This window comes from Enterobacter sp. SENG-6, from assembly GCF_001605945.1.
Lineage (GTDB): Bacteria > Pseudomonadota > Gammaproteobacteria > Enterobacterales > Enterobacteriaceae > Enterobacter > Enterobacter cloacae.
Genome location: NZ_LOMM01000022.1, coordinates 1 through 115,343, shown reverse-complemented (window position 1 = coordinate 115,343; position 115,343 = coordinate 1). Strand labels below are relative to the sequence as shown.

Sequence of the window (115,343 nt, the reverse complement as noted above, 5' to 3'; positions counted from 1 at the left end):
CTTCTCACGAACTACCCTTCCCAAACCGGTCAGGATCTGGCGAACCGTTTTGCCACTGCGGGCATTAACGTACCGGACAGCGTGTTTTATACCTCCGCAATGGCGACGGCAGATTTTTTGAAGCGTCAGGAAGGGAAAAAAGCCTACGTGGTCGGTGAAGGTGCGCTGATCCACGAGCTGTATAAAGCAGGCTTTACCATTACCGATGTGAACCCGGACTTTGTGATCGTCGGCGAAACGCGCTCGTTTAACTGGGAGATGATGCATAAGGCCGCCTACTTTGTCGCCAGCGGCGCGCGCTTTATCGCCACCAACCCCGATACGCACGGCCGTGGTTTCTATCCGGCCTGCGGCGCACTGTGCGCCGGTATCGAAAAAATCTCCGGTCGTAAACCGTTTGTGGTCGGTAAACCGAGCCCGTGGATCATTCGTGCCGCGCTGAACACGATGCAGGCCCACTCTGAAGAGACGGTGATTGTCGGTGATAACCTGCGCACCGATATTCTGGCCGGTTTCCAGGCGGGTCTGGAGACCATTCTGGTTCTCTCCGGTGTCTCTCAACTTGATGACATTGATTCGATGCCGTTTCGGCCGAGCTGGATCTACCCCTCCGTCGACGAAATTGACATTATCTAATTCAGAACCACGCCTCAGGGCGTGGTTTTTCATTTATAGCCCCGTCCAATAAAATCACATCTAACAAAAACGCCAGTTCATTGCATAATCATCAATAAAACTGTTCATGGCATACTCTTTTTTCAACATTCCGCAATCACCATTGCACTATTTCCGTTTAACCCGGTAAAACCCTTGCGCGCTCTTCTCCTTTGCGGCATTTTCATAAGCAAGCAACATTACAAAGCAACAGGGTTAACGGAGAAGGTTATGTGTTCAATTTTTGGCGTACTGGATATTAAAACTGACGCGGGCGAACTGCGTAAAAAAGCACTCGAGCTGTCCCGCCTGATGCGCCATCGCGGCCCGGACTGGTCCGGTATTTACGCCAGTGACAAAGCAATTCTGGCTCACGAACGTCTGTCGATTGTGGACGTCAACGCCGGTGCACAGCCGCTGTATAACGAGAAAAAAACACACGCGCTGGCTGTAAACGGTGAAATCTATAACCATCAGGCGCTGCGTGCCGAGTATGGCGATCGCTACGCCTTCCAGACCGGCTCTGACTGTGAAGTCATTCTGGCGCTGTATCAGGATAAAGGCCCTGAGTTCCTGGACGACCTGCAGGGTATGTTTGCATTCGCCCTGTACGACAGCGAAAAAGACGCTTATCTGATTGGCCGCGACCACATTGGTATCATTCCGCTGTATATGGGCCATGATGAACACGGCAACTTCTATGTTGCGTCTGAAATGAAAGCGCTGGTGCCGGTATGCCGCACCATTAAAGAGTTCCCGGCAGGTAGCTATCTGTGGAGCAAAGATGGCGAAATCCGTCAGTACTACCAGCGCGACTGGTTTGACTATGACGCGGTAAAAGACAACGTGACTGACAAAGCCGAGCTGCGTCAGGCGCTGGAAGATTCCGTTAAAAGCCACCTGATGTCAGACGTGCCTTACGGTGTGCTGCTCTCCGGCGGACTGGACTCCTCCGTTATTTCAGCCATCACCAAGAAATTTGCGGCGCGTCGTGTTGAAGATCAGGAGCGTTCAGAAGCCTGGTGGCCGCAGCTGCACTCCTTTGCCGTCGGGCTGGAAGGTGCACCGGATCTGAAAGCCGCGCAGGACGTGGCGAACCACCTCGGCACCGTGCACCATGAAATTCATTTCACCGTGCAGGAAGGACTGGATGCGATCCGCGACGTGATCTATCACATTGAAACCTATGATGTGACGACCATTCGTGCATCCACCCCTATGTATCTGATGTCCCGTAAGATTAAAGCAATGGGCATCAAGATGGTGTTGTCAGGTGAAGGTTCTGATGAAGTGTTTGGCGGTTACCTGTACTTCCATAAAGCGCCGAACGCGAAAGAGCTGCATGAAGAGACCGTACGTAAACTGCAGGCGCTGCACATGTTTGACTGCGCACGTGCTAACAAAGCGATGTCCGCATGGGGTGTTGAAGCGCGCGTTCCGTTCCTGGATAAAAAATTCCTCGACGTGGCCATGCGCATTAACCCGCAGGACAAAATGTGCGGCAACGGTAAAATGGAAAAACATATCCTGCGTGAATGTTTTGAATCCTACCTGCCGGCGAGCGTGGCATGGCGTCAGAAAGAGCAGTTCTCGGATGGCGTTGGCTACAGCTGGATCGACACCCTGAAAGAGGTGGCGGCGAAACAGGTTTCAGACCAACAACTGGAAACAGCAAGCTTCCGCTTCCCGTACAACACGCCAGGCTCTAAAGAAGCGTATCTGTACCGTGAGATCTTCGAAGAGCTGTTCCCGGTACCGAGTGCTGCTGAGTGTGTGCCAGGCGGTCCATCAGTGGCCTGCTCTTCAGCGAAAGCCATTGAATGGGATGAATCTTTCAAAGCGATGAACGATCCATCAGGACGTGCAGTAGGCGTTCACCAGTCTGCCTATAAATAAACACGTATTTGAACATCAGGCCCTGCGGGGCCTGTTTTTATTTGCCTTACATTTCACCGTCTAAAATCGATTAATAACCAATAATTGCCGAATATTCGGTCACGCTGTTCGCAACCTAACCAAACAGTCACATTCCGGCCATTTTCGTTGAAAAAGGTGTTGACGCTGCAAGGGTCTATACGCATAATGCGCCCCGCAACGCCGATAAGGTAACGCGAAAAAAAGATGGCTACGTAGCTCAGTTGGTTAGAGCACATCACTCATAATGATGGGGTCACAGGTTCGAATCCCGTCGTAGCCACCATCTTTTTTGCGGGAGTGGCGAAATTGGTAGACGCACCAGATTTAGGTTCTGGCGCCGCAAGGTGTGCGAGTTCAAGTCTCGCCTCCCGCACCATTCCCAGGTAAGCGTTGCACGGATGGGGTATCGCCAAGCGGTAAGGCACCGGTTTTTGATACCGGCATTCCCTGGTTCGAATCCAGGTACCCCAGCCATATTTCTTCGATCATGCGGTTCTCCGCGGTATTGGGGTATCGCCAAGCGGTAAGGCACCGGTTTTTGATACCGGCATTCCCTGGTTCGAATCCAGGTACCCCAGCCATCGAAGAACGCAGTACTGGCTACGTAGCTCAGTTGGTTAGAGCACATCACTCATAATGATGGGGTCACAGGTTCGAATCCCGTCGTAGCCACCATATTAAGATTATCGATCTATTTCGGTAATAAAAAATTGTTGGGGTATCGCCAAGCGGTAAGGCACCGGATTCTGATTCCGGCATTCCGAGGTTCGAATCCTCGTACCCCAGCCAATTTAAAAGTCGTTAAGCAGTACGTTTAACGCAATTGGGGTGTCGCCAAGCGGTAAGGCTCTGGTTTCTGATACCAGCATTCCGGGGTTCGAATCCCTGCACCCCAGCCACTTAAAACAAACAAGCCCGCTCTGCGGGCTTTTTTGTTTTTGTACAGAATTGTGCGGCCTGATGCCCTCACCCTGGCCCTCTCCCACGGGGAGAGGGTAAAAGGAAAGGATTAGAGTCCGAGAGCGTATTTCAGCGCCTGGCGCTTCAACCCGCCAGCGCGTTCCGCCGCCATCAATCCAATGTTACGCAGAATACGCACCGGGGCCAGATCATTGCTGAAACCGGCATAGAACAGATCCATCCCCGACTGCATGATGAAGTTATCCGCCATACGTCGCGTCTGGTAGCGCTTGAGTACATGATGGCTTGACCAGGCTTCCGCATGCGCGCGTGCATTGCCCAGCACATCCAGTAAAGCGTCAACGTCACGATACCCGAGGTTCACGCCCTGCCCCGCCAGGGGATGAATGGTGTGCGCCGCATCGCCCACCAGCGCCAGCCCTTCACGGGCATACTGCAGCGCATGGCGACGTGTAAGAGGAAACGCCCCAGCGGCAACCGGCGTGATATGTCCAAGACGGGCCGGGAAGTGTTGCAGAATTTCACGCTGCAACTGCTCCATTGACAGCCCCTGTAGCTGGCGAATGCGCGCCGGTTTGTCGTACCACACCAGCGATGCCCAGTTATCGAACAGCGGTAAAAAGGCATGCGGACCATTCGGGGTAAAGTGCTGCCAGGTACTCTCTCCCGGCGCATTTTCACACTGAACGGTGATCAGCATACAGGACTGCTCATACTGCCAGGCATGAACACCGATGCCCGCCATTTGTCTGACCTGCGAGTGAGCACCGTCAGCCCCAATGACCAGCTTCACGGCCAGTTCATCTCCGCTGTCGAGCGTCAGCGTGTAGCCGCTATTGTGAGGATGCAGCGCCTTCAGCGACGCAGGAACACGCAGCGTCACCTTCGGATGCGCCTCCAGCGCCTGCCAGAGCGCTCGCTGGAGGACGTTGTTTTCCACCATATAGCCCAGACGCGGCAGCTTCAGCTCGGCGGCATCAAACGCGACGTGGGCATTTTCCCATTCCCAGGTTTCAAGGCGACTGTAAGGGTGAGCCCGCATATCGAGCACCGCCTCCCAGACGCCCAGCCCGCGAAGCAAATCAACAGAGGCCGCGCTGATGGCGGAAATGCGGACATCCGGCTTTGCCGTCGGGTCAAACTCAGCAGGTGCCGCCTGCTCAATAACCGTTACCTCAAATCCCTGCTGCGCCAGCCCCAGCGCCAGCGCGCCGCCGACCATACCGCCGCCGACAACGGCAATTTCGGTGTGTTGGAGTGTCATGGTCACTTTTCCTTATTGGAGAATCCCTTAAGTTTACCGGATTTTTGCAGTCCTGAGACGCATAACCTTCATACTGGTCACAACCCCACCAAAGCATTACAATACACGGCTTGCAATCCTGAGCTGAGCAAGTCGATGACTAAAAAACTCCATATAAAAACCTGGGGCTGTCAGATGAACGAATACGATTCATCCAAGATGGCCGATCTGCTGGATACCACCCACGGATACCAGCTGACTGAAAATGCGAAAGAAGCCGATGTGCTGCTGCTGAATACCTGCTCAATTCGTGAAAAAGCGCAGGAAAAAGTCTTTCACGTTTTAGGTCGCTGGAAACTTCTCAAACGAAAAAATCCGGACCTGATCATCGGTGTGGGTGGCTGCGTCGCGTCGCAGGAAGGTAAGCTGATTCGTCAGAGAGCCCCCTATGTGGATATTGTCTTTGGCCCCCAGACCCTGCACCGCCTGCCGGAAATGATCAACAAGGTGCGCGGCGATCGTAGTCCGGTCGTTGATGTCAGCTTCCCGGAGATCGAAAAATTTGACCGTCTGCCCGAGCCGCGTGCGGATGGCCCGACCGCGTTCGTCTCAATCATGGAAGGCTGCAACAAATACTGCACTTATTGCGTGGTGCCTTATACCCGTGGTGAGGAAGTGAGCCGCCCGGCAGACGATATTCTGTTTGAAATCGCACAGCTTGCCGCACAGGGCGTACGCGAGGTGAACCTGCTGGGTCAGAACGTGAACGCCTGGCGTGGTGAGAACTACGACGGCACCACCGGCAGCTTTGCTGAACTGCTGCGCCTGGTAGCTGCGATTGATGGTATCGACCGTATTCGCTTTACCACCAGCCATCCAATGGAATTCACCGACGATATTATCGACGTTTACCGCGATACGCCGGAGCTGGTGAGCTTCCTGCATTTGCCGATTCAGTGCGGCTCTGATCGCGTGCTGAACCTGATGGGGCGTCCGCATACGGTGCTGGAGTACAAATCCACCATTCGTAAGCTGCGTGAAGCGCGTCCGGATATCCAGATAAGTTCCGACTTTATCGTTGGCTTCCCTGGTGAAACCGCTGACGACTTCGAGCGCACCATGAAGCTCATCGGCGAAGTGAATTTTGATGTCAGCTACAGCTTTATTTTCTCTGCACGCCCTGGCACACCGGCGGCCGATATGGTTGACGATGTCCCGGAAGAAGAGAAAAAACAGCGTCTGTATATTCTGCAGGAGCGTATCAACCAGCAGGCCAACGCCTGGAGCCGGCGCATGCTCGGCACCGTCCAGCGTATTCTGGTGGAAGGCACCTCCCGTAAGAGCATCATGGAACTCTCAGGCCGTACCGAAAACAACCGCGTGGTGAATTTCGAAGGCACCCCGGACATGATCGGTAAATTTGTGGACGTCGAGATTGTGGAAGTGCTGACCAACTCGCTGCGCGGAAAACTGGTGCGCACCGAAGATGAGATGGGGCTGCGCATTGCGCAATCGCCTGAATCCGTCATTTCCCGCACGCGTAAAGAAAACGATTCTGGCGTTCGGGTTTACCAGCCATAATCCTTCAGGCCTGCCTTCCCGGCAGGCCTTGTATTTCCTCTCAACGTCCCCAATATCTTCCGCAACGCTTGCGCCTTTTTTCCATGGCGTGAATAATTTCGGTAATAACCGTTTTATTACGCCTGAGGGCGCCGGGCCAGTTAACCAATCAAAGAGGAACAGTTTGAACATAGACACGCTTGAAATTAGCCTAACGCCCGCAGACAACGCTCGCCTGCTGAGCCTGTGCGGGCCGTTTGATGACAACATCAAACAACTGGAGCGACGTCTGGGTATCGAAATCAATCGTCGCGATAATCATTTCAAACTCACCGGACGCCCTATCTGCGTCAATGCGGCTGCGGACATCCTGCGTAACCTGTATGTTGATACCGCCCCGATGCGTGGCGAAATTCAGGATATCGAACCGGAACAAATTCACCTCGCCATTAAAGAGGCGCGCGTGCTTGAGCAGAGCGCAGAAAGCGTGCCGGACTATGGCAAAGCCATAAATATCAAGACCAAACGTGGCGTCATTAAGCCGCGTACACCGAACCAGGCGCAGTACATTGCCAACATTCTCGACCATGACATCACCTTCGGCGTAGGTCCGGCGGGTACAGGTAAAACCTATCTGGCCGTCGCCGCTGCGGTTGATGCGCTGGAGCGCCAGGAGATCCGCCGTATTCTGCTGACCCGCCCGGCGGTTGAAGCAGGTGAAAAACTCGGCTTCCTGCCGGGGGACCTGAGTCAGAAGGTGGATCCTTATCTGCGCCCACTGTACGACGCGCTGTTCGAAATGCTGGGCTTTGAGAAAGTTGAGAAGCTTATTGAGCGTAACGTGATTGAAGTCGCCCCGCTGGCCTACATGCGTGGCCGTACCCTTAACGATGCGTTCATTATTCTGGATGAGAGCCAGAACACCACCATCGAACAGATGAAGATGTTCCTGACGCGTATCGGCTTCAACTCGAAAGCGGTTATCACCGGTGACGTCACCCAGATTGACCTGCCGCGCAGCACCAAATCGGGCCTGCGCCACGCCATCGAAGTGCTGGCTGAGGTGGACGAAATCAGCTTTAACTTCTTCCACAGTGAAGATGTGGTACGCCACCCGGTGGTCGCGCGTATCGTTAACGCCTATGAAGCCTGGGAAGAGGCCGATCAGAAGCGTAAGGCCGAACTGGCCGCAGAACGTAAGCGCGAAGCGCAGGAGCAAGAACAGAAATGAGTCAGGTGATCCTCGATTTACAGCTGGCATGTGAAGATAATTCCGGCATGCCAGAAGAGGCGCAGTTTCAGAAATGGCTGGATGCTGTTATCCCCCAGTTTCAGGAAGAGTCAGAAGTCACGATTCGCCTGGTGGATGAAGCAGAAAGCCATGAGCTTAACCTGACCTACCGCGGGAAAGATAAGCCAACCAACGTGCTCTCTTTCCCGTTCGAAGCCCCACCGGGTATTGAAATGCCGCTGCTCGGCGATCTGATCATCTGCCGTCAGGTGGTGGAACAGGAAGCCAAAGAGCAGCAAAAGCCGCTCGAGGCCCACTGGGCGCATATGGTCGTCCATGGAAGCCTGCACCTGCTGGGCTACGATCATATTGAAGATGACGAAGCGGAAGAGATGGAGTCCCTTGAGACAGAGATAATGCTTGCTCTGGGCTATGAGGATCCGTACATTGCCGAGAAAGAATAGTCAGACAACCGACTGACTAACATGCCGCCGCGTAAGGAAATAGCGCGGCGGTAAACATTGAACTGACGAGAGAACCCTTAACAAACGCCATGAGCGACGACAATTCACACAGTAGCGACACGACAAACAGTAAAAAGGGATTTTTCTCCCTCATTCTGAGCCAGCTTTTCCATGGTGAGCCCAAAAACCGTGATGAACTGCTGGAGCTGATTCGTGATTCCGGGCAAAACGATCTTATCGACGAAGATACGCGCGAAATGCTCGAAGGGGTAATGGACATCGCCGACCAGCGCGTTCGCGATATCATGATCCCCCGCTCGCAAATGATTACCCTGAAACGTAACCAGAGCCTCGATGAATGCCTCGATGTGATTATCGAATCCGCTCACTCCCGTTTCCCGGTCATCAGCGAAGACAAAGATCACATCGAAGGGATTTTGATGGCCAAAGATCTGCTGCCGTTTATGCGCAGCGATGCCGAAGCCTTCAGCATGGAAAAAGTGTTACGCCAGGCCGTGGTTGTGCCGGAAAGTAAACGTGTGGATCGGATGCTGAAAGAGTTTCGCTCCCAGCGTTACCACATGGCGATTGTGATTGATGAATTTGGCGGCGTGTCAGGCCTTGTCACGATCGAGGATATTCTTGAGCTGATCGTGGGCGAGATCGAAGACGAGTATGACGAAGAAGAAGATATCGACTTCCGTCAGCTTAGCCGCCATACGTGGACCGTTCGCGCCCTGGCCTCCATTGAGGATTTCAACGACGCCTTCGGCACCCACTTCAGCGATGAAGAGGTGGATACCATTGGTGGGCTGGTGATGCAGGCCTTTGGTCATCTTCCTGCCCGCGGCGAAACCGTTGACATCGATGGTTACCAGTTCAAAGTGGCGATGGCCGACAGCCGACGTATTATACAGGTTCATGTCAGAACGCCGGACGACTCACCGGTGCCAAAACTGGAAGATTAATGTAAATGGCATTTGCCCCACTGCTTGAACGCCAGCGCGTCCGTTTGCTGCTGGCGCTGTTACTCGGAGCCAGCGGTACGCTGGCTTTTTCTCCTTACGATATCTGGCCGGCGGCCATTCTCTCCCTGATGGGGTTACAGGGGTTAACCCTGAATCGTCGTCCCGTTCAGGCCGCAGCCATCGGCTACTTCTGGGGACTGGGCCTGTTCGGCACAGGTATCAACTGGGTCTATGTCAGCATCGCTCAGTTTGGGGGTATGCCGGGGCCGGTTAACGTTTTCCTTGTGGTTCTGCTGGCCGCCTATCTCTCGCTCTACACCGGTCTGTTTGCGGGCATTCTCTCCCGCCTGTGGCCTAAAACCAGCTGGCTGCGCGTTGCCATTGCGGCTCCCGTGGTCTGGCAGATCACCGAGTTTCTGCGCGGCTGGGTGCTGACCGGCTTCCCGTGGCTGCAGTTTGGCTACAGCCAGATTGACGGCCCGCTGAAAGGTCTGGCGCCAGTAATGGGCGTTGAAGCCATTAACTTCCTGCTGATGGTGGTGAGCGGCCTGCTGGTGCTGGCGCTGGTCACGCGTAACTGGAAACCACTGGTGGTGGCGCTGGTTCTTTTCGCTCTGCCCTTCCCGCTGCGTTATATCCAGTGGTATACCCTGATGCCAGAGCGCGCCACACAGGTATCGATGGTGCAGGGAAATATTCCGCAGGCGATGAAGTGGGATGAAAAAGAGTTGCTGAACACGCTAAAAATTTACGCCAACGCCACTGAAGAGGTGATGGGTAAATCACAGCTGATCATCTGGCCTGAATCTGCCATTCCGGATCTGGAAATTAACCAGCAGCCGTTTCTCAACATGATGAACGATCTGCTGCGCGCGCGCGGCAGTACGCTGATCACCGGGATTGTGGATGCGCGTCTGAATCAGCAGAACCGCTACGATACCTACAACGCCATCATTACGCTCGGCAAAGACAGCGAGTACAGCTACACCTCGACTGACCGGTATAACAAGAATCACCTTGTTCCGTTTGGCGAGTTTGTTCCGCTGGAATCGATACTGCGTCCGCTGGCACCGTTCTTTGACCTGCCAATGTCCTCCTTCAGTCGGGGGCCGTATGTGCAGCCGCAGCTGCATGCACACGGCTTTGCCCTGACGGCGGCCATTTGCTACGAGATCATCCTCGGTGAACAGGTGCGCGACAACTTCCGTCCGGATACGGACTTCCTGCTGACCATCTCTAATGATGCCTGGTTCGGTAAGTCGATTGGTCCGTGGCAGCACTTCCAGATGGCGCGGATGCGTTCACTGGAGCTGGCGCGTCCGCTGTTGCGCAGCACCAACAATGGCATCACCGCCGTGATTGGACCGCGGGGAGAAATTCAGGCCATGATCCCGCAGTTTACGCGCGAAGTGTTGACGGCTAAAGTCACGCCGACAAGCGGCCTGACGCCATATGCCCGCACCGGCAACTGGCCGCTGTGGATCCTGACCGCCCTGTTTGGCTTTGGGGCTGTGCTGATGAGCCTTCGTCAGCGTCGTCGCTAATCTTACCTTCTGTTGCCGGGTGGCGCTGACGCTTCCCCGGCCTACATTTCGCTTCGTCGGTCGGGTAAGGCGTAGCCGCCACCCGACAGTTCCCTCCCAAATTTCAATTCTGGCACGCCTATTGCTTTGTTTATTCAGGTAAACGCAGTTTGGCTTCGTGTGCAACCTTGTCGCACCAGCATAGATCGCCGGTAGCACCGAAACGGTGCAACGAGAGATTTCTGCCTCGGAATGGTGCGGCGCGCTTCGCAAAAATAAACAATAACGCAGCAAAATCTTTACATTAAGCCAGACTAAATGTTAACAAGCTTGCATAACACTGCACTCGCATAGCGCGAGATATAACAACATCACAATGGGTATCAATGCGTCACTGACGCTGATAAGAAAGGAGTTGGGTATGCAATTACGTAAACTGGCCACAGCAATGCTGGTAATGGGGATGTCCGCAGGCGTTGTACACGCTGAAGACGCGCCGGCAGCCGGCAGCACTCTCGACAAGATTGCCAAAAACGGCGTGATCGTGGTCGGCCACCGTGAATCTTCTGTCCCGTTCTCTTACTACGACAACACGCAAAAAGTCGTGGGCTATTCACAGGACTACTCTAACGCCATCGTTGAGGCCGTGAAGAAAAAGCTGAACAAACCCGACCTGCAGGTAAAACTGATTCCAATCACCTCGCAGAACCGTATCCCACTGCTGCAAAACGGCACCTTCGATTTTGAGTGTGGCTCCACCACCAACAACCTGGAGCGTCAGAAACAGGCCGCCTTCTCCGACACCATCTTTGTGGTGGGGACCCGTCTGCTGACCAAAAAAGGCGGCGACATCAAAGATTTTGCTGACCTGAAAGGCAAAGCCGTTGTTGTGACCTCCGGGACAACCTCAGAAGTGCTGCTGCACAAGCTGAACGACGAGAAGAAAATGGATATGCGCATCATCAGCGCGAAAGACCATGGTGACTCCTTCCGTACGCTGGAAAGTGGCCGTGCCGTCGCGTTTATGATGGATGATGCTCTGCTGGCTGGCGAACGTGCAAAAGCGAAGAAACCGGACAACTGGGATATCGTTGGTACCGCCCAGTCGAAAGAAGCCTACGGCTGTATGCTGCGTAAAGACGATCCGCAGTTTAAGAAGCTGATCGATGACACCATCGCCCAGGTGCAAACCTCCGGTGAAGCGGAAAAATGGTTCGACAAATGGTTCAAAAACCCAATTCCACCCAAAAATCTCAACATGAACTTTGAACTGTCTGACGACATGAAAGCACTGTTCAAATCACCAAATGACAAGGCTCTTAACTAATTAGAACTACAGGGGCGGGATCTCCTGCCCTCTCGATTGTCGGGAAGCATGGACAGACTATACGTTGAGTGGTCGTTCCCCACTCAGCGCGAAAAATGAGCTTCTCACCAATCTTCGAGGGTAGCGCTGCTACCCTTTTTTTTCTGGAGTTTATTATGTCAATAGACTGGAACTGGGGCATATTTCTGCAACAAGCCCCGTTCGGCAACACAACCTATCTTGGCTGGCTGTGGAGCGGCTTTCAGGTTACCGTTGCGTTATCGATAACGGCGTGGATTATTGCGTTCCTTGTCGGTTCACTGTTCGGTATTCTGCGCACCGTCCCTAACCGTTTTCTCTCTTCTATCGGCACGCTGTATGTGGAACTGTTCCGTAACGTTCCGCTGATCGTGCAGTTCTTTACCTGGTATCTGGTCGTTCCTGAACTGCTGCCGGAAAATATTGGCATGTGGTTCAAGTCGGAACTGGATCCTAACGTACAGTTCTTTGTCTCCTCGATGATGTGTCTGGGGCTGTTTACCGCCGCGCGCGTGTGCGAGCAGGTACGCGCCGCTATTCAGTCGCTGCCGCGTGGACAAAAGAACGCGGGTCTGGCGATGGGGTTAACGCTACCGCAAACCTACCGCTACGTCCTGCTGCCTAACGCCTACCGCGTCATTGTTCCACCGATGACCTCAGAGATGATGAACCTGGTCAAAAACTCGGCCATCGCCTCCACGATCGGTCTGGTCGATATGGCGGCACAGGCGGGTAAACTGCTGGATTATTCCGCCCACGCGTGGGAATCCTTCACGGCAATTACGCTCGCGTATGTTCTGATTAACGCTTTCATCATGCTGGTGATGAACCTGGTTGAACGCAAAATTCGCCTGCCGGGCAATCTGGGGGGCAAATAATGTACGAATTTGACTGGAGTTCCATTGTTCCTTCCATACCGTACCTGCTGGATGGCCTGGTGATCACCTTAAAAATCACGGCGATCGCCATCATCGTCGGTATCGTCTGGGGCACCCTGCTGGCGGTAATGCGCCTGTCGAGCTTTAAACCGCTCGCCTGGTTTGCCACTGCCTACGTTAATGTTTTCCGCTCTATCCCGCTGGTGATGGTGCTGCTGTGGTTTTACCTGATTGTTCCCGGATTCCTGCAAAACGTTCTGGGACTGTCACCGAAAACCGATATCCGCCTGATTTCCGCGATGGTTGCGTTCTCCATGTTTGAGGCCGCTTACTATTCCGAGATCATCCGTGCGGGCATACAGAGTATCTCACGCGGGCAGTCCAGCGCGGCGCTGGCGCTGGGGATGACCCACTGGCAGTCCATGCAACTCATTATTCTGCCGCAGGCGTTTCGCGCCATGGTTCCCCTCCTGCTGACCCAGGGCATCGTTCTGTTCCAGGATACCTCTCTGGTATATGTCCTGAGCCTGGCAGACTTCTTCCGTACCGCGTCCACCATCGGTGAACGCGATGGTACGCAGGTTGAGATGGTGCTCTTCGCAGGTGCGGTCTATTTTGTGATTAGTTTAAGCGCGTCGCTGTTGGTCAGTTGGCTGAAGAAAAGGACGGTATAATGATTTCCCTGAAAAATGTTTCTAAATGGTATGGGCACTTTCAGGTGCTGACCGACTGCTCCACCGAAGTCAAAAAAGGTGATGTGGTGGTAGTGTGCGGGCCGTCCGGTTCCGGTAAATCGACGCTGATCAAAACGGTTAATGGTCTGGAGCCTGTGCAGCAGGGTGAAATTGTTGTTAACGGCACCAAAGTGAACGACAAGAAAACCAACCTTGCCCAGCTTCGCTCCCACGTAGGGATGGTGTTCCAGCATTTTGAACTGTTCCCTCACCTCTCCATCATCGAGAACCTGACGCTGGCGCAGGTGAAAGTGCTTAAGCGTGACAAAAAAGCGGCGCGTGAGAAAGGGCTGAAGCTTCTGGATCGCGTGGGGCTTTCTGCGCACGCCGATAAGTTCCCGGCACAGCTTTCCGGGGGCCAACAGCAGCGTGTGGCGATTGCTCGCGCACTGTGTATGGATCCGGTGGCAATGCTGTTCGACGAACCGACCTCCGCACTCGATCCCGAAATGATCAACGAAGTGCTGGACGTCATGGTTGAACTGGCCCACGAAGGGATGACCATGATGGTGGTGACCCACGAAATGGGCTTCGCCCGCAAAGTGGCAAACCGCGTGATCTTTATGGATGAAGGCAAGATCGTTGAAGACTCGCCGAAAGAAGAGTTCTTCGCCAACCCGAAATCCGAACGCGCTAAAGACTTCCTGGCTAAAATCCTGCATTAATCTTCTCAGTGCGCAATCTTCGGATTGCGCACTGTCTCACGCTTTCAATCTCTGCTTCTCGTCGGCGTCACATTGCAGCGTTAACCTTGTCACAAAATAACGCTACGTATGGAGAACGCTATGGCACAGCCTATTATTTTCGATTGCGATCCGGGTCATGATGACGCGATTGCCCTCGTCCTTGCACTTGCCTCCCCTGAACTTGAAGTCAAAGCTGTTACCTCATCTGCCGGCAACCAGACGCCGGATAAAACCCTGCGCAACGTCCTGCGTATGCTGACCTTGCTAAAGCGCCCCGATATTCCCGTGGCCGGTGGCGCGGTCAAACCGCTGATGCGTGAACTGATCATTGCCGACAACGTACACGGAGAAAGCGGCCTGGACGGCCCGGCACTGCCGGAACCGGGTTTCGCCCCGCAATCCTGTACCGCCGTGGAGCTGATGGCAAAGGTACTACGCGAGAGTGCTGAACCCGTCACGCTGGTAGCAACGGGCCCGCAAACCAACGTTGCGCTGCTGCTGAACAGCCATCCTGAACTGCACAGCAAAATTGCCCGTATCGTGATTATGGGCGGAGCCATGGGGCTGGGTAACTGGACGCCTGCGGCGGAGTTCAACATCTTTGTCGACCCGGAAGCGGCGGAGATCGTCTTCCAGTCGGGCTTGCCGATTGTGATGGCCGGGCTGGATGTTACCCACCGGGCGCAGATTATGGCGAATGACATCGAGCGTTTTCGTGCGATTGGCAACCCGGTTGCCACGACCGTGGCCGAGCTGCTCGACTTCTTTATGGAATATCACAAAGTCGAGAAATGGGGATTCCACGGCGCGCCGCTGCATGACCCGTGCACCATTGCCTGGCTGCTGAAGCCTGAGATGTTTACCACGGTAGAGCGCTGGGTTGGTGTGGAGACCCAGGGGAAATACACCCAGGGGATGACGGTGGTGGATTACTATTCGCTGACGGGCAATAAACCGAATACCACGCTAATGGTGGATATCGATCGGCAGGCGTTTGTGGGTTTGCTGGCGGAGAGGCTCGCATACTATAGTGCGGCCTGATGCCCTCACCCCAACCCTCTCCCACGGGGAGAGGGAGCAAACACTAAAAACGGCAACGTGGTTGCCGTTTTGCTTTTACCTAGGGCTCAAACGGCCGACGCTGGAACTGATCGTGCCCGCACTTCGGACAGAGTGACAGCACCTCCGGCGTATAAACGGCAATATGGTGATGGCATTTCTCACAGACCAGATTTCCCAGCCCCACCACTTCACCGCTGTGGTACACGCCGTGATGATTCAGATCCTGAAAGACTTCACGCCACTCCAGCTGTGTTTTATCGGTAATATCCGCCAGCTCCTGCCAGAGGCTCTCCTTGATCACCCGCATAAATACGCTGTCGGTCACCTCGTCCTGGCTCTCCTGGTAACTGCGCGCGAACTCTTCGAGGTCACGACGCACGGCGCGCGTCACCTCTTCCACTTCGGTTCGCGTTAACTCACCCGTTTGCGTCACGCGCGCACGCGCCTGTTCCACCAGCGCGTCGATATCTCGCTCGCCGTTACGCAGCCGTTCCGTCAGTGTTGCCACCAGTTCGCGGTAAAATTGAGCAACCTTGTTCATCATTTTGCCTCCCGGGTAAGTAACTATTTCTAATAATAGACCTTATTTCATCGCCGCTTTGTCAGGTGAACCACAGACCCGGTAAATTCCTGCAAAGCGCATTTGTGCGAAAGGCTGTTTTGACGCGGACGTTTGGGCTATGCTATGCGGATCTGAAATACCACATCCATTGGCTACATTTGTAGCTGTATTGAAAACAGGACCACTGGCTGCCATGCAAGAGCAATACCGCCCGGAAGAGATAGAATCAAAAGTCCAGCAACACTGGGACGAGAAGCGTACCTTTGAAGTAACCGAAGACGAGAGCAAAGAGAAGTATTACTGCCTGTCGATGCTTCCCTATCCTTCTGGTCGACTACACATGGGCCACGTGCGTAACTACACCATCGGTGATGTGATTGCACGCTACCAGCGTATGCTGGGCAAAAACGTGCTGCAGCCAATCGGCTGGGATGCATTCGGTCTGCCTGCTGAAGGCGCGGCGGTCAAAAACAATACGGCGCCAGCGCCGTGGACGTACGACAACATCGCGTACATGAAAAACCAGCTCAAAATGCTGGGCTTTGGCTATGACTGGAGCCGCGAGCTGGCGACCTGTACCCCGGAATACTACCGCTGGGAACAGAAGTTCTTCACCGAGCTGTACAAAAAAGGCCTGGTCTATAAGAAGACGTCTGCAGTTAACTGGTGCCCGAACGACCAGACCGTTCTCGCGAACGAACAGGTTATCGACGGCTGCTGCTGGCGCTGCGACACCAAAGTTGAGCGTAAAGAGATCCCACAGTGGTTTATCAAAATCACCGCTTACGCTGACGAACTGCTGAACGATCTGGACACGCTGGACCACTGGCCGGATACCGTTAAGACCATGCAGCGCAACTGGATCGGCCGTTCTGAAGGCGTGGAGATCACCTTCAACGTTGAGAACTACGATCAGACTCTGACCGTCTACACTACCCGTCCTGATACCTTCATGGGCGCGACCTATCTGGCCGTGGCCGCAGGTCACCCGCTGGCGCAGAAAGCTGCCGAAAATAACCCGGAGCTGGCTACCTTTATCGACGAATGCCGCAACACGAAAGTGGCAGAAGCCGACATGGCGACCATGGAGAAGAAAGGCGTTGCCACGGGCTTCTATGCGAAGCACCCACTGACTGGCGAAGCGATTCCGGTCTGGGCAGCAAACTTCGTGCTGATGGAATACGGTACCGGTGCCGTGATGGCTGTTCCGGGTCACGACCAGCGCGACTATGAATTTGCCACCAAATACAACCTGCCGATCAAAGCCGTTATTCTGGCGGCTGACGGCTCTGAACCTGACCTGTCTGAGCAAGCACTGACGGAAAAAGGCACGCTGTTTAACTCTGGTGAGTTCAGCGGCCTGAGCTTCGAAGAGGGTTTCAACGCCATCGCCGACAAACTGGCATCGCTGGGCGTGGGCGAGCGTAAAGTGAACTACCGCCTGCGCGACTGGGGCGTTTCCCGTCAGCGTTACTGGGGTGCGCCAATCCCGATGGTCACGCTGGAAGACGGCACCGTAATGCCAACCCCGGAAGATCAGCTCCCGGTTATCCTGCCGGAAGATGTGGTCATGGATGGCATCACCAGCCCGATCAAAGCCGATCCTGAGTGGGCAAAAACCACCGTTAACGGTCAGCCTGCGCTGCGTGAAACCGACACCTTTGACACCTTTATGGAGTCTTCCTGGTACTACGCCCGCTACACCTGCCCGCAGTATCAGGAAGGGATGCTGGATTCCGACGCGGCAAACTACTGGCTGCCGGTAGACATCTACATCGGTGGTATTGAACATGCCATCATGCACCTGCTCTACTTCCGCTTCTTCCACAAGCTGATGCGTGACGCAGGCATGGTGAACTCTGACGAGCCAGCGAAACAGCTGCTGTGTCAGGGCATGGTACTGGCAGATGCGTTCTACTATGTGGGTGCGAACGGCGAACGTAACTGGGTCTCTCCGGTTGATGCGATTGTTGAGCGCGACGAGAAAGGCCGTATCGTGAAGGCGAAAGACGCCGAAGGTCATGAGCTGGTGTATACCGGCATGAGCAAGATGTCCAAGTCCAAAAACAACGGCATCGACCCGCAGGTGATGGTTGAGCGCTACGGCGCGGATACCGTGCGTCTGTTCATGATGTTTGCCTCTCCGGCAGACATGACCCTGGAGTGGCAGGAGTCCGGTGTTGAAGGGGCGAACCGCTTCCTGAAACGCGTCTGGAAACTGGTTTACGAACACACCGCTCAGGGCGACGCACCAGCACTGAACGTTGCTGCCCTGACTGAAGATCAGCAGGCGCTGCGTCGTGATGTTCATAAAACGATTGCAAAAGTGACCGATGATATTGGTCGTCGTCAGACCTTCAATACCGCAATTGCGGCTATTATGGAACTGATGAACAAGCTGGCGAAAGCACCGCAGGAAGGCGAGCAGGATCGTGCCTTAATGCGTGAAGCGCTGTTGGCCGTCGTGCGCATGTTGAACCCGTTCACCCCGCATGTCAGCTTCACCCTGTGGCAGGAGCTGAAAGGCGAAGGCGATATCGACAACGCGCCGTGGCCGGTTGCTGATGAATCCGCCATGGTGGAAAACACCACGCTGGTGGTGGTACAGGTCAACGGTAAAGTACGCGGTAAAATTACCGTCGCCGTTGATGCAACCGAAGAACAGGTTCGTGAGCGTGCTGGCCAGGAACATCTGGTGGCGAAATATCTTGAGGGCGTTACCGTACGTAAAGTGATCTACGTACCAGGTAAACTGCTGAATCTGGTCGTTGGCTAAGCGCGGGAGGAAACGTGCGACAACTGGCAACAATACTCTTATCTCTGGCGGTGCTGGTCACCGCGGGGTGTGGCTGGCATCTGCGCAATACCACGGCGGTGCCCGCTGAGATGAAAACGATGATTTTCGACTCAGGGGATCCGAATGGTCCACTCAGCCGGGCAGTGCGTAACCAGCTGCGTTTGAACGATGTTCAACTGATCGAAAAAGGCACCCTGCGCCAGGATGTACCGTCATTACGTATCTTAAGCTCATCGCTGGCTAAAGATACCGCGTCGATCTTCCAGGATGGACGTACTGCGGAATATCAGATGGTGCTGACGGTGAACGCGGCAGTATTGATCCCGGGTAAAGACATTTTCCCAATCAATACCAAAGTGTACCGCTCGTTCTTTGATAACCCGCAAACGGCGCTGGCAAAAGATGCTGAGCAGCAGATTATCATTAACGAAATGTACGACAAGGCCGCAGAACAGCTGATCCGTAAGCTGCCAGGCATTGCCGCAACGACAAGACAGGGTTCTGACATCATCGACAAACCGGATGCCAACACGCCTCCTGTTTCTACCTCCATGGGTAACTGATGATCAGGCTGTATCCTGAACAACTCCGCGCGCAGCTCAATGAAGGGCTGCGCGCGGCGTATCTGCTACTGGGTAACGACCCGCTCTTGCTTCAGGAAAGCCTGGATGCCGTGCGACATGCCGCCGCCGCTCAGGGCTTTGATGAACACCACACCGTCCAGTTGGATAACAATACCGACTGGAATGCCCTCTTCTCCCTTTGCCAGGCGATGAGTCTCTTTGCATCACGCCAGACCATCCAGATCCTGCTGCCAGAGAATGGTCCGAACGCGGCCATCAATGAACAGCTGGCGACGCTGGTCAGCCTGTTGCACAGCGATCTGCTGTTAATCGTGCGTGGCAACAAGCTCACCAAAGCGCAGGAAAACGCCGCGTGGTTTACCCAACTCGCCACTCATGCCGTGCTGGTCACCTGCCAGACGCCTGAGCAGACCCATCTGCCGAAATGGGTGGCGGCAAGAGCGAAGCAGAATAACCTGCAACTGGACGACGCAGCGAATCAGCTGCTGTGCTACTGCTATGAAGGCAACCTGCTGGCGTTGGCCCAGGCGCTGGACCGGCTCGCCCTCCTCTGGCCCGATGGCAAGCTGACTCTGCCGCGCGTGGAGCAGGCGGTTAACGACGCCGCACACTTCACGCCGTTCCACTGGGTTGATGCGCTGCTGATGGCAAAGAGCAAACGTGCCCTGCATATTTTGCAGCAGCTACGCCTTGAGGGTAGCGAACCGGTTATATTGCTGCGTACGTTGCAGCGTGAACTGCTGATGCTCATCACGCTCAAGCGCCAGTCTGCTCATACGCCATTGCGTTCGTTGTTCGACAAACACCGTGTCTGGCAAAACCGTCGGGCGATGACCACCGAGGCCATTAATCGTCTGAGCCATGAACAGCTGCGCCAGGCGGTACAGCTTTTGATGCGCGCAGAGCTCACGTTAAAACAAGATTACGGCCAGTCCGTCTGGGCGGAACTGGAAAGCCTTTCTCTGCTGCTCTGCCACAAGGCGCTGGCAGATGTATTTATCGATGGATAGCATGCACTCTCTACAGGCCCTGTACGGTGGCACCTTTGACCCGGTCCATTACGGACATCTGAAACCGGTTGAAATTCTGGCGAATCTGATTGGTCTTCAGCGCGTGATTATCATGCCCAATAACGTTCCGCCACATCGGCCTCAGCCTGAGGCCACCAGCGAGCAGCGAAAAGAGATGCTCGCCCTGGCCATTGCGGATAAACCGCTCTTCAGCCTGGACGAGCGTGAACTCCGTCGCGACACCCCGTCCTGGACCTCGCAAACGCTACAGGAGTGGCGGGCCGAACAGGGGCCGGACAAACCGCTGGCCTTTATCATCGGCCAGGATTCTCTGCTCAACTTCCCCACCTGGCACCAGTATGAAACCATTCTGGAGAACAGCCATCTCCTCGTCTGCCGCCGTCCGGGCTATCCGCTGACCATGCGTGAAGAGCAGTATCAGCAGTGGCTGGAGGCTCATCTGACCGACAATGTGGAAGATCTGCATAATCAACCTGCCGGGAAGATCTATCTGGCGGAGACGCCGTGGTTTGATATTTCTGCGACAATCATTCGCGACCGGCTTCAGCACGGTTTAGCCTGTGACGATCTCCTGCCATCGTCAGTGCTGGACTATATCCACGCGCACGGGTTGTATCAGAAAAGCGCAGACGCATAATCCGGGCGCACAAAAAGCGCCTTATTGATTATCCTGCCTTGACAGAGTAAGCCATACTGTTATCCTCCGCTGCCAGACTTTCCCGCCGCTCATTGCTTTACAGAAATTGTTTTACAAAAATGGCGATGCAATCTCCGGCGGAGGGTGGGATGATACCCGCCTTCAAAAGCCCGGCCGGTGACATTTGTCCCGACAGGGGCGTCAGTTCAGGTATACTGTCTGGCTACGAATTCATAGTTGCACAATCTCATTCACCCAGGGGGAAAACTTGCAGGGTAAAGCACTCCAGGATTTTGTTATCGACAAAATTGATGACCTGAAAGGTCAGGACATCATCGCTATCGACGTTAAGGGTAAATCCAGCATCACCGACTGCATGATCATCTGCACCGGTACGTCTACTCGCCATGTGGTTTCAATTGCCGATCATGTTGTGCAGGAATCACGTGCAGCAGGGCTGTTACCGCTCGGTGTTGAAGGTGAAGCGACCGCTGACTGGGTGGTTGTCGATCTTGGCGATGTGATTGTCCACGTCATGCAGGAAGAGAGCCGTCGCCTGTATGAGCTGGAAAAACTCTGGGGTTAATGCGTGAAGTTGCAGCTGGTCGCCGTCGGCACCAAAATGCCGGACTGGGTACAAACCGGTTTTACTGAATATCTGCGTCGTTTCCCTAAAGATATGCCGTTCGAGCTGGTGGAGATCCCCGCCGGAAAGCGCGGCAAGAACGCGGATATCAAACGCATTCTTGATAAAGAGGGAGAACTGATGCTGGCTGCCGCAGGCAAAAACCGCATCGTGACCCTCGATATTCCAGGCAAGCCCTGGGATACGCCGCAGCTGGCGCACGAACTGGAGCGCTGGAAGCAGGATGGTCGTGACGTCAGTCTGTTGATTGGCGGGCCTGAAGGGTTGTCCCCTGCCTGCAAAGCGGCGGCAGAACAAAGTTGGTCTCTCTCCGCGCTGACGCTTCCCCACCCGCTCGTTCGGGTACTGGTGGCAGAAAGCCTGTACCGCGCGTGGAGCATTACTACCAACCACCCCTATCACCGCGAGTAATGACTGACCAGGGTAGATTAAGCAGCGGATGAAACTACAGAATTCTTTTCGCGACTATACGGCTGAGTCCGCGCTGTTTGTGCGCCGGGCGCTGGTCGCCTTTACGGGGATTTTGCTGCTTACCGGCGTGCTGATCGCCAACCTTTATAATCTGCAAATTGTCCGCTATACCGATTACCAGACGCGCTCAAACGAAAACCGCATCAAGCTGGTGCCTATCGCCCCCAGCCGCGGCATTATTTACGACCGTAACGGCACCCCGCTTGCCTTAAACCGCACCATCTACCAGATTGAGATGATGCCGGAAAAAGTCGACAACGTGCAGGATACGCTGGAAGCATTGCGAAGCGTTGTCGATCTTAACGATGACGATATCGCTGCGTTCAAGAAAGAGCGCGCCCGTTCTCACCGTTTTACCTCCATTCCGGTTAAAACCAACCTGACGGAAGTCCAGGTCGCCCGCTTTGCCGTCAACCAGTACCGTTTTCCCGGTGTGGAAGTGAAAGGCTACAAGCGTCGCTACTACCCTTACGGTTCCGCACTGACGCACGTAATCGGCTACGTCTCCAAGATCAACGACAAAGACGTTGAGCGTCTCGATAAAGACGGCAAGCTGGCAAACTACGCCGCGACGCACGATATCGGTAAGCTGGGAATTGAACGCTATTACGAAGATGTCCTGCACGGGCAGACCGGCTATGAAGAGGTGGAAGTTAACAACCGTGGCCGCGTTATTCGTCAGCTGAAAGAGGTGCCGCCGCAGGCAGGACATGACGTCTACCTGACGCTCGACCTGAAACTCCAGCAGTATATTGAAACCTTACTGGCGGGCAGCCGTGCGGCAGTTGTCGTGACCGATCCGCGTACCGGCGGCATACTGGCGATGGTCTCCATGCCAAGCTACGACCCTAACCTCTTTGTCGATGGAATTTCCAGTAAGGACTACTCCGGCCTGCTTAATGACCCGAACACGCCGCTGGTCAACCGCGCCACGCAGGGGGTCTATCCGCCGGCGTCCACGGTGAAACCTTACGTCGCCGTCTCGGCGCTGAGCGCGGGTGTCATCAACCGCAACACCAGCCTGTTTGACCCGGGCTGGTGGCAGTTACCGGGTTCAGAGAAACGCTATCGCGACTGGAAAAAATGGGGCCACGGTCATCTGAACGTGACGAAATCGCTGGAAGAGTCTGCGGATACCTTCTTCTACCAGGTGGCGTACGACATGGGTATTGACCGCCTGTCAGAGTGGATGAGCAAATTTGGCTACGGCCATTACACCGGGGTCGATCTCGCCGAAGAACGCTCCGGCAACATGCCAACCCGCGAGTGGAAGCTAAAGCGCTTTAAGAAGCCGTGGTATCAGGGTGATACCATTCCGGTGGGTATCGGCCAGGGTTACTGGACCGCCACCCCGCTGCAGATGAACAAAGCGATGATGATCCTCATCAACGACGGGGTGGTGAAAGTCCCGCACCTGCTGCAAAGTACCGTTGAAGAGGGCAAAAAAGTGCCGTGGATCCAGCCGCATGAACCGCCAGTGGGGGATATTCACTCCGGCTTCTGGGAGATCGCCAAAGACGGGATGTACGGGGTGGCAAACCGCCCGAACGGTACCGCGCATAAGTATTTCGCCGGTGCGCCGTATAAAGTGGCCGCCAAATCCGGTACGGCGCAGGTCTTCGGCCTGAAGGCCAACGAAACCTATAACGCGCACCGCATTGCCGAACGACTGCGTGACCATAAGCTCATGACGGCATTTGCACCTTATGATAACCCGCAGGTGGCGGTGGCAATGATTCTGGAAAACGGTGGCGCAGGGCCAGCCGTGGGCACCATCATGCGCCAAATCCTCGACCACATCATGCTGGGTGATAACAACACCGAACTGCCGGCTGAAAACCCGGCGGCCGCTGCGGCGGAGGACCAATAATCATGACGGATAATCCAAATAAAAAATCGCTGTGGGATAAAATCCACATCGACCCAGCCATGCTGCTGATCCTGCTGGCTCTGCTGGTCTACAGCGCTCTGGTTATCTGGAGCGCCAGCGGCCAGGACATCGGCATGATGGAGCGCAAGATTGGCCAGATCGCGATGGGGCTGGTCATTATGGTCGTCATGGCGCAGATCCCACCACGCGTCTACGAAGGCTGGGCCCCCTATCTCTACATCTTCTGTATTATTTTGCTGGTTGCGGTAGATGCCTTTGGGGCCATCTCCAAAGGCGCACAGCGCTGGCTGGATCTGGGTGTAGTTCGCTTCCAGCCCTCGGAAATTGCCAAAATCGCCGTTCCACTGATGGTGGCACGCTTTATCAACCGCGATGTCTGTCCGCCATCACTGAAAAACACGGCCATCGCGCTGGTATTGATTTTCCTGCCAACGTTGCTGGTGGCGGCGCAGCCTGACCTTGGTACCTCTATCCTCATCGCACTCTCCGGCCTGTTTGTTCTCTTCTTGTCGGGCCTGAGCTGGCGTCTGATTGGTATTGCGGTGGTGCTGGTTGCCGCGTTCATCCCTATTCTCTGGTTCTTCCTGATGCATGATTATCAGCGCCAGCGCGTGATGATGCTGCTCGATCCGGAAACCGATCCGCTGGGTGCGGGCTATCATATTATTCAGTCCAAGATCGCGATTGGCTCCGGTGGCCTGCGCGGTAAAGGATGGCTGCACGGCACCCAGTCGCAGCTCGAGTTCTTACCAGAGCGCCATACCGACTTTATCTTTGCGGTCCTGGCGGAAGAGCTTGGGCTGGTCGGCATCTTGATCTTACTCGCGCTGTATGTACTGTTAATTATGCGCGGGTTGTGGATTGCCGCGCGCGCGCAAACCACCTTTGGCCGCGTCATGGCGGGCGGGTTAATGTTGATTTTATTCGTTTATGTCTTCGTAAATATTGGTATGGTGAGTGGTATTCTGCCGGTTGTAGGCGTTCCGCTTCCGCTGGTGAGTTACGGAGGCTCGGCACTGATCGTGTTGATGGCCGGGTTTGGTATCGTGATGTCGATCCATACCCACAGAAAAATGTTGTCAAAAAGCGTATAAAAATAAGGGGATCGGAATGCGTAAGCAGTGGCTGGGGATCTGCATTGCGGCAAGTTTACTTGCGGCGTGCACAAGTGATGATGGTCAGCAACAGGCAACCGTCGCGCCGCCGCAGCCTGCGGTGTGTAATGGCCCAATCGTTGAAATCAGCGGCGCCGATCCCGTTTATGAACCGCTCAACGCCAGCGCGAATCAGGATTATGAGCGCGACGGCAAAAGCTACAAAATCGTTCAGGACCCTTCCCGTTTCAGCCAGGCGGGTTTCGCCGCCATTTATGATGCGGAACCCGGGAGCAACCTGACGGCATCAGGAGAAGCGTTCGACCCGACGCAACTCACTGCGGCACACCCGACGCTGCCTATCCCAAGCTACGCGCGTATCACCAACCTGGCGAATGGCCGTATGATCGTAGTCCGCATTAACGATCGCGGTCCGTACGGTAACGACCGTGTGATTTCGCTGTCGCGCGCCTCCGCCGACCGCCTGAACACCTCGAACAATACCAAGGTTCGTATCGACCCCATTATCGTGGCACCGGATGGCTCGCTCTCCGGGCCGGGTACCGCGTGTACGACAGTGGCGAAACAGACCTACGCCCTTCCCGATCGTCCGAATCTTGACGGTGGCATGGGGAGCGTCTCATCGCCGGCCGAGCCTTCTCAGCCAGCAGGCGAAGTGCGTCCTATCAGCAACGACACGCTGCAAAGCGATGACAACACTGGCGCACCGGTAAAGAGTAGCGGTTTCCTGGGGGCTCCAACGACCCTGGCCTCCGGCGTGCTCGAAGGCAGTGAACCTGCCCCGGCGCCTGTTGCCGCCCCCGTCGCGCAGCAGCCAGCCCCCGTCACCGCTCCGGCAACGACCCAGAGCGCAGCGGTAGCAGCGCCTGCTGCCGCTTCCAGCGGCGGCTTTGTCGTTCAGGTGGGCGCCGTCAGCGATCAGGCCCGCGCGCAGCAGTATCAACAGCGCCTGAGCCAGCAGTTTGGCGTTCCAGGCCGCGTTGAACAAAACGGGGCGGTGTGGCGTATTCAGATGGGACCGTTTGCCAGCAAATCGCAGGCAGCGACCCTGCAGCAGCGTCTGCAAAATGAAGCGCAACTCCAGTCATTTATCGCTGTAGCGAAGTAATTTATCGGCGGCATCCGAATTGTCAGTTTGTGTAAAAGTCATTCACAAACTCATGCTTAAAGTCGGATGCCTGCCTGAATAGCATTTGCTATAGTAAGGCACTTTTTTTAATTCCATCACGGATGTCGTAGTTCTGACCATGAAGACCACTTTTTCTGCTCGTTTTGTGCAGCGCATGGCGCTGACCACGGCCCTTTGCGCTGCTGCGCTCTCCGCAGCTCACGCCGATGACCTGAACATCAAGACCATGATCCCTGGCGTTCCGCAAATCGATGCGGAATCCTACATCCTGATCGATTACAACTCTGGCAAAGTTCTGGCAGAACAGAATGCCGATGCCCGCCGCGATCCGGCCAGCCTGACGAAAATGATGACCAGCTACGTTATCGGCCAGGCGATGAAGGCAGGTAAATTTAAAGAAACAGACCTGGTCACCATCGGTAACGATGCGTGGGCAACCGGGAACCCGGTCTTTAAAGGCTCCTCTTTAATGTTCCTGAAACCGGGTATGCAGGTTCCTGTCTCTCAGCTGATTCGTGGTATCAACCTGCAGTCCGGTAACGACGCCTGTGTCGCCATGGCCGATTTCGCTGCGGGCAGCCAGGATGCGTTTGTGGGCCTGATGAACAGCTACGTTTCTGCGCTGGGCCTGAAAAACAGCCACTTCCAGACCGTTCACGGCCTGGATGCGGAGGGTCAGTACAGCTCTGCGCGCGATATGGCGCTGATTGGCCAGGCGCTGATCCGCGATGTACCGAACGAATACGCCATCTATAAAGAGAAAGAGTTTACCTTCAACGGTATTCGTCAGACCAACCGTAACGGCCTGCTGTGGGATAACAGCCTGAACGTTGACGGCATCAAAACCGGTCATACCGACAAAGCGGGTTACAACCTGGTCGCCTCTGCTACCGAAGGTCAGATGCGCCTGATCTCTGCCGTGATGGGCGGTCGTACCTTTAAAGGCCGTGAGACAGAAAGCAAAAAACTGCTGACCTGGGGCTTCCGTTTCTTCGAAACCGTGAACCCGCTGAAAGCAGGCAAAGAGTTTGCCTCTGAGCCGGTCTGGTTCGGTGATAACGATCGCGCCTCCCTGGGCGTGGACAAAGATCTGTACCTGACCATTCCACGCGGACGCATGAAAGACCTGAAAGCCAGCTACGTGCTGAACACCACCGAGCTGCATGCACCGCTGCAGAAAAACCAGGTTGTAGGCACCATTAACTTCCAGCTGGATGGCAAAACTATCGATCAGCGCCCGCTGGTTGTCCTGCAGGAAATTCCTGAAGGCAATTTCTTCGGCAAAATCATTGATTACATTAAATTGATGTTCCATCACTGGTTTGGCTAAAAATCGAACACTTGAAAGTGTGATTTTGATCCCCATATACTAAGTATCCTGATAACTCCCACCTGACGTGGGAGTTATTCTTTTTGACGTTACGCCGGAGCTGACATGAAAACCAAACTTAACGAACTGCTTGAATTCCCTACCCCATTTACTTACAAAGTAATGGGTCTGGCGAAACCTGAGCTGGTTGATCAGGTGGTTGAAGTGGTACAGCGCCATGCGCCGGGTGACTACTCTCCGTCAGTAAAACCAAGCAGCAAGGGCAACTACCACTCGGTATCTATTACCATTACCGCAACACACATTGAGCAGGTTGAGACGCTGTACGAAGAGCTCGGCAATATCGAAATTGTTCGTATGGTGCTGTAGTCCCTCTGCGGTTACCCGGTTTGCCGGGTAACCCCTCTCCCCGCTGTGATATACTCCCCCTCATCTTTTGTCCCTCGTCTTCGGAGACGTCGTTTTGTATCAGGATAAAATTCTTGTCCGTCATCTCGGGCTGCAACCTTATGAGCCTGTCTCCCAGGCTATGCATGACTTCACCGACTCACGCGATGACACCACCCCTGATGAAATCTGGCTGGTAGAACACCTGCCAGTGTTTACGCAGGGGCAAGCGGGAAAAGCGGAACATTTATTGATGACGGGCGATATCCCGGTTATTCAGAGCGACCGCGGCGGGCAGGTTACGTACCATGGCCCAGGGCAACAGGTGATGTACGTTCTCCTGAACCTCAAACGCAGAAAGCTGGGCGTACGTGAACTGGTCACTCTGCTTGAGCAAACGGTCGTCAACACACTGGCGGAATACGGTATTGATGCGCATCCGCGGGCCGACGCACCGGGAGTCTACGTGGGCGAGATGAAGATCTGCTCGCTGGGGCTGCGTATCCGTAAAGGCTGCTCGTTTCACGGGCTGGCTTTGAACATTAATATGGATTTGAAGCCCTTCCAGCGCATCAACCCCTGCGGCTATGCCGGGATGGAAATGACGCAAATGTGCCAGTGGGTTGATACGGCAACAACAGAAAATATCCGTCCTGTGCTTTTAGCTAATATGTTAGCACTACTTAACAATCCCCCGCACGAATATATCACTGCTTAATATATTATACATCGTGGCTCGATAATTTGACGGGCCACGATTTAATTGCCGCTTTTACACTTTACAATAATCCGCAGATTCTATATTTTCGAAGCGCTCGAATATTACCGATCCATATTATTTAGCCTCCCGTCAGCGCTGCGTGCAGGACCTAAGTAACTTGCGTGATAATCACTCAACTGGTTGTTTTTGATAAACAAGTGAAACAAAACCAACACTTTACGAATCTCTACAAGCATAATAAATAAATTCAACTATCATTCATGTTGTGAATGTGTACGGAGTAAAAGCGTGGAGTATAATAATTTACCAGCCAAACGCCTGAATGAACCCGGTGGCGAAGACAAGCCGCAAATTTTTCGGACTTTACGTAATATTGATCTCAATTTATTGACTATTTTTGAGGCGGTATATGTCCATAAGGGTATCGTTAACGCTGCGAAAATTCTTAATCTCACGCCCTCTGCAATAAGCCAGTCAATTCAAAAGCTGCGCGCTATATTTCCGGACCCGTTATTTATTCGTAAGGGACAGGGTGTCACCCCCACGGCTTACGCCACGCATCTGCATGAGTACATCAGCCAGGGGCTGGAGTCGATTCTGGGCGCGCTGGATTTAACCGGAAGCTACGACAAACAACGAACCATCACCATCGGCTGCTCTCCCTCTGTGGGGGTGTTGGTTATGCCTGCCATTTACCAGGCCGTAAAAGAGCATGCGCCGCAGTTGCTGCTGCGTAATGTACCGATCAGCGAACCTGACGTGCAGCTTGCCCAGTTCCAGACCGATTTAATTATCGACAGCGGCAGCTTCAGCGCCCGCGCGTTGGGGCAGAATGTCCTCTATGCCGACAACCTGGTGCTGGTCTGTCGCCAGCAGCATCCGGTGCTCAGCGAGCTGCTCACCATAGAAAATCTGCGTAACTACGACCACTCGTCATTTATGACGGAAGGACAGTCTCATCATGCGCTGCGCCAGCGTATCGATGACATTTTCCCGGAGCGCCAGATAAGCTTCAGCAGTTACAATATGTTCACTACCGCGTCCCTGATTGGCAGCAGTGACATGCTCTGCATCATGCCTTCGCGCCTGTATCATCTGCTGCGGAAATGCTGGCCGCTGGAGAGCATTCCGCTCAGCCAATTGAATGCAGAATCTATCGAGATTTCACTGCATTACAATAAGCTCAGTCTGCGCGATCCGGTACTTGAAAATGTGATCCGCATCATCCGCCAGGCCTTCTGACAGGTTGACACAGCACAAGCCCCTGCCTCACGCAGGGCAAAAGGCACAAAACAACAACTATTTTACAAATTGGCGACCTGGCAGGCTGCTTTAACGACCGTTTCAATGATATACTGCCTGTCGTTCGTTCAAAAATAGTTGATAAATACAACATTCCCTTGAATTGAAACGCTTTCCTTCGATATTCGCAACTGGAACACGCACGCTATGAGTAAACCCATTGTGATGGAACGCGGTGTTAAATACCGCGATGCCGATAAAATGGCCCTTATCCCGGTTAAAAACGTGGCTACAGAGCGCGAGGCGCTGTTAAGAAAACCGGAATGGATGAAAATCAAACTTCCGGCCGACTCTTCGCGTATCCAGGGGATCAAAGCGGCGATGCGTAAGAATGGCCTTCACTCTGTATGTGAAGAAGCCTCTTGCCCGAACCTTGCTGAGTGTTTCAACCACGGCACCGCGACGTTTATGATTCTGGGTGCTATCTGTACCCGCCGTTGCCCGTTCTGCGATGTTGCTCATGGCCGCCCGGTGGCACCAGATGCAAACGAACCTCAAAAACTGGCGCAGACCATTGCTGATATGGCGCTGCGTTATGTGGTCATTACCTCCGTTGACCGTGATGACCTGCGTGATGGGGGTGCTCAGCACTTTGCTGACTGCATTACTGCCATTCGCGAGAAAAGCCCGAACATTAAGATTGAGACGCTGGTGCCGGATTTCCGTGGTCGTATGGACCGCGCGCTGGATATCCTGACCGCCACGCCACCAGACGTCTTTAACCACAACCTGGAGAACGTACCGCGTCTCTACCGTCAGGTGCGTCCGGGTGCTGACTACAACTGGTCCCTGAAGCTGCTGGAGCGTTTTAAAGAAGCGCATCCACATATTCCTACCAAGTCAGGTCTGATGGTCGGCCTTGGTGAGACCAATGACGAAATCATCGAAGTGATGCGCGATCTGCGTCGCCACGGCGTGACCATGCTGACGCTGGGCCAGTATCTGCAGCCAAGCCGTCATCACCTGCCGGTGCAGCGCTACGTTAGCCCGGATGAATTTGATGAGATGAAAGCGGAAGCGATGGCGATGGGCTTCACCCATGCTGCCTGCGGTCCGTTTGTGCGCTCCTCTTACCATGCCGATATGCAGGCAAAAGGCGAAGAAGTTAAATAACCCTGTAATATTCACTTACAGGAATACAAAAAAACCGGCCTGTTGAGCCGGTTTTTTTCGCAAGCCTTAAGGCATTGCCGTTACTCTTTGTGAGAGAGCTTTTCAGCCGGAACGGTATCCTCGGCGCTTTTCTTCGCTGCCGCGTCATCGTCGTTCATCGCTTTCTTAAAGCCTTTGATGGCGGCACCCAGGTCACCACCCAGCGTGCGTAACTTCTTGGTACCAAACAGCAGGACGACCAGTGCGGCAACCACCAGCAGTTTGGTAATACTAATCTCACCCATAGATACCTTCTTTACTTAAAACAGGCTGCATTCAGCGTCAAAACCGGATCATATTAACGGTCATTTGGCGCGTGCACACAATAGCAACCTGTAACAAGGTGAATCAAGCATTGTTGAAAAAAACATCACAATAATTGCGGTGGCGCAAAACGTCGATTGCGAAGAACAGGTAATTGCTGCCGTGCAAGCGCTATCCTTTCCGAAATTATCTCCGCCATCAGTAAAACCGGACCTTCCGCTGCGGCGGCAATCGTGACGCCCAGCGGGTCAATCACCCTGCTCTGCCCGATATTTTTATTGCCGCACTCCCCTGCCGCGACCACATAACAGGTGGTATCCAGCGCGCGCGCCGTAAGCAACGTGGCCCAGTGATGCTCTTTCAGCGGCCCTTTAACCCACGCGGCAGGCAGAACAAGCACATCCGCTCCCTGTAATGCCAGGCTCAACGCCAGCTCAGGAAAGCGCAAATCGTAGCAGGTCATCAGCCCAATGTTTAAACCATCAACCGCGATCAGGGGCGGAACGCACTCCCCCGGGTCAACCAGGCGCGACTCCTGGATACTGAACGCATCATAGAGATGAAGCTTGGCATAGCTGGCGATGATGACGCCGCCACGGATGGCTACCAGTGTGTTAACTGCCCGGCCAGGCGTTGACGGCACATGGAGCGTCAACATTGTGGTCATGTCATTACCCGCACTCTCGGCCAGTAATTGCTGTAAAAACGCGCCATCCAGCGGCTGCGCGGATTTCACCGATAAATCCGGGTCGTTATCATCGCGAGCCAGCAAGGCCTCTGGCAGCACCAGCAACGACGCCCCCTTCTGTTGTGCCTGCATCATCAGTGAAACACACTGCGCCGCATTCTCATGCCAGCGAGGCGTGACCGCAAACTGCCCTACCGCAACATACATATTTGTCCCCTGATTATAAACAGCGTTAAACTCGCCACTCTTACACATCAAATAGCAGGTATTTACAGTGTTACAACTCCTTTTAGCTGTTTTTATTGGTGGGGGGACGGGAAGCGTTGCGCGGTGGTTCCTGAGTATGCGGTTTAATCCACTGCATCAGGCGATTCCAATGGGAACACTGGCCGCAAACCTGATTGGTGCGTTTATCATTGGCATGGGTCTGGCCTGGTTTAACCGTATGACGCACATCGATCCCATGTGGAAAGTATTGATTACCACCGGGTTCTGCGGCGGTTTAACCACCTTCTCCACCTTTTCTGCGGAAACGGTGTTTTTGTTTCAGGAAGGCCGTATCGGCTGGGCATTGCTGAACGTTGCGATAAATATGCTCGGCTCTTTTGCGATGACCGGGATCGCATTCTGGCTATTTTCTTCCGCCAGCCCCCACTAACTGCCGAAGCGTTAATGTTGGCTTAATTTTTCTCTGTCACTCTGATGCCAATACAGAACGAGGGTGACAGAATGAAAGAGAGTTTGATGAGCGCAGGCGTGGTGTTGTTGAGCGTGCTGATCGTTGCCAGCTTCCTGAAGATGTATCTGCTTGGCTGATGCAAAACGAAAAAAACCCGCTCAGTGAGCGGGTTTTGAAATTCTTGCTGACGCGTCTGAATTACAGAGCGATTACGTTAGCAGCAGAAGGGCCTTTGGCACCGTTAGTGATTTCGAACTCTACACGCTGACCTTCAGCCAGAGTTTTGAAACCATTAGACTGGATTGCAGAGAAGTGTACGAACACGTCTTTGCTGCCATCTTCAGGAGTAATGAAACCGAATCCTTTGGACTCATTAAACCACTTAACGTTACCTTTAATCTTAGACATCAAAATTACCTTTACATTAAAAAACGACACAAATGCTGTGTCGGTTACCAGTACAACAATTGTGGGACCTTTTGTCCAGCGGATCTTTGATAAAAAGTGACTAAAGTCGCGTTAATTTTCGCTGGCGGATTTTTATCCCATATGAATCAACGACTGCACATTTTTTCACCGCTTTGTCAGCTTTTTTCAGTTAAAACTGAAAACGCATCCAGGCGAAGTAAACGTTACCGTTGTTGTACGTACCGGGAATGTAGGTCATCTGGAACGTTGCAGGACCATAACCAATTGAGGCCAGCGGCAGCAGAACCGGAATGGGGATATAGTTCCAGTTGTCGCGTGCAGTCACCCCGGCGGTATAGCCCAGGCCAACGTGGAAGTTGTCGTCAGCTAAGGGACGCCAGGTTTTCTCCCAGCCATAGCCACCGATCGGTTCCCATTTGTTAAAGGAGTCTTTAAAGGCCATCAGATAAATACCGTGCCAGTTGCCCTTTTCGTCCCAGCGCGACTGACCAAAACCTGCCCCCCACGGGCGCTCGTTATATTTGTCGGTCTTTTCTTTGTCATAGGCAAAGCGTGCATGCCAGGTGATGGCCGGCACGTAGAGATCATAGTGCTCTGGCGCATTCCAGGTCTGCGAAACATTATCCGTAAAGGTGGAGAACCAGCCCTTATCCGTCGCGTTCTCTTCAGCCTGTGCCACAGAAGAGAGCGTTAACTGTGCAAAAATAAACAGAAAAATGAAGAAAAATTTATTACGTACGATCACAATGCAATTACCATTCTTAGTATTCGAGGCAAAGTTTACCATACAATAGTTGAATGGAGCCTTAACGGCATCGGCATTACTCCTAATTAATCAGCCACTTTGCGAGAATATTCTGAGAGCGGCACGGTGGCCTGTTGAATAATCATCTCACGGGCGCGTTCAAACCTTTTTTAATAATGCCCACCGGCAAAAATAACCCCTCTATTAATATGGCTTTCAGGGCAAACATAACGCCCTGTCTTCAAGGTATAAAGATTATCATTAGCCACTACAGCCAGAGTTTTCGTGCTGATCAGCCCCTTTCTCACGAAACGCTGTACGGCCCCCCTCACCAACGCGCACCGGCAGGAAAAGTCTTTTCCCCTATTATTCAGGAACGTGTTAATATAGAATCAATAAATTAACAACTCATTAGCATTTAAATGACATACTCCACTGTTGTCACCGGTCAATACCCATATGTCATTATTGCCATCACCATGGCAAAAATATCGCTAACATCTGCTTTAGTAGTATATTTATTGATTTTAATCAGCAAGGACTGGCCATTAATTCGGCACATTCTCATCCTTCTTTTTTATTGATTATTTGTGCTCTCGGGCAGCAAGGATACAGGGGAAATCATGCTTACGTTTTTCGAGCTCCTTATCGGAGTCGTCGTCATTGTCGGTGTAGCACGCTACATCATTAAGGGGTATTCCGCCACGGGCGTGTTATTTGTCGGCGGCCTGGCCTTGCTGATCGTTAGCGCCCTGATGGGTCACCAGGTCTTACCCGCCAGCGCAGCCAGCACCGGGTATACCGCCACAGACATTGTTGAATACATTAAAATTCTGCTCATGAGCCGTGGTGGCGATCTGGGCATGATGATCATGATGCTGTGCGGTTTTGCCGCCTACATGACCCATATTGGTGCCAACGATATGGTCGTGAAGCTGGCCTCCAGGCCGCTGCAGTACATCAACTCCCCGTATCTGCTGATGGTGGCAGCCTACTTCCTCGCCTGTCTGATGTCGCTGGCCGTGTCATCCGCTACTGGCCTGGGGGTGTTGTTAATGGCTACCCTGTTCCCGGTGATGGTTAACGTCGGCATTAGCCGTGGTGCAGCGGCGGCTATCTGCGCCTCTCCGGCGGCCATTATTCTCTCCCCTACCTCTGGCGACGTCGTACTGGCGGCGAAAGCCGCAGAAATGTCACTCATCGATTTCGCCTTTAAAACCACGCTGCCGATTTCCATTGTGGCTATCGTGGGCATGGGCATCGCGCATTTCTTCTGGCAGCGTTATCTCGATAAAAAAGAGCACATCAGCCACGAAATGATGGACGTGAATGAAATCACCACCACCGCCCCGGCGTTCTATTCCATTCTGCCGTTCACGCCTATCATCGGCGTGCTGATTTTTGACGGCAAATGGGGACCACAGCTGCACATCATTACCATTCTGGTTATCTGTATGCTGCTGGCCGCCATGCTGGAATTTATTCGCGGTTTCAACACTCAGAAGGTATTTTCTGGCCTGGAAGTGGCGTATCGCGGTATGGCCGATGCGTTTGCAGGCGTCGTGATGCTGTTGGTGGCGGCAGGCGTCTTCGCGCAGGGTCTGAGCACTATCGGCTTTATTCAGAGCCTCATCTCCATCGCCACGTCGTTCGGCTCTGCCAGCATTATCCTGATGCTGGTACTGGTGGTGCTGACCATGCTGGCGGCAATGACCACCGGTTCAGGTAACGCGCCGTTCTACGCCTTCGTTGAGATGATCCCAAAACTGGCACATTCTTCCGGTATTAACCCGGCTTACCTCTCCATTCCCATGCTGCAGGCGTCTAACCTCGGTCGTACCATTTCGCCGGTATCGGGTGTCGTAGTTGCTGTCGCCGGGATGGCAAAAATCTCGCCGTTCGAAGTGGTAAAACGCACGTCGGTCCCGGTGCTTGTGGGCCTGATCATCGTGATTATCGCAACCGAAGTGCTGGTTCCTGGCGCAGCCTGAGTAAAATGACCGATATCCAAAAAGCGCCTGCGGGCGCTTTTTGTGCTTTAATAACTTCCAGAAATCTATCGCGTTAACCCATCAGGAAATCACATGTTCAGGAAGGATATCGTTATCCCGTCTGGCGCCATGGCGCTTGCACTCTGTGTCTTCTCCGCGCAGGCGGATCCGCTCAAAGCCACGCAGTATGGCGATTTCGATCGCTACGTTCTGGCGCTTTCCTGGCAAACCGGGTTCTGCCAGAGCATGGCTGAACGTAACCGTAACGAACCCGAAGAGTGCCGTCTGCAAAAAGAGAGCAATAACAAGACCGATTATCTGACCGTACACGGATTATGGCCGGGGCTGCCTAAATCCATCGCCGCACGCGGCGTGGATGAACGCCGCTGGATGCGTTTTGGCTGCGCGACCCGCCCAATCCCGAACATGCCGGAAGCCAAAGCCAGCCGCAAATGCTCAGCCGCCGAAACCGGGCTATCACTGTCGGGTGCCGCAAAGCTGAACAGCGTCATGCCCGGTGCTGGCGGTAACTCCTGCCTGGAACGCTATGAGTACGCCAAACACGGCGTCTGCTTCGGCTTTGATCCTGACGCCTATTTCGGCACCATGGTGCGGATGAATCAGGAGATAAAAAACAGCGCGGTGGGTAAATTCCTGGCGGATAACTACGGTAAAACGGTAAGCCGTAAAGATTTTGATAACGCCGTGGCGAAAAGCTGGAGCAAAGACAACGTCAAAGCGTTCAAACTGACCTGCAATGGTAATCCGGCCTATCTGACCGAAATGCAGATCTCGCTTAAGGCCAGCACCATTAATAACCCGCTGTCTGCCGGCTCTTTTGCGCCACAGCCACATCCGGGTAACTGTGGCAAACAGTTTGTTATCGATAAAGTGGGTTACTGATCCACAATCGGGCGCACCATATCGAAGCGGTGTTCATCACTGATGCCATAATAGGCCGTCGGCCCACCCGCACGCAGGATGGGCTGCGCTTTCGCCGTCTGGTAGATCCCCTCTTCCAGCAGCGATTCGGCAATATGAATCCCCACCACTTCGCCCAGCACCAGCCATGTGTCAACCAGCGTGCCGTCGGCGCCGGTCAGCTGAATACACTGCGACAGGCGGCACTCAAAGTTCACCGGACTCTCGGCCACGCGTGGCGCCTTTACAAGCTGGCTTGCCGCTGGCGTCAATCCGGAAAAAGAGAACTCGTCTTGATCGTGAGGCAGCGTAGCGGAGGTGAGATTCATCGCCTCAGCCAGATCGCGCGTGGCAAGGTTCCAGACAAACTCACCCGTTTCGTTAATATTACGCACGCTGTCTTTCCAGCCGTTGCTGGAAAAGCCAATAATCGGCGGGCGGTAGTTAAAGCAGTTAAAGAAGCTATACGGTGCCAGGTTGATCTGTCCTGCCTGGTCGCAGGAGGAGATCCAGCCAATCGGACGCGGACCAATAATGGCATTCAGCGGGTCATGCGGCAGGCCATGCCCCTGTGACGGTTGATAAAAGTACATAGCGCTCTCTTATAAGGGGCAGACGCGAACTGCGTTTACCCACTATCCTGATTCAGAACGTTCAGCGTAACGCAATCCGCCAGAAATGCAGACTGAATAAATTTCAGCGAAAATTCATATGGCCCATGAATGTGACCTCTATCACTTCAAAGTTGCGTGCGCAGACAGTATCATCGGGAGAGTTAAACCCTCGCTGCCAGACGGCGAGGGTTTTCTTTTGGATTGGTTTCTGCGTTACACGCAGCATTAACGACATGGAGTAAAAAATGTCCAGACCCACCATCATTATCAATGAACTTGACGCAGAACGTATTGACCGACTTCTGGAGAAACCAGAATTCGCCTCGCTCCCGGTAGCCGATGCCCTGAATGAAGAGCTCGACCGGGCGCAGATGTGTACCCCGGAGTCCATGCCGCATGACGTGGTCACCATGAACAGCCAGGTCAAATTCCGCAACCTGACAACGGGCGAAGAGTTAACCCGCACGCTGGTCTACCCGGCGCAAATGACCGACAGCAGCGCTCAGCTTTCCGTGCTGGCACCGGTCGGCGCGGCCCTGCTGGGCCTGCGTACGGGGGATACCATTCACTGGGAATTGCCGGGCGGTGCCTCAACCCATCTGGAAGTGCTGGCGTTGCTCTACCAGCCAGAAGCGGCAGGCGATTACCTGCGTTAATCCCATCTGAACAAGCGCGACCCGCGTTGCACAGAGGATGCCTGCGCATCCTCTTTCCGCAGATTCACCAGGACGCCCTATATCGTGCCACAGGTAAGGGAACCGTCTTAAACCACCCCACCCGGAAACGCATTCACCAGCCCTTTAACCTGCTGTTCCGCCGCTTCCGGCGTTTCTGCACCGGGCACCAGAATCACCTTCCGGCACGCCTCCTCCCGTTTTTCAAAGATCCGGTAGGCGCGTTCGGCATCGTCCAGCGGCAGATAGTGGGTGACAATCTCCTCCGGCGTCAGCAACCCTTTTTCGATCAGCGGTAACAACTCGCCAAGCCAGGCGTGGACGTGGGTCTGGCCCATCTTAAAACTTAGCCCCTTATCGAAGGCATCACCAAACAGGAAGCCATGGATAAAGCCCGCATACACGCCGGGCACGCTCACCACCCCACCCCGTCGAACAGCAGCAATACACTGACGCAGCGCTTTACCGCTGCTGCCCTCAATTTTAAGGTTGCTGAGGATGGTTTCCGTGGTGCTGCCTTTGGCTTCAAACCCCACGGCATCAATGACGGCATCCACGCCGCGCTGGCCTGCGGTTTGCTCAATGATTTTTTCCGCTGCGTCGTTGTCTTCATCAAAGTTGATGGGGATAGCGCCGTAGCGCTCTGCGGCAAAACGCAGACGATACGGGTGATGGTCAACCACAAAGATCTGTTCGGCACCTAACAGCCGCGCGCAGGCGATGGTCAGTAACCCCACCGGTCCTGCACCAAAAACGGCGACGCTGGAGCCTTTTTCAATCTGGGCATTTTTCGCCGCCTGCCAGGCGGTAGGCAAGATATCGGAGAGGAACAGCGCTTTATCATCGGAGAGCAGCTGAGGCACTTTGAACGGCCCAACGTTACCTTTGGGCACCCGAACGTATTCCGCTTGTCCACCGGGCACGCCGCCATAAAGATGGCTGTAGCCAAACAGCGCTGCGGGCGCGGGAATTTGCTTTTTATTCAGCGCGGCGCCCTGCCCGGCGTTGGTGCTCTCGCAGGCCGCGTACTGCTGCAGGCGGCAAAAGAAGCAGTCACCACAGGCGATGACAAACGGGATCACCACCCGGTCGCCTTTTTGCAGCGTCTTCACTTCCCTGCCCGTCTCCACCACTTCGCCCATGAACTCGTGGCCAAAAATATCGCCGTGTTCAACTTTGGGGATCTTCCCGCGGTAGAGATGCAGATCCGATCCGCAGATCGCCGTGGCCGTTACGCGCAGGATAATATCGTCAGGTTGTTCAATAACAGGATCGGGGACATTCTCGACACGAACATGATGTGGACCGTGGTACGTGAGTGCTTTCATGCGACCTCCGAAAGGATCCGGGTAAGTATTTAAGGGTAGCGTTCCCTGACGAACTGCCCGGGATTAGCGGGCTTTTGAGATTTATCCTGGGAAAAACAGAAAAGTGCCGCAGCGCTTACAAAAACCATATTCATTTTATGGTTGAATGATTCCAGCGTTTATAAACAAGGAGAAACGGGTATGTATCAGAGAATTATTATGCCGGTTGATGTTTTTGAGATGGAGCTGAGCGACAAGGCCGTACGCCATGCGGAATTTCTGGCGCAGCAGGACGGGATTATTCATCTTCTACACGTGCTGCCGGGTTCTGCCAGCCTGAGTCTGCATCGCTTTGCCGCCGATGTACGCCGCTTTGAAGAGCATCTGCAGCATGAGGCGGAAAATCGCCTGCAAACGATGGTCGGGCACTTCACCATCGATCCTTCCCGCATTAAAACGCATGTCCGGTTTGGCAGCGTGCGCGATGCCGTTAACGAGCTGGCGAGCGAGCTGAACGCCGACGTGGTGGTTATCGGTTCACGCAATCCGTCCATTACCACGCATCTGCTGGGTTCAAACGCCTCCAGCGTTATCCGTCACACCCACATTCCGGTGATGGTCGTGAGATAAAAAAAAGAGGCCACCTTATGGTGGCCTCTCCTGGTGCAGGTGCAGTCTTACTGACTTTTATTATGCTGTTTTGGTGCGAATCAGGTAGTCGAACGCGCTCAGAGACGCTTTCGCCCCTTCACCGGTCGCGATGATGATCTGCTTGTACGGCACGGTAGTACAGTCGCCCGCCGCAAATACGCCCTTCACGCTGGTTTCACATTTGGCATCGATGATAATCTCGCCCATGCGGTTACGCTCAATGGCGCCTTCCAGCCAGGTGGTGTTTGGCAGCAGACCAATCTGCACGAAGATCCCCGAAAGCGGAACGCTGTGCACATCGCCACTGACGCGGTCGCGGTACTCCAGACCGGTGACTTTACTGCCGTCGCCCTTCACTTCCGTGGTCTGCGCATTCAGCACGATGTCGACGTTTTTCAGGCTGCGTACTTTATCCTGCAGAACCTGGTCTGCCTTCATCTCTGGTGCAAATTCCAGCAGGGTAACGTGTTCAACAATGCCCGCCAGGTCGATAGCCGCTTCGACACCGGAGTTACCGCCGCCAATCACCGCCACGCGTTTGCCCTTAAACAGCGGACCATCGCAGTGCGGGCAGTAGGTCACGCCTTTGGTGCGATACTGATCTTCACCTGGCACGTTCATGTTGCGCCATTTGGCACCGGTGGCAATGATAATACTGCGGGCTTTCAGCACCGCGCCGGAAGCGGTTTCAATCTGGTGTAAGCCACCTTCGACTGCGGCAGGAACCAGCTTGCTGGCGCTCTGGCTGTCGATCACATCCACTGCGTAATCATTGACGTGCGCTTTAAGTGCGCCAGCCAGTTTCTGGCCTTCGGTCTTCGGCACAGAGATGTAGTTTTCGATATCCACGGTATCCAGCACCTGGCCGCCAAAGCGTTCGCCCATCAGACCGGTACGAATACCTTTACGTGCGGAATAGACCGCTGCCGCGGCGCCCGCCGGGCCAGAGCCGACAATCAGTACATCATACGCATCGCGCTTGTTCAGCTCTTCTGCGGCACGTTTTTCGGCGCCGGTATCCACTTTGGCCACAATTTCGGACAAGGTCATACGGCCCTGGCCAAACTCCTGACCATTCAGGAACACTGCCGGAACCCCCATCACGTTGCGATCGGTGATTTCGTTCTGGAAAGTGCCGCCATCAATTGCGGTGTGTTTAATACGCGGGTTCAGGACTGACATCAGGTTCAGCGCCTGCACCACGTCCGGGCAGTTGTGGCAGGAGAGCGAATAATAAGTTTCAAAAGTGAAATCCCCGTCGATATCGCGGATCTGCTCCAGCAGCGCCTGCGCCTCTTTCGACGGATGCCCACCGGTCCACAGCAGAGCCAGCACCAGTGAGGTAAATTCGTGGCCCAGCGGTGAGCCGGCAAAACGCGGCCCCTGATCAGAGCCCGGGTTGGTGATCAGGAAAGATGGCTTACGCACTGCCAGATCGTTCGCTTCTTTGAAGGTCACTTTCGGTGACAGTTCGGCGATCTCCGCCAGCAGTTCCTTGATTTCTGCCGATTTAGCGCTGTCGTCCAGCGTGGCAATCAGCTCAACAGGTTTGGTCAGTTTCTCAAGGTATGCCTTGAGCTGGGTTTTCATTGTAGTGTCGAGCATTGTTCTTCCCTCTCTAAAAACGTCATCATGCAAGCTGCCTTATACGGGCGGCCTGAATGCAACTTGCATCATGGTGCTGGAATGAAATGGGCGCGGGGGGCGCCCATGGGTTGCCGGGTGGCACGTCGTTTACCCGGCCTACGATACTGTAGGCCTGTGCAAGCGCAGCGCCGCCAGACTTTACAGACTTAGATCTTGCCGACCAGGTCTAAAGATGGAGCCAGCGTCGCTTCGCCTTCTTTCCATTTCGCCGGGCACACTTCGCCTGGGTGAGACGCCACGTACTGAGCTGCTTTCACTTTACGCAGCAGGTCAGATGCATCACGGCCGATACCTTCAGCGGTAACTTCGATAGCCTGGATAATGCCCTGCGGGTCAACAACGAAGGTCGCACGGTCTGCCAGGCCTTCATCTTCACGCATGTTGTCGAAGTTACGGGTCAGGGCGCCAGTCGGGTCACCGATCATCGCGTATTTGATTTTCGCGATGGTTTCAGAGCTGCTGTGCCACGCTTTGTGGGTGAAGTGGGTGTCGGTAGAGACAGAGTACACGTCTACGCCCAGCTTCTGCAGTTCATCGTAGTGATCGGCTACGTCACCCAGTTCGGTCGGGCAAACGAAAGTGAAGTCAGCCGGATAGAAGAAGAACACGCTCCAGCGGCCTTCGGTATCTTTCTCAGTCACTTCAATGAATTCGCCGTTTTTGAACGCCTGGTTTTTGAAAGGTTTAATTTTGGTGTTAATCAAAGACATCTGTACTTCCTCCGTGTTTTCGTTGAGATGTAAGGTAACGAACTTTCGCTACATGGGCTAATGCGTTTGCTTTATCAAATCAATCAGCCATACCTAACAACCCGAACAAGACAACGTTGTGAACCCAATGAATAAAAGCCCGAAAGTAAAAAGGCCGCCCCGGTGGGCGGCCCTGATACCTGAACTTTCCACAGGAACTTTCAGTGCCAGTGAGACTGGCGTTGCGTTGCGCTCTACATACCTTTATATCAAGGACGTTACAGCCCCTCGATTACAGCACTCGTGTCGGGACAGGGCAATGGATTGAAGGGATAATCATATCTATGGCTGTGATAGGTTTTACCAAACTAAGCATTCCCCATCGCCGCTAATGCTCACGCCAGTAAAAATAAAAATGAGTGATAATTACTTGTCCATATATAAATCTGACTATTTTTATTCAGTTCCGTTTTCTATTTTAAAGGTAAAAATATCTTAACCATTATTGAAGTTCTATTTCATTAATCTACGTTCGTGATATATTAAGTTGGTTTTCAATCATAATTAAGCGAGCTAACCATCAAGGATGGTAAATGGTTACGTTCCTTCTATAGTTATCAGTGATGTGATAACGCAACGCAGCACACTCAGGATGAAACATGGCAAATCTTTACGACTTAAAAAAATTCGATCTCAATCTGCTGGTCATTTTCGAATGCATCTACCAACACCTGAGCATCAGCAAGGCAGCAGAAACGCTCTACATAACGCCTTCCGCGGTCAGTCAATCCCTGCAGCGGCTGCGTAACCAACTGAACGATCCGCTGTTTATCCGTTCGGGAAAAGGGATCACTCCCACCACCGTCGGGGCAAATTTGCATCATCATCTTGAGCAAAACCTCAATCAGCTTGAGCAGACCATCAACATCATGCATGGCTCATCGCTCAAAAAGAATTTTGTCATCTACTGCCCGCAGGTTCTGACAACCGACAATCTGCTCAGCCCCATGAAGCTATTGATGCGAGAGCACAATTATGAAATAGAGCTTCATGACATGCTGCTGTCCGCGGATTCTGCAGAAGACCTGCTTGCCTACCGCAAAGCAGACTTAATTTTCTCCATTGCGCCTATCAACAATCGCTCAATGGTGTGCGTTCCCTATGTTAATTACCGAATGATTCTGGTGTGCAGCCAGGATCATCCCCGTCTGCAGGAGACCGCTACCCTGGAAGAGCTGCAGAAAGAGAAGTTTTCGATCTTCCTGAGCGATGAAGCGGGTGTGAAACACTATCAGTCAAAGACTGAGGAAGTGCATGCCGACAGGACAATCGGTTTTCGCTGTGACTCTCTTTTTTCAATCATGGCCATGATCAGCGCATCGCATTTAGTGGGATATATCCCGGAAGTCCTGTATGAAAAATACCGTGAGGTACTGCGACTGAAAAAAGTGGACGCCCCCTTTACGCTGCCTCAAATGGAAGTCTTCATGGTTTATAACCGCTCAGCGCTTAACAGCTCGGTTTTCTCGAAGTTTGTTGAGCAGATTACGCAAAAATAAATCCGAATGGCTGTGATATTTACAGCCATTTCTCTCTTCAAAATATAACCCTCATTTATAGATAATAAAAAATCTGCCTTTTTTGATTTACCTGCCTTTATTTTCACTACTATTATTCTCTCTCCTGCATTGACATGAACGTCCGGTATTTATTTCCAGGAGGAGTTGCCTTTGTCAATTTATAAGCATCCACTTAATCAAAATGTCCTTGACGCTGCCACAGAGCGCATAACATGGACGCTTGAGAATCTGCCAAGGGTCTGTGTTTCATTTTCTGGCGGAAAAGATTCCACCATTATGTTCCATTTAACGGCCCGACAAGCCCGAAAAATGGGAAAGAAAATCTGTCTGTTATTTATCGACTGGGAAGCACAGTTCACCTGTACCATTCAGCATGTGAATAACATGATCGCACAATACGCCGATGTGATTGAAAAATGCTGGTGGGTAGCGCTCCCGTTGACCACGCAAAATTCGCTCTCACAATTCCAGCCCGAATGGCAGTGCTGGGAGCCGGGTAAAAACTGGGTACGCACGCCCCCGGAAGAGGCGGTAACCGATCCAGATTACTTCTCGTTCTACCAGCCGGGCATGACCTTCGAGGCCTTTGTTCGTGAATTTTCCGACTGGTTTGCCAAAAGGCGCCCGGCAGCAATGATGATCGGTATTCGTGCCGATGAATCCTACAATCGCTTTTTGACGATCGCTAACGCACGAAAGCAGCGCTTTGCCGATGACAAACCCTGGACCACCGTCGCCCCCGGCGGGCACGCCTGGTATGTCTATCCGCTTTATGACTGGAAAACCGCCGATATCTGGACCTGGTTTGCGAAAACGGGCGGGTGCTATAACCCGCTTTACGACCTGATGTTTCAGGCTGGCGTGCCGCCGCGCTATATGCGCATCTGTGAACCCTTTGGCCCGGAGCAGCGTCAGGGATTGTGGCTCTATCATGTTGTGGAGCCCGAACGCTGGGCGGCGATGTGTGAGCGGGTAAACGGCGTGCACAGTGGCGGGGTCTACGCAGGGCAGGACAACCATTTCTATGGCCACCGCAAAATTCTGAAACCCGACGCGCTCAGCTGGCGGGAATACGCCATGCTGCTTCTCGACAGCATGCCGCACACCACCGCGGAACATTACCGCAATAAAATCGCGATCTATTTGCACTGGTATCAGAAGAGAGGCATGGCCGATATTCCCGACACCCAGGAGGGCGATATCGGCGCCAAAGATATCCCGTCCTGGCGACGCGTGTGCAAGGTATTACTCAACAATGACTACTGGTGCCGGGCGCTGTCATTCAGTCCTAACAAACCCAGGCATTACCAGCGTTACAGCGAACGGATGAAATCAAAACGCAAGGAGTGGGGGATCTTATGCAGCAGCAATTAATTAACGAGATGAAAAATTATCTTCAGTCTCTCTCCGAAGATAAACGCATTGAAGCCATTAACGCCTTTCGCCAGGCCATCCATGAAAATAGCCCTTTTCGCGAACAGCCTGTCGACTGCGTGCTGTGGATCAAACAGGACGAGATTAGCGCGAACGATTACAACCCCAACAACGTTGCCCCGCCGGAAAAACGGCTGCTCTGTAAATCCCTGGAGATGGACGGTTTTACCCAACCCATTGTAGTGACGGAAAGTGAGGCCCGGCATTATGAAATTGTCGACGGCTTCCATCGGCATGAAATTGGATCCAACCGGGCGGTATTGAAACGCCAGCTTAAAGGCTATCTTCCTGTCACCTGTCTGCGTAAAGAGCGGCAGAAAAAGTTCGACCGGATAGCGGCCACCATTCGCCACAATCGGGCGCGCGGCCGCCATCAAATTAATGCGATGTCCGATATCGTCCGCGAGCTGGTGCAGCTTGGCTGGGACGACGAGAGAATCAGTCAGGAACTGGGAATGGATAGCGACGAGGTATTACGCCTCAAGCAAATCAACGGCCTGCTGGAACTCTTTGCAGACCGCCGTTATTCAGAAGCCTGGACGGTCAAATAATCAGATCGCGTTAAGACGCTCTGCCGCCGCCAGCAGCGTCGATTCCTGTTTCGCAAAGCAGAGACGAATCAGCTTATGCGGGAAGGGATCGGCGCAAAAGACGGATAACGGGATCGCCGCCACGCCCACCTCTTTGGTCAGCCACTGGCAAAAACTGACGTCGTCCAGATCTGAGATGGCGCTGTAATCGGCCAGCAGGAAATAGGTGCCTTCACACGGCAGGATCTCCAGACGGCTCTGACTCAGGGCACTCACAAACCGATCCCGGCGTGCGCGGTAAAACTCGGGCAGCTCACGGTAATGCTCAGGCTCAGCGCGCAGCATATCGGCCAGCGCCAGCTGGGCAGGCGTGTTCACCGCAAACGTCAGGTACTGGTGCACTTTACGCAACTCCGCGCTGATGGCCGCCGGTGCCACGCAGTACCCCACCTTCCAGCCGGTCATATGATAGGTTTTACCGAATGACGACACCGCCACAGCGCGCTCGCGAAGCTGCGGATGGGATAGCACGCTGACGTGCCCTTCCCCGGCAAAGCAGATGTGCTCATACACTTCGTCGCTCAGGACATAAATTTCATGTTCCGCAATGGCCTGCCACAGCGCGGCGAAATCGCTCTTCTGCCACACGGTCGCCGACGGGTTGTGTGGTGTATTCAGAATGACCAGCCGGGTGTTGTCGCTCAGCAGCGCAGCAAACGCCTGCCAGTCGGGGCGAAAATGCGGCGGCTGTAATGCCACGCGCTTCACCACGCCGCCGGACAGTTCGATGGCAGGCGCATAGCTGTCGTAGCTTGGGTCAAAGCAGATAACCTCATCGCCCGCGCGAACCAGCGCGGTGATGGCCGCATACAGTGCTTCGGTCGCACCTGCCGTCACCGTAATGTCGCTGTTGGCATCCGGTTGATAGCCATAGCATTCCGCCGTTTTATCCGCAATGGCGTCACGCAATGCCTGCACACCGGTCATCGGCGCATACTGATTTGCCCCCTGGGCAACGTGCCAGGCCAGACGCTCCTGCAAATAGCCTGGACCATCAAAATCCGGGAACCCCTGCGAGAGGTTAATGGCGTTGTGCTTCTGGGCCAGAGCGCTCATCTGCGTAAAGATAGTGGTGCCCAGGTTGGGAAGTTTGCTTTGCGGAATCAATGCGTTATTGCTCATTGTGGGGTGCCTGCTTGTAATACTTATGTTGCTGCCACTATAACACGATGTTAGTCTTTGGCAATCAAGACGCTTAGACGTCTAAACAATATGAATATTCCTGACCGAGAGGGTAAAAGGAAATGACAGACAACCTGCAACTCACGCAACTGGTCGAAGCCTGCCGCTGGATTGGTGCCAAAGGCTGGGCCCCCGCCACCGGCGGTAACATGTCGGTACGTCAGGATGAAAACCTGTGCTGGCTCAGTGAATCCGGCAAAGACAAAGGCAGCCTCACGCCGGATGATTTTCTGCAGGTGGAGATCGCCACCAATCGCGCCCCCTCTGGCCGTAAACCTTCGGCCGAAACCGGGTTACACACACTTATCTATCGCCTGTTCCCGGAGGCCAACGCCGTACTGCACGTCCACACGGTGAACGCCACGGTGCTCTCGCGGCTGGTGAAAGAGGCGGAGCTGCACATCAGCGGGTTTGAGATGCAAAAATCCCTCACCGGGCAGACCACGCATCTGGCTACGGTTGCCATTCCGGTATTCGATAACGACCAGGATATAGACGCCCTCGCTTCGCGAATCGCCCATTACGCCCAGGAGCGCCCGCTTAATTATGGTTTTCTTCTGCGCGGCCATGGCTTAACCTGCTGGGGACGTGATGTGGCCGAAGCCCGCCGTCATCTGGAAGGATTAGAATTCTTATTTGAATGCGAAATGCGTTTACGACAACTGGAGAAGATATGATTCGCGCGATTGTGACGGATATTGAGGGAACCACCAGCGATATCCGTTTTGTCCATGATGTTTTGTTCCCTTATGCGCGTGAGCGTCTGGCGGCCTTCGTCACCGCCCAGCAGTACGCCGAGCCGGTCAAATCGATTCTGGACAACCTGCGCGATGAAATCGACACTCCGCACGCCAGCGTCAGCGATCTTATCGAGACCCTCTTCACCTTTATGGATGAAGACCGTAAATCGACGGCGCTGAAGGCCCTGCAGGGAATTATCTGGCACGACGGTTACGTCAACGGCGACTTTACCGGCCATCTCTACCCGGACGTGCTGCCGGCGCTGGAAAAATGGAAAGCGCAAGGCATTGATCTCTATGTTTATTCTTCTGGTTCCGTCGCTGCGCAGAAACTGTTATTTGGCTACAGCGATGAAGGTGATATTACTCATCTGTTCAGCGGCTACTTTGATACCCATATTGGTGCCAAGCGTGAGGTGCAGTCTTATCAGAATATTGCGGCGCAGACGGGCATCGCCCCGTCGCAGATCCTGTTCCTGTCGGATATCCATCAGGAGCTGGACGCTGCTGAACAGGCCGGTTTTCGCACCCTGCAGCTGATTCGCGGTGATGATGACGGTGCAAGCCACCATCATCAGGTTCACCAGTTCGACGAGATTAACCCGGAGCAGATCCCTTCATGAGCGCATTAACCATTTATTCCGATAAAGACGCGAGTAAGCACCTGTGGCACAGCACCGACGCCGCCGAGATCGCCCAACAGCTCAACGCCAAAGGCGTGCGTTTTGAACGCTGGGCGGCTGACCGTGATTTAGGGCGCGCCCCTGCCCCAGAAGTGGTCATTGACGCTTACCAGCATGCCATCAACAAGCTGGTCGCGGAGAAAGGCTATCAGAGCTGGGATGTGATCAGCCTGCGCGCCGACAACCCGCAAAAAGAAGCGCTGCGCGCCAAATTCCTCAACGAGCACACCCACGGCGAAGATGAAGTGCGCTTTTTCGTGGAAGGCGCGGGATTGTTCTGCCTGCACATTGACGATGAGGTGTATCAGGTGCTGTGCGAGAAAAACGACCTGATTTCGGTGCCAGCAGGCACACCGCACTGGTTTGATATGGGCTCAGAGCCAAACTTTACGGCCATCCGTATATTCGATAATCCGGAGGGCTGGGTGGCGCAGTTTACCGGTGATGCGATTGCGGATGCGTATCCGCGTCTGGCATAGGTGAAAACATTGCTCCCTCTCCCTGTGGGAGAGGGCTGGGGTGAGGGCATCAGGCCGCTTTATCTTCAATGCTTCAATCCCTTCACATACCCCACCAGCTGATCCAGCACGATCCCCCAGCCTTCATGGAAGCCCATCTGTTCATGCTGCTCACGGATTTCTTTCGTGGGATGGCGCGCAATCGCCGTATAGCGGGTTTTGCCCTCCCCAAGATCTTCCAGCAACAAAATCGCCGTCATAAACGGCTTTTCGGCCGGTTTCCACCCTTCGGTATAGCCGTCGGTAAAGACCAGCTTTTTGCCGGGATCGATTTCCAGGAAAACACCTTTATTGTCCATTTTTTGCCCGTCCACGTCGAAAACGGTATTGAACCGTCCACCCACGCGCAGGTCGAGGTCGCATTCGGTCACTTTATGGGGGGCAGGAATAAAGAAGTTTTTGATGTGCTCTGGCGTCGTCCAGCAAAGCCACAGCAGGTCGCGCGGTGCATCCACCACGCGTTCCAGTTTTAAGTCTGTTTCGGGATCGAGCGTCACGATGTTGTCCTCTCAGGGGAACCCCTTACAAGGATAGCCGGACTCAGGCGAATTTCCCCTTTGCTACCGCTTCCGGCGTGACCACGCCCGTATCCAGTACCCAGCCGCTTATCAGCGAGGCTGGGGTGACGTCAAATGCCGGGTTGTAAACCTGCGCATTTTCCGGTGCCCACTGTACCGCGCCGAAGCTTCCCGCCACGCCCGTTACTTCACTGGCCGCGCGCTGCTCAATCGGGATCGCCTCACCGTTCGGGCACGCCGGGTCGAGGGTGGTTTGCGGGGCGGCGACATAGAACGGAATGCCGTGAAATTTCGCCAGCACCGCCAGGGAATAAGTGCCGATTTTGTTCGCCACATCGCCGTTGGCGGCAATACGATCTGCCCCCACCCACACGGCATCCACCTCCCCTTTTGCCATCAGGCTGGCGGCCATGGAGTCGGTAATCAGCTGATACGGCACGCCCAGCTCGCCGAGCTCCCACGCGGTCAGCCTGCCGCCCTGCAGCAGCGGACGGGTTTCATCCACCCAGACGTTGCTGACGTTGCCCTCCTGATGTGCGCGAGCAATAACACCCAGCGCAGTGCCGACGCCTGCGGTCGCCAGACCGCCAGTGTTACAGTGGGTCAGCAGGCGGCTACCGGGCTTCACCAGCGCGCTGCCCGCTGTCGCAATGGCGTCACAAAGCTGCCTGTCTTCGTCAATCAGTCGCAGAGCTTCCGTCACCAGCGCCGGAACGAAATCTTCCTGCCAGAGCGCCTGCTTCATGCGGTTGAGATTGTTCATCAGGTTGACCGCCGTTGGGCGTGCAGCGCGCAGCGTTTCTAGCGCCAGCGCCAGCTCGTCGCGGCTTTTCCCCTTTTCCGCCAGCAGCGCCAGCAGCAGACTTGCAGAGAGACCAATCAGCGGCGCACCGCGCACCCTAAGGGCGTGAATATGCCCCACCAGCGCCTCGACCGTTGAGGCGTCAAGCCAGCGTTTCTCCTGCGGAAGGGCCTGTTGGTCGAGAATAAAGAGCTGATTATCCGCCACCCGCAGGCTGGTCGTCTGTAATGTCTGCATGTCGTTAATTCCCTGTTGCGTTGTTGTAGCACATTGTGTCAGGATGAAATCCAGATGTATAGACGTCTAAATGTCTTTATTCGCAAATCAGTGAGGAGCAGGCAATGTCGCAATACCGTACCTTTACCGCCCAGGACGCCGTGGAGTATGCCAGGCAGTTTGGCGGCCTTGATAATCCATCATCACTGGTAGAGGCGCAGGAAGTGGGCGACGGCAACCTCAATCTGGTCTTCAAAATTTTCGATGCTCAGGGCGTGAGCCGCATCATCGTAAAACAGGCGCTGCCATACGTTCGCTGCGTCGGTGAGTCATGGCCGCTGACGCTGGACCGCGCCCGTCTTGAGGCGCAAACGCTGGTAGAGCATTACAAGCACAGCCCGCAGCATACCGTGAAAATTCATCATTTTGACCCGGAACTGGCGGTTATGGTGATGGAAGATCTCTCCGACCATCGCATCTGGCGCGGGGAGCTGATTAAGAATAACGCCTACCCGCAGGCTGCGCGTCAACTGGGGGAGTACCTGGCGCACACGCTGTTCCACACCAGCGATTTTTACCTGCACCCGCACGAGAAAAAAGCGCAGGTTGCCCAGTTCATTAACCCGGAGATGTGCGAGATCACTGAAGATCTGTTCTTTAACGATCCGTACCAGATCCACGAGCGCAACAACTATCCGGCAGAGCTGGAAAACGATGTCGCCGCCCTGCGCGATGACACCCAGTTGAAAATTGCCGTGGCCTCCCTGAAGCATCGCTTCTTCTCCCACGCCGAAGCGCTATTGCACGGGGATATCCACAGCGGATCGATTTTCGTGGCCGAGGGTAGCCTGAAAGCGATCGACGCCGAATTCGGTTACTTTGGCCCGATTGGGTTTGACGTGGGCACCGCCATCGGCAACCTGCTGCTGAATTTCTGTGGCCTGCCGGGGCATTTAGGCATCCGCGATGCCGCTGCCGCCCGGGAACAGCGTCTGATCGACATTCAGGCGTTATGGAATACCTTTGCGGAGCGCTTCCAGGCGCTGGCGCACGAGAAAACCCGGGATGCCGCGCTGAGTGCGCCGGGCTATGCCTCTGAATTTTTGAAAAAAGTCTGGCGAGATACCATTGGTTTCTGCGGAACGGAGCTGATCCGCCGCAGTGTGGGGCTGTCACACGTCGCGGACATCGATACCATTCAGGACGACGCGATGCGTCACGAATGTCTGCGCCACGCCATCACGCTGGGTAAAGCGCTGATTGTGATTGCCGATCGCATCGACAGCGTGGAAGAGCTGGTGGCAAGAGTGCGCCAGTACAGTTAAAAAAAACCTCCCTTTCGGAAGGTTTTTGCATCAGTTTTTGGTAAGCGTGGTGGTCACGGTGTAATCGAGAGACCACGACGAATGCCAGTCTTTACCGGCAAACTTGATATCCCCACGGTAAACTCCGCTCGGGAGATCCGGGTTATCGGCCTCAACATACTTAAGGCTGGCGCTATAGCCTGTGGTTTCCCAACTGCTACACAGAACCGCCACATTGAACGGACGGGTGGAGCAATCCGATCTGCGCTGCGCGCGAATCTTCACGTCATGGGTATTGCCTTGTTCGTCCTTCATCGGCACGACAAGCGTGCTGTAACCTTCGGCGGTCCATACCAGGGACGTCGGTCCCTGCGTACTTCCCGTTGCCACGAACCCAAGCGAAGGGAAGCCAAATATTGCGCCCGTACTGAATGCGCTTGTCGAACCGGTGACGCTCCACATGGCTGAATAGCTGGCAATAAACACAACCGTTTGATCGGTTTTAGTGGTGTTATTACTCTCTGCACTCACCTTTGCCGTACCTGTATCCGGGCCACTCAGCTTCACGGTCGCCACGCCGCTGCCATTGGTCACACTGGTTTGCGCTGAAAGGGTATTAAGCGTGGTGTTCCAGTTGACCGTCGCATTTTTGACGGCATTACCGTTTACGTCTTTCACCACTGCGGTGTAAGTAATGCGGTCGGTGTTGACTACCGCGTGGTCAGAACTGGCCTTGAGGCTCTCAACCCTGGCGGTGGTCGCATCGCCAATAAATGTTACCGGCTCCGCGTTTATCGCCGCCGTTGAACCGACAACTGTTGCGCTAACCGTTGCCGTTCCGGCCGTTGTCGTTGACGCCGTTACAACCGCCTGACCCGCTTCGTTGGTTTTTGTGCTGGCGCTGGCAAGCTTCACGCTGCTGTTATCTACACGCCACGCCACATCCACACCGCTAAGCGGGTTATGGTTGGCGTCTTCGACGGTGGCGGTCCAGCGTATGGTCGCGTTCCCGTCAGCCACCGCCTCTTTTTTATCCGCACTCAGGCTCGTAAATTGCGCTGTCGCCGGATTACCGGTCACGGAGAGAGTAAGCGTCTGACCGCTACCATTCACCGTCGCGGTAACCGTGATGTTGCCCGCTTTGCGCGATGAGAAGCGCGTTTCTGCCTGCCCTTGCGCATTGGTCATTGCTGAAACGGGTGTCAGGGTCACATCAGCCGCATCACTGCTGCTCCAGTTAACGGCAACGCCTGGTACAGGGTTCTGATGGCTGTCCACCACGGTTGCGGTTAACAGTACGGTATCGCTGTCAGCCACAATGCCGGTCGTTTTATCCGCCGTGAGGGTAGCCAGCTTTGCCGTGGTGGTGTCACCGGTGAAGGTCAGTTTTGTCACGCGTAACGTGTTACTGCCGAACGTGGCCTGAAGAGAATATTCCCCCGCGGTTTCAGAACGTAAGGTCACGCTCGCCTCACCCGATGCATTCGTCACGCTGCTCGTATCGGACAACGTCGCGCCGGAAGGGCTCACCGCCCAGCCAACCTTCGCTCCGTCAACCGGGTTATCATTGGCATCCACAACGGTAGTGCGCACGGTGATACCGTCGGTGCCATTGGCTACCGCCGTCACGCTGTCGGCGGCCATCTCCGTCATTTTCGCGGTCGTGAGATCGGCCGTGAAGGTTGCACTGTCAGCACGAACGGGTGCGCTTTCAGCGGTCTGAGCCGTGATTACAACGCTGCCTGATTTCAGCGAGGTAACCACCAGCGAGGCATTGCCCTGCGCATCCGTCCGCGTACTGCTGGCGGCGAGCTTAACGTCTGGGTTATCTGCCGACCAGTTAACCTCTACGCCCGAAATGGCGTTACCCTGCAGATCGCGCACCTGCGCCGTCCAGGTAATACTGTCGCTGCCGTTGGCCACGGCCTGTTGCTTATCGGCCACCACGGCGGCGATACGCTGCGTGCTGGTGTCAGCGACAAACGTTACGGCTTCCGCTTTCACCGCATTCTGCTGATTTACATCAGCATAAACCCAGGCTACGCCCGTTTTTGCTGACGACAGCGACAACGTGGCGTTTCCGGCGGCGTCGGTAACCGAGGTTTTGCTTCCTGCGGTCGTGCCATCTTCCCGCTTCACCGTCCAGTTAACCGTCACGCCTTCAAGCGGATGATTGCTGTTATCTGCGACCTGCGCGGTATACGTTACGCTGTCGCTGTTATTGGCAACAATGCGGGTTTTATCGACATTGACCGATCTCACCTGTGCGCTGGCGCTGTCCGCAACAAATTTTAGCGTCGGGGTAGAGAGCGGGTTACCGTCCGCCAGTTGCGCACTCACTGTCGTCGCAACCACGTCACGGCTAATGAGCTGAATGCTGGCCTGCCCTTGTTCATTGGTGAGGGTGCGTTCAGCAGACAGCTGAACCGCAGCGTTATCCGCTGTCCATTTCACCTCTTGCCCCGAAACGGGATTGCCGGACCGATCGACAACGCTTGCCACTACGACAATTGGCGTTACGCCGTCTGCCGGTGCGCTTACGGTCGACGGACTGAGTGATGCAAGTTCCACAACCTCGGACACCGCCTCTTCAGTCACAGAGGCGGTAGCAAGCTTAATATTGCCGTCGATGAACGTCTGAATGGTGAGGGTGGCAGGCGCGGTTCCGCTGATAAGCGTTGCGCTGTATACGCCGCTGCTCGTTTCGCGAAACGCGCTTATTTGCGGTGCGACAGGCGCCGCGGTGCCTGTAACGGCATTTTTCAGGGTGATCGATGCGCCAAGACGCTCCGATAACCCGGTTGCAGCCTCGCCGGATGCGGTTTTTAGCGCCAATGTTAATACCGACTGACTGGTGCCATCCGCCGGTAAGCGGGACGGAGACGCCGTCAGGCTGGGCTGCAGCGTGGTCACGTCCATGCCGTTTACGTTCACCGTCATACGCGCCGTATCAGAAGCGTTACCGTGCTTATCCCAGGCCGTTGCGGTTAACGTATACGCGTTGGAACCGCCATTTTTCCAGGCTGGAAGCGTAATCACCACCTGGGCCGGATCGGCACCCGGTGTGATTTTGCCGCCGTTACGTATCAAATTGTCACCCTGCCAGTCGATGCGTTCGAGCCCGTATTTCGTTTTAACCTTCGCGGTTACGGTCTGGCGGGCATTTTCATTCCCGGCAATGTTTTCTGGCAGTGCGAGCGAAATCAGCTCCTGCTTACGGTAATCCAGGACAATATTGTTATTACGATCGACCAGCTCCTGACGTGACCCCAACAGCGTACGGCGTGCCCCCACCTGGTCCGCATCAAGCTGCGTGCGCAGCGGCACGCCCGGCGCCCAATTCACCGCAAGGTTAAACTGCGTATCCGATGCCTCGCCCTTACCCATTTTTTGGTTTACACCCAGGGTAATCAACGGAACGGGCGTGTAGCTCAGTCCAACGGTTACGGCGTAAGGATCTTTCTGACGATCGTCCTCATCGTCACCGAAAAGCCCGACGTGCTGACCATAGTATTGTTCGTAGACGAGGTTCGCCCCAAGCTGCGGATACGCGGGGAGATACCCGGTTGCACGCAGGTCAAAGCCGTTCGCCACGCGCTCGTCATAATCGCGATAGCGGGACGAAGACATCCAGTCGCTTAAACGGTAGTAGCCGCTGGCTGAAAGACGCAGATAGTCCCAGCCTAGCTCGGCTCCAACACCAAGGCGCTGATGCTGATTCGCCGAAACCTGGCGATCGTAAAAGGTATTCACGCCCCACATCCATGCGGTATTAAATTCACGGTAGCCAAACCCGACATTAACGATATTTCTGTCGTCGTGACGACGTCCCCCCAATTGGGTGAACACCAGCGACGTTTTTTGCTCGTATAACGGGATAAGCAGATCTAACTCCGCATCCTGAATGGAAAAATGCTCATCAGTACCGATATTCAGCCGCGTGGTACCAAATTGATTTAACCAGGACTCAATTTCCTGCGTGGCGGTATTTGTTGCCTGGGACGTAATTGCGCTGGCGACAGAACGGCCACTGCCGCTCTCCAGCAGTGACCCCGCCTGCACGGCGGTTTGTGCCACTACCCGCTCGGTGGTTTGCGGCTCGGCTACCTTATCCTGCGCGGCGACGGACGTCGCGCCCAGCGAAAATAACGACGGCGGAAGGAGTTGCAGTGCTATTTGCAACCAGGCTGCACATTTTTTCAGGCTCATTAAATTCATCCTTGAATAAAAAAGAGCCATAGTACGTATCAGGACTTAAAGATAAAGTCGGCGCGTTTATTTTAAGAATCTATAAATATAAGCATTCACCTTATAAATATATTTCAGCCCCCCTTTCCCCTTCAGCCCAAATATTCAATCACCGACAAGCCGCCGTTATAATCCGTGCTGTAAATAATTCCCTGCGCATCCACAAAAACATCACACGACTGGATCACCTGTGGGCGATTCGGGCGTGTATCCATCATCCTTTCAGGTGCAGCAGGTACCAGCGCCCCCGTTTCCACCGGGCGGTAGGGATTCGAAATGTCATACGCACGCACCCCTGCATTCTGAAAGGTGGCGAAGATCAGCGTGGAACTGACAAAGCTTCCCGGCCGGTTCTCGTGCAGATTATGCGGGCCGAAATGCGCGCCTTTCGCCACGTAGTCTCTTTCATCCGGCTGCGGGAAGGTGGAGATACTTACCGGGTTCGACGGCTCGCGGATATCAAACAGCCAGATGAGCTTCTCGCCGTCCTCCTGGTTGTCGAGCACCGCTTCGTCGAGCACCACCAACAGATCGCGGTCCGGCAGCGGCAGCGCGGTATGCGTCCCGCCACCAAACGGCGGGCTCCAGTTGCGGTGGCTAATCAGCTTCGGCTGAGTGCGATCTTTGACATCCAGCAGCGTTAAACCACCGTCACGCCAGCTGCCGTATGCCGTATCCCCGGCGATAATGGCATGATGCAGCGCGTAGCGTTTGCCTTCCGGCCACTCTGGCCGTTCACCTGCGGCCTGATTCATGCCCGGCAACCACCAGCGCCCTGCCACTTCGGGCTTACGCGGATCGGCCAGGTCGATGGTCAGGAAGATATAGTCGGTAAAGCCGTCGATCAGCGCCGACACATAGGCCCAGCGACCGCCGACGTACCAGATGCGGTGGATACCAATGCCATTTAACGACAGAAAACCGATTTCACGCGGCCTGTCCGGCGTGGAGATATCAAACACGCGCAGCCCGGCGCTCCAGCCTTTGTCCTGCACGTCGCTGACGGTCTCCCCCACCTGACGGGTGTAGTAGACCTTTTCATCGGCGAAGCGGGCATCGGCAAACAGATCCCGGGCGTTAATCACCAGCAGTAAATCGTCGTGTGCCTGCAAATGCACATTCCAGGTGCCGGGCGGCGCAGGTATATAACCCGCCGCTTTCGGGTTTTTCGGGTCGCGCACGTCAACAATCGAAAAGCCCTGCGACACCATATGGCCAATATACGCATAACCGCGGTGCACCATCAGCTGCACGCCGTCCGGGCGACCGCCCTGGTCGCTATGGCCAATCAGCCGCATATTGCGGCTGTATTCAGGGGTGGGTAATGTTGTCACCTTTAGCTCCTTTCGCCGGGTGGCGGCAGCGCCTTATCGGGCACTATTTTGACTTAGCTTCCAGCGTCGCAAACCACGGCGCAATAAAGTCTTCGGTCTGTCCCCAGCCCGGAATGATTTTCCCCAGCGACGCCACGTTCACCGCACCCGGCTGGGCGGTCAGCAGGGCCTGCGGGATCGCCGCTGCTTTAAAATCATAGGTCGCAGGCGTCGGCTCTCCGGCAATCTTGTTAGCGATCAGACGCACGTTAGTTGCCCCAATCAGCTTTGGATCCACCGCCACGCTCACTGCCCACGGGCTTCCCGGCTCGCGCATCAGCTGTAAATCCTGGTTGGAGATGTCGATGCTGTAGAGCTTGATTTCAGTGCGGCCATTCTCCTTCAGGGCTTTATACGCCCCCTGGCTGAAGGCGTCCCAGGTGCCCCAGATAGCGTCGATTTTACCTTTCGGGTATTTCGCCAGAATTGCCCCGACCTTGTTGGCGGTATGGCCCTGCACGTCCGACGACACCGCGCCAATAGACTCCAGCTCTTTGATATTCGGGTACTGTTTCTGCAGTTCCTTATACGCCGCCTGACGACGCTCCATCGGCGGGAAACCGGCGACCCACAGCTTGACGATATTGGCCTTGCCGTTGAAATCTTTCGCCAGCTGGCCGAAGGAGAGATTCGTCAGGGAGGCATCGTCCTGCTGGGTGACCGTCACACCTGGGATCTCGCCGTTAACGGCGGTATCAAACACCGAAACCTTAATCCCGGCATCCACCGCCTTCTTCACCAGCGCGGTCGCATACGGATCACGCCCCTGAGAGAGAATAATCCCGTCATATTTCTGGCTGATCGCCTGATTCACAAAGTCCTGGAATTTTGCGTCGTCACCGTTGCTTAAAAAGGTGCTGACCTTAAAGCCAAGTTTTTTCCCTTCCTGAATCGCCCCGGCGACAAACTGCGTGGTGTTGTCATCCGAGCCAAGGTTGCGGATCACCGCAATGCGAATGGGGCCGTCGTGGTTGGCAATGGCCGCCGGAACCGGTGCAGGCGTGGCCGCAAAGCCCGGCAGAGAGGTGAGTAACCCAAGAGCCACCAAAGAGAGTGCAATCTTTTTCATTTTTTATCCCGTTGTGTTGTCAGCGTTTTTGTATGTAAGTAATCGCCAGCGCCACGGCAAGCACCAGCCCTTTTATAATGTCCATGGCGTAATACGGTACGGAGAGCATCACCAGCCCGTTCGACAGCACGCCCAGAATGACCGCCCCCACCAGCGTTCCCAGCGCGTTCGGCTTGCCGGAACCGGCCAGCGAAAAGCCGATCCACGCTGCCGCCACCGCGTCCATCAGATACCCGCCGCCCGCATTCACCTGCGACGACCCAATGCGCGAGGCCAGCAAAATCCCGCCCAGTCCGGCCAGCAGCGAGGCAAGCACGTAGGCCGCGACCTTGTAACGCGTGGTGCGAATGCCTGAAAGGCGCGCCGCCTCCGGGTTACCGCCGATGGCGTACATGCGCCGGCCGTGGGTGGTCAGTGACAATCCCAGCTGTGCCAGTAGGGTCACCGCCAGCATGATGATGACGATGGTCGGCACCTGCCCCAGCAGGCTGAACGCCGCCGGAATGGTTCCTTCCGCCATATCACCGCTCGGCAGCACCATGTTTTCGGTAATCGACCCGCCGTAGCTGTAGGTCATCGCCACGCCCTGAATGACGAACAGGCTGGCAAGCGTCGCGAGCATGTCTGGAATACGCAGAATGACGATCAGAAAGGCGTTAAACAGCCCGACCAGGGTACAGAGCGCAAGGGTGATCAGGATCGACTCGGTGGCGCCGAAGCCGTGCCAGACGAAGAGCGAGATCACCAGCGCATTCGCCAGCGACGCCGTTGAGCCAACGGAGAGATCGAACCCGCCCACGGTCAGTGAAATCGATACGCCGATGGCGATCACCGTCACGATGGCGATCGAGCGCAGAATGTTGATGATGTTGTTCGGGTCGAGGAAGCTGTCCGACGCCAGACCAAAAACCACCACCAGCGCCACCACGGTGAGCAACATGCCCCACCGGTAGAGAAAATCGAAAATCTGTTGACGGCCAGACGCCGCCGCGGTCACTGAAAGGGCCTTGCTCACGACGCCGTTCCTCCGGTTGAATAATAAAGTAGTGTCTCTTCCCGCGCCTCGGCCCCGGGGATTTCCGCCACGATGCGTCCGTCCCAGAGCACGCAGATGCGGTCGCACAGCCCTACCAGTTCGGCAAATTCGCCCGAAGCGTAAATCACCCCTTTGCCCTCGCGGGCCAGACCGTCGATCAGTTGAAACAGATCGGTCTTCGCTTTGACGTCAACGCCCTTGGTCGGCTCGTCAAATATCAGCACGCTGGCGTCATTGCGCAGCCATTTGCCAATAGCAACCTTCTGCTGGTTACCGCCAGAAAGCCGACGTAAAACCTGCCCCGGCCCGCGCGTACGCACGCCAACGCGGGCTATCACCTCTTCCGCCCAGCGCCACGCCTGACGATGACCAAAGAGACTCCAGCGCGAAAAGCTGGTATCTGCCGTCACGGCCAGGTTCATGCTCACCGGCTCGTCGATGAAAATCCCCTCCTTGCGCCGCTCCTCCGGTACCAGCGCCAGCCCCCGCAGCACAGAATCGGCCGGATCGCGCGGTTTCCAGGGCTGATGATTGAGCTCGCCACGCTCCACCCGGCTTTTGCTGGCACCAAACAGCGCCTTGCAGAGTTCGGTTTTGCCTGCGCCCGCCAGCCCGGCAATGCCCAGGATTTCGCCTTTACGCAGATGCAGGGAGATATCTTTCAGCAACGCGTCGTCGTGCAGCCCCTCCACCCGCAGCAGCGTCTCGTCGCGATGCACAGGACGGGCTGGCGGGTAGATATCGCTCAGTTCGTGGCCGAGCATCTTCTCGACGATCGCTTCGCCGCTGAGATCCGCCATCGGGCCGGTCTCAATCAGCTTGCCATCGCGCAACACCGTTAAGGTGTCACAGATGGCTTTCAGCTCATGAATGCGGTGCGAGATAAATACCACGCCAATGCCCTGCTGCTTTAAACGCCGCACCACCGCGAACAGGCGTTCACTGTCGTGGGCATCCAGCGGTGCGGTAGGTTCATCGAGGATCAAAAAACGGCAGTGATGCGACAGCGCCCGCGCCAGCAGGATCTGCTGTTTTTCAGCCAACGAACAGCTGTCGATGGAACGGCGAACGTCCAGCGTAACGTCGAGCTGCGCCAGCGCCTGCTTCGCCTGTTGACGAATAGCACGCCAGCGGTAGCGATGTCCCGGCTGCGCCAGCTGGTCGAGCATGATGTTTTCAGCGATGCTCAGCCCCGGAACCAGCGCCACGTCCACTTCCTGCTGCACAAGGTGGATCCCCAGCCGTTTGGCATCGAGCGGTTCGCGGATCGTCACCGGCTGGTTATTAATGCAGATCTCCCCCTCATAGCGATCGTGCGTTCCGCACAGCACCGCCATCAGCGTCGATTTCCCCGCGCCGTTAGCCCCGGTCAATGCATGCACCGATCCGCCGTTCAGGGTAAAGTCCACGCGCGACAGCGCCTGAAAGCCGGAAAAGGCCAGGCTGATACCGCGCATCTCAAGGCGACTGGAAACCATCCGCGTAGGATCCTCATTAATAGTTTGATTTATTGAATTTTTCACAGCTCCGGTTGACTGACAACGACAGAAAAGGCATAAGATAAAGCCAAATATTATTAGCCATCCGGATGTCCAGACATAACATCGGGTTAGCGCTTGCTAAAAAAGGACAACACCATGAGCAACACCGATATCCGCGTCGTTCCCGGCCCGGCGAACTACTTTTCTCACCCCGGAAGCCTTGCGCATCTGCATGACTTCTTCACCCCGGAGCAGCTTTCCCGCGCGGTGTGGATCTACGGCGAACGCGCGCTTGAAGGCGCACGTCCCTACCTGCCGGAGAGCTTTGCGGCCCCCGGCGCAAAACACCTGTTGTTCAAAGGCCACTGCAGCGAGCGTGACGTCACCCATCTGGTGAATGAATCCGGCAGCGAGGCGGCCGTGGTGATTGGTGTTGGCGGCGGAGCGGTGATGGATACGGTCAAAGCCGTGGCGCGTCGTTTGGGCGTTCCGTTCGTGGGTATCCCGACCATCGCCGCTACCTGTGCGGCATGGACGCCGCTCTCCGTCTGGTATAACGATGCCGGGCAGGCGCTGCAGTTTGAAATTTTCGACGATGCCAATTTCCTGGTGCTGGTGGAGCCGCAAATCATCCTTAACGCCCCGGCGGAATACCTGCTGGCTGGTATCGGCGATACCCTGGCGAAGTGGTATGAAGCGGTTGTACTCGCGCCGCAGCCTGAACACCTGCCGCTGACCGTACGTCTGGGGATTAACGGCGCGCTGGCTATCCGCGACGTGCTGCTGGAACGCAGCGAGGACGCGCTGGCTGACCAGCAGCGCGGCGAAGCAACGCAGGCATTCAGGGATGTGGTGGATGCCATTATTGCCGGTGGCGGCATGGTCGGTGGGCTCGGCGAACGTTATACACGCGTGGCGGCGGCACATGCGGTGCATAACGGCTTAACCGTCCTGCCGCAGACGGAAAAATACCTGCACGGCACCAAAGTGGCCTACGGCATTCTGGTGCAGAGCGCCCTGCTCGGTCAGGACGACGTGCTGGCGCAGCTTATCACCGCGTATCAGCGCTTTAACCTGCCGACCCGGCTTCGCGAGCTGGAGGTGGATATCAACAACCGTGACGAACTGGACAAGGTCATTAATCACACCCTGCGCCCGGTGGAGTCGATTCACTATTTGCCCGTGGCGCTCACACCTGACGTTCTGCGCGCGGCGTTCGAGAAAGTGGAATCCTTCAGCCGTTAAACGCGCCGAGCAACTATACCTAATGATGATTCTCACCACTCTCGCAACGAGGCCATCATGCAGATCGATTTAACAGGTAAGAAAGCGCTGGTCACCGGCGCCAGCCGGGGATTGGGCCGTGCTATCGCGCTGTCGCTGGCACGCGCCGGTGCCGATGTGGTTATCACGTATGAAAAGTCCGTCGATAAAGCCCAGGCCGTGGTCGATGAGATAAGCGCGCTGGGGCGGCACAGTGAGGCGGTTCAGGCCGACAGCGCCAGCGCAGAGGCTATTCAGGACGCGGTCACCCATGCGGCGCGCACCCTCGGCGGACTGGACATTCTGGTCAATAACGCCGGTATCGCCCGCGGCGGCCCGCTGGAGTCCATGACGCTGGCGGATATCGATGCCCTGATTAACGTCAACATTCGCGGCGTGGTGATCGCCACGCAGGAAGCGCTGGTACACATGTCTGACGGCGGACGCATTATCAATATCGGTAGCTGTCTGGCAAACCGCGTGGCGATGCCGGGTATCTCCGTCTACTCCATGACCAAATCCGCGCTTAACTCCTTCACGCGCGGTCTGGCGCGGGATCTGGGGCCCCGCGGTATTACCGTGAACCTGGTGCATCCCGGCCCAACCAACAGCGATATGAACCCGGAGGACGGCGAACAGGCAGAAGCCCAGCGTCAGATGATTGCCGTCGGTCATTACGGGCAACCGGAAGATATCGCGGCGGCGGTCACCTTCCTCGCCAGCCCGGCCGCCGGACAGATCTCCGGTACGGGGCTGGATGTGGACGGCGGTTTGAACGCCTGATCGCACATTTTCTGCAAGCCTCTGTCGCCCGGCAGAGGCGTTTTCGCACCGCCTCGACGGTTTGCGTTTTGCCGCTTACTTGCATTTGTTCTCCGCTCTACAGTAGCCCATAAGAAATTCGGAATTTATCTAATAGTCTTATTATTTCCTTATATTTTGTGTGGGCGTACAGTGGAGGTACGGATGAAGATTGTCTGGTCCAATGGGGCAAAGAAGGTATTTTTAAAGTACGCGTTGGCGATTACCGCATCGTCTATACGCTTCGGGACGAACCCGATAACCATTGTTATGTTTTGGCCGTTAAGCGCAGAACATCAACAACTTACCTGCACGAGGAGAAAGCCACCTATGGCTGTTCAGCTAATTAAGGACGATAACGGAAAAACGCAGTACGTGGTTATTCCCTATGATGAATATTTTCGTATGTGCCTGCAGATGGCGGAAATCGACGACGAAACCGACGACGATCTGGAGGATATTGAAGTCGAACACGATGAGCTGGATGACGTTGAACTTCCAGGTGAGGTTTGCAGCATCATGACCTGGCAGAACGTCAGCCTGCAGGCCGCCTGGCGCATCCTGCGCGGCATGTCCCAGCAGGAGGTGGCAGAGAAACTTGGCATCAGCCAGTCTGCCGTATCACAGCTGGAAGCGCTGGACTCCCGTCCGCAAAAGCGCACCCGTGAAAAGCTGGCGGCGATCTACGGCTGTAAACAGGAACAGATCAGCCTCTATTTACCGAAAGAGGGTTAACAGCACTTCGCTCCGCCCTTGCCGCCGTAACGGGCATCCTGGCGATCGCGGAAAAATTCGTCGTAGGTCATTGGCGTCTGGTCCGGATGGTTGACGCGCATATGCTCGACGTAGTTGTCGTAGTCCGGCACGCCAATCATCATTTTGGCGGCCTGGCCTAAGTATTTGCCTGCTTTGGAAAGGGTGTCGAACATAAGTCATTTCTCGTTTGTTTCCCTCACCCCGGCCCTCTCCCAAAGGGAGAGGGAGGATAAGAAATGTAGGCCGGGTAAGCGCTAGCGCCACCCGGCACACAGGTTAATGCGCCCCTTTGGCCTGGGTGACAATTTCTTCCAGGTTCTCAGGCATCGGTTCATACGGTGTCTCTTTCGCTGTCGGCTTGTCTTCTTTCAGCGCCGCCAGCGCGGTCTTCAGAGAATACAACGCCAGTACCACGACCACCACCATAAAGAAGATGGTCAGCCCGGCATCCAGACGGTTGTTAAACACCAGCTGCGACAGCTGTGATTCCGTATACTGCGCCGGGATTTTACCGCTGTCGATCATCGCCTGGAACTTATTGGCAATCGCCAGGAAGCCCACTTTATTGTCCGGGCTGAAGGCTTTCTGCCAGCCCGCCGTCAGGGTACAAATCAGCAGCCAGGAAGTAGGCAGCAGCGCCACCCAGGCATAACGCTGGCGCTTCATCTTGAACAGCACCACCGCACACAGCATCAGCGCCATCCCTGCCAGCATCTGGTTAGCGATACCGAACAGCGGCCACAGCGTGTTAATACCGCCAAGCGGATCCACCACGCCCTGATGCAGGAAGTACCCCCACGCCAGCACGCACAAGGCCGTTGCCAGCAGGTTCGCCGGGAGCGAATCGGTACGCTTCAGGTTCGGGGAGATCACACCCAGCAGATCCTGCAGCATAAAGCGCGCTGCACGCGTCCCCGCATCCACCGCCGTCAGAATAAACAGCGCTTCAAAGAGAATGGCGAAGTGATACCAGAACGAGACATCCATCAGCCCGCCCAGCGCACCGTGAAGGATGTAGGCCATGCCCACCGCCAGCGTAGGCGCGCCACCCGCGCGGGAGATAATCGACTGCTCGCCCACTTCACTGGCGATACTCGATAACGTATCCGGGGTAATGGCAAAGCCCCAGCCGCTTACCACCTGTGCTGCGGATGCCACCACGTCGGCGGTGCCCGCCGGAGCCAGAACCGCCATCGGGCTGTTCATCGCGAAGTAGACGCCCGGGTCGATAATGCAGGCAGAGACCAGCGCCATGATCGCCACGAAGGACTCCATCAGCATGCCGCCGTAGCCAATCAGGCAGGCCTGATTTTCATTCGCCAGCATCTTCGGCGTGGTCCCGGAGGCAATCAGCGCGTGGAAGCCAGACACCGCACCACAGGCGATGGTAATAAACAGGAACGGGAACAGGTTACCGGTCCAGACCGGGCCCGTACCGTCAACGAATTTGGTTAACGCTGGCATGGTCAGCGTCGGGCGCATGATCAAAATACCGATTGCCAGCCCGACGATGGTGCCAATTTTCAGGAACGTAGAGAGGTAATCACGCGGGGCCAGCAGCAGCCATACCGGCAGCACCGCGGCCACAAACCCGTACCCCACCAGCATCCAGGTTAGCTGTACGCCGGTAAAGTCGAAGAACGGTGCCCAGGTTGGGCTCTCTGCCACCCAGCCGCCGGAGATAATGGCGAACACCAGCAGCACCAGACCAATCACCGACACCTCACCAATGCGTCCCGGACGCAGGTAGCGAATGTAGATCCCCATAAAAATGGCCAGCGGAATGGTGAACGCGACGGTGTAAGTCCCCCACGGACTGTGGGTCAGCGCTTTCACCACAATCATCGCCAGCACCGCAAGGATGATCACCATGATCATAAAGGTCGCCACCAGCGCAATCACCCCGGCCGTCGCACCCATCTCCTCTTTCACCAGCTCGCCAAGCGAACGGCCGTCGCGACGGGTGGAGACGAACAGCACCATAAAGTCCTGTACGGCCCCCGCCAGCACCACGCCGGCAAGGATCCAGATCATCCCCGGCAGATAGCCCATCTGCGCCGCCAGCACCGGCCCCACCAGCGGGCCTGCCCCGGCAATCGCCGCAAAGTGGTGACCGAACAGCACTTTCTTATCGGTCGGAACGTAGTCCAGCCCGTCGTTATGACGAACGGCGGGCGTCATGCGCGTGCCATCAACCGCCAGCACCGTTTTGGCGATATAGCGACCATAAAAACGATACGCGATCAGATAAATGCAGACGGAGGCAACGACAATCCAGAGCGCATTGATCTGTTCCCCCCGGTTGAGGGCGATATAGCCCAGGGCAAAAGCTCCCACAACGGAAAGCAGTGCCCATGTAAGGTATTTCCCTGAATTGTTCATAGTTGTTGTCCGTTGTTGTGGAACAGTGAGATGTTACATTTTGTTTCTAGAACAACGCGTAAAATTTAACAACTTTGAAACGCAATAATGCGTGGTCAAACCAGAGATTTACACCACAGTGTTAAGTCGATCACTTTCAGGCTGAAACAACCCCGTCGCTGTCATCGGTCACACTTCTGCGTTTTTCGTCCTGGCTCAACCTTACGGGATGATTTGTATCATTTTTTTTACGCTCAACCTCGCCAGAATGACCCTGCGCGATCGCGCTTACCGCTTACAAGGAAAAGGAAATGAATCTGGATCGCTACATTGAAGAGCTGAAAAGCCTGGTGAACGTGGACTGCGGCACCCAGACCATCGCGGGCGTTGCTGCCGTGGCTGGCATTTTAGAATCTCTCTGGCAACGCGAAGGCTGGCATACCGGGCAGGTAAACCTGGGCGAGAAGGTTGGCCCGGGCCTCTTCGTCAGCAACAAGCCGCAGGCAGAGCAGTTCGACGTGCTGCTGGTCGGCCATCTTGATACCGTTTTTGCCCCCGGCACCGTGGCCGAACGCCCGTTGAGCGAGGACGATACGCGTCTCTACGGCCCCGGCGTGTCTGATATGAAAAGCGGACTGCTCAATATTCTGTGGGCAATGCGCGAGCTAGATCCTGCGGATAAAGATCGCCTGGCAATCGCGGTCGCGATGAACCCGGACGAAGAAACGGGCTCGGTATACTCCCACGAATGGATCGGTGCGCTGGCACAACGCTCCCGCTGCGTGCTGGTGTGCGAAGCTGCCCGTGCTGATGGCTCTCTGGTGAAAGCCCGTAAAGGTATGGCGGGCTATCACCTCACCTTCAAGGGCGTGGCGGCACATGCGGGTAACGACCCGGAAAAAGGCCGTTCGGCAATCACAGCGCTGGCAAACAGCATCGTTGCCCTGAATGCGCTGAGCGACGGGTCGCGCGGCACCACGCTCAACGTAGGGGTGATTAGCGGCGGCAGCGCGGCAAACGTGGTGGCGGACAACGCCGTGGCCGAGCTCGACGTTCGCTTCTGGGAAAACGACGACTACGACCGGGTGAATCAGGCGCTGGAAGCCTTATGTGAAAAAGGCTTTTTAGACGGTGTGACGACGACGCTGACGCGGGTCAATCACAAACCGGCGATGGCAGCAAGCGTTGCGACTCAGGCACTGATGCAGCAGGTTGAAGCGGCAGGTAAAGCGGAAGGCATCGCCATTACCTGGCAGGCGGTCGGCGGCGGCAGCGATGCCAACCACACCGCTGCGCTGGGTATCCCCACGCTTGACGGCTTAGGGCCGATTGGCGCGGGCTTCCACAGCCCGGCGGAGTGGCTGGACAAAGCGTCCATTGCGCCGCGAATTCGGTTACTTAAACGCGTCGTCTCAATGCTCTAATTTTGTACTAGACCGTCCCCTCTCCCTGTGGGAGAGGGTTAGGGTGAGGGCAACAGGCCGCACAACATTACCCCAGCACCATCGTACTCAACCGGCAGGTACAGCACCGCCGTCCCTGCTCGTCGAACACCACAATCTCCCAGCTCTGGCTGGATCGACCCAGATGCAGCGGCTGACACACGCCGCGCACGGTCCCCTGCGCTACCGCACGATGATGGGTAGCATTCAGCTCCGTTCCCACCACGTTCTGCCCGTCGCGGGTCATCAGAAAACCGGCCATCGAGCCCAGCGTTTCCGCCAGCGCCGCCGACGCGCCACCGTGCAGCAGGCCAAACGGCTGATGGGTGCGCGTATCCACCGGCATTTCCGCTTCCAGCGTATCATCGCCAAGGCGGGTATAAACGATGCCCAGATGCGCCACCAGCGTGTTCTGGCTGGTGGCGTTCAGCGCATCTAACGATAAATGGCGTTTCCAGATCATTACGCCCCCAGCGTGGAGCCGCCGTCCACCACGATATCCTGCAGGGTGATATGGCTGGCAGCATCGGAGGCCAGGAACAGGATCGTGCTGACAATCTCCTGAGGACGGGCAATTTTCCCGAGCGGGATCCCCAGCTTAAACTGCTCGCCAAAACCGCGAATGCGCTGCTGCTCCGCATCGTCGCAGGTCCACAGGGTGCGCTGCATATCGGTATCCGTTGACCCCGGCGACACCAGATTACAGCGCACGCCGCTGCCCGCCAGCTCCAGCCCGACGGTGAGGGCCAGGCTTTTCAGCGCCGCTTTCGAGGCGCCATAGGCACTCATCCCGATGCGCGGCGTGTGGGCCGCGTCGGACGCCACGGTGACAATCGCCCCGCTCTGCTGACGACGGAACTGGCCCATCGTCTGTTGAAAGAGGTTAAACGCCCCGCCAACGTTGACCGCAAACGTCTGCTGCCAGTCCTCCTGCGAAAGCTGGTCCGTGGCGCCCATGCGCAGAATGCCGGCGGCGTTGACCAGTATGTCCAGACGTTCCTCTACGGCGAGCAAGCGCCCGCAGACATCGCTCACCTGCGCCGCGTCAGATACGTCCAGCGTTTCGGTAGCAAATGGATAATTCCCCTGCGGGAAGGCCAGATCGAATCCGGTCACCTTCGCGCCCGCGTCGGCAAAAGCCAGCGCCGTCGCATAACCAATCCCTTTACCCGCCCCTGTCACCCAGACGGTTTTGCCGGTGAAATCAAAAACCATTACTGCACCTCGCGGGAGAGTAGCGCCCACCAGGCGTCGAGGGTCGGATTTTTTGCCAGCATCACGAAATCGATATCGCCGTGGACTTTACGCCAGCGTGCGGCGAGCGCCATCATGCGCACCGAATCCAGGCCGTAGTCGATCAGGTTTTCATCATCCATCGGTTCGTCGGTTTCATCGAGTAATGGCAGGATGAGCTCACGCAGCGCCGCTTTTGAGGCCGGAACCGACGGCAACAGGTCATCGGTCATTACCACGCGGCCGGAACGCCCCGCCACATAGTTGAGCGACATCAGATGCTCTTCGCGGGTGAAATCTGCCAGCGCGTCGGCAATAAAGAAGGGTTTGATGTCGCGCATAAACGCATCGGTGGCGGTGGTCATGCAGCCGATGTGAGCATACACGCCGGTGATCAGCAGCTGATTGCGGCCTGTCTCTTTCAGCATCAGCTCCAGCGGCGAGCGATGAAACGCGCTGTAGCGCCACTTCACCAGCACGGTGTCCGCTTCGTCCGGGGTCAGTTCAGCGACGATGCGCTGCTGCTCCGGGGAGCGGGTCAGGCCCGGGCCCCACATGTCATTCAGCAGGGCGCGGTCTTCGTCGCTCTGCTCTTTCGGCTGGGCGGTGTAGTAAACCGGAATATTGTGCGCTTTACAGTACGCGCGCAGCCTGGCGATGTTCGCCACCACCTGCTGCATCATCGCGCTGTTTTCGCCCCAGAAGTTCAGGAAATACTCCTGCATATCGTGGATCAGCAGCGCGGCACGTTCAGGCTCAAACGCCCAGTTCACTTTACTTGTCGGCAACTCTGCGGCAGTTGGCAGCGCATAAGCGGTTAATTTTGGAATAGCCATACTCTGTTCCTCAGGCCCGGGCGCGTTCAGCGATCCACAGGCGCAACTGTTTCTTATCGACTTTGCCGACCGGCGTTAACGGCAGCGCATCCACGCTCTCCACGCGATCCGGCAGTTTGAATTCGGCAACGCCCTGCTCGCGCAGGAAGCGACGCACCTCAACCGCGCGCAGCGGCTGTTTCACCACCAGAAACGCGCAGCTTTTCTCGCCCAACAGGCTGTCCTCCATGCTCACCAGCGCGGCGTGGATCACTGCCTCATGGCGCAGCAGCAGGTTTTCGATCTCTTCAGCGGCGATCTTCTCCCCGCCGCGGTTGATCTGATCTTTCTCGCGCCCCTGCACGGTGATGTACCCCTGCTCGTCGATGGCAATCAGATCGCCGGAGCAGTAAAACCCGTTGGCATCAAAGGCGCTGGCGTTGTGTTCCGGGCTGTTGAAATAGCCGCGGAAGGTGTACGGCCCACGGGTCATCAGACGTCCTGTTTCGCCACGCGGCAGCGGGTTGCCTTGCTCGTCCGCCACCCATACTTCGTCATCCGGGCACATCGGACGGCCCTGGGTGTGGATGATGCGATCCGGGGTATCGTCGAGAGCGGTGTAATTCACCAGCCCTTCCGCCATGCCGAACACCTGCTGTAGCTGGCAGCCAATTTCCGCCGGAATACGCGCGGCAAGCGTGGCGGAGAGGCGTGCGCCCCCCACCTGCAGCAGCTTCAGCGATTTAAGCTGCGCATTGCCCGCGCCGTCGGCAATCGCCTGCAACCACAGGCTGACCGCCGGGGGCACCAGCGAGGTGACGTTAATTTGATGGCGTTCAATCAGCGGGAAGCAGATCGTGGCGCTCGGATCGTGCGCCAGCACCACGCAGCCACCAGCCATGAATACCCCTAACGAACCCGGGGAACTCATGGCGTAGTTATGGGCCGCCGGTAGCGCATTCAGATAGCGGGTATCCGCGGTAATGCCGCAAATTTCGTTGCTGCGACGAATGCTGTAGTCGTAATCGTTATGCGTACGCGGGATCAGCTTTGGCGTGCCGGTACTGCCGCCTGAAAGCTGGAAGAACGCCACTTCGTCGGCGGGCGTGGGGTTGGGGATGAAATGGGCCGCCGGGTGGGCGATGGCCGCCTCCAGGGCATGTGCGCCGTTATCGCCACGCAGCAGGACAACACGCACAGAGCGATGTTCATCCACAAAACGGTTCAGGAAATCATCGCCTGCAAACAGGGCGTGCTCGCGGTCGGCAATCAGCAGCGCGGGTTTGATCTGTGCGGCGTAGGCGTTCAGCTCGTTACGTTGGTGGCTGAAAAGCGCGTTCACCGGAGCCACACCCACCTGCAGAAGCGCGAAAAAGGTGATGTAAAACTCAGCCACGTTGCCGAGCTGAACCAGCGCGGTCTCGCCACGACGCACGCCCTGCCCCTGCAGGACGGAGGCCAGGTTATTCACCGCCTGGTTGAACGCGCGCCAGGTCAGGTGACGTTCACCGTCAATAATGGCGACGGTATCTTTCTCCGCGTGGTCGGTCAGAATGTGGGTCAGCGGCAGATCCTGCCAGTAGCCTTTTTCACGGTAGCGCCGGGCAAACTCCTCAGGCCAACGGGTAAAGGGGATGGTCATGATGATTCCTCAGTGCAAACCAAAAACGTTGAGCATGGTGGAGAGCTTCACCCCGGTTTCGCGCCACTCGCCCACCGGGGAGGAGGCTGGCACAATGCCCGCACCGGCAAACAGGCGAACGCGATTTTTAAGCAAACGCGCGCAGCGGATGGTCACCACCCACTCGCCGTTGCCTTCGCTGTCACACCAGCCAACGATGCCGCCAAACAGTTCGCGGTCGAACGGCTCCAGCCCGGCAATCAGCTCTTTTGCCGCCTGATGCGGGAAACCGCTCAGCGCAGGCGTCGGGTGCAGCAGACAGGCCAGGGTCAGGGCGTTCTCATTTTCACGGGCCTCCCCTTCCACTGGCGTCGCCAGATGCCAGAGCGTTGGGGTGGTGATCAGCTGCGGGGAAGCTGGCATGCTGAGATGATGGCTGCGCGGTGCCAGAATGGCTTTCATCGCCTGGGTCACCAGATCGTGCTCGTGGCGATCCTTCTCGGAGGCCAGCAGCTTATTACCCGCCTCGCGATCCAGCACGTCATCCGGCTGACGACGCGCAGAGCCCGCCAGCGGCAGAGAGCTAAAGTGTGTCCCCTCTTTACGCAGCAGCAGTTCCGGGCTCGCGCCCAGCAGCACGCCGCCATCTTCCAGCGGCACATGGAAGTTGAAGCTGGCCGGATTCTGGGCGATCAGTCGCTCCATCAGCGCGCCGCTATCAATCGTTTTATCCGTCGCAATATCAATCAGCCTCGACAGCACCACTTTGTTCACCTGTGGCGTGGCGGTGAGCGCTGCCGCACGGGCAACCATCTCTTCAAACACGGGCTGCGGCGGGATCTCAGTGCGGGTTTCAACGTTCAACGCCTGGGAAGCGGAAAAATAGCGCGCGGACTGCTGACGCGCCGGGCGCGAAAAGGTCTGCCAGTGCTGCGGAATAAACAGGGATGAGGGCTTGCGGGTATCGAACGGGATGGCACCCACCATCACGGGATGGGCAATGCCGCTGGCCTTCGCGTTGCGGAAAGCCTGAGCCAGTTTCTGCTGGAAGGCCCCCGACGGGTTATCACCGCCCTCGGCGGGTTCAGAGAAACGGGAAAAACAGCCTGACGTGGTAAAACTGCGGTAAGGCGACATAAAGAAAAAGCTGTCTGATGGCAGCGTGGTCGCGGTGTGCTGAACTTCCTCAGCCAGGGACGTATCCATATCATCCTCCATAAAATGATAAAAGAAGCAATAATGATTATCATTTATATTTTCGTTGGCTAACCTAATCCCACATCGCGCCGGTGTCAACCGCAGAGCGAACATCTTGTGCGAGTATCGCTTGCATCCCCTCGCCGCAATCATGAAAATGAGAAGCATTAACTTCAAAGAGAACAGGATGCCGCGTTGTGAAATTCCCCGCCGTTTGCCGTAATGCCCTTCTTTTAACGGGATGTTTTGTTTTAGGACTAACCTCAGCCATCGCCGCCGACTGGCCGCGTCAGGTAACCGACAGCCGCGGCGTGCATACCCTGGAGAGCAAACCCACGCGCATTGTCTCCACCAGCGTGACCCTGACCGGCTCATTGCTGGCGATTGACGCTCCGGTAGTGGCCAGCGGAGCAACTACGCCCAATAACCGCGTGGCGGATGCGCAGGGCTTTTTACGTCAGTGGGGTGATATTGCGAAACAGCGCAACGTGGCGCGCCTGTACATTGGCGAGCCGAGTGCGGAAGCGGTGGCGGCGCAGATGCCGGATCTGATTCTGATTAGCGCGACCGGCGGAGATTCGGCCCTGGCGTTGTACGATCAGCTCTCCGCCATCGCGCCGACGCTCATCATCAACTACGACGACAAAAGCTGGCAGGAACTGCTGAAGCAGCTAGGCACGATAACCGGACAGGAAAAACAGGCCGCCGAACGCATTGCAGCATTTGATAAACAACTCGCGCAGGTGAAACAGCAGATGACGCTGCCGCCGCAGCCGGTGAACGCCATTGTGTACACTGCTGCCGCGCACAGCGCTAACCTGTGGACCACGGAGTCTGCCCAGGGCCAGCTGTTGCACCAGTTAGGCTTTACCCTGGCCGAACTGCCTGCCGGGCTGCACACCTCAAAAAGTCAGGGCAAACGTCACGACATCATCCAGTTAGGCGGTGAAAATCTGGCTACCGGGCTGAACGGTGAAGGCCTGTTCCTGTTTGCCGGCGATCAAAAAGACGTCGAGGCGATTTACGCCAACCCGCTGCTGGCTCACCTGCCTGCGGTGAAGAATAAACGCGTGTGGGCACTGGGAACGGAGACGTTCCGCCTGGATTATTACAGCGCGATGCTGGTGTTAGAGAGATTAAATGCATTGTTTAAGTAGGCATTTTCCCGCCCCTCTCCCCGTGGGAGAGGGGCGGGGTGAGGGCATCAGGCCGCACCGTCGTTCAATACAACCTCCTGCCTGAACCGGCGCAATTCTGCTAATACCATTAACAGGATCCCACCAACAACGGCTAACACAAACCCGCTGGTGCTCGCCGAAGCCACCGGTGTCATGACGGCCCCCAGCCCACCGAGGATCGCCGCGCCAATGGCATCGCCCGTCACGTTTTGCGCGGTCCACAGGCCGTTGATGCGCCCGAGCATCCCCTCCGGCGTCTGGGTCTGGATCAGGGTGTACTGCAACAGAGAACTGATGGCGCTCAGCCAGCCGAAGAGCACCAGACACAGCACACCCAGCACCCAGACCGGCATCAGGCTGAAGAACCCCATCGCGATAAACGATGCCAGTGTCGTCAACAGCATAATCAACCCTGGACGCGCGCTCTGCGCCAGCCTGCCGCTGGTTAGCGCACCACACGCCGCGCCGAGCGGAATGGCGGCGTACAGCACGCCAATCTCTGAGGCGCTCATCTGCCACACCCCCGCCAGCGCCGGGTACAGCACGCGTACGGCGCTCGCCATCGTCAGCAGGCCACCGAGCAGCGCAATACCACCAATCAGCGGGTTGCTGAACAGAAACCGGATCGCCGCCATCAGCGATTTCAGCGGATGCTCACGCGGCTGCGGTGGCGGTGGCAGAAGCGGCAGACGCAGCAGGGTTAAGGTGGTGATAAACGTCCCCGCCGCCGCGAGGCCGTAGTTCCACGCCACGTTACCGGTGGCCAGCAGCAGGCCGCCCACCATCGGCGATATCACAGAGCCAAGACGGACCGTAAGCATGGTAATTGCCCCCGCCTGCATCAGATTCTCGCGCCCTACCAGCGCGGGTGTGGCGGCCAGCAGCGCCGTCACGCCTAACGAAGCAAAGAAACCATCCCACAGCCCGAGGGCGTAAATGGCGAGTAAGGAGGGTTCTGGCAGCATTGCGTTCAGGCACAATCCGACAAACCCCACCCCGCAGGTGCCGCGCGCCAGCAGGATCAGCTTCTTGCGTTCGTACCTGTCGGCCAGCACGCCGCCGATCATCAGACCGATAAACATCGCCCCGCCGGTTAAGGTGACCGACAGCCCGACCAGCCAGCTTGAGTGCGTCAACGTCTGGATCTGTACCGGGACGGCAACGCCGAGCAGGCCGAGGGACAAAATGGAGATAAAACGCGCGATAAACACGGCGCGATACGCCGGGTGCGTCTTCAGCAGGCTGAGGTTAATCAGCCAGGATTTTTGATTCATGACAAGACCTTGAGTCTATTTCTACCCATTCCATGGGCGCACATGCTAACATAGCCAAATAAGATAGATAACGATAATCACTATCATTATCAAATCATGGATGTTGCTATGTCGTTTTCCTCTTCTTCTGCGGTGCGCGCCGTTGCCGTGCCCGTGTTATTGCTGCTGTTAATCCTTGCGATGGCGCTCAGTCTGCTGGTTGGTGCGAAACCGCTGCCCGCCTCCGTGATTGTTGATGCGCTCTCCGGTACCTGTCAGAGCGCCGACTGCACCATCGTGCTGGATGCCCGCCTGCCCCGTACCCTGGCCGGATTACTTGCCGGTGGCGCACTGGGGCTTGCGGGAGCCCTTATGCAAACCCTCACCCGCAACCCGCTGGCTGACCCCGGCATTCTTGGCGTGAATAGCGGTGCCAGCTTTGCCATTGTGCTTGGTGCGGCGCTGTTCGGGTTTACCTCTCTCTCAGAACAACTGGTAATGGCCTTTTGCGGCGCGCTGGCGGCCTCGCTGATTGTCGCCTTCACCGGCAGCCAGGGCGGCGGGCAGCTTAGCCCGGTACGTCTGACGCTGGCGGGCGTGGCGCTTGCCGCCGTGCTGGAAGGGTTATCTAACGGCATCGCCCTGCTTAACCCGGACGTTTACGACCAGCTCCGCTTCTGGCAGGCCGGTTCGCTGGATATCCGCACGCTGGAGACGCTTAAGGTGGTGGTCATCCCGGTGATGATTGCCGCCGCCGTGGCACTCGGTTTAAGCCGGGCGCTGAACAGCCTGAGCCTTGGCAGCGACACCGCCACCGCGCTCGGTAACCGCGTGGCGCGAACCCAGTTGACGGGATTAGTGGTCATCACCGTGCTGTGCGGCAGCGCGACGGCGGTGGTCGGCCCGATTGCCTTTATCGGGCTGATGATGCCGCATCTGTCGCGCTGGCTGGTGGGGGCCGATCACCGCTGGTCGCTGCCGGTGACGCTGCTGGCAACCCCGGCCCTGCTCTTGTTCGCTGATGTTGTCGGGCGTCTTCTGGTTCCCGGCGAACTGCGCGTTTCGGTGGTAAGCGCCTTTATCGGCGCGCCGGTCCTGATCTTCCTGGTACGACGTAAACGCGGAGGTGACGCATGATGGCCCCCTCTCGTCGTTTGATCGTCAGCGTTTCGCTGTTGGTTATCGCCATTCTGATGCTGGCGATCGCAAGCCTGTGCAGCGGCGCGGTGACGCTCGATCTCGCTCAGGTGTTTAACGCGCTCACCGGCAGTGCCCCGCGCGCTGTCACGATGGTGGTGACGGAGTGGCGACTGCCGCGCGTGGCAATGGCGATGCTGGTGGGTGCCGCGCTTGGCGTCAGCGGCGCGATTTTCCAGTCGCTGATGCGCAATCCGCTCGGCAGCCCGGATGTAATGGGTCTCAACACCGGTGCCTGGAGCGGCGTGCTGGTCGCGATGGTGCTGTTTGGTCAGCATCTGACGGCCATCACCGTGACGGCGATGACCGGCGGGATACTGACCGCGCTGATGATCTGGCTGCTTGCCTGGCGCAACGGTATCGACACTTTCCGCCTGATCATTATCGGTATCGGCGTGCGTGCCATGCTGATGGCGTTCAATACCTGGCTGCTCTTGCAGGCTTCGCTGGAAACGGCGCTGTCGGCCGGGCTGTGGTATGCCGGTTCCCTCAACGGCCTGACCTGGGGTAAAGTCTGGCCTGCCGCGCCATTGATTCTGCTGATGTTTATCGCCGCGCTGCTGCTGGTGCGGCGTATGCGGCTGCTGGAAATGGGTGACGACAGCGCCTGTGCGCTGGGGGTCGGCGTTGAGCGTTCGCGTCTGATGCTGATGCTGGTCGCCGTGTTGCTCACCGCGGCCTCCACCGCGATTGCCGGCCCCATCTCCTTTATCGCCCTTGTCGCCCCGCACATTGCGCGTCGTCTTAGCGGTACGGCCCGCTGGGGCTTAACCCAGGCGGCGCTGTGCGGCTCAATGTTACTGTTGGCCGCCGATCTCTGCGCCCAGCGGCTGTTTATGCCTTATCAACTTCCGGTGGGCGTTGTCACCGTCAGCCTTGGCGGGATTTACCTCATCGTCTTGCTCGTTCAGGAGTCACGCAAGAAATGACCGATTCAACCACCCGCTTGCGCGGCGAAAGCCTTACTCTCGGTTACGGCAAAAAAATCGTTGCCCATGACTTAACCGTCAACATTCCTGACGGCCATTTCACGGCAATTATCGGCCCGAACGGCTGCGGCAAGTCGACCCTGCTGCGCACCCTCAGCCGCCTGATGACGCCGGTTGAAGGCCACATATTCCTCGACGGCGAGCAGATCCAGCGCTTTGCCAGTAAAGAGGTGGCCAGGCGCATCGGGCTGCTGGCGCAAAACGCCACCACGCCGGGAGACATCACGGTGCAGGAGCTGGTCTCACGCGGACGCTATCCGCACCAGCCGCTGTTTACCCGCTGGCGCAAGGAAGATGAAGACGCGGTGAACCGCGCGATGCAGGCAACGGGCATTACGGACCTCGCCCGGCAGAGCGTGGACACGCTTTCCGGCGGCCAGCGTCAACGGGCGTGGATCGCGATGGTGCTGGCGCAGGAGACCTCCATTATGCTGCTGGATGAACCGACGACCTGGCTTGATATCAGTCATCAGATCGATCTGCTCGAGTTGCTGAGCGAGCTCAACCGCACGCAGGGTTACACCCTGGCGGCGGTGCTGCATGATTTGAATCAGGCCTGCCGCTATGCCACGCATTTAATTGCACTGCGCGACGGCGAAATTGTGGCGCAGGGCTCGCCGAAGGAGATTGTGACGCCAGCGCTTATCGAGCGGATCTACGGCATGCGCTGCATGATTATTGACGACCCGGTGGCGGGCACGCCGCTGGTGGTGCCGCTTGGAAAGCGTGCGCGCTGATGCCCTCACCCCGGCCCTCTCCCACAGGGAGAGGGAGCAAACCATTCCCTCTCCCCGTGGGAGAGGGTTAGGGTGAGGGGAAATCACTACCCCAACATCTTCTGCAACATCTTCTGCAACACCGGCCCAATCTTCTCAAACGCCTGCGGCGAAATGATGTCCACGTGGGCACAATCCTGGCTGTATACCTCCAGTTCATTTACCCACGGCGACTACGCCACCTGCGGATCCATCGTTCGCGTGCGCTCGGCAACAAACAGCGTTGCTTTCCCGTCAAACCGCGAGCTGTGCGCCGTGGTGAGCAGCCGCACCGCGTCGGCGTAGTTACCTTCAATGGCGTTGAATAGCGCGCTGGAGCCCTGCCCCTGCTGGGCGGCGATAAACGCCTGTCGCTCGCGCTCAATTTCGGCCAGCACCGCCGGGTCGAGTCCGTTGGCCTCTTTTTCCGCCCAGTTCTGGGTTTCCGGTGGCCAGGTATCCAGCAGACCAAGGAAGGCGACGGTTTCGCCCTGTTCACGCAGACGCGCAGCAATCCCCTGCGCCAGCGTACCGCCAAGCGAGTAGCCGAACAGGTAATACGGCCCGTGGGGCTGCCGGCCACGTAACGTAGTCAGATGATGTTCAATCACCCCATCCAGATCCGCACACTGCTGCATCGGCCCCTCCGGGCGCGGCGACTGAATTCCGGTAATGGACCAGCGCGGGCTAAGGTAGCGCGCCAGCACGCTGAACTGCCAGGCAAAACCGGAAGCCGGATGGAAGCAGAACAGCGTCGGGCCGTCGCTTACGCGCAGCGGCAGCAAGGTTTCATAACCCAGACGCTGTGCCTGCTCGTCGCTTATCGGCGAATCCAGCAGAGCACTCAGCCTGCAGACCGTAGAGGCGACCATTATCTGCCCCGGCGTCACCTTGCGGGCGAACGTACGGCTGAGCTGTGCGGCCAGGCGCATCGCCAGCAGCGAGTGGCCGCCGAGGGCAAAGAAGTCGGCTTCGATGTCGTTTACCGCGCAGCCCAGCAAAGACGCAAACGCCTGCGAGACGGCAATTTCGGTTGCACTTTCCGGTGCGCGTCCGCTGGTTTTGCTGGTCAGTTCCGGCAGCGGCAGCGCCTTGCGATCCAGTTTGCCGTTTGCGCTTAACGGCAGTGCGCTGATTTGCAGTAACACCACCGGCACCATATGCGGCGGCAATTGCGATCTGAGTGAGGCAAGCAGCGCGTCGCGATCCAGCGGTAAGCCGGATTCAGAAACCACATATCCCACCAGCTGACGGGCATCGCCGCCCGTGGCCGCCGCCTGGTTGAACACGCAGGCGTGCGCCACCGCCTGAGCCACGTCGGGCAGCGCCAGCATCGCCCGGTCGATTTCGCCAAGCTCGATGCGCTGGCCGCGAATTTTCAGCTGGTCGTCGCTGCGGCCTAAATACTCCACCGCGCCGTTGTCCAGCCAGCGGGCGACGTCACCGGTACGGTACATCCGCTCGCCCGGCGCGAACGGATCGGCAATAAAGCGGCTGGCGGTGAGATCCGGACGCCCCAGATACCCCTGCGCCAGCTGAATACCGGTGAGATAGAGATCGCCCGCCACGCCAAACGGTACCGGGCGCATCATCGCATCCAGGATCCGCAACCCGGTGTTCCATACCGGGAAACCGATCGGCACGCTGTTACCTGCAACTGCCGCCAGCTCTGGTCCAAATGCCGGATACCAGCTAACGTCCACCGCCGCTTCCGTCGGGCCGTAGAGGTTATGCAGCGGCACGTGGGTGAGCCGCTCCCATTCGCGACAAAGTTCCGTCGGCAGTGCTTCCCCGCTGCAGAATACCTGCCTGAGGCTCTTACAGCAGTCGGCGTTTTCCGGCGTCAGCGAGGCGACAAACGCCGCCAGCATCGACGGCACAAAGTGGGTAGTGGTGACGCCATAGTGCGCAAAGAATTGCTGCATGGCCTGAGGATCACGGTGCGCTTCCGGCTCGGCCATCACCAGCTTCGCCCCGGCGATAAACGGCCACCAGAACTCCCAAACCGACACGTCAAAGCTGCACGGCGTTTTCTGTGCCACCACGTCACACGCCGTCAGCGGGTAGTGATCCTGCATCCATTTCAGACGGTTAACGATGGCAGTATGCCCGACCATTACCCCCTTCGGACGCCCTGTCGAGCCCGACGTAAAGATGATGTACGCCGTCTGCTCCGGCTTCGCCAGCCGCAGCGGTTCAGCATCCGCAGCCGGTAATAGTGTGTTGTAACTAAACGTCCCGACGGACAGATCGCTAAAGCGCGGGCGCTGTTCGTCGGTGGTGATAAGCAGCGACGGCTTTGCATCCTCCAGCATCATCCGCAGACGATCGTCCGGGTAGCCGGTATCCAGCGGCAACCACGCGGCTCCCGCCTCCACAATGCCATGCAGCGCTAACGTCAGGAATACCGAGCGCGGCAGCGCCACCGCCACGCTGTCGCCCGGTTTCACGCCGCGCTCACGCAACAGATGCGCCAGTGCCACCACCTGCTCGCGCATCTGGCGATAGCTGAGCTCGATGTGCGCATCCGCCAGTGCGGGCGCGTCCGGCGTTTTGCTCGCCTGTTCCGCCACCAGTTCCGCAAGCGTGGTGGACGGTAGCGCCAGCCCGGTATCGTTGATGCGCGCAAGCTGCTGGTATTCCTGCTCTGAGACCGTTTCAACCTCGCCACAGCGCAGGTCCGGGTTAGCGGCAAATTGCGTCAACATCGCATTCAGGCGCGCCACGTGACGGGCCAGCGTGGTTTCATCGTAGCGCTGTTTATTGGCGAGGATCTCAATGCTCAGCCCACCCTGCTCGTCCGGGAACAATGCCAGCTCCAGATCGTTCACCGGGCCGGTGGCCAGCGTGTGGGTGGTGGCCTCCACGCCGTCGATGTCCAGCTGATAATCGAATACCTTGACGTTGAGCACCGGGCCGAACAGGGCTTCATCCCCCGCGGCACGCCCGCTGTCGCGCACGATCTGCTCGGCGTCGTAGCGCTGGTGGCGACGCATTTTTTTCAACTGGTTTGCCAGGCGCTGCGCCAGTTCCGGCAGGCTCTCCTGCGGATGAATGTTCACCGCCAGCGGCAGCACGTTGAGCACCGGGCCGGTCGCGGTCAGCGCAGCGGAGCCCATGCGGCGCATAAAGATAAACCCGGCGGCGTAGTCCAGCCGTCCGGTGAGACGGCCCAGCCACAGCGCCACCAGCGCAAGCGCCAGATCGGTGCGCTGTACCTGTCCTGCGGCCTGCGCAAGCTGGCTGAAGGCGCGGCCATCGGCGGCGATTTTCAGGCGCAGGATGTCGGTGGTGGCGGCGCGCCCAGGTAGCGGCGCAGAGGAAAGCGAAACCGGAGAAGGAAGCTGTTTGCGCTGCTCAGCCCAGAAGGCGCCGTCGCGCTGATACGCCTCGCTGGCGCGGTAGCGCTGATACTCGTCCACCACCCCGGCGAACGGCGTAAACGGGGAGTCAGGCGTGGGCTCGCCCCTCTTCCACGCGGCATAAATCGCGGCGATCTGGCGGGTAATCGCCGGGAAGCTGAAGCCATCGACCACTAAATGGTGATAGCGCTGATACCAGTACCAGTGTTGCGGACCGATCTGAATCAGCAGGTGAAACGCCAGGGGCTGACCGCTGTCGACACGAAGGTTCTGGTTAAGGTCGGCGTCCATCAGCGCCACGGCGGCGTCATGGGAACCGGCATTCACGATTTCCGGTTCAGGCAGCGTCATTGATGCATCCACCCACTGCCACACCTCACCGTTATCCTCGGTGAAGCGCATGCGAAGAGTGTCGGCCTGCATCATGCCTTCGGCAATGGCTTTTGCCAGCAGCGGTGCGTCAATATCGCCTTTCAGTTCGGTGTAGTGTGCCACGCTCCAGGCGTTCGGCAGGCTGGAAAGCTGCTCCGCCATCCAGATGCCCGGCTGGGCGGCAACAAGCGGCAGACGGTTCATGCATGCTCCCCCGCATAATTAGAGGGGCTGAGCGTCTGCAAGTGTTCGGCCAGCCACTGCTGGCATGCGTCCTGCGATTGCGCTTCGCATACCACGCGCCAGCCTGCGGGCAATTCGCACTGCTGCGGCCACAGGCTGTACTGCCCCTGATCGTTACGCAAAATAGCAAACTGCCCCTGCGGATTATCGAAAGGATTGCTGAATTCCATACAGACTCCGTTAGTGAATAAGCGGCTGCCAGAGGGTCATCAGCCCCTGCGTCAGCCCACCGCGCCAGCAAAGCGCGTCGTGTCCGCCGTCAACCTGACGCCAGTAAACCTGCTGCTGTGTGTGCAGTTCGTCGTAAATGGCCTGATTCGCGCGGTAAATCAGCGGCTCGTTGCGCCCGGCCTCAAGGACGATGCGCAGGCCGCGTGCGGTTTTCTCACCCGCTTTTAGTTGCGCGATAAGCAGCCCTTCCTGCTGCCCGCCGCGATGCGGCCACCAGTAAGAGCCGGACTGGCTCAGCACGCAGCCAAAACGCTGCGGCCAGTTAAGTGCGGCATAAAGCGAGGAGAGTCCACCGAAGCTCTGGCCTGCGACCACCGTGCGGTCTGCGCGGTCGCTGAATGCCGTGCGTTGTTTTACAAGAGGGAGAAGTTCTTCCTGCACCGCCAGCCAGAAATCGGGGTTACAGGGCAATTCGTTATTGCGATGCGCCATATCTATCACATCGATTAAAACGTAGACGGCAGGCGGCAGTTTACGTCCGAGGGTTAGCGCCGTCAGCGCTGGCCAGACGGGCATGCTCTCGGCCCAGAACTGGCCGTCGAGCAGCACCGCCAGCGGGCGTTCCGGATCGTCATCGCCGGTGGTAAATATCCAGACGCGACGACGATTGCCCAGCCGCTTGCTCTGCCAGTCAATGCAGACCGGCTGCCGGTATGACGTATTGGGGCGATCCCAGCCGGGCTGCACCGGAGCGTCGGGCATCTCCAGCGCAGAGACATCATGCCCTCGCCCGCCTCGCCAGTTCTGGGTATTAAGCGGGTCGGACATTGCCTGCGGCAGCAGCTTGCGCCAGCCTTCGCGCAGCGCCAGGCGATCCGGCTGCTCACCGTGAAACACATCGGGTGCAAAATCGTCTGTATTCTCTGAGGGGATAAAGCAGTAGCTGCCGCGCCACTGGGGGCTGAACTCGCCCTGCCATTGCCAGACGTCGGTATCCGGGATGCGTTCGAGAGATTGTGGGCGGGCATTTTTATGGTGATCGGTTACGCCGGTGATATACAGCCAGACGCGTTTCACCGCCGAGGTGTGTTGCGTTCCCGCCGGATCGCGCCACCAGAAGGTGACCCGATATTTCCCCTGTTCACGCACCCATTCCGGGCCGTTTTTCGACTGCCACCAGGCTTCACTTCCCGTTGTTAACACCGTCACCCTTCTAACCTCATCTTTAACAGTCTTTTTTGTTTCAGGACAAATTTTATTGATAATATTATTGATAACTATTTGCATTTGCAATAGCGTAATGCCCGCGCTGTGGGAAGCGCGTTCATAAGAAACCATAAAAGCGGGACATCCAATGAATAAGAAGATTCACTCTCTGGCCTTGCTGGTCAATTTAGGGATTTATGGCGTCGCGCTGCCTGCCATGGCAGACGACAATACCGCCTCCGCGCAGCATGAAGACACCATGGTGATCACCGCCGCCGAGCAGAATTTGCAGGCGCCGGGGGTTTCCACCATTACCGCCGATGAGATCCGTAAAAATCCGCCCGCGCGTGACGTGTCTGAAATCATCCGCACCATGCCGGGCGTTAACCTGACCGGTAACTCCACCAGCGGCCAGCGCGGTAACAACCGCCAGATTGATATCCGTGGTATGGGCCCGGAAAACACGCTGATCCTGATCGACGGCAAGCCGGTCACGAGCCGCAACTCGATTCGTCTGGGCTGGCGCGGCGAGCGCGACACCCGCGGTGATACCGGCTGGGTGCCGCCTGAGATGATCGAGCGTATTGAAGTGATCCGTGGCCCGGCCGCCGCGCGTTACGGCAACGGTGCGGCAGGTGGCGTGGTGAACATCATCACCAAAAAATTCGACGACCAGTGGCACGGCTCCTGGAACACCTATCTGAACGCGCCTGAACACAAGGATGAAGGTTCCACAAAACGCACCAACTTCAGCCTGAGCGGCCCACTGGGCGGCGACTTCAGCTTCCGCATGTACGGTAACCTCGACAAAACCCAGGCCGATGCGTGGGACATCAACCAGGGCCATCAGTCCGAGCGTACCGGCGCCTATGCCAACACCCTGCCTGCAGGCCGTGAAGGGGTAGAAAACAAAGACATCAATGGCGTGGTGCGTTGGGACTTTGCGCCAATGCAGTCTCTGGAGTTTGAAGCGGGCTACAGCCGCCAGAACAACCTCTACGCCGGGGATACCCAGAACACCAACAACGACAATGCGCTGGTGAAGAAGAACTACGGTAAAGAGACCAACCGTATCTATCGTCAGAACTTCGCCGTCACGTGGAATGGCGGCTGGGATAACGGCATTACCACCAGCAACTGGGCGCAGTACGAACACACCCGCAACTCGCGTCTGGGTGAAGGGCTGGCCGGAGGAACCGAGGGCCTGTTCAACAGCGAGAAATTCACCGATACCGACCTGGCCGACGTCATGCTGCACAGTGAGATCAACCTGCCGATTGATTTCATCGTCAACCAGAACCTGACGCTGGGCACCGAATGGAACCAGCAGCGCATGAAGGATTCCACCTCCTTCTCGCAAACCCTGCAGGGCGGGACCATTCCAGGGATTAGCGACGATCGCAGCCCCTATACCTCCGCAGAGATTTTCTCCCTGTTTGCGGAAAACAATATGGAGCTGACCGACAGCACTATGCTGACCCCGGCGCTGCGCTTCGACCATCACACCATCGTGGGTAACAACTGGAGCCCGTCCCTGAACCTGTCGCAGGGTCTGGGGGATGATTTCACCCTGAAGATGGGTATTGCGCGTGCCTACAAAGCACCGAGCCTGTACCAGACCAACCCGAACTACCTGTTATACAGCAAGGGCCAGGGCTGCTACGCCAGCTCTGACGGCGTGGGCTGCTACATGATGGGTAACGACGATTTGAAAGCCGAAACCAGCATCAACAAAGAGATTGGACTGGAGTGGAAACGCGACGGCTGGCTGGCGGGCGTGACCTGGTTCCGCAACGACTATCGCAACAAGATTGAAGCGGGCTATGCGCCAATCGGCCAGACCTCCACCAGCAAAGTCACCACCGATATCTACCAGTGGGAGAACGTGCCGAAAGCGGTGGTTGAAGGCCTGGAAGGTTCCCTGAACGTGCCGGTCAGCGACACCATCAACTGGACCAACAACATCACCTACATGCTGCAGAGCAAGAACAAGGAGACCGGCGACCGTCTGTCGATCATCCCGGAGTACACGCTGAACTCTACCCTGAGCTGGCAGGTGCATCAGGATGTGTCGCTCCAGTCGACCTTCACCTGGTACGGCAAGCAGCAGCCGAAGAAGTACAACTACAAAGGTCAGCCGGTGACCGGGTCAGAGAAAGACGAGGTCAGCCCGTATAGCATCCTTGGCCTGAGCGCGACGTGGGACGTGACCAAAAACGTCAGCCTGACCGGCGGCGTGGATAACGTCTTCGACAAACGCCAGTGGCGTGCGGGTAATGCCCAGACCACCGGGAATACCTCGACGGGTGCCTATATGTACGGCGCAGGGGCTTATACCTATAATGAGCCAGGCCGCACGTGGTATATGAGCGTGAATACCCGATTCTGATACAGGTAGTGACTTCCACCCTCTCCCTGTGGGAGAGGGTCGGGGTGAGGGCAATAGGCCGCACAATTCTGAAGGGAATACCATGCACACAACCCACAGCACGTTCGTTCTCGCCAGCCTCACCGTTCACCGCATCACCTTCGCCCCCACCACCTTCACCGACGCCGATCTCCTCTGGCTCCCCCATCACGCACAGCTGGCTGACGCCGGACGCAAACGCAAAGCCGAGCATCTGGCGGGCCGCATCGCCGCCGCGCATGCCTTACCTGGCCACGCCGTTCCCGGCATCGGCCCCAGCGGCGAACCGCTCTGGCCGCACGGGGTTTCGGGTAGCATCACTCACAGCGGCACGCAGGCGATGGCGGTTGTGGTTCACCATCCTCATGCCCTTGTAGGTATCGATACAGAGGCGATCCTTTCCGACCGTGAAGCCCATGAAATCCAGGACGGTATCATCAATGCGCAGGAAGCGGCGTGTTTAACGCGTTCAGGCTACCCTTTTGCACAGGCGCTGACGCTCGCGTTTAGCGCGAAAGAAAGTTTGTTTAAAGCGCTGTTTCCGCAGGTAAAGATTTACATGGGTTTTGACTGTGCGAGAGTCGCAGCGTTAGATGATAAAACCCTTGTGCTGGTGCTTTCGCGCCCGGCTGGAGAATATGCGGAGGGCACACGTTTCACCCTCTTCTGGCACAAAAGGGATGACAGCGTGTTGACGCTGCTACAAGCCTGATGGCGCTTCGCTTATCAGGCCTACAAAGTTGGCTCGCGGTAGGCCGGGTAAGGCGAAGCCGCCACCCGGCATCAATTTAGAATGCGATTCGCTTACACATCCGGGAACATCACGCTATTCCCCGGCGCTTCCCGGTGCAGATGGATAAAGTTCAGGTGCCGTTCATACTGGTCCAGAATATCCGTAATCACCTGCTCCTTGCTGTAGTCCATCAAATCATTCCCCTGGCTGCCTTCCAGCAGGAAGGTCTCCAGCCGGTAGTAGGTCGATTTGCCGCTGCGTGCGCGGTAGGTAAACCCGGGCACCGAATACTGCTGCGGCCAGATCTGATAGACAAAGTTCTGCTCGTCACCCATATGCACCAGCAGATCCAGATGCCCCAGGGTCTCGCCCTCTTCCGGCGGCAGGTTTTTCAGCTCCACGTAGGCACCGCGTAATCGCAACTCCTGCGCCACCTCTTCCATTGCCGGGAAGCAGACCGTCTCCATCATCTGGCTGGTGTAGCGCGTGCCCGGGTAGTTCATCAGGCGCGAGAGACGCTTCTTCCAGCTCAGTCTGTCCTGGGCACCCATCGGGCGCGGCGCGGTATCGCGGCTGGCGCTGACGCGACGGTAGTCTTCCACCTTGAGCGATTTATACAGCCCGGCCATCACAAAGAAGATCACAAAGCTGAACGGCAGACCCATGATCACCGTGGTGTTCTGCAGGGCGGAAATCCCGTTGGTCATCAGCATGCCGAGCGTCAGCAGGCCGATGGCGACGGACCAGAAGATACGCAGCCAGTTTGGCGCATCGCTGTTGATGTCCTTCAGCTTCGAGGTGAAGTTCCCCAGCACCAGCGCACCGGAATCCGCCGAGGTGACGTAAAACAGCAGACCGGTAATGGTGGCCACGGAGGCGCTAAAGGTGAACGCCGGGTATTGCGCCAGCAGGCTGTAGAATCCGCGCTCCGGGTGCGCCATCGCCTCCTGCGCAAACGCCGCGTCGCCGTGGATGATCTCATGCAGCGCACTGTTGCCAAAGACCGACAGCCACAGCAGGGTAAAGGTGAACGGAATGATCAGCGTGCCCATCACAAACTGGCGGATGGTGCGACCACGTGAAATACGCGCCAGGAACAGGCCGACAAACGGCGACCACGCCACCCACCACGCCCAGAAGAACAGCGTCCAGTTGTTCATCCACTCCACCGGGCGGTCAAAGGCGAAGCTGTTCAGCGTCATGCCCATAAAGCGGTTCACGTAGTCACCCACGTTCAGCACTAAGGCGTTGAGCAGGAACGAGGTGTCGCCCATAAACAGCACGAACAGGATCAGCCCAAGCGCCAGCGCCACGTTCAGCTCGGAGAGCACGCGGATGCCTTTATCCACGCCCGACGTTACGGAAATGGTGGCGATAATCACCGACAGCGCGATCAGCGCGGCTTTCGCCGCCAGCGAATCCGGGATATCAAACAGCACGCTCAGCCCGTAGTTGAGCTGCACCACGCCAATGCCAAGCGTGGTGGCGATACCGAAGATGGTGCCGATCACCGCCGCAATATCGACGCTGTGCCCTATCGGGCCGTTAATCTTTTTACCGAAAATGGGGTACAGCGCAGAGCGAATGGTGAGGGGTAAATTATAACGATAGCTAAAGTATCCGAGCGCCATGCCCATCAGGGCGTACATCGACCAGCCGGTCAGTCCGTAGTGGAACAGCGTCCAGACCATCGCCTGGCGCGCGGCCTCCATCGTCTGCCCTGCCCCTTCCGGCGGCTGCATATATTGCGTGACCGGTTCGGCCACGGAGAAGAACATCAGGTCGATGCCGATACCGGCGGCAAACAGCATCGCCGCCCAGCTTAACAGACTAAACTCGGGTTTTGACTGCTCGGGCCCGAGCTTCACCGAGCCAAAGCGCGAACAGGCAATGCAGACAACAAAGACAATATAGAGCGTCGCCGCCAGCAAATAGTACCAGCCGAAGGTCTTCGACACCCAGTTCAGGGTGCGCCCAATCCACTCGGCAGAGAAGTCGCTAAAGAAGATCGTCATCAGGGAAAACAACAAAATCAGTCCTGCGGATGTATAAAAAACAACCGGATTGATTTTGTCCTTTTCTCTGTCTTGCGAAAGATCTGTCATCCAGTATCCCCACTGTTTTTGTAACTATTAAAATCCAAATCCGCAACAATTAAGACACATTTTATATTGAACGTCCAATCAAAAACCGCTTTAATGGTTAACCAACGCTGATGAATGGAGTGGCAAAAATGCCCAAAGTGGGGATGCAGCCGATCCGGCGCAGGCAACTGATCGACGCCACGCTGGAAGCAATAAATGAAGTGGGAATGCATGACGCAACCATCGCGCAGATCGCCCGTCGGGCGGGTGTCTCAACCGGGATCATCAGTCACTACTTCAAAGATAAAAATGGCCTGCTGGAAGCGACCATGCGCGACATCACCGGCCAGCTGCGCGACGCGGTTCTGAGCCGCCTGCATGCCCTGCCGGATGGCAGCGCAGAGCAACGATTGCAGGCGATTGTCGGCGGCAACTTTGATGAAACCCAGATCAGCAGCGCGGCAATGAAAGCCTGGCTGGCCTTCTGGGCGAGCAGCATGCATCAGCCGATGCTCTACCGGTTGCAACAGGTAAGCAGCCGCCGTTTGCTTTCAAACCTGGTGTACGAATTCCGCCGCGAACTGCCGCGTGAACAGGCGCAGGAGGCGGGTTACGGGCTTGCAGCGCTGATCGACGGGCTGTGGCTGCGCGCCGCGCTAAGCGGCAAACCGCTGGATAAAAACGTAGCCCAGTCGCTCACCAGCCACTTTATCAGCCAGCATTTACCGACCGAATAACCGAGGAGAATTTATGTCCCGAATGGCAGAACAGCAGCTTTATATCAATGGTGGTTATACATCCGCCACCAGCGGTCGCACCTTCGAGACCATTAACCCGGCTAACGGCGACGTTCTGGCGACCGTACAGGCCGCCGGGCGCGAAGATGTCGATCGCGCCGTCCAGAGTGCCCGGCAAGGGCAAAAAATCTGGGCGGCAATGACCGCCATGGAGCGCTCGCGCATTCTGCGTCGCGCCGTCGATATCCTGCGCGAGCGGAACGACGAACTGGCGAAGCTGGAAACCCTCGACACCGGTAAAGCGTATTCGGAAACCTCAACCGTGGATATCGTCACCGGTGCGGACGTGCTGGAGTACTACGCGGGGCTGATCCCGGCGCTGGAAGGCAGCCAGATCCCACTGCGCGATACCTCTTTCGTCTACACCCGTCGCGAGCCGCTGGGCGTGGTGGCGGGTATTGGCGCGTGGAATTACCCGATCCAGATCGCCCTGTGGAAATCCGCCCCGGCGCTGGCGGCGGGCAACGCGATGATCTTCAAGCCGAGCGAGGTCACCCCACTCACCGCCCTGAAGCTTGCGGAAATCTACACCGAAGCGGGCCTGCCGGACGGCGTGTTTAACGTTCTGCCGGGCGTAGGCGCGGAGACCGGCCAGTACCTGACCGAACACCCGGGCATCGCGAAAGTCTCCTTCACCGGCGGCGTCGCCAGCGGCAAAAAGGTGATGGCGAACTCGGCGGCCTCGTCCCTGAAAGAGGTGACGATGGAGCTGGGCGGCAAATCCCCGCTGATTGTGTTTGACGATGCGGATCTCGATCTCGCTGCCGACATCGCGATGATGGCCAACTTCTTCAGCTCCGGCCAGGTCTGCACCAACGGCACCCGCGTGTTCGTACCCGCGAAGTTCAAGGCCGCGTTTGAGCAGAAAATCGTTGAACGCGTGGGCCGCATCCGCGCGGGCGATCTGTTCGATGAAAACACCAACTTTGGCCCGCTGGTCAGCTTCCCGCACCGCGACAATGTGCTGCGCTATATCGCCAAAGGCAAAGAGGAAGGTGCGCGCGTGCTGTGCGGCGGCGACGTGCTGAAGGGCGAAGGCTTTGACAACGGCGCGTGGGTCGCCCCGACCGTGTTTACCGACTGCACCGACGAGATGACCATCGTGCGCGAAGAGATCTTCGGGCCGGTGATGTCCATTCTCACCTACGAAACCGATGAAGAAGCCATTCGCCGCGCCAACGATACCGACTACGGGCTGGCGGCAGGCATCGTGACGGCCGATCTGAACCGGGCCCATCGCGCGATTCATCAGCTTGAGGCGGGTATTTGCTGGATCAACACCTGGGGTGAATCCCCGGCAGAGATGCCGGTTGGCGGCTACAAACACTCCGGTATCGGCCGCGAAAACGGCGTGATGACGCTCCAGAGTTACACCCAGGTGAAGTCCATCCAGGTTGAGATGGGTAAATTCCAGTCCATATTTTAACCGGGAGGTTTTTTTGCAATTTGACTACATCATTATTGGTGCTGGCTCTGCCGGCAACGTTCTGGCAACACGACTGACTGAAGATCCGGATACCACCGTTCTGCTGCTTGAAGCGGGCGGCCCGGATTACCGCTTTGACTTCCGCACCCAGATGCCTGCCGCACTGGCATTCCCGCTGCAGGGCAAGCGCTACAACTGGGCGTACGAAACCGAGCCAGAGCCCTATATGAATAACCGCCGCATGGAGTGCGGACGCGGTAAAGGGCTTGGCGGGTCATCGCTCATCAACGGCATGTGCTACGTACGCGGCAACGCAATGGATCTGGACAACTGGGCGAAAGAGCCGGGTCTGGAGCACTGGAGCTACCTCAACTGCCTGCCCTACTACCGTAAGGCTGAAACCCGCGACGTGGGTCCAAACGACTACCACGGCGGCGACGGCCCGGTGAGCGTCACCACCTCCAAACCGGGCGTGAACCCGCTGTTTGAGGCAATGGTGGAAGCGGGCGTACAGGCGGGCTACCCGCGCACGGACGATCTCAACGGCTATCAGCAGGAAGGGTTCGGCCCGATGGACCGCACGGTCACACCGCAGGGCCGACGCGCCAGCACCGCGCGCGGCTATCTGGACCAGGCGAAACAGCGCCCGAACCTGACCATCCGCACCCATGCCATGACCGATCGCATTCTCTTTGACGGCAAGCGCTCCGTGGGCGTCGAGTGGCTGGAAGGCGAAAGCACCATCCCGTCCAAAGCATCGGCAAACAAAGAGGTGCTGCTGTGCGCCGGGGCGATTGCCTCTCCGCAGATCCTGCAACGCTCCGGCGTGGGCAACGCGGAACTGCTGAAGCAGTTTGATATTCCGCTGGTGCATGACCTGCCCGGCGTGGGCGAAAACCTGCAGGATCACCTGGAGATGTATCTCCAGTACGAATGCAAAGAGCCGGTCTCCCTCTACCCTGCCCTGCAGTGGTGGAACCAGCCGAAGATTGGCGCCGAGTGGCTGTTTGGCGGCACCGGCGTGGGGGCGAGCAACCACTTCGAGGCGGGTGGGTTTATCCGCAGCCGCGAGGAGTTCGAGTGGCCGAACATTCAGTATCACTTCCTGCCGGTGGCGATTAACTACAACGGCTCCAACGCGGTGAAAGAGCACGGCTTCCAGTGCCACGTTGGGTCGATGCGCTCACCAAGCCGCGGGCATGTGCGTATTAAATCGCGCGATCCGCATCAGCATCCGGCGATCCTGTTCAACTATATGTCCCACGAGCAGGACTGGCAGGAATTCCGCGATGCGATCCGCATCACCCGCGAAATCATGCATCAGCCCGCGCTGGACAAATACCGTGGCCGCGAAATCAGCCCGGGGGTTGAGTGCCAGACCGACGAACAGCTGGACGAGTTCGTGCGCAACCACGCCGAAACCGCCTTCCACCCGTGTGGAAGCTGCAAAATGGGCTATGACGAGATGGCGGTAGTCGATGGCGAAGGCCGCGTTCACGGGCTCGAAGGGTTACGCGTGGTGGATGCGTCGATCATGCCGCAGATCATCACCGGCAACCTGAACGCCACCACAATTATGATCGGTGAGAAAATTGCTGATGCCATTCGCGGGCGTGAGCCGCTGGCGAAGAGTACAGCGGCGTATTACGTGGCGAACGGAGCGCCGGTAAGACGCTGAGTGGTTCCCCCTCTCCCCAAAGGGAGAGGGGACAGATCTTATCCTTCAGGCATTGCGGAAGAGTGATGGGAGGAAATTTTCCACTCTTTTCCGTCCCACGCATAGGTGAAGGTATAGCGGGCAGTCACGGTCGATTTATCGGCGAAAGTGAAGGTATACGTTCCGGTATCAATGGCTTTATTGCAGCCCAGACGAATGGTGCGGCTATCAATTTTACCGTAAGGCTTCTTCTTCAGAAAATCCTGGAAGTAATCCACGCGCTCCTGATCGGTCAGTCGCACCTGATTTGAAATTGTCGGTAGCAGAACCGCATCACTCAGATAATTCTCCGCCACTTTATGGGCATCGCCTGTTTGTAATGAGGCATTCCATCTGTCAAAGAGTGCTTCAATTTGCGGGTTATCTGCCTTTACACAGTCCTGTGCAGTGGCAGCAAAAGCAGAAGACGAGGCAAGACCGAGAAGTGCAGCAAGAGAGAGTAACGTTTTCATAACCATTTTCCTTATGTGGTTTTGTTCCTGTGGGGCGCACTATCCGTTTTCTTCCGCTGCGTGACAATCTCCATTACTTATTATTACGCTTTTTACAGAAGTGAGAGAAAAGGCCAATTTTTATACCGCCAGACAAATCCATCAAAACAAAAGTGCCTAAAAAACAATAAGTTAAATTGTAATTTTATTTTCATAAGATTTTACGCATTGAATAATTTTGTTACCTTTAATTTCAACATACAACAAATGTTGAAATTACAACTTTTTGTTTAATCTATATCATTGCCCTCAACTCATTAAGCACTCTTGAGAGGATGGCAGTATGCCGAACAGTAAGTTATGTCTGAATGTCTCCCTGGTTATCCTGAGCCTGATGCTCAGCGGCTGCGTGATCAGGGATCATCACTCCACCGATCGCCATCATCCGGATCATCATCACTGGCACCATGATCCTTCCCATGCACATGGCTGGCATGATTTTCATGGGCATCACGGCCATCATTGATCCCCATGCACGGCTGGCACGCCCGGTTTCAGGGCGTGTTTTATAATTAATATCTGGCGCTGCCGACAACCAGAGTGAAGACGATATCCACATGACAACTTTCCGCGTCAGAGACATTTTTATCCTGGGGTTTCTCAACTTCGCCTTGTTTGTTGGGGCCGGTAATATCATTTTTCCGCCCCTGATCGGCTTACAGGCAGGAACATCCGTCTGGTATGCCGCAATGGGCTTTTTATTGACGGGTGTCGGGTTGCCGGTGATGACCGCCATTGCCATGGCGAAAGCCGGCGGATCGCTGCAGGCAATAACCCAGCCCACCGGACGCCTCTGCAGTCTGGTCCTGACTATTGCCTGTTATCTTTGTATCGGACCGCTGTTCGCCATTCCGCGAACCGCCACCGTCTCGTACGAGCTGGCATTACAACATTATCACCCTGGCGCGTATGGCTTAGCCTGGTGGAGCCTGAGCTTTTTCGCGCTGGTCGTTCTGATCTCCCTTCATCCCGGCCGCCTTCTCGATACGGTAGGTAAGTTCCTGTCGCCTTTGAAAATCGTGGCGCTTCTGGTACTGACAATCACGGCGATGCTCGTGCCAGCGGGGGCTCCCCTGCCGCCACAGGGTCTGTATGCCACCTCCCCTTTTTCTCAGGGGATCACAAATGGTTATCTGACGATGGATACGCTGGCAGCCCTGGTCTTTGGGCTGGTGATTGTCAGAGCGATTCAATCCAGAGGGGTAACCTCTCCCCGCCTTATTACTCGTTATGCGTTCTGTTCCGGCCTGATTGCAGGCGTGGGCCTTGTCGTGGTTTATGCAGGCCTGTTCCGGCTTGGGCTAAGTAGCAGCGGGCTGACTGATGGGGCAACAAACGGCGCTCAGGTGCTCAGTGCTTATGTCCACTTTAGCTATGGACCTGGCGGCGACATTTTTCTGGGGGTGTTGATGACCCTTGCCTGCCTGGTTACCGCTGTCGGGCTGACATCGGCCTGTGGCGCCTGGTTCAGCGACCATACCCGCTTTAGCTATCGAACCTGCATCTGGTTTTTTGCCATCGTCTCCATGCTGATATCAAATATCGGGTTGACCCAATTGATTGCGTTATCGGTGCCGGTTCTGACGGCGATTTATCCGGTGTTTGTTGTACTTATCGTGACCTTTTTCATGCGGACAACCTTCCACTCACCAGCGCGGGTCATTGTCCCTGCGGCATTCGTTACCTTTCTGTTTGGTCTGGCTGAGGCACTTAGCGCCGCGGGCGGCCCCTTATGGCTGACAACGCTCAGTGCCAGGATGCCGCTACATAATCAGGGTTTGGCCTGGCTGCTTCCTGCTGCCGGCATACTTTGCGTAACGTTCGTGAATGACCAGCTACGGTATAAATCAAAAAATCACTGAGGAATCGAGATGTTTGAAGACAATCAAAAAAAACTCTATGTCGTTGTTAACCGCACGCAGGATCCGGCGTTGCTGTTGAATGCCACGGCCCACCTGGCCGCCGGGATCATGCGCAAGGCGGATGATGTCCTCTTCCATGACTACCCAAACGCTGAAAGCGGGCTGAACGCTTATCTTAGCCATTACCCGGTCGTGATCCTGCAGGCCAAAAACAGCAATCAGTTAAAAACCGCGGCACTGAAATCTCAGGAAGCGGGGATCCCGTTTAATTTCTTTACGACGACGATGCTTGGCCCCTCCTCTGAAGCCCAGATTCAGGCAACGAAAGAAACCACGCTTGAAACACTGGAATTCGTCGCCATTGCGCTCTACGGGGATACGGAAGCGATAGCGCCGATAACAAGGAAATTTTCCGTTTTTAAGCTGGCCTGAGAAGGTGCGCTGGCTCACACAAAATTAAACACAAAGTTTAATTTACAACTAAACGTTGATACTATTTTTCCACCCGATTTGGGTGATACAGAAGTATGTTGTGACAGGCCTTTATATGAATAGCTACCTTTTTCTTTTTATATCAATTATTTGCGAAGTTATTGCAACAACAGCATTAAAATTATCCGACAGCTTTACCCGGCTATGGCCTGCCACCGTTACGGTTCTTTTCTACCTTCTTGCGTTTTGGTCGTTAACCATTCCCATGCGAACCATACCGACGGGCATTATCTATGCGTTATGGTCAGGAGCCGGAATTGTCCTGATTAGTCTGGTGGGATGGGTTGTTTATGACCAAAAACTGGATATGGCCGCCCTGGCAGGGATGGGGCTGATCATTGCGGGCGTGGTAGTGATAAACCTGTTTTCAAATTCATCAGGTCATTGAAAAGCGCTATCCCGCCTGGTTTTACGTCATATGGTACAAATTATGATCAAAAATTTTCTCGTTATTTTTGTGGTATTGCTGTTCCTCCTCTTATCCCTTGAAGTCTTTTTTATCGAAAAACGTCATGTTAATTATTTTCGCGATGGCGTAAGAAACGTTGAGGAGGTGTTATCTTTGTGGGAGGAACATTAAATCCGGACTGTCGTTTAATATTTAAACATTTATTACCGCCGCAGCACAAGCATATTATTACTTTTGTTAAATATTCAACGTAATGTTTTATCAATGTAAAGTATTGTCGTATATTTGACAGCAGATTTATCAGATGCTTATCAGCGTTAATCTTATGAATAGGCAATATCTATTATGTACTCTCTACTGAGGTGGCTAAACTGTATTTATAGTATTTTATTTGTTAAAAAGGTAGATGAGTGGAAATAACAAAATTATGGATTTCATTAGGCACTATTGTCAGTCCCATCACAGGCACCTTCTTTACCAAAATAATCACGCAACATAATCATAAATATTTGCTGTGGTATAAAGGTGATTATCTTATCAAACCGGGTGATAAAATTACGGTTAACAACAACGGTTTTATTATTTCCGAAAAATTACGTGCCGTAAACATTATACAAATTGATAAATACAGTCCGACACTCTGGCGAGTCATGCACAACATGTCCAGCTGCCCGGGTGACAGAGAGCCTGAAACCCCGTATTGCGCTTCAACAACACGATGCATTTTCAAAACCTGCCCTCACGGCAAAACACGTTTAACGCCATAACAGTGAGAAAAGACTGCCTGAGCCTCTTTTAGCAGAGGCTTTTTTGGGCACTAATATTATTATTTTATGTAAAAAGGGGAATGTTTTATCAGAGTGGAATTACATTCGCTGACAGCAAATATCACGCTAAAGATAATTGAGCGTATACACCACTTTTCCTGTTACGTTCCCCGCTACCACAGAATCCTCCGTCTGGATAATACGTGCTGATAAGGGAATGACATATGACGTCTCACCCGTTGTGGGCAACGTTCCGGTCATTGCGCTATCCCCGATTTTTAAAAGGTTTGTTCCTGCGCTGTCGGGCCGCCCCTGGCTGAGTTGTATCCCGACGCCCTGTGCCGCATCGCTTGCTGACGTGTCCGTGGAGATGATGCCGTTATCAGCACCAATCACGCCGCTGACGGAGGAAAAAGAAACAGTCCAGGGGTTCGGTGTTAAGGACCCTGAAACGATGAGAGAAGTCTTTTCTGACCATACATTTCCACCTGTTGGTTTATTTCCTGGGGCCTTCGTACAGTTAGTTAATACTATGCTCGAGGGCACCCATGGACTGGCAGAGCCTTTACGTTGAAATCTTGTTTGCGGCCAGTTCCCCAATAGGACAGTATAATCGGGTGTAGTGCAGGTTGATGTATTTATCTGAATGCTACCGGTGAAAGAGTAAGTTGCAATCTTAACATAATTCTCGGTTTGCTTACCAAGGCTTATTGTTATCGTTGGAAAATTAGAAGCATCAAGAAGTCCCGCGGCAATCTCACCCGTTTTTATCAATGTGATGTCGAAAGCGTTAGTGCTGTAAGGGTCAGTTACTGAACAATTAATACCATCGAGACCAGTGCATAATATTGTTTCATTCGGCCACATAGTCCTAGAGCCATTCCATATGCTTATGCCTATTCCAGGAATCCCTGTTTCATAAACTTTTGTATATACTCCATCAGAATATCCTGATACTGGCATTGGAGTAAACACAACCTGTCGGTTAATTCTGAAATAACCATTGCTACTTGCGCAGGTTACCTTATAAGCACTCAATCCCGAGCGGTATGTTTGTCTATATATTTCAGCACCCACTGACATATCTCCCCCCACAGATATTATCTGATGATTTAAGGGGATATTAACAGTTTTCTCCTGCTGTAACATATTCTTATCAGTTGTATTTAGCACGCATGTTGCAAAAGCTGAAAATGGAAATAAAAGTATTACAGTTAATACAAGTCTATACATTGAGTGACCTCTGAATTTGTGTCGCTTCATATTAATAATGAGCAGAATACTTCTAAATGTGGCGCTAAACATCATCATTATTCACCCCCGATAACTGAAATACGCCATATAGTTTAAACCCACCTTAAACAGCTCGGCATCAGATTTAATATACAGTTTATCCATCAGGCGCCGCTTATAGGTGCTGATCGTTTTAATTGATAAACCATAGTGTCTGGACATGTTATGCGGCGATATCCCAAGAATAAACCATGACAGTACGCGTAACTCCTGCGTTGAAAGTTTTAAGTGTGTTCTTGTTCGTACAAGGTGTTTTTTTGCTTCATGCTGTCGGTTTATTCTCCGGGACAGAAATTCCTGCATTTCGCGGGCATTGTAACGCGCGGTCAAATAATCCCATTGTTTTTCCAGGCAAAAAATTCTGACCAGCGATTCCATGTCCGGCCCTGCAATAATCATATGTTCATTATTGGCTGTCCGCATCCACGCACCAGTCTCATCTGAACGGATTTTACACAGCGTATAATTTTTCGCTAAAAGTGGATGCGAGGCGATCAGTTCCACCATGGCTGAAAAGAAAAATTCATTATCAGTAAATACACAAACTAAAACTTTCATTAGCGTCCTGACGTTGTTACGTCGTATTAATTACAGATTGCGTTGAAGGTCAGCAGTTTTTTCCCCGCCGTGGACGGGAGCGAATACTTCATTTTGCAGCGGGACGCTGCGTCATCCGCCCAGCGAAGTTCCAGAACCCCGCTTTGCTGCGTCAGACGGGCATACAGGCGCCCCCCCTGCCCGACATATCCCACTGTCTGATGACTGGCATCAATGGCACGAGCCGAGAAAGGCACACCTTCTCCGTTGCTCCGACGTACCGTCACCAGTACGGGCACGCCTTCAGCGGCACGATATTTCACTTTCACCACGGCACCCGCGTACGGGATCACCTGCTGGCTGGTGCTGTCGAGATCCAGGTCATCCTCTACCGAGGTGGGATCTATCGACACGCTGTTTTTCTGATAGGGCATCAAATTTGGCACCAGCGCATAACCAGCACGGTTAACGCGCGTTCCGGCGTAGCCCGGTATTTCAGCCCCTTCAGCACCTTTCGCCTCCACCAGCGCGAAGGTGTTGCCGGTCCAGGGAGAGAAAGTCACGCCGCCGGAATGCGCGACTGCGGTACCGCTCATTCCCAGAGAGCCACTTTTCCACGCCTGACCCTGGGCGTAGTTTGCCGTGAGGGTGGAAACCGGCCCGGTCCACGTGCCGCCAATTTGCCCGGAATCTCCCGACTGATGCTGATGCGATGCCCCGGCATTCCAGCTAAATTGCTGTCGTTCACCTGCACTGCCGGAGAGCGCAACCTGCTCGCTGAAATGTCCCTGGCCGTCACGCGACATCTGCCCGGTAAGCAGCGGCGAGGAGATCCCTCCCAGCGGCATGTTGAAACTCAGTGTCCAGATATTTTGAAAATCGCCCCCGGCCGTGCGGCTGCGGTTAACCCCCAGATTCCAGTTCACCCTGCCCGTGGTCAGGGTGTAGCCCGCCTGATACTGCTGGTCGTGGCCTTTTCGGCCCCAGTAATCCTGCAGGATACCCGTCACATACAGCTGTCCCCATCTATCCGGTAACCCCTGGTTGAGGGTCAGCGTCATACGATTGCGGGTTTTACCTGTCCGTCCGTCTGTTCCCTCACCAGGCCGCTGCTGATGTAAAAGGGCGGCATCCATCAGAGAAAGATAATTTCCCGTCGAGTATCGCCAGGTAGCCAGGGAAAACTGCGTCTGGCTCGCCGGAATAAATTTGCTGTAACTCAGCCGGATGCTTTCTCCCCGCAGCGTCTGTTCTCTTAGCCGGGTTTGCGACCAGGTGGTATCGAATGACACCGCGCCGACAGGCGTTCCCACCGCAAAGCCGGCCTGCATGGCCTGATAAAATGACGTCGCCTGTATCCCTCCTGAGCCGGTCAGGCGGTTCGTCAGCCCCCGCTGATAGGTCACTTCACCAAATGCCGGACGTTCACTGAGATAATCCCCCCTCAGCCTGCCCCCCGTCGCGCTGTAACGGTGTGTTCCCGGACGCAGCAGCTGCGCAACCGATGCATAGGGAACGTCAAAAAAATGTTGTGAACCGTCCGCCTCACGTACCGTGACGTTCAGATCGCCGCCATAACCGCTCGGATACAGATCGTTGATAACAAAGGCCCCGGGCGAAACGGACGTCTCGTAAATGAGTTTACCGTTCTGATGAACCATCACTTTCGCGTTGGTTTGCGCCACGCCACGGATCTCCGGCGCGTACCCCCGCCGGGAGGCGGGCAGCATCCGGTCATCGCTGGCGACCGATGCCCCCGTAAACGCCACAGAGTCAAATAGCTGCCCGGAGGTGTTCGACTCCCCTAACGTCAGGTTTCCCTCAATACCCGCCAGTGGATGTTGCACGTAGCTGTTGAGCACCGTATATTTTTTCTGCTGCGTGCCATTCTGCTGCTGCCAGCTTAACGTCCCGTTATGGCGAAAATACCAAGAGCCGATATTCAGCCCACCGTTCAGCGCCGCATAGAGGTTGTTATATTCTCCGCCGCTATTCTCGCTACGGTAGCCATTCACGTTATAACCCAGTAACAGCGCAGGGATCCCGGCATCCCAGAGCGCCGGGCTTACCTGGCCGCGCGCGGCATGCTGCAGCATGGCCTGGGGAATACTGACATCAAGCCGCTGTCTGCCGCCGTTAAATTCCAGATGGCTTTCTGGCAGGACAGCCTGCAGATCGCACCATTGGCCGTCGTTATTTACACACAGTCTGTTCTGTTTTAACTGTAATCCTGCGACGGTCGCTGGCGACAACAGAATTCTCTGCGAGTCAGTCTCTTTTCCGCTAATGCGAATATCATCGATCATGACCAGCTTATTATTCAGGTAAATATCCGCCCGGTACCGGCCCGCCGGCAGTCCGTTTTTCATATACGCCGACAGGTCGACTTTTTCCGGATGTGAGATGCGCAAAAAATTACTGTCAAACTGTATGTCATCGTCAGCCTGAACGCCGGAAGAGAAAAACAGCGCAGAAATCACCCCGCAAGCCACGCCTGAAAGCGGTGGCCATACCGATAATCCCTTCTTCATAACATCCGAGTCCTGTGAATTAATTTTTCAGGAGACCATTTGCGGAACGCTCAGCACCATAATCATTGATATATGTCCATGTGATTTCTCCGCCGGAGGCGAGAGCATGTCCGCGTTTTATCGTGAACGTTTTTTTACCCCAGGCAGGCACGACATCCCCCACCGTCTTCCAGTTGCCGGATACCACCGCTGCCAGAGAAACGCTCCAGGGCGTGTTATTGATTGCTTCCAGCTGCGTGGCAGATACTTTTCGCCAGCTGAGCTGCTGCGCGGCTTTTTCAGGTGTTCCGGCAAGGCCTTCAGGACGATAAAATAATTTAATGCGTGTCCGGAAAGCCATTTGCAGTTTATTTACCGCCGTTTTATTGACCGCCGGAATTTCCAGTACATTGATCCAGAAAACCGATTCCCGGTCCCGGGGTAGCGTATTTTCCACAGCAGATATACGCAATGACTGCCCCTGTTCCGGATTAATTCTGGCGATAGGCGGCGTAATTACAAAAGGCGTATTTAATTTGTCGGGTGATGCCTCACTGTTTCCGTCATCTATCCAGTTTTGGGTCAGCACCGGCTGTGAGCCATGATTTTTAATTTCCAGCGCTATCTCTTTTTTTCCCTGCGGATAGATAACGCGCGTTCCGGAAAGAGAGATCGCTGCCGCAGCGATATGATTAAAAAAACAGAATAAAATAAGCGTACCGATAAATTTTAATTTCATATTGTTCCATTCTGGTAAAAAACGGCCTGATTCCTCAGGCCGACGACAGACCTCAAGAAGAACACACTCCTTGTTTAATTATTGTTATATCCGTACTGTGCGATTAAATCAGAGATAAATAATACTGTACGTCACAGAGCTGGCTACTGCCCCGGATGTCGCCGCCCCGGTCGCATAATAACGGACGGCATAATTCAGCGTGCCGGTTGTTGACGACGCATCAATCGTGGTTCCGGACGTGGACTGTGAAGCATAGTCACCCGCCATAATGACGGAGCTGTTGTCATCCACATCAAGCAATTCCAGCTCCACGTTTGTTGCCCCGGCGGTATCCGAGTTGTTTAAGCGCCCGGCGCTGTTAACCTGTCCCCCCGCTTCAAAAAAAGCGCGGGTTTTAGTATTTGCAGGGTCACAACCGGTCAAATTAATGGTGAACGCGGTTGCCCCCGCTGTCGCTCCTGCTGCACTTAATGCTGAGGTCGGTACGGCGGGTAAAGATACCGTGCCATCAGCACTACCATTATTTACCACCGCCGCACAGGTCTCACTGTTTACCGAACCGGTAAAGGTGATCGTCCCCGAACTCGCGGCATAAACCAGAGTGCTGGTGATGGCATAAGTGCATACCGCCAGAAATATCTTAAAGTGATTAGACATCCTTACAATCTCATTTAAAAAAAGTTAAGTTGCTTATGCATTCTTAAAATGCTTCATCATTAATCTCAGCCTGGGTAATAAAGAAGACCTTCACTTTTTCGAGCGAATAGGTCTTCCCTTTATTTGACGAAATAAATTCGTAAGGGATACCCAATGTAAACAGGCTGAGTTTCAGCTGGCCTATTGCATGCCACAATTGCCTGCTGGATGACTTAAGGCCGTACTTTTCCCATACCTGATGTAATAATTCATCGCGGCTGATCTCTTTTCGGACTGCGTGCTCCAGAAGATAGGCAAAAAGATTCATCTTTGTCTTCTGAAAGCGCATCCCTCCTTTTCGGGGTGCCTGCGAATTATCAATCCATCCGACAAGCAATGTTTCCCGGTTTATCCAGAGGCGGGAGCCATTATTAAATTCCACAATATAACCGCTACACGCTGCCTGACAGGCGACAAGATCCCTATTCTTTTTTATACGAATACCTCCCTAAAACTGGCTTCAGGATTAATACCACTGTCACTGTGAGGTTATATTGTGTTTAGTAACGATAAATGTGTCAATCAGTGAAAAAACCAACCCCTTTAACCACATAAAATGCAAAAAAGCAGTCAAACACACCAAAAACAGAAAGAAAAATGAAGCAAAAAACCACTCCAATTTATAATTCCACAGTTTATAAATGATAATGTTGAATTGTAATTACCACTAAATTTGTGAGGTTTTTTGTCTGAAAAACTATTTTTTTTAGCGATTTATACTGATTACGAAAAGTAATAACAGCTTAACTAATGCTTCATTTGTTTTTGTCAGGCGGGAAAATGCCTCTTTCTCACCCGTCTGGCATAAGGCGGCGAACCTCAGGCAGAAAATATGCGAAAGAGCTGGTAAACATAGTTGATGATGCAAAGCAGAACGACGGCATAAACGAAGCCTCGCTCTGACCATTTGCTCCAGCCGGTGTTCTTTTGACGATCGCTGTTCATATACCCCCCTTAACGGATGCCAGTGGGGGTATATTATAAACACAATGAGTAATAATCAACTTTTTGTTGAATTATGACTTCTTAGTTACGCGGACGATACGGGAAGGGGGGCCGCCCACATGTCCACGTTTTCAACAATCACCCGCCAACACAGGGTGTTAACACCCGAGCAAGTTCTGCATTGGTCTGTTTTGCACCAGAGATGAGGGTAATATCGATAAAGTTTGCCCCCGTTGTATGAGACATATCGATCTTGGCAATCAGCCTGTCTCCTTTAGCAATATCAAAAAAGTTGGGGGTATCCCGCTCAGGGAAAATTAGCTCCACGTCGTAGCCGTCCGCAATGAGTGCGCTTCGCATACAGTGATAGCGCCCATCCAGCCCGGGATGGGCAGAAACAGTGAAGGGTTGATAGGTCGTAGCCTCGCCAAAAGGCCGTACCAGCTGGCATGCTGTCAGCAGCACTACGGCCACCATTACGCTCAGGATCTTCATCGTATTCCTTAAAAATTATGCTGTTCCGGTCTCTTTAACCGTACGGTGAGCCCTGAAATCTACGCGCACATAACACCAACATCAACTTTTTGTTGATATTTAAACATAACAGGTATAATTTGACGCTACGGAGAGGCCGTCTCAGCCAGGAATGGCAAGGGACGGAAATGAAAACGAGCGATTAAACAGAACATCTGACCATGCCGGATATCGAGGAACAAAGATGAAATCAGATTACGCGAAACATATTGAACTGATTTCCGGGCCACTGGAAGCGGCAATGGAAGCACTGGCAGGTACTTTGTCGGCGAACCAGGAGATTGTGTTACATAACCTGACCACACCTGAACAGTCCGTTGTAAAAATTATCAACGGGCATGTGAGCGGTAGAAAGGCGGGTGACAATCTCTTATCCGGTCCTGAAAAGGACAAAGGCTTTGCTCTGCTGCTGAAAAACAGCCAGGACAGCACCCCGGTTACAGTCAAAAATTATAAAACCGTCACTGCATCCGGGAAGATCCTGAACAGCGCCTCAACCATTTACTACAGTGATGAAGGGGTACCGTTAATGGCCTTTTGCATCAATGTCGATACCTCCCCTTATGAGCAAATGCGCAAGTACCTGGACGCGATAGCGGTCAGCCCGCTTGCAGAGACGGACCCGCAGGATATGAACCTGGGAGGTATCATCGAGCAGTCAATCCAGGAAATTATTGATAAGCATTCGGTCCCGGGTAAAAAAGTCCAGAAAGCACAGCGGCTTAAAATTGTTGCGGAAATGCATGCTAAAGGCATTTTCAAAATGCGAGGCGGTGTCCAGCACGCGGCGCAGGCCCTGGGAGTGACCCGCTATACGGTCTATAACGATCTTGAGGTGATGGGTGAAAAATAACAGCCACCGGCGCATCCCGTTTTACCAGGTTGACGCCTTCTCTGACGGCCCCTTTACCGGCAACCCAGCAGCAGTCTGCCTGCTGGACGCCTGGCCAGAAGATTCTGTTCTCCAGCATATCGCCACAGAAAATAACCTTTCTGAGACTGCGTTCGTGGTTAAACAGGACGACGGTTTCAGGATCCGCTGGTTTACGCCTGCGGTGGAAGTCGATCTCTGCGGCCATGCAACGCTCGCGGCGGCCAGCGTTCTGCTAGGTGACGAAAGTGCTGGCGACAGCATTCGCTTCTTCTCGCGCAGCGGTGAACTGACGGTGACCTCAAACGGCGGCAAATTCACGCTCGATTTTCCACAGTCCATCCCCTCTCTCATTGAGGCTCCGCAGGGGTTGCTTAGCGCGCTGGGGCTCGAAGAAGGGACAGGCGAAATCTGGCAAGCCGCCGATCTCATCGTGGTGATTGATGACGAAGCGCAGTTAGACACCCTTAACCCTGACTTTGCCGCCCTCAATACTTTTAACACGCGTGGCGTGGTCGTTACCGCTGCATCACGCACCTATGATTTTCGTTCTCGCTGGTTTGGCCCTCAGGTAGGTGTGGACGAAGATCCGGTGACGGGCTCCGCACATACCTTTCTGGCACCGCTGTGGAGTGAAAAGCTGGGCAAGAAAACGCTGCATGCCCAACAGGGGGGATGCCGTAAAGGAGAGCTGATTTGCCATATTAAGGATAACGGGCGTATCGCGCTGACGGGTGAAGCATGTCTGATTATTGAAGGGACCTTTATTCTGTAAGCACACGGATGTGTGTTTAATTTCTTACCTTTAAATTATTCATTTCCGGGAGGTGAACACACGGCATCGGTTTTATTGTAATCCCTACGTATTATTTTATTTTGTGAGAATAATTCAATGACGTTATCCAAAAGCGTTACCGCACTGATTGCGGCGGTATCCATTGAAGTGATTGCCACAACATTATTATCGCTCTCAAACAGTTTTCAGCGTCCTGCTGTGGGAACCGCTGCGATAATATGCTACGGAATCAGTTATTATTTTTTATCCCTCGCATTACGCAGAATTCATATTGGCGTGGCGTACGCAATTTGGTCTGCGTTCGGCATATTCAGCATTAGCTATATTCAGACGCGTATTTTTCATTTTACGCTCGGGCAGAATGCATGGATGGGTTTATGCCTGGTCATCAGTGGAATAATCATATTAAACCTGGCGATTAAGCAAAATAAATAACACAGCGAACAATTATGTTTACTCTATTAACCTATCTGTTTTGGCTGATTATTTCAGTCACGATGGAAGTTATCGGCACGCTTCTGCTACCTAAAACGGATAATTTTAAAAATATCCCGCTAACCATTCAATGTCTGGTGTGCTACGTCATTTCATTTTATGCCCTGTCGATGCTTATGGGAGCCATTTCACCCGTGGCGGCCTACGCCCTCTGGTCAGGTATGGGGATAGTCATGATTACGCTTATGAGCAGCCTGTTTTACCAGTTGCGCAGCAGCATTCTCGAAAAAGTTGGGATCTGCTGCATTGTGGCAGGACTGATCGTCATCGCCATTTGAGGAGAGACAGCATGAACACAGAACATCTTTCCCTGCGAGTGATACAGCTTCGTGATAAGTACCTGCAGGCAAAGCCTTTTGTCTCTGCACACCGGGCCGTCAGCGTCACCGAAGTGTATAAAGAAAACCCCGGGATGGATAACACCCTGTTAAGGGCGCTGGCCTTCCGCCGCGCCTGTGAAAAGGCTCCCCTGTACGTGGCCGATAATGAACTGATCGTCAGCCATCCGGCCGGGGGCGCACGGGGCGGCGAAGTCTCGCCTGAAATAAGCTGGCGCTGGGTGGCCGGAGAGCTGGATAACCTCCCCCATCGCGCGCAGGACCCGTACCAGATTGATGATGAAACACGGCGTTTGCTGCGGGAAGAGGTGTTTCCTTACTGGGAAGGTCGCTCGCTGGACGAGATGGCGCAAACCCGGCTCACGACGCTCGGGCTGTGGGAGTGGTGCCACGACGACGGGATCTGCGATGTCACCATCAAAACCCAAAACGGCGGTGGCGACTCCTGCCCGGGCTACGACACGCTCCTGCTTGGCAAAGGCATAAAAGGGATTCGGGACGAAGCATCGGCACGTCTGGCTACACTCGATCCGACTTCGCCCGACTATAGCGACGCCTTTAATTTTTACACCGCCATGCTGCATACCTGCGACGGTGTAGTGACCTATGCACAACGCTACTCGCGCTACCTGGCGCAGCTTGCCGAAACGGAAAATGACCCTCTGCGCAGGGACGAACTGCTGCAGCTTGCCGACATTTGTCGTCACGTACCGGAACATCCGCCGCGCCATTTTCACGATGCGCTGCAGGCTATCTGGTTCGTTCACTCTCTCTTTATGCTGGAGGAGAACCAGACCGGCATCTCTCTTGGCCGCGTCGATCAATATCTCTGGCCGCTGCTGGCGCGCGATCTCAACGACGGTACGCTCACCCGGCAGCAGGCAGAAGAGCTGCTCTGCTGCTGGATGATCAAAATGGCCGAAACCCTGTGGATCTGCAGTGAACCGACGGCCATGTATTTTGCGGGTTACCAGCCTTTTATCAATCTTGTGGTGGGTGGGCAGAAACGCGAAGGCGGCGACGCCACCAACCCACTGACCCTGATGATCATGGACTGCTCGGCACAATTAAAAATCTACCAGCCCGGGCTGGCGGTACGTATCCACAACCAGTCTCCCCAGCCGTTTATGCGCAAAGTGGTCGACGTCGTGCGCAGCGGGATGGGATTCCCGGCCTGCCACTTTGACGATGCGCATATCAGAATGATGCTACATAAAGGCTTCAGCTACGAAGACGCCCGCGACTACTGTCTGATGGGCTGCGTCGAGCCGCAAAAGTCAGGAAAAATGTACCAGTGGACCTCGGTGGGTTACACCACCTTTACGGCCGCCATCGAGCTGGCGCTGCGCAACGGCCATAATCGTGCCGGAAAGCCGTGCGGCCCGGCAACCGGCGATGTGACGCAATTTACCACGTATGAAGAGGTAGAACAGGCGGTGCGAAGCCAGCTCTCCGCCATCGTTCGCAACGCGGCACAGGCCACGCGGGTTGTGCAAAAACTGCACGCCGAGCATGCCCGTAAGCCCCTGATGTCATGCTTTATCGACGGGTGTATGGCGACGGCAAAAGATGTCACCCAGGGCGGCGCCTCCCTGAATGCCGGACCGGGCCTGATTTGGACCGGCCTCGCCGACTGCGTGAACTCGCTGATGGCGATCAAAACTCTGGTCTATGAAACCTCCCGCTTCACGTTGCCGGAGATCGTAGAAGCACTCGACCACAATTTTGTCGGCTACGACGAGATCCAGACCGCCTGTCTGCGGGCACCGAAGTACGGTAACGACATTCTGGCCGTGGACGAGATCGCACGGGAGCTGGTGCGTTTTCTTGAGCAGGAGCACCGCCGGTACCGGATGCTGTATGCGCCGTTCGCCTTCGGCACGCTCTCTATCTCCAATAACACGCCGTTCGGGCTTATCACCGGCGCACTGCCCTCCGGGCGTCTGGCAGGTAAACCGCTCGCAGACGGGATAAGCCCGGCTCAGCAAACGGATTACCTCGGCCCTACCGCCATTATTAACTCCGTCAGCCGGATTAACGTTGAAGAGATGGACATTGGCATGGTGCATAACATCAAGCTGATGTACGGCATGCTGGAAACGACTGAGGGGCAGAACAGCCTGATCCACCTGCTGCGCACCGCCAGCGTTCTGGGAAATGCCCAGCTGCAGTTCAGCTACGTGGACGATGAGACGCTGCGTAAGGCCCAGCAAAATCCCGCCGACTATCGCAACCTGATGATTCGGGTAGCGGGATACAGCGCGTTCTTCGTTGAATTAAGTAAAGAGGTCCAGGATGAGATTATCAGCAGAACCACTCAGCGATCCTTCTGATCAGGTGTCCGGCTGGATCTCCAACATTCAGCGGTTTTCGTTACATGATGGGCCAGGGATCCGCAGTATTGTCTTTTTCAAAGGTTGCCAGATGCGCTGCGCCTGGTGCGCCAACCCGGAGGGAATAACCCCCGGCAGGGAGCTCTTTTATCACGCTGACCGCTGCCTGCACTGCGGCAAATGCGCGGCGTTGTGCCCGACAGGGCTTCATCGGCGGATGGAGAATATTCACATCCTGGAACGCGACCGCAGCTGTACAGGCTGTGGCCTGTGCGAAGCACACTGCCCCACCGCCGCGATAGGCGTAATTGGTGAACATGTTAGCGCAGGGACGGTCTTTGAACGGGTGATGGCGGACGAGATTTGGTTCCGGCAGTCCGGCGGCGGCGTCACGCTGAGCGGCGGCGAAGTGGCTACCCAGCCCAATTTTGCCCGGGCGCTTATTGATCGACTGAAGACCGAGGATATTCATATCACCCTTGAAACCGCTGGCTATGCCTCCTGGCATGCGCTTCATCAGGCTTCCGCTGGCTGCAATCTGATTATGTACGATTTAAAAAGTGCAGACGACACGCTGCATAAACGTTTTACCGGCGTCAGCAATAAAACGATTGTCCGCAATCTTGCCCGGTTATTACAGGGAGATCAGCAGATCATTATCCGCATCCCGGTGATCCCTGGATTTAATGACGCACCGGATCAGGCGGCGAAGTTACTGGCGTTAATTGCTTCACTGACCCACGGACGGCGCAATTTTCTGGGTGTCGAGTTATTGCCCTACCACCGCTTCGGGACAGGGAAATATAAATTACTCAGCAGGGATTACGGCTGGAATTGCCATTCCGCCAATGTCGATCGCTTCCTGCATATTGCCGGGCACTATCACCTGACGGTGAACGTCTCGGGTACGCTGGCTGGATAACGGAGAGAAAAGAATGTTAACGAAACCCCATGACAAACAGGAAAAAGTTGTCACGCCACTTGAACGCCGCGCCGTCATAGGCTCGCTCATTTTTATATTCATAATCTATGCAGTGTTACTGATGACTCAATTTTAATGACTGGATTATCAGTAACGCCTTTCGGCCCGTCGTGGCTTTTTTAAATCAGGTATGAAGATGAAGAAGTTAGTTGCAGTTTTTAGCCTGGTATTTCTGTCACTTACCCTTGCAGGATGTTCAAGTGACTATGTCTTACAGAAGAAAAATGGTGAGATGATTATTACGCATGGAAAACCAGAAGTTGATGATGATAACGGTTTAATTACCTATGAAGATGTTGCCGGAAATGAACATGCCATCAACCGCGACCAAATTGTTCAGATGATCGAGAAATAACCCCTGCGGGAATGATGTGGATCGCCTGAACAGGCAACCATTTTACCCTCTTCTCTTCAGGGAAGAGGGTCAGAATGCACGAAACGCCACCCGGCAACAGATTACTTCAGCAGCTTAACCGTAGCGTCGATATCGATTTCATCTTCGGTAAAGATCAGCGTGGTGTTCTGGAAGGTGGTGATCGCCAGCTTCTTCACCGTGCGCATTTCGCCCGGCTTTTTGTCGGTTTTCGGTTTGATGTTATTCATCAGCAGCCCGACAGACAGCACCGCGTTCTCTTTGTCGATGCCCGTATCCGCAGGCTCTTCTTCGCTAAACACCACGAAGGATTTGATGGAGGTGAGCTTAACGCGCTCGCCTGCAATATAGAGGTGCTTACTTTCCGGGATCACCTTCACCGCATAGGCGGAAAGGCCTTTGTTATTGGTGGTTGGCTCAAAAGTCACCGCCGCATCTTTCTTGATCAGATCAGGGTTGGCGACCTTAATCACATGAAAATAGCGGTTGTCACCGTTTTCATCTTTGATAAATCCAAAGCCTTTATCTTTAAACCACGTTGTGATTGTACCGTTCATCGCTGTTACCGCCTGTCAAATCGTCATGACTAAAGTTTTGCAGCGCGCAGTGTAATGCACAATCGCGGAGGAGACAAAAAAAAGCCCCTGCACGGGGGCAGGGGAAAACTCATGTCAGAGCTTATTAGTATTACGTTTTTAGTTGAACACCATCCCACCATCGATTAACAGAGACTGGCCGGTCATGTAGTCGGAATCTGGCCCGGCGAGATACGAAACGCAGGCGGCGACATCTTCCGGTTCGGACAGGCGGCCAAGCGTAATACGTTTGGCAAAGGTTTCGGTGCCATAGCCAAGCGGTTTACCTGCCGCCTCTGACACCTGGCGGTCAATCTCCGCCCACATTGGCGTTTTCACGATGCCCGGGCAGTAGGCGTTAACGGTGATCCCCAGCGGCGCGAGATCCCGTGCTGCGGTCTGGGTTAAGCCACGAACCGCGAATTTACTGGAGCTGTATACCGCCAGTTCGGGGTTACCGGTATGGCCCGCCTGGGAGCAGGCGTTGATGATCTTGCCGCCGTGTCCCTCTTTACGAAACGCGTCAATCGCGGCCTGCATGCCCCAGATCACCCCTTTGACGTTGATGTTGTAGACCTTGTCGACAATCTCCGGCGTGATGGATTCGATGGGCGTAGACGGCGCAATCCCGGCATTATTCACAATCACGTTGAAACCACCCAGCGCGGTGCGGGCTTTCTCAACCGCCGCAAACACCTGGTCGCGGTCAGAGACATCCACCTTCACGGCGATGGCATTACCGCCGTTACGGATGATTTCATCGGCAACGGCTCGCGCCGTCTCATCGTTATAGTCGGCGATAGCGACAGCAAAGCCATCTTTGACCAGGCGCAGCGCAATCGCTTTACCAATCCCCTGGCCTGAGCCGGTTACGAGAGCAACTTTTTGCATTTCTCTGTCCTTATAGTGAGTCACAAAATCTGGCTGAGATGGAGCTGGCCCATCAGCAGCGGGTTATCGCTGTAGTCGACGGGAATAGCCACCACGGCCGGGCCATTCACATCCATCGCCGCACGCAGCGTCGGTTCAAGGGCATCGGCGCTCTCCACGGCAAAACCCCTGGCGCCAAAGGCATCGGCATAGGCTTTGAAATCGACCGGGCCGAACTCCACGCCGGAAAGGCGCTGGTATTTTTTCTCTTCCTGAATGGCGACCATGTTGTAGCCGTTATCCACCCAGATGATGTGCAGCACGTTGGCATTAAGACGCACGGCGGTTTCCAGCTCCATGCTTGACTGCAGGAAGCCGCCGTCGCCGGACACCGAGACCACTTTGCGCCCGGGGTTGACCAGCCACGCGCCAATAGCCCACGGCAGCGCAACGCCCATGGTCTGCTGACCGTTGGAGATCATCACCTGACGCGCCCGGAAGCTGTAGAGGTAGCGGGCGATCCAGATGTGGAAGCTGCCCATGTCGACGGTCAGGGTCACGTCGTTATTCACGATGTCCTGCATGGCCCGCACGATACGCAGCGGATGCAGGGCAAACTGGTTGAGCGAGGCACCGCGGCGATCGAGCAGATCGCGCTGATGCTGGCGATCGACCAGGATCTCTGACGCACGCTGGCTCAGCTCCAGCTTGTGATCGATCCGGTTAGCGAGCAGGTTCAGCGTTTCGGCGATATCCCCCACCAGCTCCAGATCCGGTACATAATTGCGTTCTTCATAGGCCGGCAGCACGTCAATGTGCACCAGCGTGGCGTCGCCGCTGTTCCACATGGAAGGCTCATACTCCACCGGGCTGTAGCCGATGCAGATAATCAGATCCGCCAGATGCAGCAGCCTGTCGCCCGCCTGGTTATTGAACAGACCGACGCGTCCGGCAAAGCGGGTGAAGTGCTCCTGGTTCACCGCCCCGGCGGCCTGATAGGTGCTGGTGACCGGAATACGGCTTTTCTCCAGCAGCTTACGCAGCGCCGCGCTGTTGGCAGGCTGGCTCGCCATCAGCCCCAGCAGGATCACCGGGTTTTTGGCTTTGTCGATGAGCTTCGCCACATCGTTAATGGCCGATTCGGGAGCCGGGCCCATCAGCGCCGGCCCGCTGGCCGGTAAAATCGCGCCCGTGGCGGGCTGGTCAACAATATCCTGCGGCAGGCTGACGAACGCGCCCCCCGGCCTGCCGTGCTCGGCGGCACGAAACGCGTTCGATACCACCTCAGCAATCGCATCCGGAGAGCTGACTTCCACTGCGTATTTGGTGACCGGGCTGAACATGGCAACCGTGTCCATGCTCTGGTGCACCAGTTTGGCTTTATCCGCCCGCTTCACCGCTCCGCCCAGCGCCACCACCGGGTCGCCTTCGCTGTTGGCGGTGGCAATGCCGGTGATCAGGTTCGAACAGCCCGGCCCGGAGGTAACCAGCGCCACCCCTGCCTTGCCGGTTAGACGCCCTACCGCCGCCGCCATGAACGCCGCATTCGCCTCGTGGCGTACCGGGATGATTTCGATGGACGAATCCAGCAGGGAGTCAAAGACTTTGTCGATTTTCGCCCCCGGGATCCCGAACACCTGCTTCACGCCCTGCGCTTCCAGCTGGCCGACAACCATATCGGCGCCGTGCGCCCACTGACGTGACTGTTTCTCACTGTTCACGGTAGTTCTCCTGTTAGTTTTCGACGGAACGGATCGCTGCATCAAGATTGCTGGGGTGAAGGTTGGCCTGTAAAAACGCGCTGTCGGCGGGCAGGTCAATCATTAGCTTGTGTATTTCGCCAAAGGTGAGCACGCCGCTCTCCAGCTGGTAATCCAGCAGATGTCCCCCGCCCTGACGGTCGTCGGTAATGAAATGTTCGTGATAGCCGGCCACGTTGATGCCCTGCATATGCTGCGGTGTGCGGAACCCAACCAGCACCCCTTCGCGCTGGTTAAAACGGAACACCGGCTGGTCGTCCAGCACGTCGGTCATCGCGCGGTATGGCGGCGTCTGACGCGGTACAGTACGGGTGTGGGCGTGGCGGAAGTTGCCGTCGATGCGCAGCGCGCAGAACAGGTTATCCGAGGGAATTTGCTGGTCGATCACGTCGTGGATCTGCTGACGGCTGACCGGCGCATCAAAGGTTTTGCGGTACTGCGGCTGGAACCAGGTCATCACCGCGAACGGCGTTTTCTGCTCTGGCTTCGCGGCGCGTGCGCTGCCGTCGGCGCGCAGCTGGTACACCTGGCTGCTGAAGGCAATCATTTCACCATCCAGCTCGTTGAAGGTGCCCAGACCAAAATCACCGTGTGCCAGCAGATCGGCGATGGTGGTGTCCCCCTCGTAGACGCCGCTTAGCAGGGCGCTCATTAGCGATGTCTGATAGATCACGCTGTCAGGATGTTTAGCGGAGAACCCGCGCAGGGTCTCGCATAAGCTCGCCTCACAGTCGCAGGCAGATGAGTGCATCATCATGCTCGTCCTCTTCAACTTTATTTATAAAGGTTAAATAAATGTTGACCCGATTCAGCAGAGAGTTCCAATATAGAATCCATGCTGGTTTGAGACGTTTTAGATATGGAACTTCGTTATCTGCGGTATTTTGTCGCGGTTGCACGCGAGCGACACTTCACCAAGGCGGCCAAAGCGCTGGGTATTTCACAGCCTCCTCTGAGTCAGCAGATCAAACGGCTCGAAGAGGAAGTGGGCACGCCGCTGTTCAGGCGTCTGACGAGAGGTGTGGAGCTAACCGAAGCGGGAGAAGCCTTCTACGAGGATGCCTGTAAGATCCTGGCGCTGAGCGACGCCGCGCTGGAGAAAGCCCGCGGCATCGCGCGCGGTCTGAACGGTAACCTGTCGATTGGCATCACCAGTTCAGATGCTTTTCATCCCAAAATTTTCGCGCTCATTCGTCAGTTTCAGGTACAGAACATGGCGGTGCAGGTACACCAGGTGGAGGCCAATATGTCTTCTCTGACGGCGATGCTGGCGGAGGGGGAACTGGATATCGCCTTCGTGCGGCTGCCGTGTGAGAGCAGCAAGGCATTCGAGTTAAAAATCCTCGACCGGGAGCCGATGGTGGTGGCACTGCATCGCGACCATCCGCTCGCAACAAGCGGCGATCTGGTGCTGGAGCAGCTCCGGGATACGCCAGTGGTGTTGTTCCCGCAGGAGGTCGCGCCCGGCCTGTTCGACCGGGTTTACAGCTGTTGCGAACGGGCCGGAATAGACGTACAGCACGCGCTGCAGTCGTCTCAACTTTCGTCCTCCCTGAGCATGGTCTCTGCAGGCGGCGGATTCGCGCTGGTGCCGAAATCGATGGCGGCCATCTCTCCGCCGAATGTCACCTACCACGCGCTGAGTTCACCCGAGCTTTATACCGATATCGCGCTCTGCTGGCGGCGCTTTGAACGCTCGCGGACGGTGAAGCGGTTCTTGACGATGATAAGCGAGGAGTAGCGGCCGGTTTGGTTGGTGGTTTTTGTAGGTCGGATAAGGCGTAACCGCCATCCGGCAATGCCCTTCTGGAAGCCGCCTCGCAAACCTGCAAGCAACCTGATGTAATTCAGGGGCATCCCTTTCCTTCCTTTTTTTGCCGCCGTAAAGTGCCTGCGTTGCGGTACATCCGCAACCGGGCGTAGGAACCCGCATAACATGACACGGCAATTATTTTTGTCGCGACGGCGCTCATCCCGTTAAAATACGGTCGCGCTGGCGGAGCAACCGAAAGGTTGGCCGTTATGTCATGTGCGGCATTCCTACCTCCGTCAGCGCTACCACCCCATGAGCGTAGGAACTTATGTGGTGGTCTGGAGTACATTTAAAAAGGAAATCATCACATGACAACTATCCCTTCCCTGTCTTACGCGCTTTCTGAAGAAGGCATTGTTTATCATCATCTCCACCTGCAACATTCCGATGACCTGCCCCCACGATTAGATACAACACTCAGTTAGTAACGTCGGAATCTTCATTCTCAGAATGACCCTTTCTCCAGCCC

Annotated in this window: 106 protein-coding genes, 7 tRNA genes and 2 pseudogenes (1 of these 115 running past the window's edge); 72 read left to right on the top strand and 43 right to left on the bottom strand. The window is 55.6% G+C overall.

Annotation, left to right across the window (positions count from 1 at the left end; translation table 11 throughout):
- From nagD to AX755_RS12105, 9 genes are all read left to right on the top strand, one after another.
- Positions 1–636, top strand: partial view of a ribonucleotide monophosphatase NagD gene (nagD, locus tag AX755_RS12145; protein ID WP_013097571.1) — the 3' portion only. 117 nt of this gene lie to the left of the window's left edge; only the last 636 of its 753 coding nucleotides appear in the window; its start codon lies off the left edge, out of view; its stop codon occupies positions 634–636.
- Positions 637–885: 249 nt separating this feature from the next.
- A complete protein-coding gene (gene asnB / locus AX755_RS12140) occupies positions 886–2,550 on the top strand; it encodes an asparagine synthase B (RefSeq protein ID WP_045293388.1) in 1,665 nt (554 codons plus the stop codon).
- A 227-nt stretch (positions 2,551–2,777) separates the two neighbouring features.
- Positions 2,778–2,854 (top strand) — tRNA-Met (locus AX755_RS12135).
- Between the two features lie 8 nt (positions 2,855–2,862).
- Positions 2,863–2,947, top strand: a tRNA-Leu gene (locus tag AX755_RS12130).
- 23 nt (positions 2,948–2,970) lie between these two features.
- Positions 2,971–3,045: transfer RNA gene (locus AX755_RS12125), tRNA-Gln, on the top strand.
- A gap of 32 nt (positions 3,046–3,077) precedes the next feature.
- Positions 3,078–3,152, top strand: a tRNA-Gln gene (locus AX755_RS12120).
- Positions 3,153–3,169: 17 nt separating this feature from the next.
- Positions 3,170–3,246 (top strand) — tRNA-Met (locus AX755_RS12115).
- 39 nt (positions 3,247–3,285) lie between these two features.
- Positions 3,286–3,360 (top strand) — tRNA-Gln (locus AX755_RS12110).
- Between the two features lie 35 nt (positions 3,361–3,395).
- Positions 3,396–3,470, top strand: a tRNA-Gln gene (locus tag AX755_RS12105).
- A gap of 110 nt (positions 3,471–3,580) precedes the next feature.
- Here the strand turns inward: AX755_RS12105 and ubiF are convergent.
- A complete protein-coding gene (gene ubiF, locus AX755_RS12100) occupies positions 3,581–4,756 on the bottom strand; it encodes a 3-demethoxyubiquinol 3-hydroxylase (protein WP_029882141.1) in 1,176 nt (391 codons plus the stop codon).
- A 135-nt stretch (positions 4,757–4,891) separates the two neighbouring features.
- Between ubiF and miaB the strand changes: the two genes are divergently transcribed.
- The 10 genes from miaB (at position 4,892) to rihA (ending at position 15,165) form a co-directional block, all read left to right on the top strand.
- Entirely contained in the window at positions 4,892–6,316 is a 1,425-nt protein-coding gene (miaB, locus tag AX755_RS12095; RefSeq protein ID WP_013097574.1) for a tRNA (N6-isopentenyl adenosine(37)-C2)-methylthiotransferase MiaB, read from the top strand.
- Between the two features lie 163 nt (positions 6,317–6,479).
- On the top strand, positions 6,480–7,526 hold the full coding sequence (locus AX755_RS12090; RefSeq protein ID WP_020684942.1) for a PhoH family protein: 1,047 nt from the start codon (positions 6,480–6,482) through the stop codon (positions 7,524–7,526).
- Complete coding sequence (ybeY, locus tag AX755_RS12085; RefSeq protein WP_003858677.1) at positions 7,523–7,990, top strand: rRNA maturation RNase YbeY; 468 nt, start codon at positions 7,523–7,525, stop codon at positions 7,988–7,990. The genes AX755_RS12090 and ybeY overlap by 4 nt, the downstream gene beginning before the upstream one ends.
- Positions 7,991–8,079: 89 nt before the next feature.
- Positions 8,080–8,958, top strand: coding sequence for a CNNM family magnesium/cobalt transport protein CorC (gene corC, locus AX755_RS12080; RefSeq protein WP_013097576.1), 879 nt, complete (start codon positions 8,080–8,082; stop codon positions 8,956–8,958).
- A gap of 5 nt (positions 8,959–8,963) precedes the next feature.
- Positions 8,964–10,502 carry an apolipoprotein N-acyltransferase gene (gene lnt / locus AX755_RS12075; RefSeq protein WP_062856833.1) on the top strand — a complete coding sequence of 513 codons (1,539 nt, stop codon included), beginning with the start codon at positions 8,964–8,966 and terminating at the stop codon, positions 10,500–10,502.
- A 400-nt stretch (positions 10,503–10,902) separates the two neighbouring features.
- Positions 10,903–11,808: an amino acid ABC transporter substrate-binding protein gene (locus AX755_RS12070; protein WP_014883004.1), complete on the top strand. Its 906-nt coding sequence runs from the start codon at positions 10,903–10,905 to the stop codon at positions 11,806–11,808.
- Between the two features lie 155 nt (positions 11,809–11,963).
- A complete protein-coding gene (locus AX755_RS12065) occupies positions 11,964–12,704 on the top strand; it encodes an amino acid ABC transporter permease (RefSeq protein ID WP_013097579.1) in 741 nt (246 codons plus the stop codon).
- Positions 12,704–13,378 (top strand): glutamate/aspartate ABC transporter permease GltK, encoded by a 675-nt coding sequence (gene gltK / locus AX755_RS12060; RefSeq protein ID WP_062856832.1) that lies wholly within the window; start codon positions 12,704–12,706, stop codon positions 13,376–13,378. The genes AX755_RS12065 and gltK overlap by 1 nt, the downstream gene beginning before the upstream one ends.
- A complete protein-coding gene (locus AX755_RS12055; protein ID WP_014831084.1) occupies positions 13,378–14,103 on the top strand; it encodes an amino acid ABC transporter ATP-binding protein in 726 nt (241 codons plus the stop codon). The genes gltK and AX755_RS12055 overlap by 1 nt, the downstream gene beginning before the upstream one ends.
- Positions 14,104–14,223: 120 nt before the next feature.
- The gene (gene rihA / locus AX755_RS12050) at positions 14,224–15,165 is read left to right on the top strand and encodes a pyrimidine-specific ribonucleoside hydrolase RihA (protein ID WP_062856831.1); all 942 of its coding nucleotides are present in this window, start codon (positions 14,224–14,226) and stop codon (positions 15,163–15,165) included.
- Between the two features lie 79 nt (positions 15,166–15,244).
- On the opposite strand, the gene AX755_RS12045 is transcribed toward rihA, so the two are convergent.
- The gene (locus AX755_RS12045; protein ID WP_014831082.1) at positions 15,245–15,727 is read right to left on the bottom strand and encodes a zinc ribbon-containing protein; all 483 of its coding nucleotides are present in this window, start codon (positions 15,725–15,727) and stop codon (positions 15,245–15,247) included.
- A 214-nt stretch (positions 15,728–15,941) separates the two neighbouring features.
- On the opposite strand from AX755_RS12045, the gene leuS reads away from it, so the two are divergent.
- The 14 genes from leuS (at position 15,942) to lipA (ending at position 30,902) form a co-directional block, all read left to right on the top strand.
- Positions 15,942–18,524: a leucine--tRNA ligase gene (leuS, locus tag AX755_RS12040; RefSeq protein WP_020685667.1), complete on the top strand. Its 2,583-nt coding sequence runs from the start codon at positions 15,942–15,944 to the stop codon at positions 18,522–18,524.
- Positions 18,525–18,538: 14 nt separating this feature from the next.
- The gene (lptE, locus tag AX755_RS12035; protein ID WP_028028133.1) at positions 18,539–19,108 is read left to right on the top strand and encodes an LPS assembly lipoprotein LptE; all 570 of its coding nucleotides are present in this window, start codon (positions 18,539–18,541) and stop codon (positions 19,106–19,108) included.
- A complete protein-coding gene (gene holA, locus AX755_RS12030) occupies positions 19,108–20,139 on the top strand; it encodes a DNA polymerase III subunit delta (protein ID WP_040020609.1) in 1,032 nt (343 codons plus the stop codon). The genes lptE and holA overlap by 1 nt, the downstream gene beginning before the upstream one ends.
- Positions 20,132–20,797, top strand: coding sequence for a nicotinate-nucleotide adenylyltransferase (gene nadD / locus AX755_RS12025; protein WP_020685664.1), 666 nt, complete (start codon positions 20,132–20,134; stop codon positions 20,795–20,797). Before holA ends, nadD begins: the two co-directional genes overlap by 8 nt.
- A 268-nt stretch (positions 20,798–21,065) precedes the next feature.
- Positions 21,066–21,383 (top strand): ribosome silencing factor, encoded by a 318-nt coding sequence (gene rsfS / locus AX755_RS12020; RefSeq protein WP_003858696.1) that lies wholly within the window; start codon positions 21,066–21,068, stop codon positions 21,381–21,383.
- Positions 21,384–21,386: 3 nt separating this feature from the next.
- Positions 21,387–21,854, top strand: coding sequence for a 23S rRNA (pseudouridine(1915)-N(3))-methyltransferase RlmH (gene rlmH / locus AX755_RS12015; protein ID WP_003858701.1), 468 nt, complete (start codon positions 21,387–21,389; stop codon positions 21,852–21,854).
- Between the two features lie 28 nt (positions 21,855–21,882).
- Positions 21,883–23,784 (top strand): peptidoglycan DD-transpeptidase MrdA, encoded by a 1,902-nt coding sequence (gene mrdA, locus AX755_RS12010; RefSeq protein ID WP_013097589.1) that lies wholly within the window; start codon positions 21,883–21,885, stop codon positions 23,782–23,784.
- A 2-nt stretch (positions 23,785–23,786) separates the two neighbouring features.
- Positions 23,787–24,899: a peptidoglycan glycosyltransferase MrdB gene (gene mrdB, locus AX755_RS12005; RefSeq protein WP_013097590.1), complete on the top strand. Its 1,113-nt coding sequence runs from the start codon at positions 23,787–23,789 to the stop codon at positions 24,897–24,899.
- A gap of 16 nt (positions 24,900–24,915) precedes the next feature.
- Positions 24,916–26,028 (top strand): endolytic peptidoglycan transglycosylase RlpA, encoded by a 1,113-nt coding sequence (gene rlpA, locus AX755_RS12000; protein ID WP_062856830.1) that lies wholly within the window; start codon positions 24,916–24,918, stop codon positions 26,026–26,028.
- 139 nt (positions 26,029–26,167) lie between these two features.
- The gene (gene dacA / locus AX755_RS11995; RefSeq protein WP_013097592.1) at positions 26,168–27,379 is read left to right on the top strand and encodes a D-alanyl-D-alanine carboxypeptidase DacA; all 1,212 of its coding nucleotides are present in this window, start codon (positions 26,168–26,170) and stop codon (positions 27,377–27,379) included.
- A 105-nt stretch (positions 27,380–27,484) separates the two neighbouring features.
- Positions 27,485–27,748 carry a DUF493 family protein YbeD gene (gene ybeD, locus AX755_RS11990; RefSeq protein WP_003858718.1) on the top strand — a complete coding sequence of 88 codons (264 nt, stop codon included), beginning with the start codon at positions 27,485–27,487 and terminating at the stop codon, positions 27,746–27,748.
- Between the two features lie 94 nt (positions 27,749–27,842).
- Complete coding sequence (gene lipB / locus AX755_RS11985) at positions 27,843–28,484, top strand: lipoyl(octanoyl) transferase LipB (protein ID WP_013097593.1); 642 nt, start codon at positions 27,843–27,845, stop codon at positions 28,482–28,484.
- 291 nt (positions 28,485–28,775) lie between these two features.
- A complete protein-coding gene (locus AX755_RS11980; protein ID WP_062856829.1) occupies positions 28,776–29,729 on the top strand; it encodes a YbeF family transcriptional regulator in 954 nt (317 codons plus the stop codon).
- A 207-nt stretch (positions 29,730–29,936) separates the two neighbouring features.
- Positions 29,937–30,902 (top strand): lipoyl synthase, encoded by a 966-nt coding sequence (lipA, locus tag AX755_RS11975; protein ID WP_013097595.1) that lies wholly within the window; start codon positions 29,937–29,939, stop codon positions 30,900–30,902.
- Between the two features lie 80 nt (positions 30,903–30,982).
- Here lipA and tatE read toward each other — a convergent pair whose 3' ends face one another.
- Both tatE and AX755_RS11965 read right to left on the bottom strand, forming a co-directional pair.
- Positions 30,983–31,186: a twin-arginine translocase subunit TatE gene (gene tatE, locus AX755_RS11970; protein WP_013097596.1), complete on the bottom strand. Its 204-nt coding sequence runs from the start codon at positions 31,184–31,186 to the stop codon at positions 30,983–30,985.
- A gap of 125 nt (positions 31,187–31,311) precedes the next feature.
- Positions 31,312–32,100, bottom strand: a complete 789-nt coding sequence (locus AX755_RS11965) for a deaminated glutathione amidase (RefSeq protein ID WP_062856828.1) — start codon at positions 32,098–32,100, stop codon at positions 31,312–31,314.
- A 67-nt stretch (positions 32,101–32,167) separates the two neighbouring features.
- Between AX755_RS11965 and crcB the strand changes: the two genes are divergently transcribed.
- Positions 32,168–32,551, top strand: coding sequence for a fluoride efflux transporter CrcB (gene crcB / locus AX755_RS11960; RefSeq protein WP_029882131.1), 384 nt, complete (start codon positions 32,168–32,170; stop codon positions 32,549–32,551).
- A gap of 219 nt (positions 32,552–32,770) precedes the next feature.
- Here crcB and cspE read toward each other — a convergent pair whose 3' ends face one another.
- On the bottom strand, positions 32,771–32,980 hold the full coding sequence (gene cspE / locus AX755_RS11955) for a transcription antiterminator/RNA stability regulator CspE (protein ID WP_002439184.1): 210 nt from the start codon (positions 32,978–32,980) through the stop codon (positions 32,771–32,773).
- A gap of 190 nt (positions 32,981–33,170) precedes the next feature.
- Complete coding sequence (gene pagP, locus AX755_RS11950) at positions 33,171–33,788, bottom strand: lipid IV(A) palmitoyltransferase PagP (protein WP_155687007.1); 618 nt, start codon at positions 33,786–33,788, stop codon at positions 33,171–33,173.
- A gap of 581 nt (positions 33,789–34,369) precedes the next feature.
- On the opposite strand from pagP, the gene dcuC reads away from it, so the two are divergent.
- Both dcuC and rna read left to right on the top strand, forming a co-directional pair.
- On the top strand, positions 34,370–35,737 hold the full coding sequence (gene dcuC, locus AX755_RS11945; protein WP_020685657.1) for an anaerobic C4-dicarboxylate transporter DcuC: 1,368 nt from the start codon (positions 34,370–34,372) through the stop codon (positions 35,735–35,737).
- Positions 35,738–35,830: 93 nt separating this feature from the next.
- The gene (gene rna / locus AX755_RS11940; protein ID WP_013097602.1) at positions 35,831–36,640 is read left to right on the top strand and encodes a ribonuclease I; all 810 of its coding nucleotides are present in this window, start codon (positions 35,831–35,833) and stop codon (positions 36,638–36,640) included.
- Here the strand turns inward: rna and AX755_RS11935 are convergent.
- A complete protein-coding gene (locus AX755_RS11935; protein WP_038418896.1) occupies positions 36,634–37,251 on the bottom strand; it encodes a flavin reductase family protein in 618 nt (205 codons plus the stop codon). The genes rna and AX755_RS11935 overlap by 7 nt on opposite strands.
- 266 nt (positions 37,252–37,517) lie before the next feature.
- On the opposite strand from AX755_RS11935, the gene rnk reads away from it, so the two are divergent.
- On the top strand, positions 37,518–37,928 hold the full coding sequence (gene rnk / locus AX755_RS11930; protein ID WP_013097604.1) for a nucleoside diphosphate kinase regulator: 411 nt from the start codon (positions 37,518–37,520) through the stop codon (positions 37,926–37,928).
- 107 nt (positions 37,929–38,035) lie between these two features.
- Here the strand turns inward: rnk and AX755_RS11925 are convergent, their stop codons facing one another.
- A complete protein-coding gene (locus AX755_RS11925; protein WP_013097605.1) occupies positions 38,036–39,274 on the bottom strand; it encodes a zinc-dependent alcohol dehydrogenase in 1,239 nt (412 codons plus the stop codon).
- Between the two features lie 180 nt (positions 39,275–39,454).
- On the opposite strand from AX755_RS11925, the gene uspG reads away from it, so the two are divergent.
- Positions 39,455–39,883: a universal stress protein UspG gene (uspG, locus tag AX755_RS11920; RefSeq protein WP_013097606.1), complete on the top strand. Its 429-nt coding sequence runs from the start codon at positions 39,455–39,457 to the stop codon at positions 39,881–39,883.
- Between the two features lie 60 nt (positions 39,884–39,943).
- Here uspG and ahpF read toward each other — a convergent pair whose 3' ends face one another.
- Positions 39,944–41,509, bottom strand: coding sequence for an alkyl hydroperoxide reductase subunit F (ahpF, locus tag AX755_RS11915; RefSeq protein WP_029882129.1), 1,566 nt, complete (start codon positions 41,507–41,509; stop codon positions 39,944–39,946).
- Between the two features lie 188 nt (positions 41,510–41,697).
- The gene (ahpC, locus tag AX755_RS11910; protein WP_008501015.1) at positions 41,698–42,261 is read right to left on the bottom strand and encodes an alkyl hydroperoxide reductase subunit C; all 564 of its coding nucleotides are present in this window, start codon (positions 42,259–42,261) and stop codon (positions 41,698–41,700) included.
- Positions 42,262–42,899: 638 nt separating this feature from the next.
- Between ahpC and citR the strand changes: the two genes are divergently transcribed.
- The 3 genes from citR (at position 42,900) to AX755_RS11895 (ending at position 45,805) form a co-directional block, all read left to right on the top strand.
- Positions 42,900–43,799, top strand: coding sequence for a DNA-binding transcriptional repressor CitR (gene citR / locus AX755_RS11905; RefSeq protein ID WP_062856827.1), 900 nt, complete (start codon positions 42,900–42,902; stop codon positions 43,797–43,799).
- Positions 43,800–43,970: 171 nt separating this feature from the next.
- Positions 43,971–45,194 (top strand): phosphoadenosine phosphosulfate reductase, encoded by a 1,224-nt coding sequence (locus tag AX755_RS11900; RefSeq protein WP_029882127.1) that lies wholly within the window; start codon positions 43,971–43,973, stop codon positions 45,192–45,194.
- On the top strand, positions 45,179–45,805 hold the full coding sequence (locus tag AX755_RS11895) for an IbrB-like domain-containing protein (RefSeq protein ID WP_062856826.1): 627 nt from the start codon (positions 45,179–45,181) through the stop codon (positions 45,803–45,805). The genes AX755_RS11900 and AX755_RS11895 overlap by 16 nt, the downstream gene beginning before the upstream one ends.
- On the opposite strand, the gene AX755_RS11890 is transcribed toward AX755_RS11895, so the two are convergent.
- Positions 45,806–46,966 (bottom strand): pyridoxal phosphate-dependent aminotransferase, encoded by a 1,161-nt coding sequence (locus AX755_RS11890; protein WP_062856825.1) that lies wholly within the window; start codon positions 46,964–46,966, stop codon positions 45,806–45,808.
- A gap of 122 nt (positions 46,967–47,088) precedes the next feature.
- Here AX755_RS11890 and AX755_RS11885 point away from each other — a divergent pair, with 122 nt between their 5' ends.
- Genes AX755_RS11885 through AX755_RS11875 form a run of 3 tightly spaced genes read left to right on the top strand, consistent with a single transcriptional unit; the run spans position 47,089 to position 48,928 of the window.
- Positions 47,089–47,703, top strand: coding sequence for a methylthioribulose 1-phosphate dehydratase (locus AX755_RS11885; protein WP_013097612.1), 615 nt, complete (start codon positions 47,089–47,091; stop codon positions 47,701–47,703).
- Positions 47,700–48,389: an acireductone synthase gene (gene mtnC, locus AX755_RS11880; RefSeq protein WP_020685649.1), complete on the top strand. Its 690-nt coding sequence runs from the start codon at positions 47,700–47,702 to the stop codon at positions 48,387–48,389. Before AX755_RS11885 ends, mtnC begins: the two co-directional genes overlap by 4 nt.
- Positions 48,386–48,928: a 1,2-dihydroxy-3-keto-5-methylthiopentene dioxygenase gene (locus AX755_RS11875; protein ID WP_062856824.1), complete on the top strand. Its 543-nt coding sequence runs from the start codon at positions 48,386–48,388 to the stop codon at positions 48,926–48,928. The genes mtnC and AX755_RS11875 overlap by 4 nt, the downstream gene beginning before the upstream one ends.
- A 65-nt stretch (positions 48,929–48,993) precedes the next feature.
- Here the strand turns inward: AX755_RS11875 and AX755_RS11870 are convergent, their stop codons facing one another.
- Together AX755_RS11870 and mtnA are read right to left on the bottom strand one after the other, a co-directional pair.
- Complete coding sequence (locus tag AX755_RS11870; RefSeq protein ID WP_020685647.1) at positions 48,994–49,464, bottom strand: SRPBCC family protein; 471 nt, start codon at positions 49,462–49,464, stop codon at positions 48,994–48,996.
- Positions 49,465–49,507: 43 nt separating this feature from the next.
- Positions 49,508–50,524 (bottom strand): S-methyl-5-thioribose-1-phosphate isomerase, encoded by a 1,017-nt coding sequence (mtnA, locus tag AX755_RS11865; RefSeq protein ID WP_062856823.1) that lies wholly within the window; start codon positions 50,522–50,524, stop codon positions 49,508–49,510.
- Between the two features lie 104 nt (positions 50,525–50,628).
- On the opposite strand from mtnA, the gene mtnK reads away from it, so the two are divergent.
- The gene (gene mtnK, locus AX755_RS11860; protein ID WP_020685645.1) at positions 50,629–51,828 is read left to right on the top strand and encodes an S-methyl-5-thioribose kinase; all 1,200 of its coding nucleotides are present in this window, start codon (positions 50,629–50,631) and stop codon (positions 51,826–51,828) included.
- 30 nt (positions 51,829–51,858) lie between these two features.
- Here the strand turns inward: mtnK and AX755_RS11855 are convergent, their stop codons facing one another.
- From AX755_RS11855 to AX755_RS11835, 5 genes are all read right to left on the bottom strand, one after another.
- Complete coding sequence (locus tag AX755_RS11855) at positions 51,859–56,016, bottom strand: Ig-like domain-containing protein (RefSeq protein ID WP_062856822.1); 4,158 nt, start codon at positions 56,014–56,016, stop codon at positions 51,859–51,861.
- 131 nt (positions 56,017–56,147) lie between these two features.
- Positions 56,148–57,389: an LVIVD repeat-containing protein gene (locus tag AX755_RS11850; RefSeq protein WP_073971444.1), complete on the bottom strand. Its 1,242-nt coding sequence runs from the start codon at positions 57,387–57,389 to the stop codon at positions 56,148–56,150.
- Between the two features lie 43 nt (positions 57,390–57,432).
- On the bottom strand, positions 57,433–58,497 hold the full coding sequence (locus AX755_RS11845) for a sugar ABC transporter substrate-binding protein (protein ID WP_062856820.1): 1,065 nt from the start codon (positions 58,495–58,497) through the stop codon (positions 57,433–57,435).
- 19 nt (positions 58,498–58,516) lie between these two features.
- Entirely contained in the window at positions 58,517–59,512 is a 996-nt protein-coding gene (locus tag AX755_RS11840) for an ABC transporter permease (RefSeq protein ID WP_062856819.1), read from the bottom strand.
- A complete protein-coding gene (locus AX755_RS11835; protein ID WP_062856818.1) occupies positions 59,509–61,011 on the bottom strand; it encodes a sugar ABC transporter ATP-binding protein in 1,503 nt (500 codons plus the stop codon). The genes AX755_RS11840 and AX755_RS11835 overlap by 4 nt, the downstream gene beginning before the upstream one ends.
- A 159-nt stretch (positions 61,012–61,170) precedes the next feature.
- On the opposite strand from AX755_RS11835, the gene AX755_RS11830 reads away from it, so the two are divergent.
- The 4 genes and pseudogenes from AX755_RS11830 to AX755_RS11815 all read left to right on the top strand — a co-directional run bounded on the left by AX755_RS11830 (position 61,171) and on the right by AX755_RS11815 (position 63,813).
- On the top strand, positions 61,171–62,259 hold the full coding sequence (locus tag AX755_RS11830; RefSeq protein WP_047024254.1) for an oxidoreductase: 1,089 nt from the start codon (positions 61,171–61,173) through the stop codon (positions 62,257–62,259).
- 57 nt (positions 62,260–62,316) lie between these two features.
- Positions 62,317–63,060 carry an SDR family NAD(P)-dependent oxidoreductase gene (locus tag AX755_RS11825; RefSeq protein ID WP_013097624.1) on the top strand — a complete coding sequence of 248 codons (744 nt, stop codon included), beginning with the start codon at positions 62,317–62,319 and terminating at the stop codon, positions 63,058–63,060.
- A 212-nt stretch (positions 63,061–63,272) separates the two neighbouring features.
- Positions 63,273–63,428: pseudogene (locus AX755_RS25780) on the top strand (type II toxin-antitoxin system RelE family toxin); the annotation flags it as partial.
- On the top strand, positions 63,409–63,813 hold the full coding sequence (locus AX755_RS11815) for a helix-turn-helix domain-containing protein (protein ID WP_023621328.1): 405 nt from the start codon (positions 63,409–63,411) through the stop codon (positions 63,811–63,813). The pseudogene AX755_RS25780 and the gene AX755_RS11815, both read left to right, overlap by 20 nt.
- Here AX755_RS11815 and AX755_RS11810 read toward each other — a convergent pair.
- Together AX755_RS11810 and cstA are read right to left on the bottom strand one after the other, a co-directional pair.
- Positions 63,810–64,007, bottom strand: a complete 198-nt coding sequence (locus tag AX755_RS11810) for a YbdD/YjiX family protein (RefSeq protein WP_013097627.1) — start codon at positions 64,005–64,007, stop codon at positions 63,810–63,812. The two genes, AX755_RS11815 and AX755_RS11810, sit on opposite strands and share 4 nt — an antisense overlap.
- Positions 64,008–64,110: 103 nt before the next feature.
- Complete coding sequence (cstA, locus tag AX755_RS11805) at positions 64,111–66,216, bottom strand: pyruvate/proton symporter CstA (protein WP_058683138.1); 2,106 nt, start codon at positions 66,214–66,216, stop codon at positions 64,111–64,113.
- 290 nt (positions 66,217–66,506) lie between these two features.
- Between cstA and AX755_RS11800 the strand changes: the two genes are divergently transcribed.
- A complete protein-coding gene (locus AX755_RS11800) occupies positions 66,507–67,619 on the top strand; it encodes a M20 family metallopeptidase (protein ID WP_062856817.1) in 1,113 nt (370 codons plus the stop codon).
- 67 nt (positions 67,620–67,686) lie between these two features.
- Here AX755_RS11800 and entH read toward each other — a convergent pair whose 3' ends face one another.
- The 5 genes from entH to entC are packed head-to-tail and all read right to left on the bottom strand — an operon-like array spanning position 67,687 to position 72,512.
- Complete coding sequence (gene entH, locus AX755_RS11795; RefSeq protein WP_029883765.1) at positions 67,687–68,100, bottom strand: proofreading thioesterase EntH; 414 nt, start codon at positions 68,098–68,100, stop codon at positions 67,687–67,689.
- Positions 68,100–68,852: a 2,3-dihydro-2,3-dihydroxybenzoate dehydrogenase EntA gene (entA, locus tag AX755_RS11790; protein ID WP_062856816.1), complete on the bottom strand. Its 753-nt coding sequence runs from the start codon at positions 68,850–68,852 to the stop codon at positions 68,100–68,102. Before entA ends, entH begins: the two co-directional genes overlap by 1 nt.
- Positions 68,852–69,706, bottom strand: a complete 855-nt coding sequence (locus AX755_RS11785; protein WP_020684613.1) for an isochorismatase — start codon at positions 69,704–69,706, stop codon at positions 68,852–68,854. Before AX755_RS11785 ends, entA begins: the two co-directional genes overlap by 1 nt.
- 10 nt (positions 69,707–69,716) lie before the next feature.
- Complete coding sequence (gene entE, locus AX755_RS11780) at positions 69,717–71,327, bottom strand: (2,3-dihydroxybenzoyl)adenylate synthase EntE (protein WP_062856815.1); 1,611 nt, start codon at positions 71,325–71,327, stop codon at positions 69,717–69,719.
- Between the two features lie 9 nt (positions 71,328–71,336).
- Positions 71,337–72,512: an isochorismate synthase EntC gene (entC, locus tag AX755_RS11775; RefSeq protein WP_062856814.1), complete on the bottom strand. Its 1,176-nt coding sequence runs from the start codon at positions 72,510–72,512 to the stop codon at positions 71,337–71,339.
- A 188-nt stretch (positions 72,513–72,700) separates the two neighbouring features.
- Here entC and fepB point away from each other — a divergent pair, with 188 nt between their 5' ends.
- Entirely contained in the window at positions 72,701–73,660 is a 960-nt protein-coding gene (gene fepB / locus AX755_RS11770; protein WP_062856813.1) for a Fe2+-enterobactin ABC transporter substrate-binding protein, read from the top strand.
- 47 nt (positions 73,661–73,707) lie between these two features.
- On the opposite strand, the gene entS is transcribed toward fepB, so the two are convergent.
- Complete coding sequence (entS, locus tag AX755_RS11765; protein ID WP_045293341.1) at positions 73,708–74,955, bottom strand: enterobactin transporter EntS; 1,248 nt, start codon at positions 74,953–74,955, stop codon at positions 73,708–73,710.
- A gap of 108 nt (positions 74,956–75,063) precedes the next feature.
- Here entS and fepD point away from each other — a divergent pair, with 108 nt between their 5' ends.
- Genes fepD through fepC form a run of 3 tightly spaced genes read left to right on the top strand, consistent with a single transcriptional unit; the run spans position 75,064 to position 77,857 of the window.
- Positions 75,064–76,071 (top strand): Fe(3+)-siderophore ABC transporter permease, encoded by a 1,008-nt coding sequence (gene fepD, locus AX755_RS11760; protein WP_062856812.1) that lies wholly within the window; start codon positions 75,064–75,066, stop codon positions 76,069–76,071.
- Positions 76,068–77,060: an iron-enterobactin ABC transporter permease gene (gene fepG, locus AX755_RS11755; RefSeq protein ID WP_062856811.1), complete on the top strand. Its 993-nt coding sequence runs from the start codon at positions 76,068–76,070 to the stop codon at positions 77,058–77,060. Before fepD ends, fepG begins: the two co-directional genes overlap by 4 nt.
- The gene (fepC, locus tag AX755_RS11750) at positions 77,057–77,857 is read left to right on the top strand and encodes an iron-enterobactin ABC transporter ATP-binding protein (protein WP_062856810.1); all 801 of its coding nucleotides are present in this window, start codon (positions 77,057–77,059) and stop codon (positions 77,855–77,857) included. Before fepG ends, fepC begins: the two co-directional genes overlap by 4 nt.
- Before the next feature lie 86 nt (positions 77,858–77,943).
- Here the strand turns inward: fepC and entF are convergent.
- The 3 genes and pseudogenes from entF to fes form a co-directional block, all read right to left on the bottom strand.
- Positions 77,944–81,813: pseudogene (gene entF, locus AX755_RS11745) on the bottom strand (enterobactin non-ribosomal peptide synthetase EntF).
- Entirely contained in the window at positions 81,810–82,022 is a 213-nt protein-coding gene (locus AX755_RS11740; protein ID WP_062856809.1) for an MbtH family protein, read from the bottom strand. Before AX755_RS11740 ends, entF begins: the two are co-directional and overlap by 4 nt.
- A gap of 10 nt (positions 82,023–82,032) precedes the next feature.
- Positions 82,033–83,310, bottom strand: a complete 1,278-nt coding sequence (fes, locus tag AX755_RS11735; protein ID WP_269446818.1) for an enterochelin esterase — start codon at positions 83,308–83,310, stop codon at positions 82,033–82,035.
- A gap of 67 nt (positions 83,311–83,377) precedes the next feature.
- Here fes and AX755_RS11730 point away from each other — a divergent pair, with 67 nt between their 5' ends.
- Together AX755_RS11730 and entD are read left to right on the top strand one after the other, a co-directional pair.
- Positions 83,378–85,618: a TonB-dependent siderophore receptor gene (locus tag AX755_RS11730; RefSeq protein ID WP_062856807.1), complete on the top strand. Its 2,241-nt coding sequence runs from the start codon at positions 83,378–83,380 to the stop codon at positions 85,616–85,618.
- Between the two features lie 82 nt (positions 85,619–85,700).
- Positions 85,701–86,348 (top strand): enterobactin synthase subunit EntD, encoded by a 648-nt coding sequence (entD, locus tag AX755_RS11725; RefSeq protein WP_062856806.1) that lies wholly within the window; start codon positions 85,701–85,703, stop codon positions 86,346–86,348.
- Positions 86,349–86,440: 92 nt separating this feature from the next.
- Here the strand turns inward: entD and betT are convergent, their stop codons facing one another.
- Positions 86,441–88,474: a choline BCCT transporter BetT gene (gene betT, locus AX755_RS11720; RefSeq protein WP_062856805.1), complete on the bottom strand. Its 2,034-nt coding sequence runs from the start codon at positions 88,472–88,474 to the stop codon at positions 86,441–86,443.
- A gap of 128 nt (positions 88,475–88,602) precedes the next feature.
- Between betT and betI the strand changes: the two genes are divergently transcribed.
- The 3 genes from betI to betA are packed head-to-tail and all read left to right on the top strand — an operon-like array spanning position 88,603 to position 92,354.
- Positions 88,603–89,190 (top strand): transcriptional regulator BetI, encoded by a 588-nt coding sequence (gene betI / locus AX755_RS11715; protein ID WP_058651704.1) that lies wholly within the window; start codon positions 88,603–88,605, stop codon positions 89,188–89,190.
- Positions 89,191–89,203: 13 nt separating this feature from the next.
- Positions 89,204–90,676, top strand: a complete 1,473-nt coding sequence (gene betB / locus AX755_RS11710; protein WP_038418874.1) for a betaine-aldehyde dehydrogenase — start codon at positions 89,204–89,206, stop codon at positions 90,674–90,676.
- A 13-nt stretch (positions 90,677–90,689) separates the two neighbouring features.
- Positions 90,690–92,354 carry a choline dehydrogenase gene (betA, locus tag AX755_RS11705; RefSeq protein ID WP_062856804.1) on the top strand — a complete coding sequence of 555 codons (1,665 nt, stop codon included), beginning with the start codon at positions 90,690–90,692 and terminating at the stop codon, positions 92,352–92,354.
- Positions 92,355–92,392: 38 nt separating this feature from the next.
- On the opposite strand, the gene AX755_RS11700 is transcribed toward betA, so the two are convergent.
- Positions 92,393–92,851, bottom strand: a complete 459-nt coding sequence (locus AX755_RS11700) for an SgcJ/EcaC family oxidoreductase (RefSeq protein ID WP_369706356.1) — start codon at positions 92,849–92,851, stop codon at positions 92,393–92,395.
- 316 nt (positions 92,852–93,167) lie between these two features.
- Here AX755_RS11700 and AX755_RS25350 point away from each other — a divergent pair, with 316 nt between their 5' ends.
- From AX755_RS25350 to AX755_RS25345, 5 genes are all read left to right on the top strand, one after another.
- The gene (locus AX755_RS25350) at positions 93,168–93,350 is read left to right on the top strand and encodes a hypothetical protein (RefSeq protein ID WP_131729160.1); all 183 of its coding nucleotides are present in this window, start codon (positions 93,168–93,170) and stop codon (positions 93,348–93,350) included.
- Positions 93,351–93,441: 91 nt separating this feature from the next.
- Complete coding sequence (gene brnQ, locus AX755_RS11695; RefSeq protein WP_058683870.1) at positions 93,442–94,746, top strand: branched-chain amino acid transport system II carrier protein; 1,305 nt, start codon at positions 93,442–93,444, stop codon at positions 94,744–94,746.
- A gap of 9 nt (positions 94,747–94,755) precedes the next feature.
- Positions 94,756–95,178, top strand: coding sequence for a DUF2000 domain-containing protein (locus AX755_RS11690; protein WP_062856803.1), 423 nt, complete (start codon positions 94,756–94,758; stop codon positions 95,176–95,178).
- Positions 95,179–95,293: 115 nt separating this feature from the next.
- Positions 95,294–95,626, top strand: coding sequence for an SMR family transporter (locus AX755_RS11685; protein WP_062856802.1), 333 nt, complete (start codon positions 95,294–95,296; stop codon positions 95,624–95,626).
- Positions 95,627–96,057: 431 nt separating this feature from the next.
- A complete protein-coding gene (locus AX755_RS25345; protein ID WP_130626524.1) occupies positions 96,058–96,414 on the top strand; it encodes a hypothetical protein in 357 nt (118 codons plus the stop codon).
- A 126-nt stretch (positions 96,415–96,540) separates the two neighbouring features.
- Here the strand turns inward: AX755_RS25345 and AX755_RS25115 are convergent, their stop codons facing one another.
- From AX755_RS25115 to AX755_RS11650, 8 genes are all read right to left on the bottom strand, one after another.
- The gene (locus AX755_RS25115; protein ID WP_082824525.1) at positions 96,541–97,725 is read right to left on the bottom strand and encodes a fimbrial protein; all 1,185 of its coding nucleotides are present in this window, start codon (positions 97,723–97,725) and stop codon (positions 96,541–96,543) included.
- A gap of 3 nt (positions 97,726–97,728) precedes the next feature.
- Complete coding sequence (locus AX755_RS11675; RefSeq protein WP_062856800.1) at positions 97,729–98,265, bottom strand: helix-turn-helix transcriptional regulator; 537 nt, start codon at positions 98,263–98,265, stop codon at positions 97,729–97,731.
- Positions 98,266–98,291: 26 nt separating this feature from the next.
- Entirely contained in the window at positions 98,292–100,775 is a 2,484-nt protein-coding gene (locus tag AX755_RS11670) for a fimbria/pilus outer membrane usher protein (RefSeq protein ID WP_082824524.1), read from the bottom strand.
- Positions 100,776–100,794: 19 nt separating this feature from the next.
- Positions 100,795–101,493, bottom strand: coding sequence for a fimbrial biogenesis chaperone (locus AX755_RS11665; RefSeq protein WP_062856798.1), 699 nt, complete (start codon positions 101,491–101,493; stop codon positions 100,795–100,797).
- Positions 101,494–101,601: 108 nt separating this feature from the next.
- Complete coding sequence (locus AX755_RS11660) at positions 101,602–102,150, bottom strand: fimbrial protein (protein WP_065180203.1); 549 nt, start codon at positions 102,148–102,150, stop codon at positions 101,602–101,604.
- A gap of 43 nt (positions 102,151–102,193) precedes the next feature.
- Complete coding sequence (locus AX755_RS11655) at positions 102,194–102,571, bottom strand: hypothetical protein (protein ID WP_130626529.1); 378 nt, start codon at positions 102,569–102,571, stop codon at positions 102,194–102,196.
- A gap of 437 nt (positions 102,572–103,008) precedes the next feature.
- Complete coding sequence (locus tag AX755_RS25935) at positions 103,009–103,134, bottom strand: hypothetical protein (protein ID WP_255250417.1); 126 nt, start codon at positions 103,132–103,134, stop codon at positions 103,009–103,011.
- A 138-nt stretch (positions 103,135–103,272) separates the two neighbouring features.
- Positions 103,273–103,629, bottom strand: coding sequence for a hypothetical protein (locus tag AX755_RS11650; protein WP_062856797.1), 357 nt, complete (start codon positions 103,627–103,629; stop codon positions 103,273–103,275).
- A 223-nt stretch (positions 103,630–103,852) separates the two neighbouring features.
- Between AX755_RS11650 and AX755_RS11645 the strand changes: the two genes are divergently transcribed.
- The 7 genes from AX755_RS11645 to AX755_RS11610 all read left to right on the top strand — a co-directional run bounded on the left by AX755_RS11645 (position 103,853) and on the right by AX755_RS11610 (position 109,838).
- Positions 103,853–104,521: a helix-turn-helix transcriptional regulator gene (locus AX755_RS11645; RefSeq protein WP_029883740.1), complete on the top strand. Its 669-nt coding sequence runs from the start codon at positions 103,853–103,855 to the stop codon at positions 104,519–104,521.
- The gene (locus AX755_RS11640; RefSeq protein ID WP_062856796.1) at positions 104,511–105,314 is read left to right on the top strand and encodes a PhzF family phenazine biosynthesis protein; all 804 of its coding nucleotides are present in this window, start codon (positions 104,511–104,513) and stop codon (positions 105,312–105,314) included. Before AX755_RS11645 ends, AX755_RS11640 begins: the two co-directional genes overlap by 11 nt.
- Before the next feature lie 117 nt (positions 105,315–105,431).
- Positions 105,432–105,770, top strand: a complete 339-nt coding sequence (locus tag AX755_RS11635) for a DMT family transporter (protein ID WP_029883738.1) — start codon at positions 105,432–105,434, stop codon at positions 105,768–105,770.
- 14 nt (positions 105,771–105,784) lie between these two features.
- Entirely contained in the window at positions 105,785–106,108 is a 324-nt protein-coding gene (locus AX755_RS11630; protein WP_058651695.1) for a DMT family transporter, read from the top strand.
- An 11-nt stretch (positions 106,109–106,119) separates the two neighbouring features.
- Positions 106,120–108,501, top strand: coding sequence for a choline trimethylamine-lyase (gene cutC / locus AX755_RS11625; protein ID WP_062856795.1), 2,382 nt, complete (start codon positions 106,120–106,122; stop codon positions 108,499–108,501).
- Positions 108,464–109,423, top strand: coding sequence for a glycyl-radical enzyme activating protein (locus AX755_RS24525; RefSeq protein ID WP_073971442.1), 960 nt, complete (start codon positions 108,464–108,466; stop codon positions 109,421–109,423). The genes cutC and AX755_RS24525 overlap by 38 nt, the downstream gene beginning before the upstream one ends.
- A gap of 196 nt (positions 109,424–109,619) precedes the next feature.
- The gene (locus tag AX755_RS11610) at positions 109,620–109,838 is read left to right on the top strand and encodes a YgdI/YgdR family lipoprotein (protein WP_029883734.1); all 219 of its coding nucleotides are present in this window, start codon (positions 109,620–109,622) and stop codon (positions 109,836–109,838) included.
- A 101-nt stretch (positions 109,839–109,939) separates the two neighbouring features.
- Here the strand turns inward: AX755_RS11610 and AX755_RS11605 are convergent, their stop codons facing one another.
- The 4 genes from AX755_RS11605 to budA form a co-directional block, all read right to left on the bottom strand.
- Positions 109,940–110,413 (bottom strand): cold-shock protein, encoded by a 474-nt coding sequence (locus AX755_RS11605; RefSeq protein WP_038981039.1) that lies wholly within the window; start codon positions 110,411–110,413, stop codon positions 109,940–109,942.
- A gap of 138 nt (positions 110,414–110,551) precedes the next feature.
- Positions 110,552–111,322, bottom strand: coding sequence for a (S)-acetoin forming diacetyl reductase (locus tag AX755_RS11600; protein WP_013097651.1), 771 nt, complete (start codon positions 111,320–111,322; stop codon positions 110,552–110,554).
- A 20-nt stretch (positions 111,323–111,342) separates the two neighbouring features.
- A complete protein-coding gene (gene alsS / locus AX755_RS11595) occupies positions 111,343–113,064 on the bottom strand; it encodes an acetolactate synthase AlsS (RefSeq protein WP_176601416.1) in 1,722 nt (573 codons plus the stop codon).
- A complete protein-coding gene (budA, locus tag AX755_RS11590) occupies positions 113,036–113,815 on the bottom strand; it encodes an acetolactate decarboxylase (RefSeq protein WP_014831009.1) in 780 nt (259 codons plus the stop codon). The genes alsS and budA overlap by 29 nt, the downstream gene beginning before the upstream one ends.
- A gap of 105 nt (positions 113,816–113,920) precedes the next feature.
- On the opposite strand from budA, the gene AX755_RS11585 reads away from it, so the two are divergent.
- Positions 113,921–114,802: a LysR family transcriptional regulator gene (locus tag AX755_RS11585; RefSeq protein ID WP_062856792.1), complete on the top strand. Its 882-nt coding sequence runs from the start codon at positions 113,921–113,923 to the stop codon at positions 114,800–114,802.
- Positions 114,803–115,343 lie beyond the last annotated feature (541 nt).

Bases quoted from the DNA above. Each gene is read 5' to 3' on its own strand.
- mrdB (WP_013097590.1), top strand. From the start codon at position 23,787: ATGACGGATAATCCAAATAAAAAATCGCTGTGGGATAAAATCCACATC.
- AX755_RS25935 (WP_255250417.1), bottom strand. From the start codon at position 103,134: ATGAACAGCGATCGTCAAAAGAACACCGGCTGGAGCAAATGGTCAGAG.
- AX755_RS25115 (WP_082824525.1), bottom strand. From the start codon at position 97,725: ATGATGATGTTTAGCGCCACATTTAGAAGTATTCTGCTCATTATTAAT.
- AX755_RS12045 (WP_014831082.1), bottom strand. From the start codon at position 15,727: ATGAACAAGGTTGCTCAATTTTACCGCGAACTGGTGGCAACACTGACG.
- rna (WP_013097602.1), top strand. From the start codon at position 35,831: ATGTTCAGGAAGGATATCGTTATCCCGTCTGGCGCCATGGCGCTTGCA.
- AX755_RS25350 (WP_131729160.1), top strand. From the start codon at position 93,168: ATGCCGAACAGTAAGTTATGTCTGAATGTCTCCCTGGTTATCCTGAGC.
- AX755_RS11890 (WP_062856825.1), bottom strand. From the start codon at position 46,966: ATGAGCAATAACGCATTGATTCCGCAAAGCAAACTTCCCAACCTGGGC.
- entH (WP_029883765.1), bottom strand. From the start codon at position 68,100: ATGATCTGGAAACGCCATTTATCGTTAGATGCGCTGAACGCCACCAGC.
- mrdA (WP_013097589.1), top strand. From the start codon at position 21,883: ATGAAACTACAGAATTCTTTTCGCGACTATACGGCTGAGTCCGCGCTG.
- AX755_RS11965 (WP_062856828.1), bottom strand. From the start codon at position 32,100: ATGTATGTTGCGGTAGGGCAGTTTGCGGTCACGCCTCGCTGGCATGAG.
- fes (WP_269446818.1), bottom strand. From the start codon at position 83,310: ATGCAAATAGTTATCAATAATATTATCAATAAAATTTGTCCTGAAACA.
- fepG (WP_062856811.1), top strand. From the start codon at position 76,068: ATGATGGCCCCCTCTCGTCGTTTGATCGTCAGCGTTTCGCTGTTGGTT.
- holA (WP_040020609.1), top strand. From the start codon at position 19,108: ATGATCAGGCTGTATCCTGAACAACTCCGCGCGCAGCTCAATGAAGGG.
- alsS (WP_176601416.1), bottom strand. From the start codon at position 113,064: ATGCAGCGATCCGTTCCGTCGAAAACTAACAGGAGAACTACCGTGAAC.
- AX755_RS12070 (WP_014883004.1), top strand. From the start codon at position 10,903: ATGCAATTACGTAAACTGGCCACAGCAATGCTGGTAATGGGGATGTCC.
- entE (WP_062856815.1), bottom strand. From the start codon at position 71,327: ATGACCATCCCCTTTACCCGTTGGCCTGAGGAGTTTGCCCGGCGCTAC.
- AX755_RS11830 (WP_047024254.1), top strand. From the start codon at position 61,171: ATGAGCAACACCGATATCCGCGTCGTTCCCGGCCCGGCGAACTACTTT.
- lnt (WP_062856833.1), top strand. From the start codon at position 8,964: ATGGCATTTGCCCCACTGCTTGAACGCCAGCGCGTCCGTTTGCTGCTG.
- AX755_RS11740 (WP_062856809.1), bottom strand. From the start codon at position 82,022: ATGGAATTCAGCAATCCTTTCGATAATCCGCAGGGGCAGTTTGCTATT.
- betI (WP_058651704.1), top strand. From the start codon at position 88,603: ATGCCCAAAGTGGGGATGCAGCCGATCCGGCGCAGGCAACTGATCGAC.
- fepD (WP_062856812.1), top strand. From the start codon at position 75,064: ATGTCGTTTTCCTCTTCTTCTGCGGTGCGCGCCGTTGCCGTGCCCGTG.
- AX755_RS11645 (WP_029883740.1), top strand. From the start codon at position 103,853: ATGAAATCAGATTACGCGAAACATATTGAACTGATTTCCGGGCCACTG.
- uspG (WP_013097606.1), top strand. From the start codon at position 39,455: ATGTATCAGAGAATTATTATGCCGGTTGATGTTTTTGAGATGGAGCTG.
- AX755_RS11600 (WP_013097651.1), bottom strand. From the start codon at position 111,322: ATGCAAAAAGTTGCTCTCGTAACCGGCTCAGGCCAGGGGATTGGTAAA.
- AX755_RS11670 (WP_082824524.1), bottom strand. From the start codon at position 100,775: ATGAAGAAGGGATTATCGGTATGGCCACCGCTTTCAGGCGTGGCTTGC.
- AX755_RS11700 (WP_369706356.1), bottom strand. From the start codon at position 92,851: ATGGTTATGAAAACGTTACTCTCTCTTGCTGCACTTCTCGGTCTTGCC.
- AX755_RS11815 (WP_023621328.1), top strand. From the start codon at position 63,409: ATGGCTGTTCAGCTAATTAAGGACGATAACGGAAAAACGCAGTACGTG.
- AX755_RS11665 (WP_062856798.1), bottom strand. From the start codon at position 101,493: ATGAAATTAAAATTTATCGGTACGCTTATTTTATTCTGTTTTTTTAAT.
- AX755_RS11610 (WP_029883734.1), top strand. From the start codon at position 109,620: ATGAAGAAGTTAGTTGCAGTTTTTAGCCTGGTATTTCTGTCACTTACC.
- AX755_RS11650 (WP_062856797.1), bottom strand. From the start codon at position 103,629: ATGAAGATCCTGAGCGTAATGGTGGCCGTAGTGCTGCTGACAGCATGC.
- cutC (WP_062856795.1), top strand. From the start codon at position 106,120: ATGAACACAGAACATCTTTCCCTGCGAGTGATACAGCTTCGTGATAAG.
- AX755_RS11675 (WP_062856800.1), bottom strand. From the start codon at position 98,265: ATGAAAGTTTTAGTTTGTGTATTTACTGATAATGAATTTTTCTTTTCA.
- AX755_RS24525 (WP_073971442.1), top strand. From the start codon at position 108,464: ATGAGATTATCAGCAGAACCACTCAGCGATCCTTCTGATCAGGTGTCC.
- AX755_RS11855 (WP_062856822.1), bottom strand. From the start codon at position 56,016: ATGAGCCTGAAAAAATGTGCAGCCTGGTTGCAAATAGCACTGCAACTC.
- nadD (WP_020685664.1), top strand. From the start codon at position 20,132: ATGGATAGCATGCACTCTCTACAGGCCCTGTACGGTGGCACCTTTGAC.
- ahpC (WP_008501015.1), bottom strand. From the start codon at position 42,261: ATGTCTTTGATTAACACCAAAATTAAACCTTTCAAAAACCAGGCGTTC.
- citR (WP_062856827.1), top strand. From the start codon at position 42,900: ATGGCAAATCTTTACGACTTAAAAAAATTCGATCTCAATCTGCTGGTC.
- betB (WP_038418874.1), top strand. From the start codon at position 89,204: ATGTCCCGAATGGCAGAACAGCAGCTTTATATCAATGGTGGTTATACA.
- mtnA (WP_062856823.1), bottom strand. From the start codon at position 50,524: ATGCAGACATTACAGACGACCAGCCTGCGGGTGGCGGATAATCAGCTC.
- cspE (WP_002439184.1), bottom strand. From the start codon at position 32,980: ATGTCTAAGATTAAAGGTAACGTTAAGTGGTTTAATGAGTCCAAAGGA.
- ybeD (WP_003858718.1), top strand. From the start codon at position 27,485: ATGAAAACCAAACTTAACGAACTGCTTGAATTCCCTACCCCATTTACT.
- asnB (WP_045293388.1), top strand. From the start codon at position 886: ATGTGTTCAATTTTTGGCGTACTGGATATTAAAACTGACGCGGGCGAA.
- fepC (WP_062856810.1), top strand. From the start codon at position 77,057: ATGACCGATTCAACCACCCGCTTGCGCGGCGAAAGCCTTACTCTCGGT.
- ubiF (WP_029882141.1), bottom strand. From the start codon at position 4,756: ATGACACTCCAACACACCGAAATTGCCGTTGTCGGCGGCGGTATGGTC.
- AX755_RS11785 (WP_020684613.1), bottom strand. From the start codon at position 69,706: ATGGCTATTCCAAAATTAACCGCTTATGCGCTGCCAACTGCCGCAGAG.
- AX755_RS11825 (WP_013097624.1), top strand. From the start codon at position 62,317: ATGCAGATCGATTTAACAGGTAAGAAAGCGCTGGTCACCGGCGCCAGC.
- leuS (WP_020685667.1), top strand. From the start codon at position 15,942: ATGCAAGAGCAATACCGCCCGGAAGAGATAGAATCAAAAGTCCAGCAA.
- AX755_RS11835 (WP_062856818.1), bottom strand. From the start codon at position 61,011: ATGGTTTCCAGTCGCCTTGAGATGCGCGGTATCAGCCTGGCCTTTTCC.
- rlpA (WP_062856830.1), top strand. From the start codon at position 24,916: ATGCGTAAGCAGTGGCTGGGGATCTGCATTGCGGCAAGTTTACTTGCG.
- AX755_RS11730 (WP_062856807.1), top strand. From the start codon at position 83,378: ATGAATAAGAAGATTCACTCTCTGGCCTTGCTGGTCAATTTAGGGATT.
- AX755_RS11925 (WP_013097605.1), bottom strand. From the start codon at position 39,274: ATGAAAGCACTCACGTACCACGGTCCACATCATGTTCGTGTCGAGAAT.
- mtnC (WP_020685649.1), top strand. From the start codon at position 47,700: ATGATTCGCGCGATTGTGACGGATATTGAGGGAACCACCAGCGATATC.
- mtnK (WP_020685645.1), top strand. From the start codon at position 50,629: ATGTCGCAATACCGTACCTTTACCGCCCAGGACGCCGTGGAGTATGCC.
- AX755_RS11845 (WP_062856820.1), bottom strand. From the start codon at position 58,497: ATGAAAAAGATTGCACTCTCTTTGGTGGCTCTTGGGTTACTCACCTCT.
- pagP (WP_155687007.1), bottom strand. From the start codon at position 33,788: ATGGTAAACTTTGCCTCGAATACTAAGAATGGTAATTGCATTGTGATC.
- AX755_RS11585 (WP_062856792.1), top strand. From the start codon at position 113,921: ATGGAACTTCGTTATCTGCGGTATTTTGTCGCGGTTGCACGCGAGCGA.
- AX755_RS11885 (WP_013097612.1), top strand. From the start codon at position 47,089: ATGACAGACAACCTGCAACTCACGCAACTGGTCGAAGCCTGCCGCTGG.
- entC (WP_062856814.1), bottom strand. From the start codon at position 72,512: ATGGATACGTCCCTGGCTGAGGAAGTTCAGCACACCGCGACCACGCTG.
- rnk (WP_013097604.1), top strand. From the start codon at position 37,518: ATGTCCAGACCCACCATCATTATCAATGAACTTGACGCAGAACGTATT.
- ahpF (WP_029882129.1), bottom strand. From the start codon at position 41,509: ATGCTCGACACTACAATGAAAACCCAGCTCAAGGCATACCTTGAGAAA.
- entD (WP_062856806.1), top strand. From the start codon at position 85,701: ATGCACACAACCCACAGCACGTTCGTTCTCGCCAGCCTCACCGTTCAC.
- AX755_RS12055 (WP_014831084.1), top strand. From the start codon at position 13,378: ATGATTTCCCTGAAAAATGTTTCTAAATGGTATGGGCACTTTCAGGTG.
- AX755_RS11895 (WP_062856826.1), top strand. From the start codon at position 45,179: ATGCAGCAGCAATTAATTAACGAGATGAAAAATTATCTTCAGTCTCTC.
- budA (WP_014831009.1), bottom strand. From the start codon at position 113,815: ATGATGCACTCATCTGCCTGCGACTGTGAGGCGAGCTTATGCGAGACC.
- entS (WP_045293341.1), bottom strand. From the start codon at position 74,955: ATGAATCAAAAATCCTGGCTGATTAACCTCAGCCTGCTGAAGACGCAC.
- gltK (WP_062856832.1), top strand. From the start codon at position 12,704: ATGTACGAATTTGACTGGAGTTCCATTGTTCCTTCCATACCGTACCTG.
- entA (WP_062856816.1), bottom strand. From the start codon at position 68,852: ATGGTTTTTGATTTCACCGGCAAAACCGTCTGGGTGACAGGGGCGGGT.
- miaB (WP_013097574.1), top strand. From the start codon at position 4,892: ATGACTAAAAAACTCCATATAAAAACCTGGGGCTGTCAGATGAACGAA.
- rihA (WP_062856831.1), top strand. From the start codon at position 14,224: ATGGCACAGCCTATTATTTTCGATTGCGATCCGGGTCATGATGACGCG.
- dcuC (WP_020685657.1), top strand. From the start codon at position 34,370: ATGCTTACGTTTTTCGAGCTCCTTATCGGAGTCGTCGTCATTGTCGGT.
- dacA (WP_013097592.1), top strand. From the start codon at position 26,168: ATGAAGACCACTTTTTCTGCTCGTTTTGTGCAGCGCATGGCGCTGACC.
- betT (WP_062856805.1), bottom strand. From the start codon at position 88,474: ATGACAGATCTTTCGCAAGACAGAGAAAAGGACAAAATCAATCCGGTT.
- corC (WP_013097576.1), top strand. From the start codon at position 8,080: ATGAGCGACGACAATTCACACAGTAGCGACACGACAAACAGTAAAAAG.
- tatE (WP_013097596.1), bottom strand. From the start codon at position 31,186: ATGGGTGAGATTAGTATTACCAAACTGCTGGTGGTTGCCGCACTGGTC.
- brnQ (WP_058683870.1), top strand. From the start codon at position 93,442: ATGACAACTTTCCGCGTCAGAGACATTTTTATCCTGGGGTTTCTCAAC.
- AX755_RS11690 (WP_062856803.1), top strand. From the start codon at position 94,756: ATGTTTGAAGACAATCAAAAAAAACTCTATGTCGTTGTTAACCGCACG.
- AX755_RS11685 (WP_062856802.1), top strand. From the start codon at position 95,294: ATGAATAGCTACCTTTTTCTTTTTATATCAATTATTTGCGAAGTTATT.
- ybeY (WP_003858677.1), top strand. From the start codon at position 7,523: ATGAGTCAGGTGATCCTCGATTTACAGCTGGCATGTGAAGATAATTCC.
- AX755_RS11635 (WP_029883738.1), top strand. From the start codon at position 105,432: ATGACGTTATCCAAAAGCGTTACCGCACTGATTGCGGCGGTATCCATT.
- AX755_RS11605 (WP_038981039.1), bottom strand. From the start codon at position 110,413: ATGAACGGTACAATCACAACGTGGTTTAAAGATAAAGGCTTTGGATTT.
- AX755_RS12065 (WP_013097579.1), top strand. From the start codon at position 11,964: ATGTCAATAGACTGGAACTGGGGCATATTTCTGCAACAAGCCCCGTTC.
- lipA (WP_013097595.1), top strand. From the start codon at position 29,937: ATGAGTAAACCCATTGTGATGGAACGCGGTGTTAAATACCGCGATGCC.
- AX755_RS11630 (WP_058651695.1), top strand. From the start codon at position 105,785: ATGTTTACTCTATTAACCTATCTGTTTTGGCTGATTATTTCAGTCACG.
- AX755_RS11810 (WP_013097627.1), bottom strand. From the start codon at position 64,007: ATGTTCGACACCCTTTCCAAAGCAGGCAAATACTTAGGCCAGGCCGCC.
- cstA (WP_058683138.1), bottom strand. From the start codon at position 66,216: ATGAACAATTCAGGGAAATACCTTACATGGGCACTGCTTTCCGTTGTG.
- AX755_RS11800 (WP_062856817.1), top strand. From the start codon at position 66,507: ATGAATCTGGATCGCTACATTGAAGAGCTGAAAAGCCTGGTGAACGTG.
- AX755_RS11660 (WP_065180203.1), bottom strand. From the start codon at position 102,150: ATGTCTAATCACTTTAAGATATTTCTGGCGGTATGCACTTATGCCATC.
- AX755_RS11935 (WP_038418896.1), bottom strand. From the start codon at position 37,251: ATGTACTTTTATCAACCGTCACAGGGGCATGGCCTGCCGCATGACCCG.
- AX755_RS11875 (WP_062856824.1), top strand. From the start codon at position 48,386: ATGAGCGCATTAACCATTTATTCCGATAAAGACGCGAGTAAGCACCTG.